This window comes from Cellulophaga tyrosinoxydans, assembly GCF_900176415.1.
GTDB lineage: Bacteria > Bacteroidota > Bacteroidia > Flavobacteriales > Flavobacteriaceae > Cellulophaga > Cellulophaga tyrosinoxydans.
Window position 1 is genome coordinate 57,672 of sequence record NZ_FWXO01000007.1, and the last position, 88,189, is coordinate 145,860.

Here is an 88,189-nt window from a genome sequence, read left to right on the forward strand (position 1 = left end):
ATTAAACGATTACATAAGATATTTTGATCCTATTTTAACTGATAATCAATTAAATAAAATTATAATTTAATTAACGGGATGAAAACTACAGAAACAAAGTATAAAATTAATAATCACTGCAAGTTGGTATACAAAAATACCCCTTTAGCGCGAGCGTCACGCTCGTGCCAGCCATAATAAATTCGCAACCATCTTAAAAAACCATTAAAAATGAACAAAAAATTATTTTTAATTCTATTATCGATTTTCGTCTTATCATGTAACGCTGATGATAATATGGATTCAACTGATAATATTGAAATCTTAATAAGTGCAAGTCCATGGAATTTTGAAAGATTTGAAGTGGAAAATATAATTTATGCTGATGGATTTGAAATTCAAGAATCCGATATAGCTTTGGTAGAAAACCAAAGGTTTAGTGGACAAATTATCAAGTTCAATTCAAATGGAACAGGAACTGCTACCGCAAATCAATTACTGGAATTTAATTGGAAATTGGAAAGTACAAATAAGTTAAAACTATCAAATGGCTACATTTACAATTTGACCTATGATGTATCAATATCTGATTCACAATTAACATTATCTTCGGATTCATTTATTTTTCAATATCAGGATCCTGAAAGTGGTAGGCTTGGTGAAATAACTTATGAAGGTAGAATACTCTTTAAATAAAAAACATTTTACAATTTAACCTATAAACAATGCGGGCTTCGGGCTTAGTTGCAGAGTTTGCTGTTTTTATAAAGTGGCTAAATCGAAAATAATCGCTTATTTTCTGTCCCACTTTACCATTTTAATGGTTAAGGTAATTTAAAAAATCATCTATGAAATTAAGAATACTACTCATTTTATTTTTTGGTATAAATGTACTTTCATGTACAAATAAAAATTCAGAAGAGGAATTTAAAACAAAATCAGAATTACTTTCTGAAAAAAGTCCATGGGTCTATTCCCATTATGAACTACTTGAAATAATAGATTCTTATGGAAGCGAATTGACCGAAGTTGAGATTGAAAATATTAATAATGAAGAAAATGAAGGGTGGACTGTAAGTTTCAACACTGACGGTACCGGTTATTCGAAAAGCCCGAGTAATATAACAAATGAATGGAAATGGAAAATTGATACTAATGAAAACTTAGTATTTATTCATCCAAACGACACCACAACGTATGCTGATTGGAATGTGAATTCATCACAATTATATATAGCTTTTGAATCTATAACATACGACGAACAAATTAAAGTTGAAGTTTTGCATTTAGGAAAAAATGTATTCGAATAGAGACTATATACGGCAAAACGAAATGTGGACGGAAAAAAGATTCCTTTCTTACGCACTACGCTGAGCTAAACAGTTAGGCGTTATAAAAACATTACAATGGATAAAGAAACTTATAAAAACAAATTTACGGAAGAAGAAGCTGTTGGCTGGAAATCAATAGATGAATCATTAGAGAAAATTTATGGCGAAACTGAACCAAAACATTATGGCCCTTTATGTGGTATTCATTTTATTGTTGCAGGAACAGACCCAATAGATGGAGCTAGTATTTATAACTCTAATAAGCAAGAAACACATAAACATATTATAAGTTATGGAATGTCTGAACTTTACTATGATGAAGAAAAAGCTGGAGGAGATTTTAGTAAATGGGGATTTGAATTTACTTTTAGATTAAAACCTTTTAAAGAAGATAAAGACGAACCTATTTGGGCAATTCAGGTTATGAATAATTTAGCAAGATATGTTTTTCAAAGTGGAAGATGGTTTGAAGAAAATCAATACATTCCTGCAAATGGACCAATTAGACTAAACACTGAAACTAAAATAGTTGGATTTGCTTTTACACTTGACCCAGAACTTGGAAAAATTAGCACACCACATGGAGAAGTTTCATTTTTACAACTTGTCGGAATTACAGAGACAGAATTGGAAAGACTAAAAGCTAATTCAAAAACATCAGAAGTTGAAAAACTTATAAATGAACTAAAAAAGGATAATCCTTTATTAATAACGGACTTAAACAGAAAATAACTACATCGCTAGTGCGAGCAACACGCTACTGCGCACAATTGTAATATCAACACCTACAAAACAAGCAAAAAAATGAAATTCTGAAACTTATATCACCAAGCTGTTTGAAAATTCCAGAAACAAAAAATCCCCAACGTATTGGGGATTTTTAGTGTTGTAACGATTAGTATTACTTACTCAAATACATCTTACGACGTGAGTATAGGTTGTAAAATTCATCATCTTTTAAGCTATCGATAAATAAAATACTTTCTCCCGTACTCTTCATTTCTGGACCTAAGTTTTTATTTACATTGTGGAACTTCTCAAAAGAGAAAACTGGTTGCTTAATTGCGTAACCTTCTAACTGAGGGTTAAAATTAAAATCTTTCACTTTTTTCTCTCCAAGCATCACTTTAGTAGCATAGTTTACATAAGGCTCTTTATAGGCCTTTGCTATAAATGGTACCGTACGAGAAGCTCTAGGGTTGGCCTCAATGATGTATACCATATCATCTTTAATGGCAAATTGTATGTTTATAAGTCCTACGGTATTAAGCGCTAAGGCAATTTTCTTGGTATGATCCTTAATTTGTTGCATCACAAATTCTCCTAAATTAAAAGGAGGTAATGTTGCATTGGAATCTCCTGAGTGAATTCCACAAGGCTCAATATGCTCCATGATACCAATAATGTACACATCTTCCCCATCGCAAATAGCATCTGCTTCTGCCTCTATGGCGCCATCTAAGTAGTGATCCAGTAATAATTTATTACCAGGTATAGATTTTAATAAGTCAATTACATGCTCTTCTAGTTCCTTTTTGTTGATGACAATCTTCATTCCTTGTCCTCCAAGAACGTAAGATGGTCTAATCAAAAGTGGGAAGTCTAGTTCATCTGAAAGCGCTAAGGCTTCGTCGGCTGTTTCGGCCACACCAAACTGTGGGAATGGAATATTATTCTCTTCTAATAGTTTAGAGAAACTTCCTCTATCTTCCGCTAAATCAAGCGCTTTGAAACTAGTTCCTATAATTTTAATGCCGTATTTCTCTAATTTTTCTGCCAATTTCAAGGCTGTTTGACCACCTAACTGCACAATTACACCTTCAGGTTTTTCATGAAGTATAATATCGTAAATGTGCTCCCAGAATACAGGTTCAAAATAAAGTTTATCTGCGGTATCAAAATCTGTAGAAACGGTTTCTGGATTACAGTTAATCATAATGGTTTCATAACCACACTCTGCAGCGGCTAGAACACCATGCACACAGCAGTAATCAAACTCAATTCCCTGTCCAATTCTGTTTGGTCCAGAACCTAGTACTACAATTTTCTTTTTATCGGTAACAATACTATCGTTTGCTACATAGCGCACCCCTTCTGGAGTTTCTATTTCTGCTTCGAAAGTGGAGTAATAATACGGTGTCATCGCTTTAAACTCAGCAGCACAAGTATCTACTAGTTTAAATACTCTGTTGATGTTTAACTCCGTTCTTTTCTTATGAACTTCACTCTCGTAGCAATCCAGCATATGCGCAATTTGTCGGTCTGCAAATCCTTTTTGTTTTGCTTCCAATAACAAATCACGAGGTAACGTTTCTATGCTGTATGATTCTATTTCTTTTTCTAGTAAATGTAGCTCTTCATATTGTTTCAAGAACCACATGTCTATTTTAGTAATTTCATGGATTCTACTTAATGGAATCCCTAATTGTATGGCATCATAAATAATAAACACACGATCCCAACTTGGAATGGTAAGTTTACTGATGATTTTATCGTAGTCTTTTAAACCTTTTCCATCGGCACCTAAACCATTTCTTTTTATTTCTAAAGATTGTGTTGCTTTATGCAGTGCTTCTTGGAACGAACGCCCAATACCCATTACTTCCCCTACCGATTTCATCTGAAGCCCTAAAGTACGGTCAGAACCTTCGAATTTATCAAAGTTCCAGCGTGGTATTTTAACAATTACATAATCTAAAGTTGGCTCGAATAAAGCTGAAGTAGATTTTGTAATTTGATTATCTAACTCGTCTAAATGATAGCCTATAGCTAGTTTTGTAGCAATTTTAGCAATTGGGTAACCCGTTGCTTTAGAGGCTAGTGCAGAAGAACGAGATACTCTTGGGTTAATTTCGATAGCAATAATATCTTCATTTTCATCAGGACTAACAGCAAATTGCACGTTACAGCCACCTGCGAAATCACCAATACTACGCATCATCAGTATCGCCATATCACGCATTTTCTGATAGGTTTTATCAGAGAGTGTCATTGCAGGTGCAACCGTTATTGAATCTCCGGTATGAATCCCCATTGGATCCATATTTTCTATAGCACAGATGATGACTACGTTATCGTTTTTATCACGAAGCAACTCTAATTCGTACTCTTTCCATCCCATCAAGGCCTTATCGATCATCACTTCGTGAATTGGTGAAATTTCTAATCCACGACTTAATAATTCGTCAAAATCTTCTGGTTTATAAACTATCGATGCTCCTGCCCCACCTAAGGTATAAGAAGCTCTAATCACCAATGGAAAACCAAACTCTTGGGCAATTTCTTTTCCTTTTAAGAATGATGTTGCTGTAGCTTGAGGCGCCATTCCTACCCCAATTTTCAACATTAAGTTTCTAAACTTTTCACGATCTTCGGTAATGTTAATCGCATCGATATCAACACCAATGAGCTCAACACCAAAATCTTTCCAAATACCCTTTTCATCAGCTTCAATACATAAATTTAAAGCAGTTTGACCTCCCATTGTTGGTAAAACAGCATCAATATTTGGATGCTTTTTTAATATTTCAATAATGGATTTGGTGGTTAACGGTTTTAAATAAACATGATCGGCCATGGATGGATCGGTCATGATAGTTGCAGGGTTGCTATTGATTAAAATAGTTTCAATCCCATCTTCACGTAGTGAGCGAAGTGACTGAGAACCAGCATAATCAAATTCACAGGCTTGACCAATTACAATTGGACCAGATCCAATTATTAAAACAGATTTTAATTTTTCATTCTTTGGCATTGTACTAGTATTATATAGTGTTTCGTAATTATTCAACAATAAACAAAAAAAAAGGTGTTACTTAAAAAAAAGTAACACCTAATATTTTGAAATTTAATTCAATCATTATTTCTTATGTCTTGGCTCTGAAGAAACAGTTAATCTTTTTCTACCTTTTGCTCTTCTTCTAGCAATAACTTTTCTTCCATTTACAGACGCCATGCGTTCTCTAAAACCATGTTTATTTCTTCTTTTACGCTTTGAAGGCTGATATGTTCTTTTTTGTCCTGGCATCTTATAAGGTCTTTATTATACTTTAAAATGAAATTGTTTTGATTTTGCTTTTAGCTTGTCCAAAACTGGGCGCAAATATACAAAGAGTTTTTGCTTTGGCAAATCTAATTTAAAAAATATTTAAGATTGTTTTTATTACTTTTGCCAGATTAAAAATTATATCCAAAAAATAACACCAAAACAAATTAACAAAACATGTTTAATAAACTTTATAAATTAATTATTGCAGGTTTAATAATAGCATACGCCATATACCAGTTCATTGAAGGTAATATTGGAAATGGTATATTTTTAATTCTTCTTTCATTAATTTTTGTATTCCTTTATTTTAGAAATGAAATGATTCTTCTAGCATTTCTTAGAATGCGTAAGCAAGATTTAGCCGGAACAGAAAAATGGTTGTCTAAAATTAAGAAGCCAAAGGCTGCCTTAACAGTAAAACAACAAGGGTATTACAATTACTTACACGGAATTATTTATTCGCAAACCAATTTAACTACAGCAGAAAAATACTTTAAAAAAGCGCTAAAGTTAGGTTTAACTATGGATTACGATGTTGCCATGGCTAAATTAAGCTTAGCCGGTATTGCGATGCAAAAACGCAGAAAAAGAGAAGCAACAATGCTTTTAAATGAAGCTAAAAAATTAGATAAACAAAATATGCTTGGTGATCAGATAAAAATGATGAAGGAGCAAATGAAGAAAATTTAAGTAAAGAGCTTAAATTGAAAATAGAATAGTTTTCAAAGAATGCTATTTTAAGTTTATTCCAATAGAAAGAGGCTAAAACATAAATTATGTTTTAGCCTCTTTTTATTTACTACTACATTTCTTTTACTTAGAAACTTTGTAATAGCCTTTATTCGGTATTTCTATAATATACTTTTTACGTGAGTTATTATTTAAATTAGGCTCACGCAGCCATGGATTATGGCGTTTTAATATTTTATAATTGATTTCATACTGTTTTGCAAAATCCGCAAAATTTGTCACAGGAACATCCACTTCTACCTTAAAAGTGGGTACTTGCGTATACATATCTTCTTTTGCAATATCAAAACCATACTTACTTGGATGTGATAAAATTTCTTTAATTGCTAAGATTCTAAACACATAACGCCCAGTTTCCTGACCTAATAACAAATCATAATACGCATCTACTTCTTGCGCATTCATATATTTTTGAATACCATAAGAACCTGCGTTATACGATGCCGCAGCTAAGGTCCAAGTACCAAACTTTTCTTTTGATTTTTTAAGGTAATTACAAGCAACTTCCGTAGCTTTTTCAATATGGTAACGTTCGTCCACATTATCATTAACCTCTAAACCATACTCTCTACCTGTGGTTTTCATTATTTGCCAAAATCCTGCTGCTCCGGCTGGAGAAACTACATTGTCTAATCCACTTTCGGCAACTGCTAGGTATTTAAAATCATCTGGAATGCCGTTTTTAGCTAAAATAGGTTCAATTATAGGAAAATACTTGTTTGCTCTTTTCATTAATAAAAGCGCATTGGATTGCCAATACGTATTCACTAAGAACTCACGATCTACACGTTCCATAATTTCTGGATCATCAAAAGGTACGTCTTCACCTGCAAAATTTAAATCTTCAGGAATCTCAATGGCTTTAACTTTATAACCAGAATCCTTTATTTGATCCTCTAGTTCCTTAACCGAACTTTGGTTCTCTGCAGTGGTATTCTGAACTGCAAATATTAAGGTGCTCACAACAAAAATCACACCTAAAAACATTAATGTATTCTTTAAAAATTTCATAGCTAATAGTATTATTCCAATCAAAGATATTAAATAGAACTTTTGTTTTGCAAAATAATTGTGGGAAGATGCTCATTAAACCATTTATACCTATGAATAATCATAGTATGTGTACCATTAGTCACTTTTATACAATCTTTTATATTCGAAATAGGAAAAACAGCATCTTTATCGCCATGAATATGCACTAAGTTAGTAATAGGTCCACTTTCTTTCCAATTTACAATAGCATCAATAGACCAATCAATATACCCCTTATCTCGAACAGATAAGTATTGTTCGTATAATGCCAAACGTTTAGGCACAGTTTCTCCAAATGCATATTTTGCCAATAACTCCACATTGTTTACGAGACCAGTTGGCAGTAGTTTGTGCACTTTGGTATATTTTGCAAACTGCATTCTCTTAGGCAGCTCTTTCTGTAATTTAACACTAGAAATAATAATTACCTGTCGAGTTTTGATATGCTTTGCCATTTCTTGCACCAACATACCACCAAAAGATACTCCAATTAAAACAGGATTTTCTTCTTTTATGTAGTCGCACATTTCTTTTGCATAGTCACTAATACTAATTCCTTTCGTTGGAACATGCCATTCTAAATAATGTACATTAAATAATTCAGGAGATAAAATAATGTTTTGGAATATGGAAGGTGCAGCTGCCATTCCGGGCATAAAATAAACTGCTATTTTAGAATTTGTCATAAGCAAGTAAACGTGCAGAAAACTAGGAAATTAGCAATTAATTTACTAATTTTATGCTCTTGTCAATTTTTTCTTTGAATTACACTAATTTTTAATACTTATCATAAAGCCATTGCAATTGGAGAACGTTGTTCTGGTACTAATTTATTGAACTAAAATCAAAACTATATGAATGAAGTAGAAATTAAAGACAATGGTTTCCTGCGTCAATATGAAACCAGTGTCAATGGTCATTTAGCTAAGATTGAATATTCCGCACAAGAAAGAAAAGTATTCTTAACCAAACTGATCATTCCTGAAGAAATCACAAGAGAAGGGTTTAAAGAAGACTTCATCGAAGCCGTTCTTCACTCCATTCAGGAAAAAAACATGCGTGTGGTTCCTACAAGTCCGCAAATAGCAGGATTTCTTAGAAAAAACAGGAAATATAAAGATATGCTCCCTGTTGGTATTCGCATCTAAAAACTTCAAACCTCTCCCTTCGAGAGGTTTTTTTTATACTTCTACTTTTTCTGCTACAAAATTAAACCGAACCAAACCATCTTCATCAATCTTAGTGAGTTCTATTTGCTTAAGTTCATTAACTAATTCCGGATTCCAAGGTGCTTTTACTTTTACATAATTCTCTGTAAAACCATGAATATAGCCTTCTTTATTTTCTCCTTCAAAAAGAACTGTTCTAATGCTTCCTAACTGACTTTCATAAAAAGCACGTCTTTTCTTAGCAGATAAACCTCTAAGCATTTTACTGCGCTTGCTACGCACTTTCTGTGGCACTACATTATCCATTTCTGCAGCTACCGTATTATCGCGTTCAGAATACGTAAAAACGTGTAAATATGAAATATCTAATTCATTTAAAAAATGATAGGTCTCTAAAAACAGTTCATCTGTTTCGCCAGGGAAACCAACTATAACATCTACACCAATGCACGCATGCGGCATTACTTCTTTTATTCTAGCAACGCGATCTACATATAAACCAGACAAGTAGCGCCTACGCATTAGCTTTAATATTTCATCACTACCACTTTGCAGCGGAATATGAAAATGTGGTACAAAAGAATTGCTTTGCGCCACAAAATCTATAGTTTTATTTTTTAACAAGTTAGGTTCGATGGAAGAAATTCGCAATCTATGTATGCCTTCGATCGTATCTAATGCATTGACTAAATCGTAAAAAGTATGCTCGTGTTTTTTATTTCCAAATTCCCCTTTACCGTAATCACCAATATTAACACCTGTTAAGACTATTTCTTTAATATCTTGAGCAGCAATTTCTTTGGCATTTTTTAATACATTTTCTAAAGTATCACTTCTAGAAATACCTCTTGCCAAAGGAATGGTACAATAGGTACATTTATAATCGCAGCCATCTTGCACTTTTAAAAATGCCCGAGTTCGGTCTCCAATAGCATAACTCCCTACGTAAAAATCTGCCTCAACAATTTCACAAGAATGTACTTCTCCAAAATCATTTTTAGAAAGGTCGTTTATATAATCGGTTATTTTAAATTTTTCCGTAGCCCCTAACACCAAATCTACCCCATGAACAGAAGCTAACTCTTCTGGTTTTAATTGCGCATAACACCCAACGGCAGCAACAAAAGCATTTGGATTGGCTTTTTGTGCTTGTTTTACTATATTTTTAAAGCGCTTATCTGCATTTTCAGTTACCGAACAGGTATTTATTACATACATATCTGCATGTTCTGAAAAGTCTACACGATCAAAACCTTCTTCTTGAAAATTTCGAGCAATTGTAGAGGTTTCTGAAAAATTCAGCTTACAACCTAAGGTATAAAATGCAACCTTTTTTTTCATACTAGTAATTTCTCCATTTTTTGGTTTCTTCAAAAACATGGTTTAGAATTGCCTCTTCTTGAGCATCAAATTCAACACCCCTTCTCGACATCATTATTTTAGCTGTTTCAAATGCTTTTTTAGGCAAATAAGTAGTAAAACCAGATGCTCCACCCCAGCTATAACTTGGTACAAAATTTCTTGGAAAACCTGAACCAAAGATATTGGCACTTACACCCACAACGGTTCCTGTATTAAACATGGAATTTATACCGCATTTACTATGATCTCCCATCATTAAGCCACAAAACTGCAAACCTGTTTTTGCAAACCCCTCTGTTTCATAACTCCATAATCTAACTTCGTCGTAATTATTTTTTAAGTTAGAATTATTACTATCTGCTCCTAAATTACACCATTCTCCTAAAACAGAATTCCCTAGAAAACCATCATGACCTTTGTTAGAATAGGCGAATAAAACCGAATTATTAACTTCACCTCCAATTCTGGAGTGTGGACCTACAGTTGTAGCTCCATAAATTTTGGCTCCCATTTTTACGATAGAATGCTCACCAAGTGCAAAACCTCCTCTAATCATACAGCCTTCCATTACTTCGGCATTAGCGCCTATATAAATGGGGCCATTAGTAGCATTTAAGATACTACACTCCACCTTAGCACCTTCTTCTAAGAAAATATTATCGGCATTTATAACCGTATTTGTTTTTGATATAGGTTGACTTTTACGGTCTTCTGTTATAAAATCAAAATCGGCTTGCAATGCTTCGGCATTTTTAGAGAAAATATCCCACGTATTTTCTATTCGTAGAATTTCTCCTTGATATTCAATAGCCTCGTAGGAAGAGAAATCTACCTCCTCTTGTGTATCTTTAGAATAGAAAGCAATTACTTCCTCTCCATAAAATATTGCTTGGTTTTCAGTTAATTCTGTTACCATGGCAACCAACTCCATATTCGGTAAAAAAGAAGCATTGATTAAAACATTCTCTTCCATCTCCACCATTGGATACTTTTCAGATAAGTATTCCTCTGTAATTGTAGTGGTTGTACTTTTTAGATAATTCTCCCACTTTTCTCTTATGGTAAATATTCCAATTCGAATATCCGCAACTGGCCTAGTAAAAGTAAAAGGCAACAGCGCATTTCTTACAGTACCATCAAAAAGTATATAATTCATTGGTTAGATTTTTTGTAAAAATAAAAAAAGTCACACTCCGAAGTTAAACAGAGGGTGACTTTATTGCTAATAAAAGCAAATATTTATTATTTCTCGAACTTCTTGTACTTGTTCTTGAATTTATCAATACGTCCTGCAGTATCTACTAATTTAGCCTTACCAGTATAAAAAGGGTGAGACGTTCTAGAAATTTCTAGTTTAATTAATGGATATTCAACACCATCAACCTCTAATGTTTCTTTTGTATCAGCAGTAGATTTAGTAATAAAAACATCTTCATTAGACATATCCTTAAAGGCTACTAATCTATAATTCTGTGGGTGTATATCTTTTCTCATTTTATAAATAACTTTGTAACGTGTATTTTTGGAGGTGCAAATTTAAGTTTTTTTCCGAAAATGACAATTTTTAATTAGAAAAAAATAAAACAAAATTTATTTTCTACTAAATACAGGAAAATAATAAAGATTACTTTTGCTAAATTAAGTGTAAAATTAAACCAAAATTGGCAATAACAAACTCAAATTCCATTAAAAAAACAGTCCTTCCCCTAGCCTTAATGTTTGGCGTTGGACGAATTATTTTAGATCTAATTCCAAAATTAGCACAAGCAAATAGCAAAGTATATTATTCCACGTTCTTAATTGCCTTTGTTCTTGAAGTAATTGCCATTGTATATCTTATTAAAAAATACAAGAAAAACCAGGAAAACGAACTGCAACTAAGCGAAGCTCTTGTTATTGGGGTAATGTTCATGATTGTTGTTGGTGGATTATTTGCCATACAATCCTATTTATATGATACCTATATAGATTCTGAATTTCAAAAAAGGACTGCCTTAGAATGGGCTAACCTTTATGGCAAAAGTGGTGATGTTGAAAAGATGATGGATCAGGGCGATAGTATTCAGCAAACAAGTACCCTATTTAGTATTTTTACCAGTATACTTAAGTTTTCACTAATAGGAATACTAATATCATTTGTAACTGGTAGCATTTTAAGAAATAAATAATCATGAAACCAAATCAAATTAAAATACTAAAATTTGGCTTTAATTACGGTCTAATTACAGGTGGAATTGGAATTCTATATACCGTTCTGCTAATTTTCACCAACAAATTATACGACCAATCCCTTACTAAATCTTTAACAGGTCTTGTTCTATTAATTCTTCCTGTAATTTTAGCAATCGTTAATTTTAAAAAGCAAAACAATAACGACCTTTCGGTAGGCCAAGCTATTGGCGTTGGCATTGTTACAGCACTAACAGCTGCGTTAATAACCATACTATTCACGCTAATTTTAACCAACTTTATAGTGCCTGATTTTTGGGATAAATCTGCAGAGTACAATAGCATGCTTATGAAACAACAAACGCCGAACATAACGGCAGAACAATTACAAAACAAAATTGCCTCGCAACGTAAATTAGCATGGATTACATATCCTTTTATTTTACTTTTTAATTTAGCAATAGGTTTTATTACCTCATTAATTGCGGGTATAGCATTAAAAACTACTGAAAAAATGTAGCCTTTTTTCATCTTCTATTCGAGTTTAGAAAATTAGTATCTTTAAGATGTAACATTTTTGTAATAAATGATACTAAACAAGAAACAACCTAAAACTAAATAAAATGGAAGAAAAAAGACCCACAACCGGTAAATTCGGATTAATTTATGGTGTAATAGCTGCTGGAATTGGCATTGTTTTTACTTTTATGCTCATGGCTGGAGATATGTTATACGATCAATCTCCTGTAAAAAATATAGTACAAATATTAATCTTTGTTGGCGTTGTAATTGCTGCAATTTACAATTTTAGAAAAGCAAATAATGGCTTTTTAACTATAAAAAAAGCATTAGGGATTGGCTTTATAGCTTCACTTGTAACGGCAATTCTATCAATCGCATTCACGTATATTCTTGCTAATTTTATTGAACCAGACTTTTGGGACAAATTCTCCGAGATTGTTAGAGTTGCTATAGAAGAGTCAAATCCTAATCTTACCCCAGAACAAGTTGAAGGTGGTGTATCTATGCAAATAATGTTTTTCTATCCTATGATTTTAATTTTTAACCTATTCATAGGATTTATTACGGCATTAATTACAGGTCTTATTCTAAAAAAGTCAGAAAATTTAGATTAATCCGTACTTTTGAAAAGATTTTCAGAAGTATTGTATGAACATATCAATTATAATACCTCTTCTGAACGAAGAAGAGTCGCTTAAAGAATTACATAATTGGATCATTTCCGTCATGAATAGTCATAATTTTTCCTATGAAATTATTTTTATCGATGACGGAAGTACCGATTCTTCATGGGAAGAAATTACAAAACTTTCCCAAGTAAATACACAAGTAAAAGGTATTCGCTTTTTAAGAAATTTTGGAAAGTCGCAAGCCTTACATGCAGGCTTTAAAGCTGCTCAAGGAGATGTCATCATCACCATGGATGCAGACTTGCAAGACAATCCTGAAGAAATTCCTGAATTATACAATTTAATCACCAAAGATAAATTTGATTTAGTTTCTGGCTGGAAGAAAAAAAGATACGATGCCGTACTAAGTAAAAATTTACCCTCAAAACTATTTAATTGGGCCGCACGTAAAACATCTGGCGTACAACTTCATGATTTTAATTGTGGTTTAAAAGCTTTTAACCAAACGGTAGTAAAAAACATTGAAGTATCTGGCGAAATGCATCGCTACATTCCTGTTCTAGCAAAAAATGCTGGGTTTGGTAAAATTGGTGAAAAAGTAGTACAACATCAAGCGCGTAAATACGGAAAAACAAAATTTGGAATGGAACGTTTTATTAATGGTTTATTAGACCTTATCACCATTTGGTTTGTTTCTAAATTTGGCAAACGCCCTATGCATTTATTTGGTGCTTTAGGCGTTTTAATGTTTTTCATAGGATTTACTTTTGCCTTATATTTGGGTATAGATAAACTATTTATTCACAAAACGGGTAGATTAATTACTGATAGGCCACAATTTTTTATTGCTTTGACCGCTATGATAATTGGTACGCAACTTTTTTTAGCCGGATTTTTAGGTGAAATTATGGTACGTTCCAGAAAAAATGAAACACGCTACTCAATTGCCGAAGAAATAAACTAAAACAGAATACAACAAAACTATAATTCTTGTATTTTTAAAATATAAATAAACAAAACCATCATATTTATGGATTCAATACTTAACACCGCAAAAACCTGGTTAACTGATTTTTTTGATGCTGATGTCAGAAAAGAAGTTCAACATTTAATGGATACCAATATAGAAGAGCTAAAAGACAGATTCTATAAAAATATGGAATTCGGTACAGGTGGTATGCGAGGTGTAATGGGTGTTGGAACCAACAGAATAAATAAATACACCTTAGGAAAAAGCACTCAGGGATTAAGCAATTACCTAAAACAAACGTATAAAGGTGAAGATATTAAAGTAGTCATTGCTTATGATTGCCGCCATAATAGTGATACACTAGCAAAAACTGTAGCTGAAGTATTTTCTGCAAACGGCATTAAAGTTTTCTTATTTTCTGAACTTAGAACAACACCAGAATTATCTTTTGCAGTTCGTTACTTAAAATGTCATGCTGGCATTGTTTTAACTGCATCACACAACCCACCAGAATACAATGGTTATAAAGTTTATTGGACCGATGGTGGCCAAATTGTTCCTCCTCAAGATGGTAAAATTGTTGCCGAAATAAACTCGCTTTCTTTTGAAGATATTAATTTTAAAACTAATCCAAGTTTAATTCAATTAATTGATAAAGAAGTTGATGAAGCTTTTATAAACGAGTCTGTTGCTCGTGGTAGCTTTGGTGCTAAAGGTAAGGACGATTTTAAAATTGTATTTACTTCATTACACGGTACATCTATTACCGCAATACCCGAAGTACTAAAGCGCGCTGGCTATAAAAATGTTACTGTAATTGAGGAACAAGCAAAGCCTGACGGTGCTTTCCCTACAGTAAAATCGCCAAACCCAGAAGAACCAGAAGCTCTGTCTATTGCTATAAAAAAAGCAGAACAAATTGGTGCTGATATGGTTGTGGGTACAGATCCAGATAGTGATAGATTAGGGATTGCTGTTAGAAACCTAGAAGGTAAAATGGAAATTTTAAACGGAAATCAAACTATGGTTTTGATGACGAAATTTCTTTTAGACAAACAAAAAAACAAAGGATTTAAAGGTAATGAGTTTATTGCCACAACTATAGTTTCTACGCCAATGATGGAAGTTATGGCTAAGGCTTATGGCGTGGAGTACAAAACTGCATTAACAGGTTTTAAATGGATTGGTAAGATGATTAAAGATTTTCCTGAAGCTAACTTTATTGGTGGTGGAGAAGAAAGTTTTGGCTACATGGTGGGCGATTTTGTACGCGATAAAGATGCTGTTACCTCTACCCTATTAGCTTGCGAAATTGCTGCAAATGCCAAAGCAAATGGCAGTTCTTTTTATAATGATTTAATTGCTTGTTATGCAGCTTACGGACTTTACAAAGAAAAACTAATCTCTATAACAAAAAAAGGGATGTCCGGAGCAGAAGAAATTAAACAAATGCTAAAAGATTTTAAAGAAAACCCTGTAGTTTCGGTTGCCGGATCTAAAGTAAAATGGATTGAAGATTATAATACTTCGGTTGCTAAAAATGTAATTACAGGTGAAGAGAAAAAAATAGATTTACCAAAATCAAATGTGTTGATCTATGAGACAGAAGATGGCACCAGAGTAGCCGCACGACCAAGTGGAACAGAACCTAAAGTAAAATTCTACATTAGCACCAATAAGCCATTAGCAAAAGTAGCCGATTTCCAAACTGTTGATGCAGAATTAAACACCAAGATAGATCGTATTTTGAGCGAACTCAAATTAAATTAATGGAGTATTACAAGAAAATTCTTCGCTTTGCGAAACCCTACCTTAACTACGGTTATTTAAATATTTTCTTTAACATATTGTATGCATTATTCAGCGCATTATCCTTTGCAGCTTTAATGCCTATGTTAAATGTGCTTTTTGAAAAAGACAAGCAACTAACCGTTGCTCCTGTTTATAAAGGCATAGGCAAACTAAAAGATTATTTCATGGATTACATGAATTATCAAGTAACACAGTTTGCTGCTGAAGATAAAATGAAAGGTCTGGTTTTAGTAATAGGACTTGTTATTTTCTTGTTCCTTTTAAAAAACTTAGCGAATTATTTCGCCATGTATTTTATTACATTTCTTAGAAACGGGGTTTTAAAAGATATCCGAAATGCCATGTATAAGAAAATAACCGAATTGCCTATCTCCTTTTATTCAGAGAAAAGAAAAGGCGATGTTATTGCTCGTATAACTTCTGATGTTTTAGAAATTCAACATTCTTTCTTATCGGTTTTAGAACTTATTGTACGTGAACCACTTACTATTATTTTCACTATTGCAGTAATGTTTTTAATAAGTGCAAAACTTACGCTATTTGTTTTCATTTTTATTCCTGTTTCCGGATATGTAATTTCTTTAATAGGTAAATCATTAAAAAAACAATCAGACGATGTACAAAGGGAACAGGGTGAGTTTTTATCTGTAGTTGAAGAAACTTTAGGCGGTTTAAAAGTGATTAAAGCTTTCAATTCTGAGTCAAGATTCTATAAAACATTTTCAGCCTCGACCACACGATTTTTTAATTTTTCAAACAAGCTCTTAAATCGTCAAAATTTGGCATCACCCTCAGGAGAGTTTTTAGGTATACTAACTATTGGTGTACTGCTCTGGTTTGGAGGAAAAATGGTATTGGTTGATAAAACTTTAGATGCGCCTTCTTTTATTACTTATATGAGTTTAGCCTATGGCGTTTTAACTCCTGCGAAAGCAATAAGTAAAGCAATTTACGGAGTTAAAAAAGGAAATGCAGCCGCAGAACGTGTGTTAGAAATTCTAGAAACAGAAAATCCAATTTCTGAAAAAACAAATGCTGTAACTAAAAACACTTTCGATTCTGAAGTCAACATCAACAACATTAGTTTTAAATATGACGATGAGTATGTGCTTCAAGAATTTACACTAAAAGTACCAAAAGGTGCAACTGTTGCTTTGGTTGGGCAATCCGGAAGTGGAAAAAGTACAATCGCAAATTTAGTTACCCGTTTTTACGACGTAAATGAAGGTACTATTAGCATTGATGGCATCGACATTAAAGATTTTAAACAAGAATCTTTACGGGGCCTATTAGGATTGGTAACCCAAGATTCTATATTGTTTAATGAAACGGTTAGAAATAATATTAGTTTAGGTAAAGAAGATGCCACTGATGAAGAAATTATAGCGGCAGCGAAAATTGCCAATGCTCATGACTTTATTATGGACTTACCTAATGGTTATAATACCAACATTGGTGACAGTGGAAATAAATTAAGCGGTGGACAGAAACAACGATTATCCATTGCAAGAGCGGTACTTAAAAATCCGCCAATTATGATTTTAGATGAAGCCACATCTGCTTTAGATACCGAAAGTGAACGCTTGGTACAAGATGCCTTAGAAAAAATGATGCGCAACAGAACTTCTATTGTTATTGCACACCGCCTTTCTACCATACAAAATGCCAATACCATTGTGGTATTGCAAAAAGGCAAAATTGTGGAACAAGGTTCGCATGCTGAGCTTATTGCTAAGGATGGAACATATAGCAAACTTGTTAACATGCAATCATTTGAATAGTAATGATTTTTTGAGCGATTTTTAAACATACAAAAACTTGAAAATTCTAACTTGGAACTGTAATGGAGCGTTAAGAAATAAATTAGATGATATAATTGCCCTAAACGCAGATATTAACGTAATTCAAGAATGTGAAAATCCAGCTAAAATAAAACAATCTGCATATACAGAATGGGCGGAAAATTATTTATGGATTGGCGATTCGAAAAATAAAGGTATTGGAATTTTTGCTAAGAAAAATATTAACTTAAAGCAACTAGAATGGTCAGATAACTATAAGGACCACAAGGTTAAACACTTCTTGGCATGCAGAATTAACGATGATTTTGATATTATTGCTGTATGGAACCACAGCAACAACTCTCCTACTTTTGCCTATATAGGACAGTTTTGGAAATATCTTCAAATTAACAAATCCAACCTAAAAAAATGTATAATCTTAGGAGACTTTAACAGTAATGCTATCTGGGACAAATGGGATAGATGGTGGAATCATTCTGATGTTGTAGGTGAATTGAAACATATTGGAATAGAAAGTCTTTACCACAAATTCTTTAATGAAATACAAGGAAATGAAAGACTACCAACTTTTTTTCTTCATCGAAAATTAGAAAAACCTTATCATATTGATTATGTTTTTGGAAGTGCAGAATTCACAACAACATTAAAATATTTAGAAATTGGAAAAATTGATTCTTGGTTAACTAAAAGCGATCACCTACCAATTACTTGTGAATTTGAAATATAATATCCAATATTCTTTATCTATTTTAGATCCGTAAAATAATAATCAAGCATAACCAATTAAACCTTTTCATAAATTTGAGGTCTTATTACTATCTAAGAAATTTATATTTTGATATCAGAAGACATCTTAGTAGAACAATTAAAGACAGAAGCCACTCAAAAAAAGGCTTTTGAATTGTTGGTGAATACCTACAAAGAAAAACTGTATTGGCATATTCGTAGAATTGTTTTGGATCATGACGACACAGATGATGTTTTACAAAACACCTTTATAAAAGTTTTTAAAAATATTAGTGGTTTTAAAGGCGATAGCAAGTTATACTCTTGGATGTACAGAATTGCAACGAATGAGGCGCTTACTTTTTTAAAGAATAAATCTAAAAATTTAGGTGTAACGAATTCTGAAATTCAAGAAGTACTCGTAAACAAATTAGAAACAGACGTATATTTTGAAGGAGATTATATTCAATTACAACTTCAAAAAGCAATAGCTACATTGCCAGATAAACAGAAATTAGTTTTTAATATGAAATATTTTCAGGAATTGAAATATGAAGAAATTTCTGAAATTTTGGAGACCTCGGTGGGTGCCTTAAAAGCATCGTATCACCTAGCTGCAAAAAAAATAGAATCCTTTTTAAAAGAGCATTAAACCTTTTAACAATTTGATAGTCAAACTAAAGCAATGAAAATAGATAAAAATAGTTTTAATACTCCGGAAGGCTACTTTGATAGTTTTACTGATAAACTGATGAACAAATTATCAGCTGAGGAAACTATTGCTCCTAAAAATGAAGGTTTTAAAGTTCCTGAGGGCTATTTTGACTCTTTAAACAAAAAGATAGCTTTAAAATTAGCAACAGAAGAACCCAAGGTCATTCAATTAAATCCTTTTAAAAAGTATTATTACATCGCAGCTTCCATAGCGGCTGTTTTGTTGCTGTATTTTGGTTTAAACTTCAATAGTAAACCAGCTATAACCTTTGACGATATTGCGAGCTCAGATATTGAAAATTATTTTGATGAGAACGATGTAGACCTTAGTAGTTTTGAAATAGCAGAAGTAATTCCTGTGGATGAACTAGAAATTAACGACATTATAAACAATCATTTAAATGATGAAAATGTGGTTGATTATTTAAATAACAGTATTGATGATTTTGAAGAATTAAATTTAGATGGCAATGACTAATAGTAAAAAACTTATGTTGGTTGTGTTTTTACTGGCAACTACAGTATTTTATGCACAACATAAACCAGATTGGGATAAAATAAAAACGCTTAAAATTGCATTTTTAACAGAGCGACTTAGTTTAAACACCCAAGAGGCGCAAGCATTTTGGCCTATTTATAACGCCTATGAAGCTGAAAGAGAAAAGCTTCGTAATAAAAGTTATAATGATGTACGTAGTAAATTAAAAGATGCCGATAACTTGTCGGAATCAGATGCTGCTAAATTATTAAGTCAATATTTAGCTTATGAAGAGGAAGAAGAAGAATTGGACAAGAAATTTTTATTGAATGTTAAAGGGGTTATCTCTGCTAAAAAAACACTTTTATTACTGCGCTCTGAAGAAGATTTTAAACGACAGTTAATAAAGCAGTATCGCGATAAGCATAAAAACAATAAATAAAACAAATAGTACATCCGTTAAACTTAGATTTAACGGATTTTTTCTATTTAAAACTCAATTTTGCAACGCGGCTTTTACCGGCAGCATAGGCTATTGTATCGTTTTTAAAACGTAGCGTATAAAAGCCCTCTTCAGATAATTTTTTCCAAGTAGCTCCCCTATCATTAGAATAACTTATTCCAGTAAACCCTATAGCCACTAATCCGTTACCCTCCGAGTTAGGCACAAATTGAACACAACTTTTATAGCCTGGTTCTTGACCATCAGCAACAAGCTGCCATGATACGCCACCATCAACCGTTATTGCTTTGTTTTGATTGCTGTTTTCTGGTTTTGTATAATCTCCACCAATGGCAAATCCAATTTTTTCGTTATAAAAATCAATAGAATAAATACCTTGTGTTGGTGCTGCATTAATTATCGGAGTTTGTATCACTCGCCATGTTTTTGCTTTATCTGCAGAAAATAATATACGTCCGTTGGTCGTGGCTATCCATGTACTATCTCCAATAATCTTAATATTTGTATTACTCGCAGCAAAAGCACCTTCACCTTCGATCCCTTTTGGCACTGTTGCACACGACTGTTTCTGCCAGGTGCGTCCACCATCTCTTGTAATAAGGATAGATAAGCAACCATTCATGCTATCTCCAACCGCAATCCCTTCATTATCATTCCAGAAAGTCATGGCGTCGTAGAACACATTCTCAGCTTCCTCTTTATAAACCAACTGAAACTTGCCATTCTCACCAGTTTTATAAAGCAATGCAGGATTTGCAACGGATAATACAAACACATCATTGCTTGTATGTGCTATACTTCTAAATTCAGGGAAAATAGAATCGTAAGCAATATTGGTAGAAAAAACTTTACCTGTATTCAAGTCTATATTACCCACAAAACCATTGTTTGCACTAAAAGCCAAATTGTTATCTATAAGTTCAATGGCTCTTATACTCAAAGAATCTTCATAAATAGTATCAACGCTAACCGAACTAAATGATTTCTTTTTTTCTTCTTGCTTACAAGAAATCAAAAGAAGTAGCACAAGTGTAGTAAAATAGTATTTCATAATAAAAAATTAGGTATAAGTCCAATTTATCGTAAGCGCTTTGCATTGTAAAATAGACAACGCGCCATAAATACAATAAAAGTTAGTCAAAAATAAAGGGAATAACATCTAATACAATACCTTTGCACCCTTAAATTTTACTTTAATAAAAGAAATTGCTGTATGAAGCTACATAGAAATTTGGTATTTGCCGTTGTTGATGCCTTAAACCTTATTTTTAATGAAGAAGAATATGCTGATAAAGTAGTTCAAAAAGTACTTAAGTTCGATAAAAGATGGGGGGCTAGAGACCGTGGATTTATTGCGGAAACCACCTATGAAATTGTTCGTTACAAGAGATTATATATAGAAATTGCAGAAGTAAAGGCGCCATTTTCCCGTCCAAATTTATTCAGAATATTTGCTGTTTGGGCTGTTTTAAGAGGCATAGAATTACCAGATTGGAAACAAATTGAGGCAGTACCTTCACGCAAAATCAAAGGTAGATTTGATGAATTATCTAAGATTAGAAAATTTAAAGAATCTATACCAGATTGGATCGATGAAATAGGTGAAAAATCTCTGGGTGAAAAACGTTGGACTAAAGAAATACATGCCCTAAACGAGCAAGCAGAAGTTATTTTACGTGCCAATACTTTGAAAACTACCAAAGAAGAGTTACGCAAAAACCTACTGGAAAACGGAATTGATTGTGAGCCTATTCAAGGCTATAAAGATGCTTTAAAGCTTGTAGAACGTGCAAATGTCTTTACAACAGATGCATTCCAGAATGGCTTATTTGAAGTACAGGATGCCTCATCACAATTAGTAGCAGAATTTTTAGACGTAAAAATAGGACAAAGAGTTATAGATACTTGCGCAGGCGCAGGAGGAAAAACTTTACATATTGCTGCCTTAATGGAAAATAAAGGTCAGTTAATTGCCATGGATATTTATGAAAATAAGTTAAAAGAACTTAAACGTAGAGCAAAACGAAATGGTGCTTTTAACATTGAACCACGAGTTATAGATTCTACTAAAGTAATTAAAAAGCTATACGGCAAAGCAGATCGTATATTAATTGATGCGCCTTGTACAGGTTTAGGAGTTTTACGCCGAAATCCTGATGCAAAATGGAAGTTGCAACCAGAATTTTTAGATAAAATAAAAGCAACTCAGCAAGAGATTTTACGTAGCTATAGCAAAATGTTAAAACCAGAAGGTAAAATGGTTTACGCTACTTGTTCTATATTACCACAAGAAAATAACGATCAGGTAAAATCGTTCTTAGCTTCAGAAGAAGGCAAAGATTTTAAATTGGTAAAAGAAAACAAAATTTATGCTTCTGAGAGTGGTTATGATGGTTTTTACATGGCCTTATTAGAGAAATCGGCTGATAAAAAATCATAAGAGCATTAAAAAAGTAATCAACAATTCTTCGAAAATCTGTTAACTTTTATAGAAAAAAAATCCCTCAAAAAAATGTAAATTTGTGCTTTCTTAAAACGAACAATCTAGAACGCACATGATTCACTTTTTCGGGGATAGCACCAGTAAAGTTTTTGCAGTACAAACCAAAAACGAACTTTCAGACTCAACTATTTCAAAATTATCGTGGTTGTTTGGCAACCAACCTAAAATAAACGCGGCGTCTCTTGACGCCTTTTTTGTTGGTCCACGCGCTGCAATGATTACACCTTGGAGCACCAATGCTACTGAGATTACTCAAAATATGGGTGTTGATGGCATCATCAGAATTGAAGAGTTTATTGCTACAACAGAGAGCGCCAAAGATTTTGACCCTATGCTCTCTCAAAAGTTTAATGGTTTACATCAAGATATTTTTACTGTTGCTGTTACACCAAAACCTATTCTTGAAATTGATGACATTGCTGCATATAACCAAAAAGAAGGTTTAGCCTTAAACGAAGAAGAAGTTGATTATTTAAACCAATTATCAAAAAAAATTGGTAGAAAACTTACCGATTCAGAGGTTTTTGGTTTTAGTCAAGTTAATTCGGAACACTGCCGCCATAAAATTTTCAATGGCACTTTTGTGATTGACGGCCAAGAAATGCCAACTTCTTTATTTAAACTTATAAAGAAAACATCGCAAGAAAATCATAACGATATTGTTTCTGCTTACAAAGACAATGTGGCCTTTGTAAAAGGACCAAAAGTGGTACAGTTTGCACCAAAAAGTGCAGATAAACCAGATTTCTATGAAGAAAAAGACTTTGAATCTGTTATTTCATTAAAAGCAGAAACACATAATTTTCCAACAACTGTAGAGCCGTTTAATGGTGCTGCTACTGGAGCTGGTGGCGAAATTAGAGATAGATTAGCTGGTGGAAAAGGCTCTCTGCCTTTAGCAGGGACTGCAGTGTATATGACCGCATACTCTCGTTTAGAAAATGGCCGTAAATGGGAAAACGACATGCCAGAACGCCAATGGTTATACCAAACACCAATGGATATTTTAATAAAAGCATCAAACGGAGCGTCTGATTTTGGAAATAAATTTGGTCAACCCCTTATTTCAGGTTCTGTATTGACATTTGAACATACCGAAGATGATCGTAGATTGGCGTATGACAAAGTAATCATGCAGGCTGGTGGTATTGGCTACGGCAAAGCAAACCAAGCCATAAAAGATAAACCTGAAACTGGAGATAAAATTGTTATTCTAGGTGGCGATAATTACCGAATTGGAATGGGTGGAGCTGCCGTTTCAAGTGCTGATACTGGCGAGTTTAGCGCTGCTATTGAATTAAATGCGGTACAACGCTCAAACCCTGAAATGCAAAAACGTGCTGCAAATGCGGTTCGAGGTATGGTGGAGAGCGATAAAAATTCTATTGTTTCTATTCATGATCACGGTGCAGGCGGACATCTAAATTGTTTATCCGAATTGGTAGAAGAAACAGGTGGGAAAATAGATTTAGACAAACTTCCAGTAGGTGACCCAACGCTTTCTGCTAAAGAAATTATTGGTAATGAATCTCAGGAGCGTATGGGATTAGTAATTGGTAAAACCGATGTTGACTTGTTAAAGCGCATTGCAGATCGTGAGCGTTCTCCTATGTATGAAGTTGGTGATGTAACCGGAGATCATAGATTTACTTTTGAATCTAAGAACACAGGGGGAAAACCAATGGATATGGCTCTTGAAGACATGTTCGGAAGTTCACCAAAAACGATTATGACAGATAAAACTGTTGCGAGAAATTATGATAATCCACAGTATTCGTTGGAGTTTTTTCATGATTATTTAGATCAAGTTTTGCAACTAGAAGCTGTTGCAAGTAAAGACTGGCTAACCAATAAAGTAGATCGTTGTGTGGGTGGTAAAGTTGCCAAACAACAATGTGCCGGACCCTTACAATTACCCCTAAACAATTGTGGTGTAATGGCCTTAGATTACAAAGGAAAAGAAGGGATTGCCACTTCAATTGGTCACTCCCCTATTTCTGGATTAATTGATCCTGCCGCAGGGAGCAAAAATAGTATTGCCGAAGCACTTACAAATATTATTTGGGCACCATTGAAAGACGGATTAAAATCTGTTTCCTTATCTGCAAACTGGATGTGGCCTTGTAAAAATGAAGGTGAAGATGCACGTTTGTACCAAGCAGTACAAGCCGTATCCGATTTTTCAATTGAATTAGGAATAAATGTTCCAACCGGAAAGGATTCCCTTTCTATGAAACAAAAATATAAAGATGGTGATGTCATCTCTCCAGGAACCGTAATTATTTCGGCCGCAGGAAATTGTAATGATATCACAAAAGTTGTTGAGCCCGTTTTACAGAAAAATGGAGGAGCTATCTATTACATTAACCTTTCAAAAGATGCTTATAAATTAGGTGGATCTTCATTTGCTCAGGTTATGAATAAAATAGGTAATGAAGCTCCAACCGTAACCGATGCTGCATACTTAAAAAATACTTTCAATACTATTCAAACGTTAATTAAAGAAGGACAAATAGTTGCAGGTCATGATGTTGCGTCTGGTGGACTCATCACTACCTTATTAGAAATGTGCTTTGCAGATGTAAATTTGGGTGCTAATTTAAACTTATCTAATTTAGGTGAATCAGATACTATTAAATTATTATTTTCTGAAAATGCCGGTATTGTTTTTCAAGCAAAAGACAATACCAAATTAGAACAAGTTTTAAGTGATGCTAAAATTGATTTTAAGAAAATTGGATCTGTAACCACTAAAAGCATGTTAACCATTAAAAATGGTGGCATGGAAATGGGCTTAAACATTTCTTCATTACGTGATACTTGGTTTAAAACTTCCTATTTGTTAGATTCTAAACAAACAGCAAATGGTTTAGCCAAAGACCGATTTGATAATTATAAAAAGCAACCTTTAAATTATATTTTCCCAGTTGGGTTTGAAGGAAAGCTACCAAAAATCGAAGGAAAAAGGCCAAAAGCTGCTATTTTAAGAGAAAAAGGAAGTAATTCTGAACGTGAAATGGCAAATGCTATGTATTTAGCCGGCTTTGATGTAAAAGACGTTCATATGACCGATTTAATTTCGGGTCGTGAATCTTTAGAAGACATACAGTTTATAGGCGCTGTTGGCGGTTTCTCTAATTCTGATGTATTAGGCAGTGCAAAAGGTTGGGCTGGAGCCTTTAAATACAATGAAAAGGCCAATGCTGCCTTAAAAAATTTCTTTGCAAGACCAGATACATTATCTGTTGGGATTTGCAATGGTTGTCAATTATTTATGGAGTTAGATCTTATCAATCCTGAACACCATACGCATGGTAAAATGACGTATAACAACTCGCATAAACACGAAAGTAATTTTACATCAGTAGAAATTCAGAAAAACAATTCTGTTATGCTTTCCTCATTAGAAGGATTAAAACTTGGGGTATGGATTTCTCATGGAGAAGGAAAATTTAACTTACCACTTGCAGAATCTGACTATGCTATAGTTGCAAAATACGGTTTTGAAGGATATCCTGCTAACCCTAATGGCAGTGATTATAATACGGCTATGCTTTGTGATAAAACAGGCAGACATTTAGTGACCATGCCACATTTTGAGCGTTCTACTTTCCCTTGGAACTGGGCATACTATCCATCAGACAGAAATGATGAAGTTTCTCCATGGCTACAAGCATTTGTTAATGCACGCCTTTGGATTGAGAAACAATAATCTTTAGACATAAAACAAAAAGTCCATTTGGTTTACAAATGGACTTTTACGTTCAAATTAAAATAAAACTCTTACCTCGTAGCTCTGAATTCGTTATAAATATCTTTACACCCGTAACCTATAATTGAAAACGATTTTCCAATTAAAAATGCTTTTTTGTATAAACTTCGCAAAGCTTTAATACCTGCCTTGTCGATACTCGAAATCTGATTTACATCTAAGGTTACACTTTTTAATTGCAATAAACGCTGTTCCAATTGGGACTGAAAAATAGCTACCGTTTTATGATTGATATTTCCAACCACTTTAAACGTTCCATTCTTCTCAAAAATTTGTAGTTCCATACAAGTTTGCTTTTTCTTAATGAATTGTTCCTTATTGCACCATTATTTTACCACTCCAAATTTGCTCTCGAGTAGTTAATTTATAGAAATAAACGCCTGGATTTAAATCTTTACGCGCAATAGACACAACATTCTGCCCTACATCACTTGTGCCTTGTATGGTATGATTACCCAATATCATTCCATTTATAGTAAATAACTCGAGGGTGAATGCTCCCCTAATTTTAGCTGTAAAATATAAGTTAGTTGTAGAAATAAGTGGGTTTGGATATACCAAAGCTTTCGTATTTGTTTCCTCTTCTACAATAGGTTCTTCCTCAATTTCTGATCTATTATTAAAATCAATATCTGTTAAAAACAGTTCCTTTTCTTGTACTGAGCTATCAGTTGAAGGCATATTAAAAAGAATCACTTTTATATCGGTGAAGTCCGCAGCAATATTAGAATCATTTTTAAAGTCTGATGAAAGTATATTAAATTCTTGATTTTCTTGAGAGAGTTCTACTCTCGCAGTATAATAAGCTCCATCACCTTTAACTAATTTTACATCTAATGCGCCAGTACCGGATGCATGGAACGTTAATTTTTCATAGGCAGATAAGTCCACAGCCTTAAAACGTGGCGTTAATGCTCTGTAAACCCCTATATAATTAGAGGTTGTACCTTGAATGTGTACATTTCGCTCAATTCTATAACCACTATATTCATACATTCCTTCATTTTGCAATACTTCATAGTTGGTTGTACTGGTGTTTTCAGCAGAATCATCTAATCCCCAAGGGGCATCGGCCACGAATAAATCATCTGGTGTGTCACCCTTTTCATTCTGAATTCTAAATCCAAAATCGAAAATAGCACCTGTTTCTACAGCTAAAGACTCCACTTTTCCATCGATAGGCGTAGTTATACTCAAGGTATTTGTACCGCTTGTTTCCGTTACTTTCATTCCTCCATTCATAGAAATAGAAGTACTGTAATTATTGTTTACAATGTTTAAATTGATTTTTCCTTTGTCATAACTTGCGCTCCGCACAAATACAGGTGGTGGCGTAGAACTGAAATAATCAGCTATAGCACCATTAACTTCTAGTAAGTTTAAAATTTCATCACCCAATTTTAATAAATCATCAACAGAGTTGGACCATATTTGAAAATTGTAATAAGATGTATTTGGAGCATAAGCATCAATATTCCAATGCGATTCTAAAACAAAATCATCATTTTCATTTACACGTGCCGAAAAAGTCAAAGCAAATTCAATGCTTCCATCCGCTTGTTTAATTATAGATTTAATAAAATCTTTTTCACGCAATTGAATGGTTGATACGGATAGTAATTCTGCACCTAAAAATCGGTCACAAATAAACTTACTATGCTCATAAACACTATTATCAGTCTTAATCACCATTAATGCACTAATAGTTTCGGTGTCTTTTAAATAATCTACAGAGAAAATATCCGAGGCATTTGTAAGTGCCAATAAATCTGCGGGAGATGATTCAATAGTAGAAGTTTCGCCAATTATTCCTAATGGAACAAGCGTATTTAATGGAATTTCTTTACTGGTATAGCTTCCTTTTCTTTTATAGCCAAAACCTTTCTTAATGGTTTTTGCAGTACGCTTATCAAACTTATAATTGGTACTTGCTCTTTCAAAATTACGCTTATTAATTAAATTAGATAATCTGTCATTACTTTCTAAACCACCATCATTGGCGCCAGAAGTTTCAGTAATTACAGGACATAAACTTATTCCTGAACAGGCTGGATCATCACAATCTACCAATCCATCACCATCATCATCTAAACCATTAATACAGTCTTCTTGAGGTACAGGTGCTGTTGGACAGCGAGCACCATCATTACTAGCACTTGCCGGCCCGAATGCAAATATATTTGAGATTATTACATTTGCACCTGCCAATTGTACATTGTTTATTTTATATATAGATCCTGTTTGATTGGCCGATATGTAAAAATTTCCATCTAAGTCAAAATACACAGCGCCATAGGTATAGTTTAAACCAGCAAGTATGGGCACTTCCCCAAGATCCTCAACAGCTCCTGTTTCAGCTGTTATTCTATATAAATGATTAGATCCTTTTTCGACAGCATAAAGCTTACCATCTACAGCATTAAAGGCCCAATCGTGAATACTAATATTGGCACTTAGCGTAAATGAGCCTACAAATTCTAAATAATTATTAGACTCCGGATTTAAATCAATAGCATAATACGTAGACCCGCCTGCACGTAGATAGTACATACCATCAATAGAAATATCGCCAACATATTTATTATTAGTATCTGGCAAATTAGCAATAGTAAAGATTTCTGGAACAAAATCTTTACCAATACGAACAATGGATGAAGATGGGGATGATAAATAACCCCAGATATAACCATCTGCCGAATTGTAAGCTGCCGCATTAATGCTACCAGGAGTAATATCCTCAGCTACCATATAGGATCCACCTGATGCTAAATCAACAGCATAAATATCATTATATTGAAAAAGGTAGGCATTAAAATCGCATTGAAATGGTTCTGATTGACCAAATACTATTATAGATTGTAATGCAATTACAAGCGTTAATAGTAATTTTTGTTTAAAAAAGTAGCTTTTCTTCATCGATTTGGGATTTGAAATAATATTTTCATCAGACACAAATATAGGACCTAATTATAAAGAATTTTCCTACATTTGGATTAATGAATAGTATAACTCGTTTATTTGCAGATTATTGTAGACGAATAGAAAAAATATTAAACTTAAGTAATTCTCCATTTTCAAAAAATTCGCAATTTTTATACATTATTTCTATCAATCTCATTTTAGAATACCCTTTTTTTCTTATTTTGCGAATCCAATTCAGAAATTTATTATGCAAAACATAACCCGATTATTTGATTTTCCTTACTATCAATTAGAGAACTTTAACTTAGAAGTTGCTTTAGCTACAAAATATGATGGAAAATGGGTTGGTACCTCAACACAGGAATATATTAATAAGGCAAACACTATTAGTAGAGCTTTATTAAGAATGGGGGTTAAACCAAATGATAAGATTGCTTTAATATCTATGACCAATAGAACAGAGTGGAATATATTAGATATTGGAATATTGCAATTAGGTGCTCAAAATGTACCAATATATCCTACAATTTCAGAAGAGGATTACGCGTATGTTCTGAATCATTCTGAATCTACTTACTGCTTTGTGTCTTGTGCTGAAGTGTATGAAAAAGTAAAATCTATTCAAGATCAAGTACCTTCTTTAAAAGATGTTTTTTCGTTTGATCAGCTTACTGATTGTAAAAATTGGTCCACAGTTTTGGAATTAGGTAAGGATGATTCGAATCAAAATGAAGTAGAAAAATTAAAAGCGGCCGTTAAACCACAAGATTTAGCTACCTTAATATACACTTCTGGAACTACAGGAAAACCAAAAGGTGTAATGCTTTCTCATGATAATTTAGTAAGCAATGCATTAGAAAGTTTTAAAAGAATACCGATTAAACTTGGCGAATCTAAATCCCTTAGTTTTTTACCCGTATGCCACGTTTACGAAAGAATGCTCATTTATCTATATCAGTATTGTGGTACCAGTATTTACTTTGCACCTATTGATCAGATAAGTGAATATGCACAAGAAGTAAAACCTAATGTAATGACCGCAGTACCGCGCTTATTAGAAAAGGTTTATGATAAAATTATAGCAAAAGGCGCAACGCTTACTGGCATTAAAAAGAAACTCTTTTTCTGGGCTGTAGAAGTTGGTTTAAAATACGAACCATATGGTCAAAATGGTTGGTGGTATGATAAAAAATTAGCACTTGCACGAAAACTTATTTTCAGTAAATGGAAAGCAGCTTTAGGCGGTAATTTATCTGTAATGGCGTCGGGAAGTGCCGCATTACAACCACGTTTAGCTCGAGTTTTTAATGCTGCTGGATTTGGAGTAATGGAAGGTTATGGGTTAACAGAAACCTCACCTGTTGTATCTGTAAATGATATGCGTAATGGCGGATTTAGAATTGGAACCGTTGGCAAACCATTAGAAAGAACAGAAGTGAAAATTGCCGAAGATGGCGAAATCTGTATTAAAGGGCCCCAAGTAATGATGGGTTACTTTAAGGACGAAGAAAAAACAGCTGAAGTTATAATTGATGGTTATTTCCATACAGGAGATATTGGAGAAATAGATGCAGACGGATTTTTAAAAATTACAGACCGTAAAAAAGAAATGTTTAAAACCTCTGGTGGAAAATATGTTGCTCCTCAACTATTGGAAAACAGATTTAAACAATCTAGGTTTATAGACCAAATTATGGTGGTGGGTGAAGGCGAAAAAATGCCTGCTGCTTTAATTCAACCAGATTTTGATTTCGTTAGGGATTGGGCTAAGCGCCACAATCTAGAATTAGGTAGCAATGAAGCGTTAATTCAAAACGAAAAAGTTATTGCGCGTATACAAGAAGAAGTAGATGAAGCCAATGAAAATTTCGCTAAATGGGAAAAAATAAAACAGTTTAGATTAACTCCTGATGCTTGGAGAATTGATAATGGCCATTTAACCCCAACAATGAAACTACGCCGCAAAATTGTCAAAGAAAAGTATCTAAAACTTTATAACGACATTTACGAGCATACTTCTTAAAAGAAGAAGAATCAACCAGTCTAATTTTTAAAAAGAATTATAAGAGAACACTTTTTTTTATAAATTTATTATGCATGCATAATAAATTTTGCTATATTTGAGTTCTATTTATAATATATGAAGGAGCTTACAATAGATTATGCTTTACGTGCCACATGGCAATCCGTTGCTAGAATGTATAACGAAGAAGCTAAGAATTTTGATACCACTATGGCTGTGGGATTCACATTGTTAAGTATAGACCCAAAAACAGGTACCCCTTCAACTGCTTTAGGCCCTAAAATGGGTATGGAAGCCACAAGCTTATCTCGCATACTTAAAAATATGGAAGAAAAAGGCTTAATCAAAAGAAAACCAAATCCAAATGATGGTAGAGGAGTTTTAATTCACCTTACAGATTTTGGATTAGAAAAAAGAAAAGATTCTAAAGATGTAGTGCTAACCTTTAATGAAGTAGTTAAAAAGCACCTAACTGAAGAAAAACTAAATTCTTTTTTCGAAGTAATAGACACTATAAACAAACTTGTTGTAGATAAAAAAATTTATACTAAAGATTCAAAAACTAATAAATTGTAATGAATTCGATGAATAAGCATATTAAAAAAGTAGCGGTAATAGGCTCTGGAATAATGGGAAGCGGTATTGCTTGTCATTTCGCTAATATTGGGGTCGAAGTCCTATTATTAGATATAGTTCCAAGAGAATTAAATGATAAAGAAAAAGCCAAAGGTTTAACTTTGGAAAATAAAATGGTCCGTAATAGGTTAGTCAATGACTCTCTTGCGGCGGCTCTAAAATCAAAACCCTCTCCTATCTATCATCAAAAATTTGCAGATCGGATTACAACAGGAAACTTAGAAGATGATATTTCTAAAGTTTCTAAGGTAGATTGGATTATTGAGGTTGTTGTAGAAAGACTTGATATTAAAAAGATGGTCTTTGAAAACCTGGAAAAATATAGAACTCCTGGTACCCTAATTACCTCAAATACCTCTGGCATTCCTATTAAATTTATGTCGGAAGGTAGAAGTGAAGATTTTCAAAAACACTTCTGTGGAACGCACTTCTTTAATCCAGCGCGTTACCTGAAACTTTTTGAAATCATTCCTGGCCCTAAAACTTCACCGGAAGTTTTAGAATTTTTAAACGGTTATGGGGAGCAATTTTTAGGAAAAACTTCCGTAGTTGCTAAAGATACTCCTGCCTTTATTGGTAACAGAATTGGTATTTTCAGTATCCAAAGTCTTTTTCATATGGTAAAAGAAATGGGGATGACTGTTGAAGAAGTAGATAAACTAACAGGACCTGTAATTGGTCGCCCAAAATCGGCAACTTTTAGAACTGTTGATGTTGTTGGTTTAGATACCTTAGTTCATGTAGCCAACGGAATTGCTGATAACTGCAAGGATGATGAAAAATTAGAGCTTTTTAAACTTCCTGAATTCATCAACACCATGATGGAAAACAAATGGTTAGGAAGTAAATCTGATCAAGGTTTTTACAAAAAAGTTAGAAATAAAGACGGTTCAAGTGAAATTTTGACCTTAGATCTAGATACGATGGATTATCGATCTAGTAAAAGAGCGAGTTTTGCAACATTAGAATTAACAAAAACTATCGATAAGGTTGTCGACAGATTTAAAGTTTTAGTCGCAGGAAAAGATAAAGCTGGAGAGTTTTATAGAAAAAGTTTTGCTGCACTATTTGCTTATGTTTCCCATAGAATACCAGAAATAACAGACGAGCTTTATAAGATAGATGATGCTATGAAAGCTGGATTTGGATGGGAACATGGTCCATTTCAAATTTGGGATGCCATTGGTGTTGAAAAAGGATTAGAAATAATGAAAGCAGAAGGTGAAACTCCTGCAGCTTGGGTTAACGACATGATTGCTTCTGGAACAAAATCTTTCTACGCAGTAAAAGATGGCGCAACCTATTTTTATGATATACCTAAGAAAGAGGTTCAAAAAATACCAGGACAAGATGCTTTTATCATTTTAGATAATATTAGAAAATCAAAAGAAGTATTTAAAAACAGCGGAGTTGTTGTTGAAGATTTAGGCGATGGCATTTTAAATGTAGAATTCCAGTCTAAAATGAATACCATAGGTGGTGATGTTCTTGCTGGTTTGAATAAAGCAATTGATCTTGCAGAAAAAGATTTTCAAGGCTTAGTTGTTGGTAACCAAGCTCCTAATTTCTCTGTTGGCGCTAACATCGGTATGATTTTTATGATGGCCGTGGAGCAAGAGTATGACGAGTTGAACATGGCTATAAAAATGTTCCAAGATACCATGATGCGCATGCGCTATTCAGCAATTCCAACAGTTTCTGCCCCTCACGGTATGACTTTAGGTGGAGGTTGTGAACTATCATTACACGCAGATAAAGTAGTTGCCGCAGCAGAAACTTATATTGGATTGGTAGAATTTGGTGTTGGCGTTATCCCTGGTGGCGGTGGATCTAAAGAATTTGCTTTAAGAGCACAAGATTTATTTCATAAGAATGATGTAGAACTAAATGTTCTTCAAGAATATTTCCTAACTATTGGTATGGCAAAGGTATCTACCTCAGCTTATGAAGCGTATGACTTAGGAATATTGCAACACGGTAAAGATATTGTAGTTGTAAATAAAGACCGACAAATAGCAACTGCTAAAGCACATGCTAAATTAATGGCAGAAGCTGGTTATACTCAACCTGTAAAACGTAAGGATATTAAAGTTCTTGGTAAACAAGCCTTAGGTATGTTTTTAGTAGGTACAGATGCGATGGAAGATAGTAACTACATTAGTGAACATGATAAAAAAATCGCAAATAAATTGGCTTATGTAATGGCTGGTGGTGATTTATCGGAACCTACACTAGTTACAGAACAGTACTTATTAGATTTAGAGCGTGAAGCCTTCTTATCGCTTTGTACAGAGCGTAAAACCTTAGAAAGAATTCAGCACATGTTGAAAACTGGAAAACCATTAAGAAATTAGGATATTGATATTAGTATTGAGTGATTAGATAAAATGCACAAAGTAGAAGAATTAATTATATGGAAGAAAGCAATCAATTTGGCGAAGTCTGTATATCTTCTTTCGAATGAATTACCAAATGAAGAAAAATTTGGCCTAATTTCTCAAATAAAACGATGTTCCATATCCATCCCCTCAAACATAGCAGAAGGGGCTGGAAGAAATTCAAAAAAAGAATTTAAATATTTTTTAAGTGTTGCAAATGGTTCAGCTTATGAATTACAAACACAATTAATATTATTAGTAGAATTAAATTTAATAACTCAAGAAAAAGTACAACCAGTAATAGAAATATGTATAGAAATACAAAAAATGAATTATTCATTTCAAAAGAAATTGTAAATCTCAATACTAAAATCTAAATACTCAATACTACAAAATATGAAAACAGCATATATAGTAAAAGCATATAGAACAGCAGTTGGAAAAGCACCTAAAGGGGTTTTTCGCTTTAAAAGAACTGATGAATTAGCAGCAGAGACCATCCAATACATGATGAAAGAGTTGCCACAGCTAGATAAAAAACGTATTGATGATGTTATTGTTGGTAATGCAATGCCTGAAGGTTCGCAAGGTCTAAATATGGCCCGATTTATATCATTAATCGGTTTAGACAGTGTTGATGTTGCAGGTGTAACCGTAAATCGTTTTTGTGCATCTGGTATTGAAACCATAGGTGTTGCTACGGCAAAAATACAGTCTGGAATGGCCGGATGCATCATCGCAGGTGGCGCTGAAAGCATGAGTTCTGTTCCGATGACTGGTTTTAAGCCAGAGTTAAACTATGACACCGTAAAATCTGGTCATGAAGATTACTACTGGGGAATGGGTAATACTGCAGAGGCCGTAGCTAATCAATTTAAAGTTTCACGAGAGGATCAGGATTTATTTGCCTACAATTCTCACATGAAAGCACTGAAAGCGCAAGCTGAAGGCAAATTTAAAGATCAAATTGTTCCCATCGATGTAGAGCAAATTTATATTGATGAGAATGGTAAAAAAGCAACAAGAAAATATACCGTAACAGAAGACGAAGGACCAAGAAAAGGGACTAGCCTTGAAGCATTAGCAGGATTAAGACCTGTTTTTGCAGCTGGTGGTAGCGTTACCGCAGGTAATTCTTCTCAAATGAGTGACGGAGCGGCGTTTGTTTTAGTGATGAGTGAAGATATGGTGAAAGAATTAAATCTTGAGCCTATTGCTAGATTGGTAAATTATGCTGCAGCAGGTGTTGAACCACGCATTATGGGTATAGGACCAGTAAAAGCTATTCCAAAGGCATTAAAGCAAGCAGGATTAAAGCAAGATGATATTGAGTTAATTGAATTAAATGAAGCTTTTGCATCGCAATCTTTAGCGGTAATGCGAGAGCTTAATCTGAATCAAGATATTGTAAATGTCAATGGTGGAGCTATTGCATTAGGGCATCCACTAGGTTGCACAGGTGCTAAACTTTCAGTACAGTTATTTGACGAAATGCGCAAACGCAACATGCAAGGGAAATACGGCATGGTTACCATGTGTGTTGGTACAGGTCAGGGTGCAGCAGGAATTTTTGAATTTTTGAAATAGAATCCCATCTAAATCTTCCCAAAGGGAGGACTTTTTAAACTAAAAAATAAAGTATAACTTAAAATAACCCAAAACAACTCTCTCTTCTTAGGAAAGGGTTTGGGATAGAAAAAAAAATGGAAGCAACAGAAAAAGACATACTAAGAGGCGGTCAATTCTTAGTAAAAGAAACCAACTGTGAAGACGTATTTACGCTTGAAGATTTATCGGAAGAGCAAAAAATGATGCGCGAAAGCACCAAGGAATTTGTAGACAGAGAACTTTGGGCACACTGGGAACGTTTTGAGAAAAAAGATTATGCGTATACCGAAGAGACCATGCGTAAAGCTGGTGAATTGGGCTTATTAAGTGTTGCTGTACCTGAATCTTACGGAGGTATGGGAATGGGCTTTGTATCTACCATGTTAGTTTGTGATTATATCTCAGGTGCAACAGGATCTTTCAGTACTGCATTTGGTGCGCATACTGGTATTGGTACTATGCCAATAACTTTATACGGAACTGAAGCGCAAAAGCAAAAATATGTTCCAAAATTAGCTTCTGGCGAATGGTTTGGTGCATATTGCTTAACAGAACCTGGAGCTGGTTCTGATGCAAATTCAGGTAAAACTAAAGCCGTTTTATCTGAAGATGGAAAGTATTACAGCATTACTGGTCAGAAAATGTGGATCTCGAATGCAGGTTTCTGTAGCTTGTTCATCGTTTTTGCCAGAATTGAGGATGATAAGAACATCACAGGATTTATAGTTGAAAATGATCCAAGCAATGGAATTTCTTTAGGTGATGAAGAAAAGAAATTAGGAATACATTCTTCTTCTACGCGTCAAGTTTTCTTTAATGAAACAAAAGTACCTGTAGAAAACATGCTTTCTGATAGAGGAAACGGGTTTAAAATTGCCATGAACGCACTTAACGTAGGAAGAATTAAATTAGCAGCAGCTTGTTTAGATGCACAACGCAGAGTAATTGGTGAAGCTGCTAAATATGCAAACGAGCGTATTCAGTTTAAAACACCTATTGTAAACTTTGGTGCTATTAAATCAAAGTTAGCTACTATGGCAACTAATTGTTATGCAGACGAATCTGCTGCCTACAGAGCTGCTAAGAATATTGAAGATAGAATTGCCATGCGCGAAGCAGCAGGCAATACGCACCAAGAGGCAGAACTTAAAGGTGTAGAAGAGTATGCTATTGAATGTTCTATTCTTAAAGTAGCCGTTTCAGAAGATGTACAAAGTACTGCTGACGAGGGAATTCAAATTTTTGGAGGAATGGGCTTTAGTGCAGATACTCCTATGGAATCTGCTTGGAGAGATGCTCGTATTTCCAGAATCTATGAAGGTACTAACGAGATCAATAGAATGTTAGCGGTTGGAATGCTCGTAAAAAAGGCAATGAAAGGCCATGTAGATCTTTTAGGTCCTGCTACTAAAGTTGGTGAGGAACTAATGGGTATTCCATCATTTGAAACTCCTGATTTTTCTGAATTATTTGCAGAAGAAAAAGATTTATTAAAGAGATTAAAGAAAGTATTTTTAATGGTTGCAGGTTCAGCCGTTCAAAAATATGGGCCAGAATTAGAAAATCATCAACAATTAATGTTGGCTGCTTCGGATATTTTAATAGAAATCTACATGGCAGAATCTGCTATATTAAGAACAGAGAAAAATGCAAAACGTTCAGGTGAAGCTACACAAGCAACACAAATTGCAATGTCTAAATTATATTTATACAACGCTACAGAAACAATAATTCAGAAAGGTAAAGAAGCTATTGTTTCTTTTGCTGAAGGCGACGAGCAACGTATGATGTTAATGGGTCTTAAACGTTTTACAAAATATACAAATAATCCAAACGTAGTAGCTTTACGCACACAAATTGCGGATAAAGTAGCTGCGGATAATGGATATACCTTTGACTAATTCTGATTAAAACTTGTTTTTAAAACAGAGGGAAACCGCTCAAATTGAGCGGTTTTTTTATTTCTATTATTCTCCTATGAATTCTAAAACTTTTTCTTCTGAATCTTTTTTCGAGAAATTTATAGCACACTCTATCAATGCTAAATGCGAATAGGCTTGAGGAAAATTACCTAATAATCTTTTGGTTTTAAAATCTATATCTTCACTAAAAAGCCCTAAATGATTACTATAACTTAATAATTGCTCAAAATGCTTCAACGCTTTTTCTTCTTGCCCAATTTTAAACAAGCTATTAATAAACCAGAAAGTACAAATAGTAAAAGATGATGATGGCTCGCCAAAATCATCCTCATTCTTATAGCGATATAATAATCCATCATTACTCAAATCTTGCTCCACTGCTAAAACTGTACTAACAAATTTTGGATCCTTAGCATCAATAAATCCGTATGATTCCATTAAAAGCACAGAGGCATCCATATGCGATGAACCATAAGATTGCGTAAATGCTTGTTTTTCTTCATTCCAAGCATGATCCATAATGTCTTTTCTGATTTTTGCTTCTAGAGGTTTCCACTGCTCTATTTTATGCTGTTTATCTAGCATTTCAGCCACTTTTATTGCTCTGTCAATAGCTGTCCAACATAAAACTTTAGAAAACGTAAAATGACGATCTTCTGATCTAAACTCCCAGATTCCCTTGTCTGCTTCTTGCCAGTGTTTTTCTACGATCCAGACTATACCTTTGGTGATTCCCCATAGTTCTTCTCCATTTTGTATTCCAATACTAAATTGTGATATCATTTCATAAATAACATCCATAAGAATACCGTAGATATCATTTTGCAATTGTTCATATGCCGCATTACCAATCCTAACAGGTTTTGAGCCTTTATACCCTTTTAAATGCCCAAGGGTTTCTTCTGTAAGCTTTTTTTCTTTGTTGATGCCGTACATTATTTGAAGTTTTTCATCCTTATCAGGAATCAAATCTATAATGAACTGTAAATACCGTTTGGCCACATTCTTGTGTCCTAATTGCGAAACCACTTTTATAACCATCGAGGCATCTCGAATCCAACAAAAACGATAATCCCAATTTCTTACTTCTCCTATGGTTTCTGGCAATGATGTAGTTGCTGCGGCCAAAACAGCGCCAGTTTTATCATAACTCAAAAGTTTTAATGTTAGAGCGCTTCTTTTAATTTCTTTATCAAACTTTTTATACGAAGGTGTTTTTTGCGACCAGTCAAGCCAATAAATACGTGTGCGTTCTAACTCTAAAAATGCCTTCTCTGTATTGGGTAAGAATATTTTTTCATTATACGCGAGAAGAAAAAAGCCATTTTCGGTTAATGTTAGCTCCTCTCCATGCAATACTTTTTTCTTATCGAATGAAGTATATAAGAAAACGGTATCATACTTTACATCATGAGTTAAACTGGCAATAAAATCCTTTTTAAGGAATGATGTTGTTTTCCCCAAAGCATATTCCAATTTGGGATTGTAGATTACTTTAAATTTAGGAGCTCCGGAAATTAATTTTAAATAGCGTATAAGTTCAGGTGGAGAATTATACGTACCATCATCTTTATGATAGCGCGGCATAAAATCGTGTAATTCAAAACAATCTTGTCCTGAGGTAAATTTTGTTATTAATATTGCCGTATCCGAATCATAAAATTGTTCAGAAGTATATGATGCATCCAAAACAAACTCAAAACTCCCTCCAATTTCATCATCTAATAAATTGGCAAATACCGAGGGTGAATCAAATTCAGGCAAACAACACCAATCAATTGCGCCATTCTTAGAAATTAACGCTGCACTCCTACAATTTCCTATTATTCCGTAATCTAAATTATCCATATCAATAAATTGCTAACTCAAAAGGCTATTTAAATTGTTTTTGCCCTCCTTTTTCACGAAATTTAGAGAAATTATATCTAAAAAAGGTCAAAAACATCCTAATTATGGGCAAAACTATCATAATCTCAAATAGACTACCAATACAATTGCAAATTCACAATGGAGGCATCACTGCAGTGCCTAGTGTTGGGGGTTTGGCTACAGGAATGAAATCGGTGCACTCTGGAGGGGATAGCCTTTGGATTGGTTGGAGTGGTTTAACCGATGAAGACATTCCAGAAGAATTAGCAGGTGATATTGATGAAGCATTAGCAAAACATGGATCGTCGAAGGTAAAATTAACCATTAAAGAAGTAGACGGATTTTATTACGGATTTAGCAATAGAACCATATGGCCTCTTTTTCATTATTTTTTAGAATATTCAGAATTTGAACTGGAAAGCTGGGAAATATATAAAAATGTAAATCAGAAATTTGCCGATGCAATTGTAGAAAAAGCAAATGAAGATGATACTATTTGGGTTCATGACTATCAATTAATGTTAGTGCCGCAAATGGTCAAAGAAAAACTTCCGAACATTTCTATTGGATTTTTTCTTCATATTCCGTTTCCTTCTTTTGAAATATTCCGAACCCTGCCATGGCGTGAAGAAATATTAAAAGGACTTTTAGGCTCTGATCTCATCGGATTTCACACCTATGATTATGAACGACATTTTTTAAGTTCTGTAAGGCGTATTTTAGGATTAGAAGTTAGTTTTAACGACATCTATTTGGAAAACAGAATCATAAAAGTAGATTCTTTCCCAATGGGTATTGATTATAAAAAATTTAGTGATGCCGCAAAAGAGCATCAGCAACGCTCTCCTGAAAACCAATCAGAATTACAACAAAGACTAAACAAACATAAAAAATCCACCCCAGATGCCAAGTTTTTGCTATCCATAGATCGTTTAGATTATTCCAAAGGGATTGCAAAACGCCTAAATGCATTTGAGTACTTTTTAAAAAAGTACCCGCAGTACAAAGAAAAAGTGCGACTTATAATTTTGGCGGTACCATCAAGAAGCAATGTACCGCAATACCAACTACTAAAAAAAGAGATTGATGAGTTAGTTGGACGAATAAACGGAGAATTTTCTACGGTGAGTTGGACACCCATTTGGTATTTCTACAGATCTATGCCTTTTGAAAACCTTATAGATTTATATACCTCCTGCGATATAGCTTGGCTAACTCCAATTAGAGATGGAATGAATCTGGTGGCCAAAGAATTTATTGCTACTAGAACAGATAAAACTGGGGTTTTAATCTTAAGCGAAATGGCTGGTTCTGCTAACGAAATGAATGAATCGTTATTGATAAATCCTAATAATTTTGAGCAAATAGCAGATACCATTAAGCAGGCTATTAACATGCCTATTGAAGAACAACAAGAGCGAAATAACGTGCTCCAGAAACGGTTAGCGCGTTATAATGTTGAAAAATGGGCCAATGATTTTATGACCTCCTTGAAAAATCAAAAAGAAAAGAGTCATAGTTACGTTTCAAGAAATCTGTCGGCTAATGTGCTGAATTCCATTGCTAAAGATTATAAAAAGGCTAAAAAGCGTTTGTTATTTATTGATTATGACGGCACTTTAGCTGGTTTCCATATTAACCCGCAAAAAGCAAGTCCTGATGAAGAATTGTATGCTTTGCTAGATACTATTGCATCTCAAGAAAATACAGATATGTATTTAATAAGTGGTCGCGATAAAGAAACATTTACCAAATGGTTTTTACCTAAAAAATACAATATGATTGTGGAGCATGGCGTATGGATTTCTCGTGGCGGCGAAGATTTTTATATGCTAGAAAATGTAAAAAAAGATTGGATGGAAAAAATACACCCTGTTTTAGAATCATTTGTAGACAGAACTCCAGGTAGTTTTATTGAGGAAAAAAATTATTCATTAGCCTGGCATTACCGTAACACAGATCCAGATTTTGGACAAAAAAGAGCGTCAGAATTAAACACTGTTCTCACTAGCTTAATTGCCAATGATGATCTAAGCGTATTGAACGGTAATAAAGTAATGGAAATTAAGAGTAGTAATGTAAATAAAGGGCGTGCAGCCTTGCGTGTAAATACAGAGGCTACTTATGATTACGACTTTATTTTTGCAATTGGAGATGATTGGACCGATGAATTTATGTTTCAAGAACTTCCGGAAAGTGCCGTAACCGTTAAAGTTGGGCATCAAAAAACCGCTGCGAAATACTATGTAGACGGAATTAAAAATGTACGAACAATTCTAAAACGATTTGTTGATTAACTAAATTACTTGAAATTGCTTCTACCCTAATATGCCATTTTCAGAAGATATTAGGGTATTTTAAAAATAAATTAGTTTTTATGTAACCAAAGCTTGTTTGTGGCGTCCTATTAAAAAATCAATCAAAAAATCAAAAAATCACATGAAATCATCAACATCAATCAAAATCGTATTTCTATTATTTACACTGTTGAGTTTTACTTCAGTAAATTCTCAGAGTTTAGAACAAAAAGTAGATGCTTATTTAAAATCTAGTTATCCTTCGGAAGGTCCAGGAGTTTCCTTTTTGATAGCCAAAGATGGTAAACCAATTTATCAAAAGGCTTTTGGAATGGCCAATATGGAGCTTAAAATTCCAATGAACAAGAACAATATTTTTGAAATTGGCTCTATCACCAAACAATTTACAGCCGTAGCCATTTTAATGTTAGAGGAACAAGGAAAATTAAAAGTTGAAGACGAGATTACAAAATACATCCCTGATTACCCAACAAACGGAAAAACAATAACTATACATCAACTTTTAAATCATACTTCAGGTATAAAAAGCTATACAAGTATGTTGAACTTTTTAAGCATCACTAGAAAAGATATGTCTCCTAAAGAGCTTATTGATGTTTTTAAAAATGAACCCATGGATTTTGATCCAGGTGAACAATTCTTATACAATAACTCTGGCTATATTCTTTTAGGATATATAATCGAAGTAGTTTCTGGTCAAACATATGCCGATTTTATTGAAAATAATATATTCAAAAAATTAGGGATGAACGCTTCTTATTACGGTAGCAAGAAAAAAATAATTAGCCAAAGAGCATCAGGGTATTCCAAGTCTGAAAACGGTTATGCCAATGCAGATTACTTAAGTTTAACTTTACCTTATGCAGCAGGTTCTATAATGTCTACTACTGGCGATTTATTGATTTGGCAAAATGCTCTTAATAACCATGTTTTAATCTCTAAAGCCTCTTATGAAAAAGCTATTCATGGTTCAACCCTTAATAGTGGTGAACAAATTAATTATGGCTACGGTCTAAGTGATGTAGTTATTAACGGATCTAAAAGTATACAGCATGGAGGGGGGATTTTTGGTTACACCACTATGGGAATTTATTTTCCTGAAGAAAAAATTTTCGTCTCTGGCTTAACCAACTGCGATTGCAAAAGTATATCAGGTATAACTACAAAAATTGCTGCAATGGCCATTGGAAAGCCTCTGCCTGATGTTAAAAACGCCATAAAACTTTCAAATGAAGACCTAAAAAAATGGGTAGGAACTTATGAGTTTGATAATGCCATTTTGAGATTTATAACTTTAGAAAATGGAAAATTATACAGTCAAAGAGAAGGGAGTACTAAACTTGAGATTTTCCCATTTACCAAAACACATTTTATTTTTGAAGACGGCATGAATTCTTATGAATTTTCTATGAAAGAGGGTGTAAAATATGCCGCTTTTGCAACAGATGGTAAAACTAGTATTGGTAAGGAGTCCAATAAATTGGCGCCTGTGGAAAAAACAGCCATTCAATTACCTGAAACCGTATTACTTAAATATGTTGGAAAATATGATTTAGGTCCTGGTGCTGTTATGGAAATAAGTGCAGCAGCCAATCAAATTTTTGTACAATTAACTGGTCAGCCACAATTTGAGATTTTTGCAGAAAAAGAAGATAGTTTTTTCTTAAAGGTTGTAGAAGCTCAAGTTGTTTTTAATAAAGACCAAAACGGAAATGTAATTGGTTTAACTTTATTTCAAAATGGAAGAGAAATTCCAGCAAAGAAAATTGAGTAATAACAAATGAATATATCAAGAACCACTTTGTTAAACAAGGTGGTTTTTTAGTTTTATACCTTTATATTTGAGTTCCTTTAAACATCGTAAAAAAAAATAGACATTTAAAAATATACTAAACCAAATCTGTGAATGTCGTTACCACGTAAAAATCTAATTCTTCCTATACTTATATTATCCCAATTTGCCTGCACTTCTTTATGGTTCGCAGGAAATGCCATTGTAGATGAATTAGCTTTTAAAACTGGAATAGGATTAGAAATAACAGCCTTTGTCCTTACATCTGTACAATTAGGATTTATAATTGGAACACTAGTTTTTGCTCTTTTAATGATTGCAGACCGCTTCTCCCCTTCTAAAGTTTTTTTTATTTGTGCCGTCTTGGCTGCCTTTTGCAATTTTAGCTTAATGGTTCATGTTTTATCTAAAGAGCATTTACTTTTCGCCCGATTTGGTACGGGGTTTTTTCTTGCGGGAATTTACCCTGTGGGAATGAAAATTGCGGCCGACTATTACGAAAACGGATTAGGTAAAGCTTTAGGTTTATTAGTTGGTGCCTTGGTATTTGGTACTGCTTTCCCATTTTTAATAGGCGGATTAGAATTAGGAGAGAATTACCAAATGGTTTTAACTATCACCTCTGCTCTGTCCATATTAGGCGGTGGACTGATCTACTTTTTTGTACCTAATGGCCCATTTAGAAAGCCGAGCATTAAACTGCAATTAAAGGCAGGAATAGCTCTTTTTAAAATTACAGATTTTAGAACGGCAGCTTTCGGCTATTTTGGACACATGTGGGAACTCTATGCCTTTTGGGCATTTACACCATTAGCACTAAAAACTATCAATAGTATTCATAATGTAGATTTTTCTATTCCACTATGGACATTTGCCACTATTGCGCTTGGTGGAATATCTTGTTCCATAGGTGGTTATTTTTCTGAAAAATATGGCAGTTATAAAGTTGCATTATTCGCTTTACTTATTTCTGGGGGATTTTGCCTAGTCTCCCCTATGCTTTTTCAATTACCAACCTATCTTTTTATAACCGCTTGGTGCATATGGGGAATGGCTGTTACGGCAGATTCTCCACAGTTTTCTAGTCTAGTAGCTCAAGCAGCACCAAGTCAATTAAAAGGTACAGGGCTTACATTGGTGAATTGTTTAGGATTTGCCATCAGCATTGCAAGTATTCAATTGGTATCTTTTATGGCTAAGGAAACAGAATCCACATTTATTTTCATATTTTTAGCATGCGGACCTTTATTTGGTGTTTATCATTTAATCCGTGGGAAACAATATTTTTCTTAATCAATACATTTATAAAACTTCATTCATGAAAAAAATATGCCTCCTTTTGTTCGTAAGCACAGTAGCCTTAGGTTACGGACAAACAGATTCAAGAATATATGATATTATAGAAAGCGTTTCTGCAGAAAGAATTAAGAATGATGTAAAAATCCTGACTGAATTTGGCACCCGAAATACTTTTAGCGATACTATTTCTAAGACTCGTGGTATTGGCGCTGCAAGAAGATGGATTAAGTCTGAATTTGAAAATATTTCTAAAACTTGTAATAGCTGCCTAAATGTATTCTATCAGAAAGATTTTGTGACTACTGATATGGGTTCCAGAATCCCGAAAGATGCTTGGGTAGTTAATGTGGTAGCCGTACAAAAAGGAACAAAATACCCAAATCGATACATTATCATGAGCGGAGATATAGATTCTCGTGCTAGTGATACTATGGATTTTACAACCGATGCTCCCGGAGCCAATGATAATGCCAGTGGTATGGCTGGGACTATAGAAGCTGCGAGAGTTTTATCTAAATACAAATTTGAAAACAGTATTATTTACGTTGGCCTTTCTGGTGAAGAACAAGGTCTTTTTGGAGGTGGAGGCTTAGCAAAATATGCCAAAGAAAAGGGTTGGGATATTATTGGTATTTTAAATAATGACATGATTGGGAATATCACCGGTGTAGACGGAGTGATAAGTAATCGTGATTTCAGAATATTTTCAGAACCTGTACCTGCCACAGAAACCGAAAAAGAGCGCCAAATGCGCAGATTTTATGGTGGTGAAGTAGACGGAATTTCACGACAGCTGGCACGCTATGTGCATAAAACAGTAAAAACATATATGCCAGAAATGAACCCTATGATGATCTATCGTTTGGATCGTTTTGGTCGCGGGGGCCACCACAGACCTTTTAACGACTTAGGTTTTGCGGGAATAAGAATCATGGAAGCACATGAAAATTACACGCAACAACACCAAGATATACGTACGGAAAATGGTATAAATTATGGTGACACTTTTGAGCATGTTAATTTTGATTATGCCAAAAAACTTACCGCAGTAAATGCAATTAATTTAGCGTCGCTGGCTTGGGCACCACCTGCGCCTAGAGAAGTTAAAATAGGCGGTATTGTAGAACCATCTGTTAAATTTGAATGGAGTAAGGTAGATGGGGCTAAAGGCTATAAAATCTATTGGAGAGATACCACATCTCCAACTTGGGATCATAGTAGATATGTAGGTGATGTTACAGAATTTTTGTTGGAGGGGATTGTTATTGATAATTTCTTTTTTGGAATTTCCTCTGTTGGAGCAAACGGGTTTGAAAGTCCTGTAGTTTTTCCGAATGGCATTATGAGGTAAATCAAACGGATTTGGCGAGCTTATTCAAAAACAAGCACCACAGAATTAAACACAAAAACCTGCATTACTTATATGGGGTAGTATTACCTCCTGGTTTTTTCTTTCAGATTTCAGGACTATTAGGAATTGCTATTGAAAATCGCAACAACAGCAACTAAATTTCTAATGGAATGAACAAAATAAGTAATCCAAAAACTAGATTCTTTTCGATTTTGAAAAATGATATATGTTTCAGCTAATAAAATTCCCATTGGAAGCGTGATTAAAGCATACCAAATACTATAACCAAAATGCATTAACGAAAATATAACTGCAGAAGTGAAAACTGCCAATATCTCAAATTTTTTTCCAAACATTTTTTGTATAAATTTTATGGGTAATGATTGTCCTGTCCAGGTTTCAATGAGTGGTGCTAGAAATACTGCTGTAAAAAACAACCCCCAAAACGACCAATTATCATATTCAATTCCTCCAATTTCTTCTTCTGGGACTTCTAAATAAATTAATAAAATTAACACTGGAATTAATAATACAAAATTCAGAATTACAGTAGTCAATATGAAAAATAAAGGCTTCATATTACTCCATTTTGAATATAATCTTTTGAATATTCTCATTAACTTTTCGAGATTACCGCCAACTACAATCTACAAAAACTAGTCTTCCAACTCTGGAGTAATCACAATACTTCTAAATTCTATAGGGCCGTGATCTCCTTGAATAAGTATTGGTCCTGGCTCTCCTTCGTTGCTATTTAAAGCTCCTCCTGTAATGCCTGGAATAGTTTGTTCGGTTATGATGGCTTTACCGTTAGCAACAATACTCACTCTGTTTCCGTTTAGAGTGATGTCGTAAGTTTGCCATTCTCCTGGTGCTTTAGCAGCCATTTCATTTGGCGTTAAAAAGCCATAAATACCTCCTAGTAAAAGACTAGATGGTTCCATACCTATATTATCTTCAATCTGTACTTCGTGCCTTCCGCGCAAATAAATACCACTATTGCTTCCTTTTGGATATTTGAATTCTACATGCAGCTTAAAATTTTTAAATTCTTTATCAGAAACTAAATTAGCTCCTGATTTTGGACTCTTCAAAATACCGTTTTCCACAATCCATTGGTTGGTACCCATAGCACTCCATCCATTTAAATTTTCACCATTAAACAATGCTACAGGAGCTCCCCAAACTATGGCTGGGTTATAAGGCACAGCTTGTGCTCTGCTGGCTTTCCAAGAATACTTTTTTCCATCGGAGTAGATCATGGTACCTATAAGTTCATTGCCCGATAATTCCCCTTCAAATTTCATATCATTAGTACCAGGTTCCCATTGTACAGGAATCGAGAAATTAAATTTTCCATCTTTTACCTTTACTTCTGCTATTGGACGAGCACTACCAAAAGCATAAACAAAACGCCCAACTAAAGTAGATCTTCCGGAAAGGGTTATCTCTAACCATGATGGCAATTCTTTCCCTTCTTGAGAAATAACCATATCCCAACGCCCTATAAACGGACTTTTATTTTGGGCAGTTGCAGTATTCGCAAATACTATGGTGAACAAGAACATAGACGTAATCAGAAAAGTGGAATGTAATTTCATAATAATAAAAATGTTAATTAGGTAAATATACCCAAACTACAATTCATAAAAAATTTCACAAACACAATTTAATTCAAAAAAATACCGGCAAAATAATAGTAACTTTAAATGCTTAATTTTAGTTCTTCTATTAAATTATAATTATGATAAAAAAATATTTCTTCACCATTATAACACTAGCCATTTGTAATCTAGTTTCATGTCAAGGTTTACTCACCGATAAAAACAATTTTACAGAACAAGATACTTTGCGAGGAAGCATAACGCCGGAACGCTCATGGTGGGATCTAAATTTTTATAATTTAAATGTGGAAGTGAAACCAGACACCAAATTTATATCAGGTAATAACACTATACGCTATACGGTTCTAGAAGAAAGTCAAACCATGCAAATAGATTTACAACCGCCTCTAGTAATTGAAAAAGTGGTACAAGATGGTGAACTGCTTGAGGTGCATTCCAAAACAAATGCACACTTTATCACCCTAAAAAAAAGGCAAGAAAAAGGATCCGCAAATGAAGTTACTGTGTATTATTCGGGGCACCCAAAAGAGGCTAGAAATGCACCTTGGGATGGCGGATTTTCTTGGAAAAAAGATAGTAACAACAAAGATTTTATTGCAACATCTTGTCAAGGTTTAGGCGCTAGTGTATGGTGGCCAAACAAAGACCATATGTATGACGAAGTAGATAGTATGGCTATCAATATTACCGTACCTAAAGGATTAATTAATGTATCTAATGGTAGGTTAAAATCGGTTATAGAAAACGACTCAACAAATACCTACAATTGGTACGTAGAAAACCCTATTAATAACTATGGAGTGAATCTAAATATTGGCGACTATGTTCATTTTGGAGAGAAATATCAAGGCGAAAAAGGTAATTTAGACATGGATTATTATGTTTTAAAAGACAATTTAGAAACTGCCAAAGCGCATTTTAAAGATGCTCCAAAAATGATGGAAGCTTTCGAGCATTGGTTTGGTCCTTACCCATTTTATGAAGATAGTTTTAAACTGGTTGAAGTACCATATTTAGGTATGGAGCACCAAAGTTCTGTTACCTATGGAAATAAATATATGAAAGGGTATTTAGGTAACGATTTGTCCAATACAGGTTGGGGATTAAAGTTCGATTTTATAATTATTCATGAAGCTGGTCATGAATGGTTTGCCAACAATATTACTTATAAAGATATTGCCGATATGTGGATTCATGAAAGCTTTACCGCTTATTCTGAGAATTTGTTTTTAGATTATTATTATGGTAAAGAAGCTGCTGCAGAATATGTAATTGGTACCCGAAAAAACATTAGAAATGACAAGCCCATAATAGGAGTTTATAATGTAAATAATGAAGGAAGTAGCGATATGTATTATAAAGGTGCAAACCTATTACATACCTTACGCCAGTTAGTTAACGATGACGAAAAGTGGAGAGGTATTTTAAGAGGATTAAACAAAGAATTCTATCATAAAACGGTTACCACCGCCGAAATTGAAAATTACATTTCATCCGTTGCCGATAAAGATTTTAGTGCTATTTTTAATCAGTATTTACGAACTACCATGATTCCTGTTTTGGAGTATAAAATAGAGGGTAAAAAATTAAATTATCGCTATACTAATGTTGTTGAAGGCTATGCCATGCCAGTAAAAATTAGTATTAATGATGATATTGATTGGCTTAAACCCGCATCAACATGGCAAACTAAAAAATTCAAAAAAGCCATCACGAATATTAAGGTAGATCCAAACTTTTATATAAACAGTAAAAAACTTGATTAACAAACGCTCAATACTCATAACCTAACTCTAAAATTTATGTCGCACCTTCCTAAAATTTTATCCCTAATTGTTTTGTTTCTATGTTGTGGAACAACACACGCACAAGACGCATTAACTGCTATTAGCATAGACAACATATTAGCACTAAAAAGTGTTTCTGATGTACAAATAAGTCCTAACGGTAAGTGGGTTGCTTATACGATAACTGAGAACGACATAAAGAAAGATAAACCAGTAAAGCGTATATATAAAATAGCAATTTCTGGAGGTGAACCAATTGCAATAACCAATAAAGCTTACTCCGCTAGCGAACCAAGATGGAGTGCTGATAATAAATATTTATCTTTTTTGGCTAGTAAAGAAGAAGATGAAAAAACTCAAGTTTGGGTTTCTAATACACAAGGAGGTGATGCCGAAGTTCTAACAAAAATTCCACAAGGTGTGTCTTCGCATGAGTGGTCGCCAACAGAAAATAAATTGATGCTTGTTCTTACTGATCCGAAACCTGAAGAACTTACTGCGGATAAAGAAGATGATGATAAACCAAAGCCTTATGTTATTGACCGCCGACAATTTAAACAAGATTATGTAGGTTACTTAGATCGTTATAGAAATCACATTTATACGCTAATACCTGGCGATAGTTTAGCAACACAACTTACTTTTGGAGATTATGACGATAGTGATCCTCAGTGGAGTCCTGATGGTAAAAATATTGCATTTGTAAGCAACCGTACAGATGATCCAGATAGCAATTCTGATTCTAATATTTGGGTTGTTTCTGTTGATTCTAATGCTAAAAATCAAAAATTAGTTCAAATAACAACCAATCCTAATCAAGATAATTCTCCAGTTTGGAGTCCAGATGGCAAATATATTGCTTACAAAACAGTTGTCAATGGCAAAATACTTTGGTATGCAGGTGAAAAACTGGCCATTGCATCTGCCCAAGGTGGAGATAACAAAGTACTTACGACTAATTTAGATCGCAATATTAGTAAACCAAAATTTTCCGAAGATGGGAAATCTGTTTATTTCCTTTTAGAAGAAAATGGCACCAGTGTTTTGGCTTCAATAGCTACTAATGGTACTAGTTTAAAACGCATTATTGAAGGAGAAATAAGCATAAGTGATTATGATGTGAATGGCAGTATAATCACACCATTATTAGCTAAAGCTAATAGCCCTTATAACATTTATACTTTTACTAAAAATAGTCTAACTGAGTTAACTAAGGTAAATCACGATATACTATCAAAAGTTAAAAAACCTATTATAGAAAAAATAAAATTCAATAGTACAGATGGTACTCCAATAGAAGGTTTTGTTGTAAAGCCAATTGATTTTAATCCTTCTAAAAAATATCCTACCCTATTATGGCTACACGGAGGTCCAACAGCTCAGTACGACTTTTCATTTGATTCTGAAGCGCAATTGTTTGCAGCTAATGGCTATGTTGTGCTTTTGTTAAACCCGAGAGGATCTACAGGTTATGGTGAAGATTTTTGCAAAGCCATTTTTGCAGATTGGGGAAATCTAGATTATCAAGATGTTATTTCAGGTGTTGATTATGCAATTGCACAAGGTTATGCCGATCCAGATCAGTTGGCAGTTGGTGGTTGGTCTTATGGTGGCATTTTAACCAATTATGTAATAACAAAAAACAATAGGTTTAAAGGTGCCATTTCTGGTGCAAGTGAAGCCCTTTACAGAGCCAATTATGGACATGACCATTATCAACTTACCTGGGAACAAGAGCTTGGCTTACCATGGGAAAATAAAGAAGCTTGGGAACGAATTTCACCATATAATGATGTAGAAAAAATTACCACTCCCACTTTATGGTTAGGCGGAAGCGATGACTGGAATGTACCTATTTTAAACTCCGAGCAAATGTATTTAGCAATGAAACGTTTGGGTAGAGAAACTCAACTAATTGTTTACCCTGGAGAGTATCACGGAATTAGAAGACCATCGTTCCAAAAAGATAGAATGGAACGTTATTTAGCCTGGTTAAAAAAATATATAAAGTCTAACTAACCTATAAATTAATATTCTTTAATTCTTTGGATTAAGTTTCGGTGTTATTGGTTAAAATACTTCATACCTCCCTATCTATAACTAGGAAGTTGTTATAGGTAGGGTTATAAAATCAATTTTTATATTCAAGACAAAATTGTATCTTGAAAAAAGAACCAATAAACCATTTGTTATGAATCCAATTTTAAGAAACATTATTGCACTACTAGTTGGGCTAATCGTTGGCAGTCTAGTTAATATGGGGATTATAATGATTAGTGGTAGTGTTATAGCGCCACCAGAGGGTGCCGATGTAACCACAATGGAGGGCTTAAAAGCAGCAATGCATTTGTTTCAACCAAAGCATTTCATTATGCCATTTATAGCCCATGCGCTAGGAACGTTTACTGGAGCATTTGTTGCTGCAAAAATTGCTGTAAGTCATAAACTAAAGTTTTCTCTTGCAGTAGGAGTCTTTTTTTTAGTAGGAGGTATTGCTAATGTTTTTATGTTGCCCTCACCTACTTGGTTTGCCATAGTGGATCTCGTTGGAGCTTATATCCCCATGGCTTGGATAGGGCATCATTTTACCTTAAAAAAATAGCGTTCGTAAACCTTCAGTGTATTACCGGAAGATTAGTAATACTTGATTTTATTACTTCACCTATTTAGTATTTAAGTTTTATCTTTGCATGAACCATATCATTAAGTGGACTAAGCCAGCGTGTTTCCGTTATTAGTTTTTCTTGATTTTATGGCGCTTATCATGTCAAAATTACCAGAAGAAAATCAGTTCCTTGATCTATCGGATTACGGAAGACCTTTTGCTAGATATATTGCAGAAGCATTAAAAAACACCTCATTCACACCAATCCATGTTACGCTCAGTTTTGTAATTGCCGGAATAATTGCAATTATATGTTTACTAAATGGTTATTATTGGGCTACAGCGTTCTTTTTAATCTTAAAATCTATTCTCGATGCTGCGGATGGTGAATTAGCTCGCGTAAAAAACACACCGTCATATACCGGTAGATATTTAGATTCGGTCTCCGATATTATTTTGAATTTACTAATTATGTTGGCTATTTGGCATGTAACCGAAAGATCTATTATTTATACGAGTATTGCATTTATAAGTTTACAATTACAAGGTACTTTATACAACTATTACTATGTAATTCTTAGAAATAAACATCAAGGAGATACTACGAGTAGAATTTTTGAAAACACAACACCTAAAGCACTAAAAGGGGAAAAACAAAAGCATGTGACGCTACTCTTTAAACTTTATAAATTTTTCTATGGTTATTTTGATGCTATTATTTATAAACTAGATACAAATGCAGCTAAAAGCAAACTTTTGCCAAATTGGTTTATGACAGCCGTTTCTACATTTGGCTTAGGATTCCAGCTTTTAATAATAGCTATAATGTTAGTTTTAAATTTAAAAGAATTTATCATTCCCTTTTTTAGCTTTTATTCTATTTTCATTATTATTTTTATTAGCATCAGAAAATATATAAATTTATAATATGGCTGAAAATAACGAAGAAAATTACTGGACAGAGCGTTACCAACAACAGCAAACAGGCTGGGATATTGGTTATCCTTCTACCCCTATAAAAACATATGTTGAGCAGTTAAAAAACAAACAGATTAAAATATTAATTCCAGGTGCTGGTAATGCTCATGAAGCTACATTTTTACATCAAAATGGTTTTAAAAATGTCCATATTTTAGATATTTCTGTATTACCCTTAAAGGATTTAAAAAAAAAAAATCCTGATTTTCCTCAAGAGCACTTGCATCATGAGGATTTCTTTGAACATGTAGTAGGTCAGTATGATCTAATATTGGAACAAACTTTTTTCTGCTCCTTTGTGCCAACCAACGAAAATAGGAGACATTATGCGCAACATATGGCTCAGCTACTTAAAAAGAATGGAAAACTGGTGGGTCTATGGTTTTCTTTTCCGTTAACTGGTGACATGGAGAAAAGACCATTTGGTGGTGACAAAAAATCTTATGAAAATTATCTTTCGCCATTCTTTGAAATACAAACCTTTGAAACCGCCTACAACTCTATCCCTGAACGTGCTGGTAATGAATTGTTTGGAATATTTATAAAAAAGTAAACAATTTAGCATTCGTAAAAATCGCTGTTTTCCTTAACAAGCTTTTAAGAAATCTCTTTTCTTAATTTGGTATATTTAAACCGACTAATATAACCAAGACTAAAACTCATGAAAAAACTTCTTTTTCTTATGATGCTTTTTGCATCATTTTCGGTATTTGCACAAGATTTTAACATGGATCTAGTACAAGATCTAAAACCTCGTAATATTGGACCAGGTGGTATGAGTGGTCGAGTAACAGCTATTGATGCAGTTCATTCAAATCCTGATATTATGTATGTAGGTACCGCATCTGGCGGGTTATGGAAATCTACCTCAGGTGGAATAAAATGGGATCCTATTTTTGATAAAGAAGTAACCGCTTCAGTTGGTGCCGTAGCCATACAGCAAAGCAATCCGTCGGTTTTGTGGGTTGGGACAGGAGAAGGTAACCCTAGAAATAGTCTTAATGGCGGTTACGGTGTTTATAAATCATTAGACGGTGGAAAAAGCTGGAAATCTATGGGATTAGAGAACACAAGGCATATTCATCGTATTGTCATAGATCCTACTAACCCAAATGTTGTTTATGTTGGGGCAATTGGGTCTCCTTGGGGTGAACACCCAGAACGCGGCGTTTTTAAAACTACTGATGGAGGAGAAACGTGGAATAAAATTTTATATACCAATAACAAATCTGGTGTAGCAGATTTAGTAATGGATCCTACCAATCCCAATAAACTTATTGCTGCAATGTGGGAACACAAAAGAGATCCTTGGTTTTTTAAATCTGGTGGTGCAGGTAGTGGATTATACATGACCCATGATAGTGGTAAAAATTGGAAAAAACTAACAGAAGAAGATGGCTTACCTGCTGGAGAGCTTGGTAGAATAGGTGTTGCGATTGCTCCTGGCAAACCAAATATTGTGTATGCACTTGTTGAAGCAAAGAAAAATGCACTATACAAATCAGAAGATGGTGGTTTTAAATGGAAGAAAATAAATGACAAAGAAGACATTGGCAATAGGCCGTTTTATTATTCTGAAATATATGTAGACCCACAAAATGAAAATCGAGTTTATTCTGTATTTACCTACATAAATGTTTCGGAAGATGGCGGTAAGAGTTTTACGGAATTAATGCCTGCTTATGGTGTTGACAATGGTGTTCACCCAGATCACCACGCATGGTGGATTCATCCAAAGAATGGACAATTTATGATGGATGGTAATGACGGTGGAATGAACATAACCAAAGATGGTGGTAAATCGTGGCGTTTTATTGGTAATATTCCCGTTGCTCAATTTTATCATATTAGCGCAGACAATGAATTTCCGTATAATGTTTATGGCGGAATGCAAGATAATGGTTCTTGGCGCGGTCCTGCATATGTATGGAGAGCGCAAGGTATAAGAAATAGCTATTGGCAAGAAATAGCTTTTGGTGATGGTTTTGATGTTGTTCCTGATTTAGACGATTCTAGATATGGTTATGCTATGAGTCAACAAGGTTTTGTATCTAGATACGATCATGAAACGGGTAATGACTATATTGTACGCCCTACTCCTCCTGATGCAACAACTAAATTGCGTTTTAATTGGAATGCAGGAATTGGACAAGATCCGTTTAATACAAGTACGGTTTATTTCGGGAGTCAGTTTGTACATAAAAGTACCGATAAAGGATTAACATGGACCGTTATCTCGCCAGATTTAACTACAAATGATCCAGAAAAACAAAAACAAGATGAAAGTGGCGGATTAACTATGGATGCTACAGGTGCAGAAAACCATTGTACCATTTTAGTGATAGAACCTTCTGTTTTAGAGAAGGATATGTTGTGGGTTGGTACCGATGACGGTCGCGTGCATGTAACTCAAAATGGAGGTACCTCCTGGACAGATGTTACTATAAACATCAAAGGACTACCAAAAGGAAGTTGGATACCTCAAATTAAAGCATCTAACAAAAACAAAGGAGAAGCACTTTTGATTGCGAATGATTATCGCAGGTTTAATTACACTCCTTATGCCTACAGAACAAAAAACTACGGCAAAACTTGGGAACGCATAGTAGATGGTACAGATGTGAAAAGCTATACGTTATCGATTGTTGAGGATATTGAAAACCCAAATCTATTATTTCTTGGAACGGATGATGGTTTGTATGTTTCGTTTAATGCTGGAGTAAAATGGCAGAAATGGACTGAAGGATTTCCGACAGTTTCTACAAAAGATTTAGTAATACATCCAAGAGAACAAGATTTAGTAATTGGAACTTTTGGCCGAGCTGCATGGGTTTTGGATGATATTAGACCGCTTAGAGCATTGGCATCTGATTATACCTTGCTTCAAAAAGATGCCAAATTATTTACGCCTCCGACTGCCTATCAAGCGGCTTATCAACAAGCTAGTGGCAGTAGATTTGGAGCAGACGCCATGTTTAATGGTGCCAATAAAAAATCTGGGGCAATGATTACCTATTATCTAAAAGAGGGTAAAAAGAAATCAGACTCCAAAACTGATACAAAAGACAAAGAGGCGGAAGACGATAAAGAAGAAAAAACTGAAAATGATGATGCTCCTGCAGCAACTACAGAAAAAGATAAACTAACTGGAGTTCAGAAAAAAGATTCCATTCAGTTTGATATATATGATGGCGCTAGGCTTATTCGCACGCTTAAGTACAAAACTCCTGAAAAAGCTGGTTTTCATAGAATTTACTGGCGTATGGATGAAAAAGGACCAGATAGACCATCAAGAAAAATTAGTACTCGTAAAAATGAAGCTGGTGGTGTAGATGTAAAACCAGGGACTTACACTATTAAAATGTCATTTGGCACTATTGCTGAGGAAGCAAAAATAGAGGTGAAATCTGATCCTAGAATTTCAGTTTCTACAGCTTCAATTTCTGAAGTTTATGATAATGCTAAAAAGCTTGAAGCATTAAGCCAAATTGCTGCTGACGCAGTAAAACAATTGGTTGAAAGCAAAAATATCGCAGAAAAATATTCCAAGGAGTTAAAAGAATTGGATAAAGAAAAATACAAAGAAGAAACAAAATCATCAACCGATATTGCTAAAAAAATAGATGATTTAATAGCCTTGTATTTAGGTAAAGAAGATAAACGCCAAGGAATTACAAGAAATCCTGAAATTACTGTAATGCAACGTATTGGCGATGCAAGTTACTATGTAGGTTCTAGAAAATCAGGCATCACATCCACAGAAAAAAATCTCATGCAATTTGCTCAAGAAGAGTTACAAATGGCATTAGATAAAACTAATAAATTCTTCTCTGAAGATTGGAAAACATATAGAACTACTATTGAAAAACTGGAGGATTCTCCATTTAAAGAAACAAAAACATTAAAACTAGATTAGAAATTACCTTATGAAAAAAATTGCACTTTTAATTACACTATGTATAACATGTATTGGTAACGCACAAGAAACCGGCGAAGATAAATGGGGCGCATGGTATATGTATTTTGGAACCAATAAAGTTTCTGATAAATTAAGCATTCATACCGAAACCCAATTTCGTTATTATGAAACTACCAGTAATTTTAATCAAATGCTTTTACGTACTGGACTAAACTATCACATAAATCCTGATGCTATTGCAACCTTAGGTTATGGTTACATTACTACTGATGGCACTTTTGAAGACCTTGCAAATGAAGAAAATAGCAAAGAACACCGAATTTTTGAACAATTTATTCTAAAAAATAAAGTAGGTGAGTTTTTGTTTGAACATAGGTATAGATTGGAGCAACGTTTTTTAGAATATCAAAATGTTACAGATACTCAGCATAGAGCTCGCTACCGTTTACAAGTTACTTTACCGCTTACCGATATTTTCTTTTTAAATTTTTATGATGAAATTTTTATCAATCTGCAAAATGAAGCCTTTGGGCAAAACAGATTGTATGGTGCATTAGGAGTTAATGTTACAGAAAATCTTGCCATCCAAGCTGGTTATCTAAAAAATCATTTTTCAAATGGCAATTTTGATAGACTTCAGGTTGGTGTATTCTTTAATCCTGACTTAAGAAAGAAAAAAAAGTAATTAAAATGAATGCATTTTGAATTTGAATCTCGTTTAAAATAAGCGTAATTTTAAGGTACTAACAAACCCTGTACAAATGAAAAAATCAATTTTAGTTTTATCCATAGCAATTGCCTCACTTTCTTATAGTTGTAAAGAAGTTAAGAAAGACAAAATAAATGACGAAGTAACTACTAGCTCTGAAATGACTTCGGAAAAATTTTCTCTAGTAAATGATTCTACCAAAGTAAGTTTTACTGCGTATAAAACTACAGATAAGCTACCTGTAGGAGGAACATTCAAATCTATAAATATTACGAATGCAAAGTCCGCCAGCACTCCACTAGAGGTGATGAAGGGCCTTAAGTTTAATATTCCGATAAGCAGTTTATTCACCAATGATCCTACAGGTACCAGAGATCCAAAAATTACAGAATTCTTTTTCGGAGTAATGGCAAATTCTGATTTAATTTCTGGAATCTTTAAAGTAGACGGGGACAAATGCTCTATTGATGTAACCATGAATGGAGAAACAGCAAATATTCCATTGGAAACAGAAATTAATTCTGAAAATAAATACACATTTACAGGTGTAATGGATTTAAAACAATGGAAAGCCACTGCTGCACTCGCTTCTTTAAATAAAGTTTGTGATGTTTTACATACTGGTCCAGATGGCGTGAGTAAAACCTGGGATGAAGTAGCTATTAAAGGAGAAGTTTCTTTCAAACAAAATTAAAAGAGTTGGAGTACATTTCTTTTAGCACTATATGCGTTAAAATTAATTTTAATAAAGCGCTAAGTCTTTAATTTTTGAATGTACTTTAGTATAAATTAAAACACAGCAAAATGAAAAAAATAATATTTGTTCTTTCATTTTCTTTAATCGCTTTCACTAGTTGTAAAGAATCCAAAAAAACAACGGAAACAAAAAAAGAAATTGAAAAGGAAATGCCAGAAGTAGCTATGGAAGTAAAAACCATTTCTATGGCATTAGAACCAAAAAGTGATTCGAATGTAACAGGTGAAGTTGTTTTTTCACAAAAAGATGGTGAAGTTTTTATGACAGCTACAATGTCTGGTTTAACTCCTGGAGAACATGCAATTCATCTTCATGAAACCGCAGATTGTTCTGCAGCAGATGGCTCTTCTGCCGGAGGACATTGGAATCCTACTTTTAAACCACACGGAAAATGGGGAGCTGAAGCAGGATATCATAGCGGCGATATAGGAAACTTTATGGCCGATGAAAATGGTAACGCCACTGTTGAGTTTAATACAGACCAATGGTGTATTGACTGTGAAGACGAAACAAAAAACATTATAGGCAAAGGTGTCATTGTGCATCAAGGTTTAGACGATTTCACCTCTCAACCAAGTGGTAACGCTGGCGCTAGAGTTAGTTGTGCTGGAGTTATTGAATAGTATAAAAAAGTTAACAATTACAAAAAAGCTGCTTATTGGCAGCTTTTTTTAATATCTTTCAAACGTAAAAACCTTAGATGGAATTAGAAGAATTAGTAGCAAACTTTAGAAACAAGGATGACAAAGCTTTTGAAAAGCTTTACGCCATGTATTCCGATAATATCTGCGGAGTAATCAATAGTATTGTAAAGAATACAGATATTGCACAAGAAATTTGTCAAGATGTTTTCATGAAAGCCTGGAAAAATTCAGAAAGTTATGATGCCTCCAAAGGGCGCTTTTTTACCTGGATGTTAAATATTGCCAGGAATGCTGCCATCGACGAAGTGCGTTCAAAATCCCATAAAAACAGCAAACAAAACCTTTCTTCCGATTTTTTCGTAAATGTACTCGAAGACAAGGATGACCTTAATAGTCAAGTAGATAGTATAGGCATAAAAAACTTGTTAAGCAACCTAAAAGAAAAATGTATACAGATAATAGATCTGCTATATTTTAAAGGTTATACACAAAAAGAAGCAGCCGAAGAGCTAGCGATCCCTGTAGGGACTGTAAAAACAAGAAACAGAAGTTGTATAGCACAAATTAGGGGTAATATTGCAATATAGAATGGATACAGAAAAATACATAGCATCAGGAATTTTGGAACTCTATGTGGCTGGCACATTATCTGAGGAAGAAAACTTAGATATTGCTCGGTACGCTCAAGAGTATCCAGAAATTAAGAGAGAAATTGAAGCCATTGAAGCTGCTATATTAGCATTAACAAAAGCCGCTGCGCCGAAGAATACTAGCAATAAAGGTTATACCGATTTAAAAAACAGAATAGCGAAAGAAAGCGAAACTAAAGTAATTGAATTACCTAAAGAAAAATCAAACTGGGCGACCTATACAGGTTGGGCTGCTTCTATTTTATTAGCCGCTGGATTATTATGGATGTATTCTGAAAATAAAAATTTAAAATCTGAAATACATGTTGCTTCACAAACTAATACCGTTTTAGAGCAACAGATTGAAGACGCCAAAACTTCTTTGGAAAAATCACAACAACTTTTAACCACCATAAGAGATAAAAATATTCAAGTGGTAGCACTGGGTGGACAAACCATAGATCCAAATTCGTACGCAAAAGCTTACTGGAACAAAAAAGAACAGAAGGTTTTTATTGATGCACAAGGATTACCTGAGCCTCCAGAGGGCATGGTTTATCAGGTGTGGTCTTTAAAGTTAAGTCCGTTAACTCCAACAAGTATGGGACTTTTAGAAGATTTTATTACTGATGATAATAAGGTATTTGCACTTTCTAATCCAAATGATTCTGAAGCATTCGGAATTACCTTAGAACCAGCTGGTGGTAGCGAATCGCCTAACCTAGAACAATTATATGCACTAGGAGCAGTATCGTCTTAATAAATAATACTTTTTAGAGATTCCGTTTAATTCGATGTACTTTCATGGCTTTTATTAACCATTTAGGCAAAGGTTTAGATGGATTTCTTTTTTTCATATTGATGTAAATTCCCAATTGCTTTACTATTGGAACTTTATGAGTTTCTACAAATTCAATTAGGGTACCATCTGGATCTTCAATATAACTAAAATGTCCGGCTGCTTCACCCATATCAAAGCTATCTGAACTATCAACGGTAAAAGGATATTTTAACGCTTTAGCTTCTTCACGAAAAGCTTTCATTCCATTGATATCAAAACATATATGTATAAATCCTGTATCGCCCCAAATTCGATTTTCGTATATTTTGTTTGGCTGTCTATTTAAAACTTGTAAGAGTTCTATACTTGTAGGACCTAGCAATTCTCCAAAACCACCAATATCCCTTGGGCTATGTTTTAAAACAACTCTTCGGAAAGCATGAGTACCTCCTGGTAAATGAACAAAGTCATCAAAAACTCCCGTTCTATCAGATTCAATGATATCATATCCTAAAAGCTTTTGATAAAATGATAAAGAGGCATCCATATTTGAAACACCAATTATTGCTCCTAACACACCACCAACTGAGGTGCCAGTTTTAACAAATTCGTAATTATCGTGAATTATTTGAATAATGTTATTCCAGGGGTCAGAAATAAAAAAATGCTCCGCATTACATATACTACTTTCAGATTGACTTTTTAATTTAAAATTTTCAAGAAGCGTATAAGAATGATTTATATTGTTACTCCGAATTTTCATTGAATTTATACCAAGATCACCTAAAAACATTTCAGTTTTTGAAGGCTCAGGCAATCTATTCTTAAACTGCCAAATTTCAAGTCCACCACCACCCAACATATTTAAACTTAATAAAGCTCTTCTGCTGTATATTTTATTATTGGTGTATTTTTTCATTAATTCAGCATCCGCTTCATCATTGAAAACTAAAATATCAAAACATAAATATTTCCTATACCAATTAAAAACCTCTTTCGCATTATATACTCCAATTCCAATTTGCTGTATTCCATTGATAACTTTATTCATAGAACTTAATTTGAGTATGTATTGTTAGGCAGTTTCAATAGCTTATTGTGTAAAGATTTTAATTTCGGAGCAGGATAGCCGCAATTAAAGAGTATCACCAAAATTAGGTTAGACAGATTTACTCTTAAATAAGAATTCGTTTCGTACTTTCTAGCTGAAACAATGAGATTGTTTTTAACAATAGTGTACCTTATATTTTTCTTTTTCATTCTTTTAAACAACTCAAAGTCTTCCATAATTACTTGTGCTTCATTAAAGCCTCCTAAACTATGGAATACATCTTTTTTAATAAATAAACATTGATCCCCGCCGCCTGTAAAAATACCATCCTTTGCGGTAAATGAGGCGTTCACCCTAAGCATAAAACTTTGTTTATCAAATTGATAAGAAAAAAATCCTGCTTTATAATTATTAGTAATTGTATTTTCTATATCGGTAATAAATGTAGTGGGTGGTTTTACATCGGCATGTAAAAAGGCAAAAATAGTTCCGTTAGCAAGCTTGGCTGCTGCATTCATTTGGAACGCTCGTCCACTACCCTGACATTTTAGAATATTGATTTTTGGATTGTTGTTAGCAAGTGACGTATTATCTGAATTTCTAGACGAAACTGCTATGAACACCTCAGCATTCTCATTTGCTATTAAACCCTCCAGATACGGAATAAGCCATTGAAGATTTTCTTTTTCGTTGTGTACTGGTATAATTATTGAAATCATATACAATAGGTCTTTTTCATATAAGTCTGTATTACATCTAATACAGCTAATTTACTCGCACTATTTACGTAGCTTTATCAGAAAGGGTTCAATTTTTTTTCGACCAAACCTTTGCATACTTATTTCCGTATGTATTAATACAATACTAAAAATAAAATGAATACCATGAGCACCAGCAAGCTAACTATTATTTCATTACTAGCGCTTTTAATTTATTTCAATGGAAACACACAACAAGCAGCTAATGAGAAAACTAATTTTAACGCCCTTTCTGAACAATTTCTGAGAGACATTAAAAATAATAAAAACACAGAAGAATTTCAGCAAATACTATACAATACAAGTATAGATGAGCTTGAAAAATCACTTATAACTGATGCTCAAAAACTCGCCTTTTGGATAAATGTATATAATGGGTATATTCAAGTTATTCTTTATAAAAACCCAGATTTATATAAAGATAGAAGGGATTTTTTTAGTGAAAAACAACTACCTATCGCAGGTGAAATGGTATCGTTTGCTAAAATTGAACATGGGATCATTAGAAAATCGCAATGGCCATTAGGACTTGGTATGGTAAGAAAATGGTTCCCTAATAAATTTGAGCGCAGATTAAGAGTAGATGCGCGAGACTATAGAATTCATTTTGCATTAAACTGTGGTGCAAAAGACTGCCCACCTGTGGCTATTTATGAAGCGGATCGGCTTAATGAACAATTAAACACAGGCACTAAAAACTATCTAACAAAGACATCTACATACAACAAAACTGATAATACAGCAGAAGTAACTGCTTTATTCAACTGGTTTAGAGGAGATTTTGGATGTAAAAAAGGAGTAAAACAAATATTGGCTGATCAAGGAATAATACCATCTTCTAAAGGAATTACAATTCTTTACAAAAACTATGATTGGACCTTAGACTTAGATAACTGGACTAATTTATAGCTAACTTTACCCCACTATAATTAATAGTTAAATTATTTACTATACCACCGTAATTCATGCATAAAATAGTTGCCTATAAAAAAACGATTTTAATTGGGTTTATAGTTTTAGCTATCGGGTCTTGTTTTACACTTCCAAATCTAAAATTCTCTTTTGATTTTAGTCAATTTTTTCCAACTGGGGATGAAGATTTAATTTTCTACGAAGCCTTTATAAAGGATTTCTCTACAGATGATAACTTTCTGCTTATTGCTGTAGAAAATAAACCTACAGTTTTCAATAAAAGTTTTTTAACCAAGTTCAATACCTTAAGTGAGCAGTCTAAAAATCTGCCATATGTTAAACAATCAAATTCACTTACCAATTTATCGTATCCTTTAAAAACCTCCTTCGGTTACACTAAATTACCTGTACTACATTGGAATGATGAAAAACAGTATGATATAGACTGGAAAAAAATAAAAGAAGACGACCTTTTTATTAATTCTTTTATTGACAAAGATGGCAAATCGCTCGTATTGTTTTTAGAAACCGAAGACAATTTAAATTACCAACAGTCTATTGAATTATTAACTAAAACAAGAGCATTACTAGAGCATAATGGCATAGAAGATTACCATTTAATGGGTAGATCATTTTTCTATGAAGCCTTAGTGAACATGCAAAAAAGAGAGCTAATTGTAACTTCAATCGTATCCTTATTTCTAGTATTAGTTATTCTCTTTATAGTGTATAAAAGACCCGCTATAGTTTTTATTACCCTAAGTTCCATTTTCATTGCACTGCTCATATTCATGGGAGTTTTATCAGTTTTAGGAAAAGAATTAAGCATTCTCGCTGCCTTCTATCCTATTTTAATGTTGATTGTGGGAACATCCGATGTTATACATATTCTGGATAATTTTCTTGAAAAACTGAAATCAGGTACAGCTAAAAATATAGCCATAGTACAGTCTTTAAAAGAAGTAGGCCTATCAACACTATTAACATCAGTAACCACAGCAATTGGCTTTCTATCGCTTTTATTTTCCAAATTAGTAGGTATAAGAGATTTTGGAGTAAACTCAGCTTTAGGTGTGATTATCGCCTATATAACCGTTGTATTTTTTACCAGCTCTTTAGTTTTATTATTTAACCAAAAGAGTTTACTGCCTAAAAAAGGGCATTCTAAACTATGGAATACTACCTTATTACAAATTAACCAAATTACCATTGCTAAGCCTAAAAGTATCGTCGTAGTTTGTATTGTGTTTACCCTAACTTGTCTTGTTGGTTTAAGTAAGATAAACACCAATTACACGTTTAAAACAAGCCTTCCGGATGACAGTAAAATTGCGAACGACTTTGATTTTTTTCAAAAAGAGTTTGCCGGATTTAGATCTATTGAGATAGCCGTTACTGCAAAAGGAACTAATAAAATAAGTGATTTTAAAATTGCTAATGAAATAGAAAAAGTGGTTAATGAACTTAATCAAACTGCTAATGTTAAGAATGTACAATCGGTTAACATGATCTATAAGGCATTAAATAAAGCTAACAATTTGAACAAAGCTGATTTTTTTGAAATGCCTGAAACAGAAGAAAAATTCAATGTTTTTAAGAAAGATGCACAGCGTTATGCAAAAAAACAATTAAACCAATTTACAGATAGTTCTGAAACCAAATCAAGAATACTTTCAAAAGTACTAGATATTGGAACGGATAGTTTATTACAAACCTATGACAAGATAAACGGTTTCATTAAAACAAACACAGACACTACAATCGTTGATTTCAGAATTACTGGAAAAGGGATGTTGATGGATAAAAATGCGGTGTATATACAATCCAGTTTATTTCAAGGTTTACTAATGGGGTTAATACTTGTTGGTATCATAATGGCGCTTTTATTTAAGAATGTAAAACTGGTGATTATTTCACTTATCCCTAATTTAGTGCCCCTACTTTTTGCTGGAGCAATTTTAGGGTTTTTAAAAATACCCCTAGACGCTCCCGTATCTATTGTGTTCGCGATTGTTTTTGGGATAGCTGTTGATGATACCATTCACTTTCTTGGCAAATATAAAATTGCTATTTCAAAAGGGCTATCAAAAGAGCAAGCATTGGAGATTACATTCTTAGAAACAGGTCGCGCTTTAATAATAACTACCCTATTGTTATTTTTTGGTTTTATGGTCATGCTATTTTCTATTCATAATCCAAGCTTAATTATTGGATTATTAATTAGTTCTACCCTAATAGCAGCACTGCTTTTAGATTTGTTCTTACTACCAGTTTTGATTCGAAAATATATGTAGCTTCAAAGTTGCTATAAAAATGGAGGTTCCATTATATCAACTTAAAAGGTAAGGAATTTCATTATCCACATTAAATAAAGCTTAAAAATTTAGTGGGTAATGATGATAGCACAATTACATGGTTTATTTATTTAAATACACGTTTAAATTACCTCGCTTTATTTCTTTATTTAATTCACTGTGTGCCTTATAAATTTTAAAGGCAGAATAAATCATTATATAAAACCAAAATAGCAGAATAACATAATCCATAAGTAATTGATTTAAAGTTTTTTATAAATAGGATTTGCTTTGTGAAAATCCCCTTTCTATACTACTTACGACATTCCTTTTCAGCAGGTTTTACCCTTCAACTTATTTACCAAACGTTTTAACTAAAAAAGCATCGCAATAATATTATTGCGATGCTCTCAACCTAAAAACAAAAAAACAACCACTTGCTTCTTTACTTTCTACTAAAATGTATACGTTATAGTACCCTTTATAAAAAATGGTGTTCCTGGTGTAAAATGTATTTCTTCCACAGAAGCATTTTCGCTTTGCAATCTTGAAGTTGTAGCAAATTGAGTTTCATTCCATTCTACATTGAATAAATTCTCAACCGATAAGCCCAAGTTAAGAGCCTTTGACATTTGGTAATTTGCATTTAAATCGGCTACAAAATAACCTTTAGCTACTATGGAATTATCTTCATTGGCAGGTCTATCATCTAAATATCTATATTTAAAACCCCCATTAAATCTTCCTAAATTAAGAATGCTAATTCCTCCCGCTAATGTAAAATCTGGCGCTAGGGGAATATAATCTTGACCATCAGTTTCAGCAATACTTCTAGCATTGGTGATTGTTGCATCTGTATTTAAAAACAACCAATCATTTATTTGCCATCGTGCTCCTAGATCTACACCAAATCGTTTGGTTTCACCACTAGGCTCTACAATTCCGGCATCACCAACGTATACAAACTCCTGTTCTAAATATAAATACCACCCAGTAGCATTTAATAACAGTTTTGAAAAAGGCCGCCAAATTGTGCCCAAATCCACACCATAAGCAGCGGGTAAAATTTCTTGTGCGCTTTGCTGAATAACAACACGGGTATCGTTCGAATGAAAACCCATTCCTGATTTTAGAAAAAACTGAAGGTCTTCATGTTGTCGGTATAAAAAATTTAGCTTTGGCGACACCACCGTTTTAGTTTCAGCTTTATTAGCATACGATTCCTGAAGCTTATCTACATAAATGAATTTAAAGTGATCAACGCGTACTCCTGGAATTATAGTCCATTTACCAATAGTATAATCCAAACTTGCATAAGCAAATGAATTGCTCTCTTTAACATCGCCAAGTTGAATGGTATTAAGTGTTGTACGTCTGTTTAAGGTATGCGATAGTTCTACATCATCCACAAAATCAGCTCGAATACCTACACCTGATTTAAGTAAAGCTTCAGAGCTACTAAAAGTAAACTTTTTGGTTATTTCTGAATTAAGGCCAAATATGTTTCTTTGTTCTTTTTGCTTAATTTGATCCCCATTTACAGGATCTTCCAGAAAAAAGGTGAAGTTAGAAAAGAGCTCAAAATTATAATTGGAATAAAAAATATTCGATTTAATAAACGTGTTATCATCTATAATTTTTAGTGCCGATGCATTTATATTTGTTCTACTAGTTTGCCCTCCTTCGGTTGCATCGATAGCTCCAAATCTGGTAATTGATCCATTATCAACTGCACGTTGTGGTATTTGTCCAGAAGCATCCCAAACACTTGTAAAATGCGATGCACTTATGGAAAACTTGCTGGCATCTTTTAACCAAGTAGTATATTTACCAAATAAATTTACTCTTGAGAAATTTTGAGGTGTCTCAAAAGGTCCGTCAAATTGTGTAAACTCCGTGGCTACATAAGCCTTTTCAGTATCAGAATTTATAAAATTAAACATGCCTAAGGCTCTGTTCCAGCCAAAATCTCCAATTTCATAACGTAGCAAACTACGATCTAGGCTTTCTTTGGTATAAAAATCTACATAAGCAGCAGTATTAAAATTGCCTTTATTTGCATAATAGGGTCCTTTACCAAAATCTAAAGTTTCAAGCGTTTCTGGAATTAAAAAATGGAGATCTGCATAGCCTTGTCCATGAGCGTGCGAAACCATATTTACAGGCATACCATCTACAGATATTGTTATATCTGTTCCATGATCTATATCAAATCCGCGTAAAAATAGTTGCTCCGCTTTACCACCTCCTGCATGCTGCCCAATTAATAATCCCGGAACTTTCTGCAACAATTCTTGTGATGATTTTACGGGAGAAGTTTTTAAATCTATAGCAGATACTACGCTCAATCCGTTTATTTTTGGACGAATTACCACCTCTTCTAATTGAAACGACTGTTCTTTTAAAACATAGCTATTCGTTTTATAAAAATCATCAGTTTTCAAGATTATATTAAGCTTTTCATAACCCAAAGCACCTATTTTCAAGGTGTCATTCACGGAATTTTCTTCAATTTTAAATAATCCTACCTCGTTACTATGGGTATGCTTTCCTGAGTTTACATTGAAAATATACACCCCTTCAACAGGATTATTTTTTTGATCTACTAGTTTACCTTTTACTTCTTGTGCTTTTAGGTTTACCTGCAACAGCAAGAACATAATAAGTATGCTACATCTTAACATAAAATACGTTTAAAGAGATTCTATTTTACTTTTCATACTTGGACCTAACTCGTACAAAGCACCCATTAATTCTTGCTTTAAAGCATTAGACTTGGCTTTATAGCCATTGGCCTTATATATTTCAGCAACATTTATTAATACGCCAGGCTCAAAGGTTTTACCTTCTACATATTTTTCTATAATAGTAAGTGCCTCTTTTTTGTTGTTAAGCTTAAAATAACTGTAAGCCAAAAAATTATACGATTCTGGTGTTGGTCTGTTTTCAACCTCTCTTTTGGCTAACTCTAAAGCTTTATCCAATTGCCCTGTTTCATTTAAGTAGAGGTCTATATTATAGGCATTATACATGTCGCCAAATTTAGGATTCTTGGTTCGTATGATATATTCGTCAAGATTAATACTTTGCTCTTTTTGGTTGCCCATAAACGACGCTATTTCTGCTTTTAGTAAATAATAGTCGGGAGAATGGTGATTTTTAGTAACCGAATCTAGAATTCGTAATGCTTCTTGTGGGTTATTCTCATATGAGAAAACAATCCATGCAATTCCCTTTTTAGCATAGGCATTCTGTTGATCTAATTCCAGCGACTTTAAATAAAAAGCATACGACTCTTTAATTCTTCCAGCGTGTCCGTAATAGTCTGCTAAATTGGTATACGCCCATAATATTAAGGGTTTACTATATGTTTTTTCTGCTAGATTTTTAGCCTGCTCCATATAATTTATGGTGGAAGTTAAATCTCCTTTACAATCATTCCACTTTGCCGCCCGAATTAAAAAATCAAAGCTTGAGCCAGTTTTTATACTATCTAAGTATGTTTTAGCAAGGTCATAATTACCTAACTCCATATGCACATCAAACAATAAACTTTGAGTTTCTTTTAAACCTGCTCCTATTTCCAATGCAGCTTCAGCTTGAACTAGAGCTTCTTTAAATCTATGTTGCGATATGTAGTTACGCGCTAAAGATCTTCTATAACCAGATCTTCCAATGGCAGCAATTTCTACTGCTTTTTCTAGGGCTTGCTCAGATTTTTTCAGATAATCTATTTCTCCAGTTGCCTTAAAATACGCATCGTACTGGCTAGCAACTATACCAAAGCTTGTAAGTTGAATACTGTCTGGTTTTATTTTTGAATTCCATAAATCAAAATATTTTGATGTAGTTTTAGGCGCTACAGATTGTAAATATTGATCGTAATCTTCACTATTGGTAATTTTATCATTAGTAGTTGTAGTACAGGACTGCAATAGTACAAATGTTAATATGGTGAATAAATATTTCATGTTGTGGTAGTTTTATTTTTAGGTAAGCGTATTCTTTTAAAATATGGGAGGGCATAAAACCCTCCCAATTCTCCTCTTCATAACATCCTTATTCTGGATTAGCCAAATAAGGAAAGGTAGTTGTTGGATTGGCTGTAATACTAACACCATCCGATGTTAATCTTGGTAAATCTGCCATTCCGTCGCCATTGGTATCTTGTCCGCTAAATCTATTTCCTTCCATTCCACCAAAAAGTAGAATTAAAGAAACATCAATAACATCATCCTGAAGCATTCTTCCTGTTAAGGCTACTTCATCCCCGTCTGGTACTAAAATTCTTCCATCCATATCGGCATCTGTTCCTGGATTAAAATAAGTGGTTGGTAAATTAGGAGCTACATCTAAAACATCAGCAGCTAAGTATCCGGTTAATTGAGCAGCTGTTAGTCCCAAAATATTATTTTCATAATTTACTGCTGCTGGATCTGCTCCTAAGATGTTAGCATATACATCATGATACGCTTCCAATCTAGCTTCAAAACTTGCTTGAAAAGCAGCAGCCATATTAGATGGCAAAGTGATGTTTTGCATGTCTTTTGTCGCGTTATCAGCACTTAAAACAGTGTTTATTCCTGGTCTTCCCATATGATCTACTTGCGCATATGTACCAGAAAAATCGGCGTTCATATCGGGCATCATAGTCGTATCATTATCATCGTCATTATTGCATGAAGCAAAGAATGATATTGCCACTAGATAAGAAAATGCATATATTAAATTTGATAGTTTCATATTTTTAAATTTTTAGATTATTGTTTTTATTGTTTTTTGTTTGATGTTACCCAAGTTTTATAAACATCAAGACCTAATGCATTTTTAGCGGTTGGTGTACCCAGCATGCTATTTGGTATTTCAATAGCGATAGACATTGTGTTGGCACCATCAAAAGTATCAACAGCATCTTCTGGCGTTTTAAAACCCAATGGAGCATTTCCGCTGATTACTTCGTTAAACTGAAAAAAATCAAAGAAAAAAGCATCTTGTCTAGGACCAGCAAACAACTTTACGCCATCAGTAGTAGTGGTAACTTTAGCTGTTGTTCCTGAAATTTCAACACTTCCTAGTGGCGCATCTACCCAAACTTGACTATTTAATCCTTTTTGAGATGGATTTATTGGACCAAAAAAGTACATTATACCATCTCTTGGTATGGCTTGTATTACTTTATCTTCAATTAAATCACCATCCAAATCAATATTAATTTCTGTTAGTACATTCTCATCAAATGTTCCATAGGCCAAATCTGGCAATACGCTAGATTGTAAATCCACTATAAATACCGTATTATCTGAACCAGTGGTAGGTTCGAAAGCATAGAAATCGGCAATATCTGCTGAAGTTCCCATAGATCCTGGCGCATCAATATGATCCGCTGCTACTAATACAATGCCAGTTACAGCAAGTAGTGCAAGCCCTAAATAAATTTTTGTTTTTTTCATGTTGTCAATTATTAGATTATTAATTCAGCAACACTTACGAGAGAATTTATTTAGGGTTTGTTTTTAAATGTTAAAATTATGTTAAGCTAATTTTATACTTCTTATTATTATGTGTAAGAATCCATTATACTTAAGACTTTTGTATTAATTTCGCGCTTTAAAATAACTAGTAAATGAATCCTTCGTCTTCTGGCTGGATAGAAAAATTTGGACATCTTGTAAAAGATTATCATGGTTTGTATGATAATTTTGACGAGCTATACCAACATTTAAAAAGTACTGGTTTTATATATGGAATAAATATTAAGATTCCAGAATTTATACATCCTGAACATCCATTATCTGAAGATGAAAAGGCTAAGATAAATTTACTGACTGCATTATATTTTACCTACAGACAGAAAGAAAAAGAAGCCGATTTTAATCAGTTTTTAGATCAGATTTTTGAGTTTTACAACCAATTAGGAGTGAATAAAATTTCCTTATTGCATAAAATACTTAATGGAAAAAAAACTTCTTCGCAATTAGAAAAGTTAATCGACTCGAGAATTTATATTGATGATAATGTTATTAGCAAAACGTTTAATAGCATCATTACCAACTCACTTTTATTTATAGATGTACTTACATTTAAAAAGTATTTAGATTCTAAAACCGATCTAAAAAAGTATGCTGAAGAATTAGAATATGTGACCATAAATTGTATTCATTATACTTTAAAATCGAAACGTAAAAACAAAAATGATAAAAAATTAGCGCAGCTTTTTGAGTCTTCATTAACGTTTATTGACCAATCCGAAGATCGTTTTGATGGCTCGTATCGCGACAAATTAAAGACCAATTTTTCGCTGTGTGAATACCATTATTTTTTAGATGTTGCCTGCTTAACAGTATGGGAAGATCAGTCATTAGACTACAAAGAATCTGAGTTCATTTTTAGCCTAGGAAACGACCTTGGTTTACCCTCAGAAACCATCTTAAATTCAATAGAAAATGTGGCTCATTTTTTCGAAGAAAATTCGGAGAAAATGCCCCATTTAAAAAACAATAATTTGGCGGTACAGTTTTACGATAGCATGTCTAAAATTGTCAATAAACTAATCTTAAGAAACAGTAAAAGACTCAGTAAAGAATTATCTGAGAGTAAAGAATTAGTTGCCTTATTATCTAAATCGGCAACCAAAGAATTAACCGAAGAAGAAAAGAAAAAAGTACAAAACCAGTTGTTAGATATTTTCAAAAGCATCCCATCATTAGCAATTTTTATATTGCCAGGTGGTGCTGTTTTATTACCTATATTTATAAAATTAATTCCTAAATTACTACCATCTGCTTTTGACGAAAACAGAGTGGAATAATAGCTGAAAAAGAAGTAAAAAACCCACTATAAGTTTTTCTTATAGTGGGTTTTTTTATTATTTATAATATTAGATATCAGTTATTTAATACCACTTACTCTAACCATAACTTAAAGTCCTTTACGCGCTCTCTACTTACGATGATTTCTTGGTCATTAAAGCGCTCTAATTTAATTTGTAGCCTTGAATTAGTGTATGAAATGATATCTTTTATATAGGCGACATTCACATAAAATTTACGACTAACCCTAAAAAATAGTTTCGGATCTAAATCGTCTTCTAGGTTTTCTAAAGTAGTTTCTAATAGGTAATTTCTTCCATCGGTAGTCGCAGCATAGGTGCCTTTATTTTCACTATAAAAACACTCTACCTCATCAGCATTAATAATTTTTATGTGTTGCCCTACTCTAGTCGTAAATCGTTTTTTAAACTCACGTTCAATAGGGTTTACCAAGAGCTTTTTTATGTCGTCAAAATCGAGTGCTAACTTCTCTTTTTTTGGCGCTAAAGATTGGTATTTTTTTACGGCAATTTCTAGCTCTTCATCATCAATTGGTTTTAACAAATAATCTATACTATTTAACTTAAAAGCTTGCAGTGCATATTCGTCAAAAGCCGTGGTAAAAATGATAGCACTTTTCACTTCAACAGCATCAAATATTTCGAATGATAATCCGTCTGAAAGTTGAATGTCTAGAAAAATTAAATCTGGATGTTCGTTATTTTTAAACCATGCAATTGCCTCTTCAACGGAATGCAACATAACAGAAACTTCAACCCCTAATTCATCAAGCATTCTGTTTAATCTTCTAGCGGATGGTTTTTCATCTTCAATGATAATTGTCCTCATGTTTTGGGTTTTGGGTTTTGGGTTTTGGGTTTTGGGTTTTGGGTTTTGGGTTTTGGGTTTTGGGTTTTGGGTTTTAAAAATAATTAAAATTTAACGACATCGATTTCTAGACTTCTTTTCTTCAAAATCTTTTTCGAACCTTAATAATCATTAAGGAGCATCTTTAATTTTATTCTTGGTTCATAAACTCCTGAATTTTTTGCTGCTCCCAATTTTTAATAAATTTTGGTCGCGAACTAAAAACCACAAGTCCATGTATTGCCAATCCTATTCCCCAAAGTATTGGGGTGCCGTAAACGTTCCAATCTATCCAATTTAAAAATTCCGGACTACCTAATGCTTCTTTACTTAAAACAGATACGACAACGGTTTCTTTAAAAATAATTATCGCTAAATTAATGATCAAATAAGCTACTAGGTGATTGTAAAAACCTTTTATTGCAGCTACTCTTTTTTTAGCACGTTCTAATTTTGTTAAACTTACCTTTTTCATAATAGATCGTTATTTGTATTTCTCATATTCTTTCTTCTCCTCGTCTAGATACTTTTTTATCTGACGTTCTTCCCATTCTTTACTAAAAAATGTTCTAAATCCGAACACCTTCATTCCATGAAAAAAGAGGCCTAAACCCCAGGCTGCAGGTGTTATTAAATGACCAAAAAAGAATAGTGCATCAAAAACTGACCAACCATTATTTATTTGCGCCACTGTATTTACAGCAATGATGGCAATATTCATAATCACATAAATGGTTAAATGAATATAAAACCCTTTTATTTGTTTTATTTTCTCAGCGGCTCTTTCTTGTTTGCTTATATTATTTGTGTCCATTTTATTATTTTTTTTAACTTCTATTCCCAACGTCCTTTTCGATCTTCATCTTTCATTAATTCTTGTATTTTGCGCTCTTCCCAGTCTCGCCCAAATAAAGAGGTATAGCCAAAAAGCTTTATCGCTTGGATAATAGTGCCGATTGATACTCCAAACACGACCCATAAAAACCAAGGGTATCTCCATTCATTGGTGTAATAGTTAATAGCGCCCGTTAAGACAATTACAAAAATATTCTTTAACAATGTGGAATAAAACTTCTTAAGACGCTCTACGCGTTCTTTAGCTTTAAAATATTTACTGTCGTTATCTAATTTATACATGGTGGTTATTTTTAATTGTACATTTCAAATTTCCGCTAATTACAGCTCTTTTCTAAAAGCTAGTTTCCGAACTGTAGTTTTAACTTCCTGAATTGTAAAATTTGATTAAAAGGTGTCATCATCAATAAGTTCGCGCATTTTTCGCTCCTCCCAGTTCTTGCCAAACAAAGGATTATAGCCATACGCTTCCATTCCATGTGCCGCTAAACCAAATCCCCAACCTAGGGCAGGAAATAACACCCATGGAAAACTTGTAGTGTTGTAATTTATAAATGCTAGAATAGGGATTACAATGCAATAGGCTAATAAATTGCCATAAAACCCTTTAATCTTTTCTACTCTTTCTTTTGCTTTTTGATAGCGTTTATCTTCTATATAATTTGATTGTGTTTCCATAATTGATACTTGTTTTGTGAGCATCGGTAGTTCTACACTAAAATCCGATACTGTTTTAATAATATTTACTTTTTTCTCCGATAATATTTCGTAGCGTTGTTTAATATTCATTAATCCAACACCACTACTCTTTTTTACTACTTGCTTTTCTTGCAAGTTATTGCTAACTACCAATTGACCACCATTTTCAAAAACCCGAATATGCAAAGGCCGTTCAGAAGTCACCACATTGTGCTTTACCGCATTTTCTAATAATAACTGTAATGACAATGGCACTATTTTCGCTTCTGGATTGCTACATGCTTCAATAATATCAAAAACAATACTATCTTCAAATCGCATTTTTAATAGGCGTACATAAGTTCTAGCAAACTGCAATTCTTCATCCACGGAGACTAAATCTTTGTTTTTTTGCTCCAATACATATCTGTATACTTTAGATAATGATGTGGTGAATTTCTGAGCTTGGCTAGGATCTTCTTCAATTAAGCTTGTAAGTACATTTAAGCTGTTAAACAAAAAATGAGGATCTAACTGATTTTTCAGAGCATCAAATTTAGCAGATGCTGTTCCGGCAATTATTTTTTGCTCTTTTACCTTTTTGTTTTGACTAGCTCTATAAAAATATACCGCATGGAAAAATACCGACGCTACTATGGTAATCAACATCGAAATGGCATAGAACGTAGGGTTTTCATTTGAAATAAAAGTATTCCAAGTGTTACCAGACATCACCATTTCTGTGATAATGCGGATTATAAAAACCGCCAACATACTTAGCACAATACTGCCAACAATACCTATTAACAGTCTAAATTTTCCATATTTTTTCCAAACTACTTTATCATTCAAATAATCAAAAAACGAAACATTTACAAAAGTCAAAACTATAGCGTACAGAAAGTAATACCCTAAATTCTTTACGAAACCAGCATCAAGACTTAGATTGCCACCGCCTAGCAGTTGCATTCCAATATCTACGATAGCAATGACAATGCCTACGATGATACCTGTTCCTATAGTTTTTGTTAAATATTTCATTTGTATTGAGTTATCAATGTTCAAGTAAAGTATATTTTAGCTACTTGATGATTTTTAAAAAGATCGTGTTATTTGCATTAAAGTTAGCAAAAAGTTACTAAGTAGGTGTTTTATTCCTAGGTTTCATATGCTATGATTTTAAATGATTATGGAAACAAATTTGCGTCAACTTTCCTTTTTTTAAAATTTACGACTTCTCAACTGTAAAAAATACCGACTGAACTGTATTAAAAATGAATTTATTCTATAAAATCTAGTAATTTTGGCCCATGGTTAGAACATTTCAGCTTCGTATTTCATTAAAAGAAGAAGCTATTGAAGGTATACTGGTAAAGAAAGCTGCGCAGCATGTTGGCGCTGAGGAAAAAAACGTGATTGTAAAAGTGTTACGCAAATCTATTGATGCGCGAAAACCACGTATCTATTTTAATTATAAACTCGAGGTTTATATTAACGAAAAGCCTTCTGACCAACCCGATTATACTTTTGATTACAAAGATGTTTCTAAAGCCAAAGAAATACACATTATAGGTTTTGGTCCTGCTGGAATGTGGGCTGCCCTACGTTGCTTAGAATTAGGCTTTAAACCTATTGTACTGGAACGTGGTAAAAATGTAAAAGACCGACGCCGTGATTTAAAAGCTATTAACCAAGATCATATTGTAGGCGAAGACTCTAACTACTGCTTTGGTGAAGGAGGTGCTGGCACATATTCTGATGGCAAATTGTACACACGAAGCATAAAACGTGGCGATGTACGTCGCATTTTTGAAAGCTTAGTACACCATGGCGCTACGGAACAAATATTGATTGATGCGCATCCTCATATTGGCACGAATAAATTACCGAAGATTGTACAAAACATTCGTGAAACTATTCTAGACCGTGGTGGAGAAATACATTTTGACACTCGTGTGGTGGATTTTGTGATTGCAAATAATAAGATCAAAGCACTTCAATTAGCTAATGGTAAAGAATTGACAGTCAACCGAGTGATTCTCGCAACAGGCCATTCTGCTCGAGACATTTACTATCTGTTACATAAAAAAGAAATAGCCCTACAAGCCAAATCTTTTGCAATGGGAGTGCGAGTTGAGCATCCACAACAAATTATAGATAGCATACAGTATCATTGCTCAGGAGAACGTAATGAGCTTTTACCAGCTGCATCGTATAGTTTGGTAGAACAAATAAAAAATAGAGGCGTATACTCTTTTTGTATGTGCCCAGGTGGATTTATAGTTCCTGCAGCTACCGCACCAGGAGAAATTGTTGTTAATGGCATGTCGCCCTCAAAACGAAACAACTTATTTGCCAATTCTGGTATTGTGGTCGAGATAAATGCTGATGAAGATTTACGCAAGTATGAACAACATGGGGTTTTAAAAGGATTAGAATTTCAGAAAGATTTAGAACGTTTGGCCTTTACCGCTGGCGGAAGAACCCAAACTGCACCCGCACAACGAATGGTAGATTTTGTTGACGGAAAATTATCTAACGATTTAAATCCTACCTCATACCAACCCGGCATCAAATCGGTACCATTACATTCGCTTTTACCAAAACTAATAGGTAGCAGATTGCGTGGTGGTTTTGCTGCTTTTGGAGAAAAAATGCAAGGTTATTACACCAATGAAGCTAATATTATAGGTGTAGAATCTAGAACTTCATCCCCAGTAAATATTCCAAGAAACGAAAACTTAGAACATCCAGAAATTGAAGGACTTTTTCCTTGTGGAGAAGGTGGTGGTTACGCCGGAGGTATTGTTTCTGCTGCTATGGATGGTGAACGTTGCGCGGAAGCTGCCTGTAGCTAACAGTTTTTGGCGTTCAAGGTTTATAGATTAAAATCGATTTTGTTTCTTGATAATTTAAATAAAGCGCATTTTCACAACACTGCATTTTACCTTGATGAATTATTACATTAAAATCACTTAATTTTGCATTAGATTAAAGAGCTCCATGACAGAAAAAACGCCTACCCGTATTAATAAATATTTAAGTGAAGTTGGTTATTGTTCGCGAAGAGCTGCCGATAAACTAATTGATCAGGGCAGAGTTACCGTTAATGGAAAAGTGCCAGAAATGGGCACTAAAATCACATCAGACGATGAAATTCGTGTAGATGGTGAATTGGTAGGCAAGCCTAAAGAAAATTTCACCTATTTAGCTTTTAACAAACCTGTGGGGATTGTCTGTACTACAGATACAGGGGTTGAAAAAGATAATATCATCGATTTTATAAATTACCCTAAACGTATTTTCCCCATTGGGCGTTTAGATAAACCTAGTGAAGGTTTAATATTTTTAACCGATGACGGAGATATTGTCAATAAAATTCTGCGCGCTCGTAATAATCACGAAAAAGAATACATTGTTTCAGTAAACAAACCGGTAACTTCAGATTTTTTACATAAAATGAGTAGTGGTGTTCCAATACTCGATACCATTACCCGCCCTTGCAAGGTTAAAAAAGTAGATAAATACACTTTTAGTATTATACTCACCCAAGGTCTTAACCGCCAAATAAGAAGAATGTGCGAACATTTAGACTATCGTGTAAAACGCTTGCTACGGGTACGAATTATGAATATTGAGTTAGATGTGGAAGTTGGCAAATGGCGTCATTTAACTAACGCAGAGCTAAAAGAAATTAATAGATTGGTGTCCGATTCTGCCAAAACTTTTGATTAACACATCGTTTGGAAAGTTACAATGTCCGCTGTTGAAAGTCATGGTTTTGCTACCTATCATTTTATACACTACTCCTTAGTTCTAAAATAATTTGAACTTACACTTGAACTTAAGCATTGAACTTTGAACCCTAATCACCTATAAATCCAAAGTATAGTCCTACCTTTGCCGCTTATTATAAATACATGACATTTAAAGAATTAGGAATAGCGGAACCTATATTAAAAGCGCTAGTACAAGAAGGTTACGAAAATCCCACCCCAATACAAGAAAAATCAATTCCCATATTATTAAAAGGCAAAGACCTATTAGGTGTTGCACAAACAGGTACAGGAAAAACTGCAGCATTTGGCATTCCTATTTTACATCATTTATACACCAACAATAGTGGTATAGGCAAACGTAAAATAAAGGCTTTGGTAGTTACTCCAACACGAGAGTTGGCCATACAAATTGGGGAGAGTTTTACTGCTTATGCCCGATTTACTGGTATAAAAAATACGGTAATTTTTGGTGGCGTTAAACAAGCAAAACAAACCGATGAACTCCGCAAAGGTGTAGAAATTTTAGTAGCTACACCAGGCAGATTATTAGATTTAATGAATCAAGGTTTTATATCGCTTCGCGATTTAGAGCATGTGGTATTAGATGAAGCGGACCAAATGCTCGACATGGGTTTTATCCATGATGTAAAAAAGATTATTGCTAAGTTGCCTGAAAAACGTCAATCACTATTCTTTTCGGCTACCATGCCAAAAACCATTGTAGAATTATCGCGTAAAATGTTGGGCGATTTTGAGCAAGTAACTATAAAACCAGAACAAGCTACTGCTGAAAAAGTAGAACAAGCTGTATATTTTGTACCTAAGGGCGACAAAGCTAAATTGTTAGTGCATTTAATAGAAACCAAATCGGCAAAAGCAGTATTAGTTTTTTCGAGAACTAAACACGGTGCTAATAAAATTGTAAAGTTACTGGGCAAGGCTAATATTAATGCCGCAGCAATACACGGTAACAAATCGCAAACGGCAAGACAAAACGCTTTAAACGATTTTAAAGATGGAAAACTTACTGCATTAGTAGCTACGGATATTGCCGCTCGTGGTATTGATATTGATGATTTATCGTTGGTGGTAAATTACGATTTACCTAATGTGCCAGAAACTTATGTTCACCGTATTGGACGAACAGGCCGTGCTGATGCCAGTGGCGTGGCTTTATCTTTTTGTGATGCAGAAGAACGAGCCTATTTAAAAGATATTCAAAAGCTTATAAAACAAACGATCCCTACTATTACAGATCACCCGTTTTTAGATGACGGCAGCAGACCAGTTGACGCACAGGAAGATGATAGACCACCTAGAGCTAATAATAGACCTAGAAACGGCAATCAAAAACCAAGAAATTCTAATAATAGAAACCGAAATAAAAATAGGAATCGGAATTCTACCAAAAAACAAGAATAGAAAAAAGCCTTGCAGGAAACTGCAAGGCTTTAATTTTTAGTGGTATTGTTTATTTATTTACCCAGCATTAAAAGCTCGTTGCATTTAATTTCGGTGATGTAGCGCTTCTCCCCTTCTTTAGTTTCATAAGAACGGTGTACCAATTTACCTTCTACCGCAACCTGCTTACCTTTAGTAAGGTAGTTTTCTACAATTTCGGCAGTTTTACCCCAAGCCACAATATTGTGCCATTGTGTTTCTTCTACTTTCTCTCCTTGAGCATTTTTGTAGCTATCGCTAGTTGCAATTGAGAATTTAGCCAGTTTACTTCCGCCATCAAGATTTACGATTTCCGGATCATTACCTAAGTTACCTATTAACTGTACTCTGTTTTTAAGTGCGTTCATAATTTTAATTTTTAATGTTTAACAGTTAAGACTATCGGAACACTATTGTTTCGACACTGCAAACATACAATCACTAAAAAGTTGAATGCGGTTTGGAAATAGTTACTTTCGTTTACAAACGTTTGTAAGCGTTTGTAGTCTTTTATTCGTCTAATTGTCAGTATAATACAATTCTTATTTCAATATAAAAATATAAATTATAGTTCTATAAATTTCAGCATTTTAAATATCAAACTAAAAAATAACGTCAAAATAACTGTGGTAATAGTGCTTCTTATATAGGGGAACACATACTTGATAAATTAAATTTTAGGCTTATTCATATAGTCTTGCCAGAGGACCAAAACATATTTTTCATGGGCTCCTTCTTTTAGTTTCATAAAACCATATTCGTATACAAATAAGTAAACTTCTCCTTTTTGGTTTTTCCAAAAATGTGTAAAAAAGTTAGCATTAAACCCCATTTCAGTAATCCGTTCAGCTCGCACTGTAACCTTGCCTCCTTTATTAAACTCTTTTAGTATTTTTCGGTTAAGTTTTAGCTGATTATCTACAATGTTATAGAATCGTTCTGGTTGCTCCTTAGCTAGCTGATATTGATAGGCACTTTTACAATGGAGATCGCAATATTTTTTATCGGTCCTACCCTGTAGTTCTTTATTGCAATGCTTACAATGTTGTTGTATTCTCATTATAAAAATAAAATTAAGTGAATGTCTATGCGAACATTATTCGATTAAGATACGATTAAATTATTTATTGATGCTAACTTTACTAAATATTTTATTTTTAGCACCATGTACAACAGGACTATTACTTTTTCAAAAATCAACTATGACAAAAAAGAATTATTGTTAATAGATTTTCCATATGATTTTAAAACAAAGGAATACATAAAAAAATTTGATGGAGTTACTTGGCATTCAAGGTTAAAACGGTTTTGTTTGCCTTTTTCTAAACATCTTACAAATACCTTTTTCAAATATTTACGTGCTCAAAATTACTTTGTAGATTATAGTGCATTAAAGAAAAATTACACATCAGCACCAACACGAGTTTCTACAAAAATTAAATTAGAAGGCAAGCCTAATAAAGCAATATTAGAGCGTATTGGAATGTTTAAAAAATGGATGATTCAGAAACGTTATAGTGAGAGTACTATAAAAACGTATGAAAGTATGTTGCTAACCTTTTTTAGTTATCATTCAGAAAAATCTGCACAGGAAATAGATAAAACTGATCTTGAAGACTATAACTTTAACTACATTATCGCAAATGGTTTTTCGTATACCTATCAAAATCAGACGATTAATGCTTTAAAATTATTTTACACCTATGATGGTTTAGATCCTTTATTATCCAGCAATTTAGAGCGTCCAAAAAACCAATCGAAGCTACCCGAGGTACTAAGTATAGCTGAAGTTAAGATCATTTTAAGCTCACTCGCTAACTTAAAACACAGAACCTTATTGAGTTTGTTGTATGCCTGCGGACTACGAATTGGTGAAACATTAAATATCAAAATAAAAGATTTAGACTTAAAAAGAGGTTTTACCCACATTAGATCTGGTAAAGGCCACAAGGATAGGTATGTACCAATTCCAATAAAAATGTGCGAGTTACTGCACCGATATATAGAAACTTATAAACCTAGCTCATACTTATTTGAAGGCATAAATAACAGCAAATATTCTCCTGTTAGTGCCCGACAAATTTTAAGGCGAGCATTAAGCGTTACTAAAATTAAAAAACCAATAACCTTACATACCTTAAGGCATAGTCATGCCACGCATTTATTAGAAAATGGAACAGATATTAGATATATTCAAGAGCTCTTGGGCCATAATAGTCCCAAAACCACAATGATTTACACACATGTAAGCACTACTAGTTTAGATAAAATAAAAAACCCATTTAATGATTTTGAAATTTAAAATAAAAACATATTTTTTGACTACTTTTATTCCATATTGGTTGTATAAAGATGTATTTTACATCTATATAAACAAGTTGCCCACAAGCTGAAAAACCAACAAACCATAGAATAAAAAATAAAGAATGGCTACAAAAACAAGAAAAATAGGATTTTATTATCTGACTTTAGCTTCAGGAGATACTACAGTCGAAAATGCTTTAAATGAAACATTAGATTATATCAACAGTCTTTCTAAAGTTGACAGAAATAGAACAATTAAAAATCCAAAATTTGGATTTTTAGACAACATAAATTCTAACGCCCAAAACACTAAACACAAAATAATTTTTAAAAGTGCTTCACATAGTTTTAGACCACCTTTAGTTCATCGTGACACAATTGCTGAACGTGAAAGTCCAAAAACTATGGAAGAAGGTGAAACTCAAAAAACTCATTTGATTACAAAAGCAATTAATGGAGATATAATTATCATTTTAGAAAAACATCTAGCTGGAATGACAATTCAACAAATTAAAAGTTACTTAAATTACTTTGCATCTTTTCTTGAAGCTGAAACTCAAATTAGATTTGATTTCGAGACTATTGCCAAAGATAATTTTTTAGAAGAAATTGAAAGTTTATCAAGAGTCGTTAGTGCCGACGTTTATGTTGATAAACAATTACTTGGTAGCGAAGTTTTGGACTATTCAGAAAGAACAAGTACTGTAAAACACGAAGTTGTAGTTTCTGTAAAAGCAAAGAACAGAGATAGTATTAGTGATTTTGCTCGAGATGTTTATGCAAAACTAAATAGCGGACAAAATTCAATTCAAAGACTACGAGTTGTCGGTAGAAACAATGAAAATAATATTGTAAAAATCAATACTGATTTCATTGAAAGACAAGAATATGTAAATCCAACTGTAAATCAAGTTACTGGAGAAATTAGAACAAGCGACCTTTTTAATGAAATGGAATCAGTATTACAAAACTTTAATTAAGAATGTATTTAGAATTTCTGTTATTAATTGCCGACTATTTCCGAACTGTTTCAAAAAGAATTTTCTTTTTCGAATGGCTATTTCCTTTTTTAATAGGGGTTGGAATTTTTGCCCTTTTATTTTTTGGAACTTCAACATCAGCAACTATTGTATTCAAAGATAATGCTATTAACCTCTTGGGGATTTTAGTCGGATTTTCAATTACAATTATTACAATTCTAACAACTGGACAAGGTCAAAATTTGGATGAAATAAAAAACAAGGAAACAAAAATAAAAATCAATAAAGAGAAAATAACGTTATTCAGACTTCTATTAATAAATTTCACGTATTCAGTAATAATTGAAGTCGGACTTATAATTGTGTGTTTAATTTATCCATTACTTGTAGAAAATATAGGTATACCCAAAAACCTAAAATATATTGGCTTTTCGATTTTAGTGTTTTTGATTTTACATATCATGCTTTTGACAATGCGAAATCTGACTGACTTTTATTTAATTTTAATTAAACCGACAAAAAAAGCCAGTGGGCAACAACGTGTATAATTAATGGCTAGTCCTCGCCTACTTACGAAAATCCTCGCGGATTTTCTATTCGGTTATTATTTGCTAAATTAGGGGCTTAAACACGCCACTAATCATACACAAGACCGTTAGCACAAATACGAAAAAAACTTACCGAACATCATTTAATCTATGTCTTTCGATGAAACATTATTGCAATTACGATTAATCGCTCGAAAGAAAGGTAAGTACGTAATGAACAAATTATTTGATGATTATCTAACCGGAGCTTTTGATAAAGAAAGAACTATTTCTTGTCTATTATGTGGCTCTGAATCAAACATAACTAAAGAACACGTTTTGCCAAAATGGGTGTTTGAAAGTGACCCAAAACGGACTTTTACAACTGATGTTAATCAATTACCACAGAAATACATCGGAACGACATTACCTATGTGTTCGACTTGCAATACGGATATTCTAAATACGCTTGAACTTTACATTCAAAAGACAATTTCAGAAGTTGACCTAAAAACCAAATATTATAGTTCTGAAAATTGGGAGAATATAATAAGGTGGCTTGAAACTATTGATTATAAATTTCAGCTAATGGACATTACAACGAAATTTAGAGCTCACAAAGAAGCTGGATATATACCCTTTTTAGCTGATTTCTCAATAGCGGAAATGCGAGACTTTTCAATTCGAACTATTAAATCCAAAGCCAGATTATCTTTGAAAAGGATTTCGACAAAGGACAAAAGTAAAAGAGCTAATTCCCTAATTGTTGGAACAACTAAAGTTAAAACATTTAATTATTTCCATAAATCAGGACAGTTCATACATCTTGAGCTACCTAAATACAATAAAGTCTTCTTTTATTTCTTTGAGAGAGAATTTGAAGATGATGACGATATAGAAACGGAAGTTATGGAATTAATTAAATCGGTTTATGAAGTAGATGAATAGACTGATTAAACATTCGGAATAAGTACTTGTGCTAACAATGTATATAAAACATAGCTATTACAGGCTTTTCGAGAGGTTTTTGTACATTTGTTAAGACCGCCAAATTTTCAAATTTGGCTTTTTTAGAAATTTAAGATAAAAAGAAAATTTAAAAATTCGGCTCGTGTTTAATCCGAAAAGTTAGCGTTTTTTTACACGCTACGTTTCATATACGGAGCCGTTACCCAACATTTGAAAAAAACGACATTCTACATATCATTTATAGTTTTTATTCTGACTTTTTTGAGTTGCAACTACTTTAAAAAACCAGAAAAACTTCCGAAAACCGAACAGTATGAAAAACTGATTGGAAAATGGAAAGTTACTCATTCAAATTTCTTACCATTTGAACATCCTTCATTCTGTGAGAAAATGGAACTGAATTCGATATTTGAATTTGACGAATACGGAATTTTGAGAGTTTATGAAAATGAAAAAACAAAACTGAATTGTAACGATTATCAAAAATTCTGGATTGACGGAAATGAACTAATTGCTTTCGAGTATGACGTTGGATTTCCATACGAAATCCTAAAACTAACTTCGGACTCTTTAATAATAAAATCGGAAATCGTGCCTGCCTACTTGTTCAAGGGAGAAAATATTAAAACAGTTAAAGATTTAGAAGGAGACGATATAAAATTTATACGAGAAAACGGAATTATAATTACGCTGAAAAAACAAAAAAACGTTGGGTAACACCGTGTATAATTCATTGCTAGTTATAGCCTACTTACGAAAGTCCTCGCGGACTTTCTATCCGTGATTTATTTGCTAACTTTAGTGCTTAAACACGCAACGAAATCATACACAACAACGTTAGCAAACATTTAAAAACCAATCGTTACGAATGAAAACATTTTTGATTTTAATCTCATTTCTATTTCTGTCCAATTCGAATGTAATACATCAAGATAGAATATTGGAAATTGACAAAAATGGAAACCTAATTGGTTTGCCTAAAGAATTTAGTCCCGCGAAATTTGACTTGAATGAAAAAAAATTGCGAATAAATGACAAAGAAATTGTCTTCCCAAAATGTCTGAATTATTACTTTGAGGAACACCAGAATCCAAAATTAAGCTTCTTAGCTTCTTGGTATCATTCAAAAAAGATTATGCCATATTATCTGATTATCAACATTCACGACAACGATGTGAATTATGGTTATAAAATCTTAGTTGATTTAGAAACCTTAGATTTAATATATATAAACAAATTTATTAGAGAAGGAAATACTACTTACAATCCGAAAGTTGAATTGACCGAAGAATGTCTGACTGAATATAAAAGTGGAATTAAAACACGGAATTAACAAACGAATAAAAAACGATTTGCTAACACCGTATAAAAATAATAGGGCAATTAGTTGCTTAATTCAATGGCTTGTGCACTTTTGCGAAGTCGCCAAATTTTTAAATTTGGCTTATTGAGAAAAGAAAAATAATAAGAAAAATTTAAAAATTCGGCTTGTGTTTAACCGAATGGTTCGTGCGTTTTTTCCGCCCTACTATTCTTATACAATACCGTTCTACACCATTTGAAACAAACATTCGTCATAGCATTAATATTAGTAATCGGAATAGTTTCTGGCTGTAAAAAAAATAACACTCTGAATTCAAAAAATATGTCTGAATTACCAAAGTTTAAATACCAACCGAACGCACTCGAATTGGGAATAATTGAAAAGAAAAATATTGATTGTCCAGTTTGTGAGAAAAATAGAGAATATGCTTACTCTGGCGGAATTTACGCTGTCGAAGAAGTTGAATTTATTTGTCCTTGGTGTATTGCGGACGGAAGCGCAGCTGAAAAATACGATGGAATGTATGTTGACGATGCTTCTTGCGAAGAAGTTTCTGACCAAAATAAACTGACTGAATTGGTTACGAAAACACCAAATTATGTAAGTTGGCAACAAGAAGTTTGGCTTGCACATCACGATGATTATTGTTCTTTTGAGAGATATGTTGGCTGGAAAGAAATTAAACATCTGAAAGAAAATTTATCAGACGATATTGAAAGAATTAAATCGGAATATGGATTATCGCAGTCGGAATTTGAGCAATATTTAGTAAATGATGGCGGAATGCAAGGTTATTTATTTAAGTGTTTACATTGCGACCAACATCGATTACATATCGACACGAATTAATAAAAATCGGAATAAAAACGGTGTAGAACAACGTGTATAATTAATGGCTAGTTCTCGCCTACTTATGAAAATCCTCGCGGATTTTCTATTCGGTTTTTATTTGCTAAATTAGGTGCTTAAACACGCCACTAATCATACACAAACCGTTACCACACATTTGAAGAAAATGCTGAAATCGAAATTTATAACTGATATTTTAGAATTACTCTTGGATGGAGATAATTACGGAATCAAAACGAAACCGCAAATTGACTTTATTACAGAATCTGATTATGAATATACAGGTAATGGAGTTTTTATCGGATTTGAACACACAAACGGAATTGAAAAATATCGTTTTGAAAAGGACGATTTAATAATAGACGGAGTTGAAATAAAATCATCAGAATTGGAAATCGGAGCGAATTGCACTTTATTCTTTTCAAATGGAATAATTGACAATCTTGAGATTTGGAATTATGGCGGAACTTATCCAAATACGGAATTAAAAGATTATGAATTAACTCATATTTGGGAAGGTTCTGAAGGAAAAAAAATTAAAAGCGAATAAAAAAACGTGTGGTAACAATGTATAAAAATAATCGCTCAATTTTGGGCTTAACCAAAGGTCGTTGCTAGTTTACTACGTCTGATTTTCCTTCGGAAAATCCTCGCACGTAAACCCGCAACTATTCTTATACTAACCGTTGTGCGTCATTTGAAAAAACAGAACTACAAAACGAAATATGAACATAAAAAAACTACATTATTTCTCTGGAATTACGATTTCTATTTTCATAGGACTTCACCTTATTAATCACTTTTATAGCATTTTTGGAGCGAAAGCCCATATTGAATTAATGAATGACTTTAGAGTTGTTTATAGAAATATAATTGCCGAAACTATATTACTTTTCGCAGTTGGAATTCAAATTGTTTCAGGAATAAAGTTATTCTTTAAAAAACGGAAAAATGTATCTGACTTTTTTGAAAGATTGCAAATTTGGAGTGGTCTTTATCTTGCTTTGTTC

At 33.6% G+C, this 88,189-nt stretch carries 80 protein-coding genes (1 of these 80 running past the window's edge); 54 read left to right on the forward strand and 26 right to left on the reverse strand.

Going from position 1 to position 88,189, the window contains the following annotated elements; genetic code table 11:
* From B8963_RS15095 to B8963_RS15110, 4 genes are all read left to right on the forward strand, one after another.
* A protein-coding gene (locus tag B8963_RS15095; RefSeq protein WP_084063041.1) for a nuclease-related domain-containing protein crosses the window boundary here: on the forward strand, window positions 1-70 show its final stretch. 971 nt of this gene lie to the left of the window's left edge; the window shows 70 of its 1,041 coding nt (coding positions 972-1,041); its start codon lies off the left edge, out of view; it ends in the stop codon at window positions 68-70.
* Between the two features lie 206 nt (window positions 71-276).
* Window positions 277-675 (forward strand): hypothetical protein, encoded by a 399-nt coding sequence (locus B8963_RS15100; protein WP_084063042.1) that lies wholly within the window; start codon window positions 277-279, stop codon window positions 673-675.
* 152 nt (window positions 676-827) lie between these two features.
* Window positions 828-1,289 carry a hypothetical protein gene (locus B8963_RS15105; RefSeq protein ID WP_084063043.1) on the forward strand — a complete coding sequence of 154 codons (462 nt, stop codon included), beginning with the start codon at window positions 828-830 and terminating at the stop codon, window positions 1,287-1,289.
* A gap of 96 nt (window positions 1,290-1,385) precedes the next feature.
* Window positions 1,386-2,042: a suppressor of fused domain protein gene (locus B8963_RS15110; RefSeq protein WP_084063044.1), complete on the forward strand. Its 657-nt coding sequence runs from the start codon at window positions 1,386-1,388 to the stop codon at window positions 2,040-2,042.
* A gap of 169 nt (window positions 2,043-2,211) precedes the next feature.
* Here the strand turns inward: B8963_RS15110 and carB are convergent, their stop codons facing one another.
* Window positions 2,212-5,064 (reverse strand): carbamoyl-phosphate synthase large subunit, encoded by a 2,853-nt coding sequence (gene carB / locus B8963_RS15115; RefSeq protein ID WP_084063117.1) that lies wholly within the window; start codon window positions 5,062-5,064, stop codon window positions 2,212-2,214.
* Between the two features lie 105 nt (window positions 5,065-5,169).
* Entirely contained in the window at window positions 5,170-5,337 is a 168-nt protein-coding gene (gene rpmH, locus B8963_RS15120; protein WP_084063045.1) for a 50S ribosomal protein L34, read from the reverse strand.
* Between the two features lie 195 nt (window positions 5,338-5,532).
* Between rpmH and B8963_RS15125 the strand changes: the two genes are divergently transcribed.
* Complete coding sequence (locus tag B8963_RS15125) at window positions 5,533-6,048, forward strand: hypothetical protein (RefSeq protein WP_084063046.1); 516 nt, start codon at window positions 5,533-5,535, stop codon at window positions 6,046-6,048.
* A gap of 123 nt (window positions 6,049-6,171) precedes the next feature.
* On the opposite strand, the gene B8963_RS15130 is transcribed toward B8963_RS15125, so the two are convergent.
* Window positions 6,172-7,119: a lytic transglycosylase domain-containing protein gene (locus B8963_RS15130; RefSeq protein ID WP_084063047.1), complete on the reverse strand. Its 948-nt coding sequence runs from the start codon at window positions 7,117-7,119 to the stop codon at window positions 6,172-6,174.
* 29 nt (window positions 7,120-7,148) lie between these two features.
* Entirely contained in the window at window positions 7,149-7,826 is a 678-nt protein-coding gene (locus B8963_RS15135; RefSeq protein WP_084063048.1) for an alpha/beta fold hydrolase, read from the reverse strand.
* 168 nt (window positions 7,827-7,994) lie between these two features.
* Here B8963_RS15135 and B8963_RS15140 point away from each other — a divergent pair, with 168 nt between their 5' ends.
* Window positions 7,995-8,288 (forward strand): GNAT family N-acetyltransferase, encoded by a 294-nt coding sequence (locus tag B8963_RS15140; protein ID WP_084063049.1) that lies wholly within the window; start codon window positions 7,995-7,997, stop codon window positions 8,286-8,288.
* 33 nt (window positions 8,289-8,321) lie between these two features.
* Here B8963_RS15140 and mtaB read toward each other — a convergent pair whose 3' ends face one another.
* The 3 genes from mtaB to B8963_RS15155 form a co-directional block, all read right to left on the reverse strand.
* Window positions 8,322-9,650, reverse strand: a complete 1,329-nt coding sequence (gene mtaB, locus B8963_RS15145) for a tRNA (N(6)-L-threonylcarbamoyladenosine(37)-C(2))-methylthiotransferase MtaB (protein WP_084063118.1) — start codon at window positions 9,648-9,650, stop codon at window positions 8,322-8,324.
* A 1-nt stretch (window position 9,651) separates the two neighbouring features.
* Window positions 9,652-10,827: a GlmU family protein gene (locus B8963_RS15150; RefSeq protein ID WP_084063050.1), complete on the reverse strand. Its 1,176-nt coding sequence runs from the start codon at window positions 10,825-10,827 to the stop codon at window positions 9,652-9,654.
* Between the two features lie 86 nt (window positions 10,828-10,913).
* Complete coding sequence (locus B8963_RS15155) at window positions 10,914-11,165, reverse strand: type B 50S ribosomal protein L31 (protein ID WP_084063051.1); 252 nt, start codon at window positions 11,163-11,165, stop codon at window positions 10,914-10,916.
* A gap of 167 nt (window positions 11,166-11,332) precedes the next feature.
* Between B8963_RS15155 and B8963_RS15160 the strand changes: the two genes are divergently transcribed.
* From B8963_RS15160 to B8963_RS15205, 10 genes are all read left to right on the forward strand, one after another.
* Window positions 11,333-11,839, forward strand: coding sequence for a DUF4199 domain-containing protein (locus tag B8963_RS15160; protein ID WP_084063052.1), 507 nt, complete (start codon window positions 11,333-11,335; stop codon window positions 11,837-11,839).
* 2 nt (window positions 11,840-11,841) lie between these two features.
* Window positions 11,842-12,360, forward strand: a complete 519-nt coding sequence (locus tag B8963_RS15165) for a DUF4199 domain-containing protein (RefSeq protein ID WP_084063053.1) — start codon at window positions 11,842-11,844, stop codon at window positions 12,358-12,360.
* Between the two features lie 103 nt (window positions 12,361-12,463).
* Window positions 12,464-12,976: a DUF4199 domain-containing protein gene (locus tag B8963_RS15170; protein WP_084063054.1), complete on the forward strand. Its 513-nt coding sequence runs from the start codon at window positions 12,464-12,466 to the stop codon at window positions 12,974-12,976.
* A 34-nt stretch (window positions 12,977-13,010) separates the two neighbouring features.
* On the forward strand, window positions 13,011-13,955 hold the full coding sequence (locus B8963_RS15175) for a glycosyltransferase family 2 protein (protein WP_084063055.1): 945 nt from the start codon (window positions 13,011-13,013) through the stop codon (window positions 13,953-13,955).
* 66 nt (window positions 13,956-14,021) lie between these two features.
* Window positions 14,022-15,731 (forward strand): phospho-sugar mutase, encoded by a 1,710-nt coding sequence (locus tag B8963_RS15180; protein WP_084063056.1) that lies wholly within the window; start codon window positions 14,022-14,024, stop codon window positions 15,729-15,731.
* On the forward strand, window positions 15,731-17,554 hold the full coding sequence (locus tag B8963_RS15185; protein WP_084063057.1) for an ABC transporter ATP-binding protein: 1,824 nt from the start codon (window positions 15,731-15,733) through the stop codon (window positions 17,552-17,554). The genes B8963_RS15180 and B8963_RS15185 overlap by 1 nt, the downstream gene beginning before the upstream one ends.
* 37 nt (window positions 17,555-17,591) lie before the next feature.
* Complete coding sequence (locus tag B8963_RS15190; protein WP_084063058.1) at window positions 17,592-18,302, forward strand: endonuclease/exonuclease/phosphatase family protein; 711 nt, start codon at window positions 17,592-17,594, stop codon at window positions 18,300-18,302.
* A 108-nt stretch (window positions 18,303-18,410) separates the two neighbouring features.
* The gene (locus B8963_RS15195) at window positions 18,411-18,953 is read left to right on the forward strand and encodes an RNA polymerase sigma factor (protein WP_084063059.1); all 543 of its coding nucleotides are present in this window, start codon (window positions 18,411-18,413) and stop codon (window positions 18,951-18,953) included.
* Window positions 18,954-18,986: 33 nt separating this feature from the next.
* A complete protein-coding gene (locus B8963_RS15200) occupies window positions 18,987-19,493 on the forward strand; it encodes a hypothetical protein (RefSeq protein ID WP_084063060.1) in 507 nt (168 codons plus the stop codon).
* On the forward strand, window positions 19,486-19,935 hold the full coding sequence (locus B8963_RS15205) for a hypothetical protein (RefSeq protein WP_084063061.1): 450 nt from the start codon (window positions 19,486-19,488) through the stop codon (window positions 19,933-19,935). The genes B8963_RS15200 and B8963_RS15205 overlap by 8 nt, the downstream gene beginning before the upstream one ends.
* Window positions 19,936-19,978: 43 nt before the next feature.
* Here the strand turns inward: B8963_RS15205 and B8963_RS15210 are convergent, their stop codons facing one another.
* The gene (locus B8963_RS15210; protein WP_084063062.1) at window positions 19,979-21,007 is read right to left on the reverse strand and encodes a WD40/YVTN/BNR-like repeat-containing protein; all 1,029 of its coding nucleotides are present in this window, start codon (window positions 21,005-21,007) and stop codon (window positions 19,979-19,981) included.
* A 162-nt stretch (window positions 21,008-21,169) separates the two neighbouring features.
* On the opposite strand from B8963_RS15210, the gene B8963_RS15215 reads away from it, so the two are divergent.
* Window positions 21,170-22,396, forward strand: coding sequence for an RsmB/NOP family class I SAM-dependent RNA methyltransferase (locus B8963_RS15215; RefSeq protein ID WP_084063063.1), 1,227 nt, complete (start codon window positions 21,170-21,172; stop codon window positions 22,394-22,396).
* A 115-nt stretch (window positions 22,397-22,511) separates the two neighbouring features.
* Complete coding sequence (gene purL / locus B8963_RS15220; RefSeq protein ID WP_084063064.1) at window positions 22,512-26,171, forward strand: phosphoribosylformylglycinamidine synthase; 3,660 nt, start codon at window positions 22,512-22,514, stop codon at window positions 26,169-26,171.
* A 71-nt stretch (window positions 26,172-26,242) separates the two neighbouring features.
* Here purL and B8963_RS15225 read toward each other — a convergent pair whose 3' ends face one another.
* Together B8963_RS15225 and B8963_RS15230 are read right to left on the reverse strand one after the other, a co-directional pair.
* On the reverse strand, window positions 26,243-26,515 hold the full coding sequence (locus tag B8963_RS15225) for an STAS domain-containing protein (RefSeq protein WP_084063065.1): 273 nt from the start codon (window positions 26,513-26,515) through the stop codon (window positions 26,243-26,245).
* A 31-nt stretch (window positions 26,516-26,546) separates the two neighbouring features.
* On the reverse strand, window positions 26,547-29,147 hold the full coding sequence (locus B8963_RS15230) for a T9SS type A sorting domain-containing protein (RefSeq protein ID WP_084063066.1): 2,601 nt from the start codon (window positions 29,145-29,147) through the stop codon (window positions 26,547-26,549).
* A 253-nt stretch (window positions 29,148-29,400) separates the two neighbouring features.
* On the opposite strand from B8963_RS15230, the gene B8963_RS15235 reads away from it, so the two are divergent.
* The 6 genes from B8963_RS15235 to B8963_RS15260 all read left to right on the forward strand — a co-directional run bounded on the left by B8963_RS15235 (window position 29,401) and on the right by B8963_RS15260 (window position 37,699).
* The gene (locus tag B8963_RS15235) at window positions 29,401-31,176 is read left to right on the forward strand and encodes an AMP-dependent synthetase/ligase (RefSeq protein WP_084063067.1); all 1,776 of its coding nucleotides are present in this window, start codon (window positions 29,401-29,403) and stop codon (window positions 31,174-31,176) included.
* Between the two features lie 117 nt (window positions 31,177-31,293).
* Window positions 31,294-31,752 (forward strand): MarR family winged helix-turn-helix transcriptional regulator, encoded by a 459-nt coding sequence (locus B8963_RS15240; protein ID WP_084063068.1) that lies wholly within the window; start codon window positions 31,294-31,296, stop codon window positions 31,750-31,752.
* 8 nt (window positions 31,753-31,760) lie between these two features.
* Window positions 31,761-34,166 (forward strand): 3-hydroxyacyl-CoA dehydrogenase/enoyl-CoA hydratase family protein, encoded by a 2,406-nt coding sequence (locus tag B8963_RS15245; RefSeq protein WP_084063119.1) that lies wholly within the window; start codon window positions 31,761-31,763, stop codon window positions 34,164-34,166.
* A gap of 33 nt (window positions 34,167-34,199) precedes the next feature.
* Window positions 34,200-34,547 (forward strand): four helix bundle protein, encoded by a 348-nt coding sequence (locus tag B8963_RS15250; protein WP_084063069.1) that lies wholly within the window; start codon window positions 34,200-34,202, stop codon window positions 34,545-34,547.
* Window positions 34,548-34,586: 39 nt separating this feature from the next.
* Window positions 34,587-35,777 carry an acetyl-CoA C-acyltransferase gene (locus B8963_RS15255; protein WP_084063070.1) on the forward strand — a complete coding sequence of 397 codons (1,191 nt, stop codon included), beginning with the start codon at window positions 34,587-34,589 and terminating at the stop codon, window positions 35,775-35,777.
* A gap of 116 nt (window positions 35,778-35,893) precedes the next feature.
* Window positions 35,894-37,699, forward strand: coding sequence for an acyl-CoA dehydrogenase family protein (locus B8963_RS15260; RefSeq protein ID WP_084063071.1), 1,806 nt, complete (start codon window positions 35,894-35,896; stop codon window positions 37,697-37,699).
* Between the two features lie 66 nt (window positions 37,700-37,765).
* Here the strand turns inward: B8963_RS15260 and B8963_RS15265 are convergent, their stop codons facing one another.
* A complete protein-coding gene (locus B8963_RS15265) occupies window positions 37,766-39,568 on the reverse strand; it encodes a glycoside hydrolase family 15 protein (RefSeq protein WP_084063072.1) in 1,803 nt (600 codons plus the stop codon).
* A 104-nt stretch (window positions 39,569-39,672) separates the two neighbouring features.
* Here B8963_RS15265 and B8963_RS15270 point away from each other — a divergent pair, with 104 nt between their 5' ends.
* The 4 genes from B8963_RS15270 (at window position 39,673) to B8963_RS15285 (ending at window position 46,349) form a co-directional block, all read left to right on the forward strand.
* Window positions 39,673-41,886, forward strand: a complete 2,214-nt coding sequence (locus B8963_RS15270) for a bifunctional alpha,alpha-trehalose-phosphate synthase (UDP-forming)/trehalose-phosphatase (protein ID WP_084063073.1) — start codon at window positions 39,673-39,675, stop codon at window positions 41,884-41,886.
* Window positions 41,887-42,028: 142 nt separating this feature from the next.
* The gene (locus B8963_RS15275; protein ID WP_084063120.1) at window positions 42,029-43,681 is read left to right on the forward strand and encodes a serine hydrolase; all 1,653 of its coding nucleotides are present in this window, start codon (window positions 42,029-42,031) and stop codon (window positions 43,679-43,681) included.
* A 132-nt stretch (window positions 43,682-43,813) separates the two neighbouring features.
* The gene (locus tag B8963_RS15280; protein ID WP_084063074.1) at window positions 43,814-44,992 is read left to right on the forward strand and encodes an MFS transporter; all 1,179 of its coding nucleotides are present in this window, start codon (window positions 43,814-43,816) and stop codon (window positions 44,990-44,992) included.
* Between the two features lie 25 nt (window positions 44,993-45,017).
* Window positions 45,018-46,349, forward strand: a complete 1,332-nt coding sequence (locus B8963_RS15285; protein ID WP_084063121.1) for a M28 family peptidase — start codon at window positions 45,018-45,020, stop codon at window positions 46,347-46,349.
* Window positions 46,350-46,468: 119 nt separating this feature from the next.
* Here B8963_RS15285 and B8963_RS15290 read toward each other — a convergent pair whose 3' ends face one another.
* A complete protein-coding gene (locus tag B8963_RS15290) occupies window positions 46,469-46,927 on the reverse strand; it encodes a CPBP family intramembrane glutamic endopeptidase (protein ID WP_159447306.1) in 459 nt (152 codons plus the stop codon).
* Window positions 46,928-47,005: 78 nt separating this feature from the next.
* Window positions 47,006-47,950: a 3-keto-disaccharide hydrolase gene (locus B8963_RS15295; protein ID WP_084063076.1), complete on the reverse strand. Its 945-nt coding sequence runs from the start codon at window positions 47,948-47,950 to the stop codon at window positions 47,006-47,008.
* Between the two features lie 143 nt (window positions 47,951-48,093).
* Between B8963_RS15295 and B8963_RS15300 the strand changes: the two genes are divergently transcribed.
* From B8963_RS15300 to B8963_RS15350, 11 genes are all read left to right on the forward strand, one after another.
* Entirely contained in the window at window positions 48,094-49,740 is a 1,647-nt protein-coding gene (locus B8963_RS15300; RefSeq protein WP_084063077.1) for a M1 family metallopeptidase, read from the forward strand.
* A 36-nt stretch (window positions 49,741-49,776) separates the two neighbouring features.
* On the forward strand, window positions 49,777-51,780 hold the full coding sequence (locus B8963_RS15305) for a S9 family peptidase (RefSeq protein WP_084063078.1): 2,004 nt from the start codon (window positions 49,777-49,779) through the stop codon (window positions 51,778-51,780).
* 172 nt (window positions 51,781-51,952) lie between these two features.
* On the forward strand, window positions 51,953-52,363 hold the full coding sequence (locus B8963_RS15310) for a hypothetical protein (protein WP_084063079.1): 411 nt from the start codon (window positions 51,953-51,955) through the stop codon (window positions 52,361-52,363).
* A gap of 162 nt (window positions 52,364-52,525) precedes the next feature.
* Entirely contained in the window at window positions 52,526-53,293 is a 768-nt protein-coding gene (locus tag B8963_RS15315) for a CDP-alcohol phosphatidyltransferase family protein (protein ID WP_084063080.1), read from the forward strand.
* A gap of 1 nt (window position 53,294) precedes the next feature.
* Window positions 53,295-53,897 (forward strand): methyltransferase domain-containing protein, encoded by a 603-nt coding sequence (locus B8963_RS15320; protein ID WP_084063081.1) that lies wholly within the window; start codon window positions 53,295-53,297, stop codon window positions 53,895-53,897.
* Window positions 53,898-54,005: 108 nt separating this feature from the next.
* A complete protein-coding gene (locus B8963_RS15325; RefSeq protein WP_084063082.1) occupies window positions 54,006-57,260 on the forward strand; it encodes a VPS10 domain-containing protein in 3,255 nt (1,084 codons plus the stop codon).
* A gap of 10 nt (window positions 57,261-57,270) precedes the next feature.
* Window positions 57,271-57,948 (forward strand): DUF2490 domain-containing protein, encoded by a 678-nt coding sequence (locus B8963_RS15330; protein ID WP_084063083.1) that lies wholly within the window; start codon window positions 57,271-57,273, stop codon window positions 57,946-57,948.
* 76 nt (window positions 57,949-58,024) lie between these two features.
* A complete protein-coding gene (locus B8963_RS15335) occupies window positions 58,025-58,666 on the forward strand; it encodes a YceI family protein (RefSeq protein ID WP_084063084.1) in 642 nt (213 codons plus the stop codon).
* Between the two features lie 110 nt (window positions 58,667-58,776).
* Window positions 58,777-59,352: a superoxide dismutase family protein gene (locus B8963_RS15340; RefSeq protein WP_084063085.1), complete on the forward strand. Its 576-nt coding sequence runs from the start codon at window positions 58,777-58,779 to the stop codon at window positions 59,350-59,352.
* Between the two features lie 77 nt (window positions 59,353-59,429).
* Complete coding sequence (locus tag B8963_RS15345) at window positions 59,430-59,960, forward strand: RNA polymerase sigma factor (RefSeq protein ID WP_084063086.1); 531 nt, start codon at window positions 59,430-59,432, stop codon at window positions 59,958-59,960.
* Window position 59,961: 1 nt separating this feature from the next.
* A complete protein-coding gene (locus tag B8963_RS15350) occupies window positions 59,962-60,762 on the forward strand; it encodes an anti-sigma factor (protein WP_084063087.1) in 801 nt (266 codons plus the stop codon).
* A 13-nt stretch (window positions 60,763-60,775) separates the two neighbouring features.
* Here B8963_RS15350 and B8963_RS15355 read toward each other — a convergent pair whose 3' ends face one another.
* On the reverse strand, window positions 60,776-61,834 hold the full coding sequence (locus B8963_RS15355; protein WP_084063088.1) for a VOC family protein: 1,059 nt from the start codon (window positions 61,832-61,834) through the stop codon (window positions 60,776-60,778).
* A 5-nt stretch (window positions 61,835-61,839) separates the two neighbouring features.
* The gene (locus B8963_RS15360) at window positions 61,840-62,553 is read right to left on the reverse strand and encodes a TIGR04283 family arsenosugar biosynthesis glycosyltransferase (RefSeq protein ID WP_084063089.1); all 714 of its coding nucleotides are present in this window, start codon (window positions 62,551-62,553) and stop codon (window positions 61,840-61,842) included.
* A gap of 165 nt (window positions 62,554-62,718) precedes the next feature.
* Between B8963_RS15360 and B8963_RS15365 the strand changes: the two genes are divergently transcribed.
* Window positions 62,719-63,501, forward strand: coding sequence for a DUF547 domain-containing protein (locus B8963_RS15365; protein WP_084063122.1), 783 nt, complete (start codon window positions 62,719-62,721; stop codon window positions 63,499-63,501).
* Window positions 63,502-63,557: 56 nt separating this feature from the next.
* Window positions 63,558-65,798, forward strand: coding sequence for an efflux RND transporter permease subunit (locus tag B8963_RS15370; RefSeq protein ID WP_084063090.1), 2,241 nt, complete (start codon window positions 63,558-63,560; stop codon window positions 65,796-65,798).
* 455 nt (window positions 65,799-66,253) lie between these two features.
* On the opposite strand, the gene B8963_RS15375 is transcribed toward B8963_RS15370, so the two are convergent.
* From B8963_RS15375 to B8963_RS15390, 4 genes are all read right to left on the reverse strand, one after another.
* Window positions 66,254-68,482: a TonB-dependent receptor gene (locus B8963_RS15375; RefSeq protein WP_084063091.1), complete on the reverse strand. Its 2,229-nt coding sequence runs from the start codon at window positions 68,480-68,482 to the stop codon at window positions 66,254-66,256.
* A 9-nt stretch (window positions 68,483-68,491) separates the two neighbouring features.
* Window positions 68,492-69,769 carry a tetratricopeptide repeat protein gene (locus B8963_RS15380; RefSeq protein WP_084063092.1) on the reverse strand — a complete coding sequence of 426 codons (1,278 nt, stop codon included), beginning with the start codon at window positions 69,767-69,769 and terminating at the stop codon, window positions 68,492-68,494.
* A gap of 88 nt (window positions 69,770-69,857) precedes the next feature.
* Window positions 69,858-70,541 carry a DUF4331 family protein gene (locus tag B8963_RS15385; RefSeq protein ID WP_084063093.1) on the reverse strand — a complete coding sequence of 228 codons (684 nt, stop codon included), beginning with the start codon at window positions 70,539-70,541 and terminating at the stop codon, window positions 69,858-69,860.
* Between the two features lie 26 nt (window positions 70,542-70,567).
* Window positions 70,568-71,248, reverse strand: coding sequence for a DUF4331 family protein (locus tag B8963_RS15390; protein WP_084063094.1), 681 nt, complete (start codon window positions 71,246-71,248; stop codon window positions 70,568-70,570).
* Window positions 71,249-71,421: 173 nt separating this feature from the next.
* On the opposite strand from B8963_RS15390, the gene B8963_RS15395 reads away from it, so the two are divergent.
* The gene (locus B8963_RS15395) at window positions 71,422-72,606 is read left to right on the forward strand and encodes an LETM1-related biofilm-associated protein (RefSeq protein ID WP_084063095.1); all 1,185 of its coding nucleotides are present in this window, start codon (window positions 71,422-71,424) and stop codon (window positions 72,604-72,606) included.
* Between the two features lie 94 nt (window positions 72,607-72,700).
* Here the strand turns inward: B8963_RS15395 and B8963_RS15400 are convergent, their stop codons facing one another.
* The 5 genes from B8963_RS15400 to B8963_RS15420 all read right to left on the reverse strand — a co-directional run bounded on the left by B8963_RS15400 (window position 72,701) and on the right by B8963_RS15420 (window position 76,048).
* A complete protein-coding gene (locus B8963_RS15400) occupies window positions 72,701-73,456 on the reverse strand; it encodes a LytR/AlgR family response regulator transcription factor (RefSeq protein WP_084063096.1) in 756 nt (251 codons plus the stop codon).
* Window positions 73,457-73,625: 169 nt separating this feature from the next.
* Window positions 73,626-73,949: a 2TM domain-containing protein gene (locus tag B8963_RS15405; protein WP_084063097.1), complete on the reverse strand. Its 324-nt coding sequence runs from the start codon at window positions 73,947-73,949 to the stop codon at window positions 73,626-73,628.
* Window positions 73,950-73,958: 9 nt separating this feature from the next.
* The gene (locus B8963_RS15410) at window positions 73,959-74,288 is read right to left on the reverse strand and encodes a 2TM domain-containing protein (RefSeq protein ID WP_084063123.1); all 330 of its coding nucleotides are present in this window, start codon (window positions 74,286-74,288) and stop codon (window positions 73,959-73,961) included.
* 20 nt (window positions 74,289-74,308) lie between these two features.
* Window positions 74,309-74,611, reverse strand: coding sequence for a 2TM domain-containing protein (locus tag B8963_RS15415; protein WP_084063098.1), 303 nt, complete (start codon window positions 74,609-74,611; stop codon window positions 74,309-74,311).
* 105 nt (window positions 74,612-74,716) lie between these two features.
* Entirely contained in the window at window positions 74,717-76,048 is a 1,332-nt protein-coding gene (locus tag B8963_RS15420; protein WP_084063099.1) for a 2TM domain-containing protein, read from the reverse strand.
* Window positions 76,049-76,317: 269 nt separating this feature from the next.
* On the opposite strand from B8963_RS15420, the gene B8963_RS15425 reads away from it, so the two are divergent.
* The 3 genes from B8963_RS15425 to B8963_RS15435 all read left to right on the forward strand — a co-directional run bounded on the left by B8963_RS15425 (window position 76,318) and on the right by B8963_RS15435 (window position 80,208).
* Window positions 76,318-77,865 carry an NAD(P)/FAD-dependent oxidoreductase gene (locus B8963_RS15425; RefSeq protein ID WP_084063100.1) on the forward strand — a complete coding sequence of 516 codons (1,548 nt, stop codon included), beginning with the start codon at window positions 76,318-76,320 and terminating at the stop codon, window positions 77,863-77,865.
* 145 nt (window positions 77,866-78,010) lie between these two features.
* Window positions 78,011-78,742 carry a 23S rRNA pseudouridine(2604) synthase RluF gene (gene rluF, locus B8963_RS15430; protein WP_084063101.1) on the forward strand — a complete coding sequence of 244 codons (732 nt, stop codon included), beginning with the start codon at window positions 78,011-78,013 and terminating at the stop codon, window positions 78,740-78,742.
* 185 nt (window positions 78,743-78,927) lie between these two features.
* Complete coding sequence (locus tag B8963_RS15435) at window positions 78,928-80,208, forward strand: DEAD/DEAH box helicase (RefSeq protein WP_084063102.1); 1,281 nt, start codon at window positions 78,928-78,930, stop codon at window positions 80,206-80,208.
* A gap of 53 nt (window positions 80,209-80,261) precedes the next feature.
* On the opposite strand, the gene B8963_RS15440 is transcribed toward B8963_RS15435, so the two are convergent.
* Together B8963_RS15440 and B8963_RS15445 are read right to left on the reverse strand one after the other, a co-directional pair.
* A complete protein-coding gene (locus B8963_RS15440; protein WP_084063103.1) occupies window positions 80,262-80,594 on the reverse strand; it encodes a single-stranded DNA-binding protein in 333 nt (110 codons plus the stop codon).
* Window positions 80,595-80,896: 302 nt separating this feature from the next.
* On the reverse strand, window positions 80,897-81,286 hold the full coding sequence (locus tag B8963_RS15445) for a hypothetical protein (protein ID WP_084063104.1): 390 nt from the start codon (window positions 81,284-81,286) through the stop codon (window positions 80,897-80,899).
* A gap of 105 nt (window positions 81,287-81,391) precedes the next feature.
* On the opposite strand from B8963_RS15445, the gene B8963_RS15450 reads away from it, so the two are divergent.
* The 9 genes from B8963_RS15450 to B8963_RS15490 form a co-directional block, all read left to right on the forward strand.
* The gene (locus B8963_RS15450) at window positions 81,392-82,528 is read left to right on the forward strand and encodes a tyrosine-type recombinase/integrase (RefSeq protein WP_084063105.1); all 1,137 of its coding nucleotides are present in this window, start codon (window positions 81,392-81,394) and stop codon (window positions 82,526-82,528) included.
* 124 nt (window positions 82,529-82,652) lie between these two features.
* Window positions 82,653-83,510: a hypothetical protein gene (locus tag B8963_RS15455; RefSeq protein WP_084063106.1), complete on the forward strand. Its 858-nt coding sequence runs from the start codon at window positions 82,653-82,655 to the stop codon at window positions 83,508-83,510.
* Between the two features lie 2 nt (window positions 83,511-83,512).
* The gene (locus tag B8963_RS15460) at window positions 83,513-84,058 is read left to right on the forward strand and encodes a hypothetical protein (protein WP_084063107.1); all 546 of its coding nucleotides are present in this window, start codon (window positions 83,513-83,515) and stop codon (window positions 84,056-84,058) included.
* Window positions 84,059-84,208: 150 nt separating this feature from the next.
* Window positions 84,209-84,985, forward strand: a complete 777-nt coding sequence (locus tag B8963_RS15465; RefSeq protein ID WP_084063108.1) for a hypothetical protein — start codon at window positions 84,209-84,211, stop codon at window positions 84,983-84,985.
* 231 nt (window positions 84,986-85,216) lie between these two features.
* Window positions 85,217-85,723, forward strand: a complete 507-nt coding sequence (locus B8963_RS15470) for a hypothetical protein (RefSeq protein ID WP_143312557.1) — start codon at window positions 85,217-85,219, stop codon at window positions 85,721-85,723.
* Window positions 85,724-85,874: 151 nt separating this feature from the next.
* Window positions 85,875-86,339 (forward strand): hypothetical protein, encoded by a 465-nt coding sequence (locus tag B8963_RS15980; protein WP_084063110.1) that lies wholly within the window; start codon window positions 85,875-85,877, stop codon window positions 86,337-86,339.
* Window positions 86,340-86,651: 312 nt separating this feature from the next.
* Entirely contained in the window at window positions 86,652-87,179 is a 528-nt protein-coding gene (locus B8963_RS15480) for a CbrC family protein (RefSeq protein ID WP_084063124.1), read from the forward strand.
* A gap of 166 nt (window positions 87,180-87,345) precedes the next feature.
* Window positions 87,346-87,729: a hypothetical protein gene (locus tag B8963_RS15485; RefSeq protein WP_143312559.1), complete on the forward strand. Its 384-nt coding sequence runs from the start codon at window positions 87,346-87,348 to the stop codon at window positions 87,727-87,729.
* Between the two features lie 175 nt (window positions 87,730-87,904).
* Window positions 87,905-88,189, forward strand: a 285-nt coding sequence (locus tag B8963_RS15490) for a hypothetical protein (protein WP_200810853.1), incomplete at its 3' end; no start/stop codon positions are given.

Coding starts and splice junctions, on each gene's coding strand:
- B8963_RS15285 (WP_084063121.1), top strand. CDS start 45,018: ATGAAAAAAATATGCCTCCTTTTGTTCGTAAGCACAGTAGCCTTAGGT.
- B8963_RS15140 (WP_084063049.1), top strand. CDS start 7,995: ATGAATGAAGTAGAAATTAAAGACAATGGTTTCCTGCGTCAATATGAA.
- B8963_RS15375 (WP_084063091.1), bottom strand. CDS start 68,482: ATGTTAAGATGTAGCATACTTATTATGTTCTTGCTGTTGCAGGTAAAC.
- B8963_RS15305 (WP_084063078.1), top strand. CDS start 49,777: ATGTCGCACCTTCCTAAAATTTTATCCCTAATTGTTTTGTTTCTATGT.
- B8963_RS15270 (WP_084063073.1), top strand. CDS start 39,673: ATGGGCAAAACTATCATAATCTCAAATAGACTACCAATACAATTGCAA.
- B8963_RS15380 (WP_084063092.1), bottom strand. CDS start 69,769: ATGAAATATTTATTCACCATATTAACATTTGTACTATTGCAGTCCTGT.
- B8963_RS15440 (WP_084063103.1), bottom strand. CDS start 80,594: ATGAACGCACTTAAAAACAGAGTACAGTTAATAGGTAACTTAGGTAAT.
- B8963_RS15300 (WP_084063077.1), top strand. CDS start 48,094: ATGATAAAAAAATATTTCTTCACCATTATAACACTAGCCATTTGTAAT.
- B8963_RS15370 (WP_084063090.1), top strand. CDS start 63,558: ATGCATAAAATAGTTGCCTATAAAAAAACGATTTTAATTGGGTTTATA.
- carB (WP_084063117.1), bottom strand. CDS start 5,064: ATGCCAAAGAATGAAAAATTAAAATCTGTTTTAATAATTGGATCTGGT.
- B8963_RS15135 (WP_084063048.1), bottom strand. CDS start 7,826: ATGACAAATTCTAAAATAGCAGTTTATTTTATGCCCGGAATGGCAGCT.
- B8963_RS15340 (WP_084063085.1), top strand. CDS start 58,777: ATGAAAAAAATAATATTTGTTCTTTCATTTTCTTTAATCGCTTTCACT.
- B8963_RS15445 (WP_084063104.1), bottom strand. CDS start 81,286: ATGAGAATACAACAACATTGTAAGCATTGCAATAAAGAACTACAGGGT.
- B8963_RS15980 (WP_084063110.1), top strand. CDS start 85,875: ATGAAAACATTTTTGATTTTAATCTCATTTCTATTTCTGTCCAATTCG.
- B8963_RS15280 (WP_084063074.1), top strand. CDS start 43,814: ATGTCGTTACCACGTAAAAATCTAATTCTTCCTATACTTATATTATCC.
- B8963_RS15185 (WP_084063057.1), top strand. CDS start 15,731: ATGGAGTATTACAAGAAAATTCTTCGCTTTGCGAAACCCTACCTTAAC.
- B8963_RS15450 (WP_084063105.1), top strand. CDS start 81,392: ATGTACAACAGGACTATTACTTTTTCAAAAATCAACTATGACAAAAAA.
- B8963_RS15425 (WP_084063100.1), top strand. CDS start 76,318: ATGGTTAGAACATTTCAGCTTCGTATTTCATTAAAAGAAGAAGCTATT.
- B8963_RS15435 (WP_084063102.1), top strand. CDS start 78,928: ATGACATTTAAAGAATTAGGAATAGCGGAACCTATATTAAAAGCGCTA.
- B8963_RS15310 (WP_084063079.1), top strand. CDS start 51,953: ATGAATCCAATTTTAAGAAACATTATTGCACTACTAGTTGGGCTAATC.
- B8963_RS15315 (WP_084063080.1), top strand. CDS start 52,526: ATGTCAAAATTACCAGAAGAAAATCAGTTCCTTGATCTATCGGATTAC.
- B8963_RS15345 (WP_084063086.1), top strand. CDS start 59,430: ATGGAATTAGAAGAATTAGTAGCAAACTTTAGAAACAAGGATGACAAA.
- B8963_RS15245 (WP_084063119.1), top strand. CDS start 31,761: ATGAATAAGCATATTAAAAAAGTAGCGGTAATAGGCTCTGGAATAATG.
- B8963_RS15355 (WP_084063088.1), bottom strand. CDS start 61,834: ATGAATAAAGTTATCAATGGAATACAGCAAATTGGAATTGGAGTATAT.
- B8963_RS15465 (WP_084063108.1), top strand. CDS start 84,209: ATGTCTTTCGATGAAACATTATTGCAATTACGATTAATCGCTCGAAAG.
- B8963_RS15130 (WP_084063047.1), bottom strand. CDS start 7,119: ATGAAATTTTTAAAGAATACATTAATGTTTTTAGGTGTGATTTTTGTT.
- B8963_RS15250 (WP_084063069.1), top strand. CDS start 34,200: ATGCACAAAGTAGAAGAATTAATTATATGGAAGAAAGCAATCAATTTG.
- B8963_RS15455 (WP_084063106.1), top strand. CDS start 82,653: ATGGCTACAAAAACAAGAAAAATAGGATTTTATTATCTGACTTTAGCT.
- rluF (WP_084063101.1), top strand. CDS start 78,011: ATGACAGAAAAAACGCCTACCCGTATTAATAAATATTTAAGTGAAGTT.
- B8963_RS15215 (WP_084063063.1), top strand. CDS start 21,170: ATGAAGCTACATAGAAATTTGGTATTTGCCGTTGTTGATGCCTTAAAC.
- B8963_RS15230 (WP_084063066.1), bottom strand. CDS start 29,147: ATGAAGAAAAGCTACTTTTTTAAACAAAAATTACTATTAACGCTTGTA.
- B8963_RS15200 (WP_084063060.1), top strand. CDS start 18,987: ATGAAAATAGATAAAAATAGTTTTAATACTCCGGAAGGCTACTTTGAT.
- B8963_RS15335 (WP_084063084.1), top strand. CDS start 58,025: ATGAAAAAATCAATTTTAGTTTTATCCATAGCAATTGCCTCACTTTCT.
- B8963_RS15480 (WP_084063124.1), top strand. CDS start 86,652: ATGTCTGAATTACCAAAGTTTAAATACCAACCGAACGCACTCGAATTG.
- mtaB (WP_084063118.1), bottom strand. CDS start 9,650: ATGAAAAAAAAGGTTGCATTTTATACCTTAGGTTGTAAGCTGAATTTT.
- B8963_RS15155 (WP_084063051.1), bottom strand. CDS start 11,165: ATGAGAAAAGATATACACCCACAGAATTATAGATTAGTAGCCTTTAAG.
- B8963_RS15395 (WP_084063095.1), top strand. CDS start 71,422: ATGAATCCTTCGTCTTCTGGCTGGATAGAAAAATTTGGACATCTTGTA.
- B8963_RS15360 (WP_084063089.1), bottom strand. CDS start 62,553: ATGATTTCAATAATTATACCAGTACACAACGAAAAAGAAAATCTTCAA.
- B8963_RS15205 (WP_084063061.1), top strand. CDS start 19,486: ATGACTAATAGTAAAAAACTTATGTTGGTTGTGTTTTTACTGGCAACT.
- rpmH (WP_084063045.1), bottom strand. CDS start 5,337: ATGCCAGGACAAAAAAGAACATATCAGCCTTCAAAGCGTAAAAGAAGA.
- B8963_RS15290 (WP_159447306.1), bottom strand. CDS start 46,927: ATGAAGCCTTTATTTTTCATATTGACTACTGTAATTCTGAATTTTGTA.
- B8963_RS15400 (WP_084063096.1), bottom strand. CDS start 73,456: ATGAGGACAATTATCATTGAAGATGAAAAACCATCCGCTAGAAGATTA.
- B8963_RS15405 (WP_084063097.1), bottom strand. CDS start 73,949: ATGAAAAAGGTAAGTTTAACAAAATTAGAACGTGCTAAAAAAAGAGTA.
- B8963_RS15255 (WP_084063070.1), top strand. CDS start 34,587: ATGAAAACAGCATATATAGTAAAAGCATATAGAACAGCAGTTGGAAAA.
- B8963_RS15235 (WP_084063067.1), top strand. CDS start 29,401: ATGCAAAACATAACCCGATTATTTGATTTTCCTTACTATCAATTAGAG.
- B8963_RS15350 (WP_084063087.1), top strand. CDS start 59,962: ATGGATACAGAAAAATACATAGCATCAGGAATTTTGGAACTCTATGTG.
- B8963_RS15110 (WP_084063044.1), top strand. CDS start 1,386: ATGGATAAAGAAACTTATAAAAACAAATTTACGGAAGAAGAAGCTGTT.
- B8963_RS15410 (WP_084063123.1), bottom strand. CDS start 74,288: ATGGACACAAATAATATAAGCAAACAAGAAAGAGCCGCTGAGAAAATA.
- B8963_RS15485 (WP_143312559.1), top strand. CDS start 87,346: ATGCTGAAATCGAAATTTATAACTGATATTTTAGAATTACTCTTGGAT.
- B8963_RS15180 (WP_084063056.1), top strand. CDS start 14,022: ATGGATTCAATACTTAACACCGCAAAAACCTGGTTAACTGATTTTTTT.
- B8963_RS15105 (WP_084063043.1), top strand. CDS start 828: ATGAAATTAAGAATACTACTCATTTTATTTTTTGGTATAAATGTACTT.
- B8963_RS15330 (WP_084063083.1), top strand. CDS start 57,271: ATGAAAAAAATTGCACTTTTAATTACACTATGTATAACATGTATTGGT.
- B8963_RS15415 (WP_084063098.1), bottom strand. CDS start 74,611: ATGTATAAATTAGATAACGACAGTAAATATTTTAAAGCTAAAGAACGC.
- B8963_RS15325 (WP_084063082.1), top strand. CDS start 54,006: ATGAAAAAACTTCTTTTTCTTATGATGCTTTTTGCATCATTTTCGGTA.
- B8963_RS15390 (WP_084063094.1), bottom strand. CDS start 71,248: ATGAAAAAAACAAAAATTTATTTAGGGCTTGCACTACTTGCTGTAACT.
- B8963_RS15295 (WP_084063076.1), bottom strand. CDS start 47,950: ATGAAATTACATTCCACTTTTCTGATTACGTCTATGTTCTTGTTCACC.
- B8963_RS15175 (WP_084063055.1), top strand. CDS start 13,011: ATGAACATATCAATTATAATACCTCTTCTGAACGAAGAAGAGTCGCTT.
- B8963_RS15170 (WP_084063054.1), top strand. CDS start 12,464: ATGGAAGAAAAAAGACCCACAACCGGTAAATTCGGATTAATTTATGGT.
- B8963_RS15265 (WP_084063072.1), bottom strand. CDS start 39,568: ATGGATAATTTAGATTACGGAATAATAGGAAATTGTAGGAGTGCAGCG.
- B8963_RS15460 (WP_084063107.1), top strand. CDS start 83,513: ATGTATTTAGAATTTCTGTTATTAATTGCCGACTATTTCCGAACTGTT.
- B8963_RS15420 (WP_084063099.1), bottom strand. CDS start 76,048: ATGAAATATTTAACAAAAACTATAGGAACAGGTATCATCGTAGGCATT.
- purL (WP_084063064.1), top strand. CDS start 22,512: ATGATTCACTTTTTCGGGGATAGCACCAGTAAAGTTTTTGCAGTACAA.
- B8963_RS15225 (WP_084063065.1), bottom strand. CDS start 26,515: ATGGAACTACAAATTTTTGAGAAGAATGGAACGTTTAAAGTGGTTGGA.
- B8963_RS15165 (WP_084063053.1), top strand. CDS start 11,842: ATGAAACCAAATCAAATTAAAATACTAAAATTTGGCTTTAATTACGGT.
- B8963_RS15240 (WP_084063068.1), top strand. CDS start 31,294: ATGAAGGAGCTTACAATAGATTATGCTTTACGTGCCACATGGCAATCC.
- B8963_RS15150 (WP_084063050.1), bottom strand. CDS start 10,827: ATGAATTATATACTTTTTGATGGTACTGTAAGAAATGCGCTGTTGCCT.
- B8963_RS15385 (WP_084063093.1), bottom strand. CDS start 70,541: ATGAAACTATCAAATTTAATATATGCATTTTCTTATCTAGTGGCAATA.
- B8963_RS15100 (WP_084063042.1), top strand. CDS start 277: ATGGATTCAACTGATAATATTGAAATCTTAATAAGTGCAAGTCCATGG.
- B8963_RS15365 (WP_084063122.1), top strand. CDS start 62,719: ATGAGCACCAGCAAGCTAACTATTATTTCATTACTAGCGCTTTTAATT.
- B8963_RS15320 (WP_084063081.1), top strand. CDS start 53,295: ATGGCTGAAAATAACGAAGAAAATTACTGGACAGAGCGTTACCAACAA.
- B8963_RS15125 (WP_084063046.1), top strand. CDS start 5,533: ATGTTTAATAAACTTTATAAATTAATTATTGCAGGTTTAATAATAGCA.
- B8963_RS15275 (WP_084063120.1), top strand. CDS start 42,029: ATGAAATCATCAACATCAATCAAAATCGTATTTCTATTATTTACACTG.
- B8963_RS15210 (WP_084063062.1), bottom strand. CDS start 21,007: ATGAAATACTATTTTACTACACTTGTGCTACTTCTTTTGATTTCTTGT.
- B8963_RS15260 (WP_084063071.1), top strand. CDS start 35,894: ATGGAAGCAACAGAAAAAGACATACTAAGAGGCGGTCAATTCTTAGTA.